Raw genomic sequence first — 115,343 nt, 5'->3', positions numbered from 1 at the left:
AGGAATCCGTGGTGAGCCGGAAGTCTTCCTGGTGCACCGCCTTCTCCAGGCGGCGGTGGTCGGACTCGATCAGGTCGACCTCGCCGGTGCGGATCGCGTCCAGCCGGTTCTGCGACAGGTCGATGCCGATCACCTCGACCCCGCCCGCGTGCAGGCCGAGTGCGGTCGGCAGGCCGACGTAACCCATCCCGATCACCGCGACCGAGGTGAGTCTGGCACGTTCGACAGTGGTTTCGTATTCAGCGACAGTACTGGTCATCCCGGTTCACCCGTTTCTGGCAGGGCAGTGAAAATGGTAGCGGAAATGGTCGGAAAACAGCGTTCAGCGGACACTGCGCACGATTTCGAACGCCTCGGCCAGCCCGGCCGAGATCTGCGAGCCGCGGTATTCGGCGAGTGCGCGGACACCGCGTTCACTGCGCGGGTGCGGCCACGGTTCGAGCTCCTTGCCGTAGGCGCGCAACGCCTCGATCTTGCGCTCCAGGTGGGTTTCGTCGAGTACCTGCCAGCAGTTCGGCCGGAAGGCGACCGGCAGCCCGGAGGCCTCCCCGACGTCGGTGGCGGAGCGGATTTCGAACGTGCGGACCTCCCGCACCGGGCCCTTGCCGGGACGGCCCGCGACCCGTGCGGCGCGGCTGACCAGCGCGTGGTCGGTGCTCAGATCGCACATGCTGGTGCTGAAGACGGTGTCCGGCTCGAACTCGCGGACCTCCTGTTCGACCACCCGGTTGAGCTCGAGGTGGCTGACCGTGTCGAGCCGGTTGTCGCCGAACTCGTGTACCCGCACGCGTTCGATGCCGAGGGTTTTCGCGGCCAGTTCGATGGCCGCGGTGCGGTTGACGATCCCGGTGCCGCTCACCGAGCGCGAACCGTCGTCGTTGGTCAGGATGCAGAGCGAGACGGTGACGCCTTCGTCGGCGAGCCGGGCGATGGTGCCGCCCGCGCCGAGCGTCTCGTCGTCGCCGTGCGCTCCCACGACCAGAAGCCTGCGTGTCAACGTGTGCATACCGATCCCCAGTCCTAGTCCGCCCGATGCGAACTCCCAGCGAAAACGAGCCGATGGAATTGCTTGGAACGTCCCGGAAATCTGTCATCCGGCCGGTGGTTGCGACAACCCCTAAAGACCGTCTAAAGCGGACCTTGGCGCACCGGGCGGCGGGCGCGGCCAGGGGCGGTTAGGGGTGGGTCGCACCGGGCGCGCGCTCGTATCGTCACAGCGGTCCGGCGGGATCGACGTGGAAGGAACGAGGACACGTGGGCAACTCCGAAGACAAGCTGGTCGGTGCGCTCCGTGCGTCCCTGAAGGAGACCGAACGGCTGCGCGAGAAGAACCGCAAGCTCACCGAAGCCGCGCGCGAGCCGATCGCGATCGTCGGGATGGCCTGCCGTCTCCCCGGTGGTGCGGACACCCCCGACGGACTCTGGCAGTTGCTGCACGGCGGGGTCGACGCCATCGGCGAGTTCCCGGCCAACCGCGGCTGGGACATCGACCGGCTCTACGACCCGACCGGCGAGCGTCCCGGTTCGAGCTACGTACGCGAAGGCGGTTTCCTGTACGACGCCCTGGATTTCGACGCCGATCTGTTCGGCATCAGCCCGCGCGAGGCGCTGCTGATGGACCCGCAGCAGCGGCTGCTGCTGGAAACCTCGTGGGAGGCCTTCGAACGTGCCGGGATCGCGCCGCATTCGGTGAAGGGCACTGCGACCGGTGTGTTCGCCGGCACGATGTACCACAACTACCAGGGCAGCTACGGTTCGTCCGGGGTCATCTCGGGCAGGCTCGCCTACACCTTCGGGCTCGAAGGCCCCGCGGTCACCATCGACACCGCGTGCTCGTCCTCGCTCGTCGCGCTGCACCTGGCGGTGCAGGCACTGCGCAGCGGGGAATGCTCGCTCGCGCTCGCCGGCGGTGTTTCGGTGATGTCCAGCCCGCGCACGTTCGTGGAGTTCTCCCTCGACGGCACGCTCGCCCGTAGCGCGCGCTGCCGCACCTTCGCCGATTCCGCGGACGGCACCGGCTGGTCTGAGGGTTGCGGCATGGTGCTCGTGGAGCGGCTGTCCGACGCGCGTCGCAACGGGCACCCGGTGCTCGCCCTCGTGCGTGGCACCGCGATCAACCAGGACGGCGCCTCGAACGGTATGACCGCGCCGAACGGGCCGGCGCAGCAGCGGGTGATCCGCCAAGCGCTCGCGAACGCGCGGTTGCAGCCGGACGAGGTCGACGTGGTCGAGGCGCACGGCACCGCGACCAAGCTCGGCGACCCGATCGAAGCACACGCGCTGCTCGCCACTTACGGCCAAGACCGCGAAGAACCGCTGTGGCTGGGCTCGATCAAGTCGAACCTCGGCCACACCCAGGCCGCCTCGGGGGTGGCCGGGGTGCTGAAGCTGGTGCTGGCGCTGAACCACCGCGAACTGCCGAAAACCCTGCACGTCGACAAGCCGACCCGGCAGGTGGACTGGACTGCCGGCCGGGTCGAGCTGCTCACCGAGGCCCGGCCGTGGGAGCGGGCCGACCGGCCGCGCCGTGGGGCCGTCTCGTGCTTCGGGCTGAGCGGGACCAACGCGCACGTGATCCTCGAAGAGGCCCCGGATCCGGAGGCGATCGAGGAAGCTCCGCGGGACGGTGCCGCAGTGCCTTTCGTGCTGTCCGGCCGTACGCCACAGGCGTTGCGTGCGCAGGCGGAAGTACTGGCCGAGCACCTTGGTGCGCACCCGGACTTGCCGCTGCTCGACGTCGCCCGCACGCTCGGCGCCGCGCGTACTCACCTGGACCACCGCGCTGCCGTGGTCGGGAAGTCCGCCGAGGAGCTGCGCTCCGCGTTGACCGCGCTCGCGAATGGTGAGCCCGGCGCGGTGACCGGTTTGGCTCGTGGCGACGCAACGGTCGCGTTCCTGTTCTCCGGCCAGGGCTCGCAGCGGCTCGGGATGGGGCGCGAGCTGGCCGCGGCGTTCCCGGTGTTCGCCGAGGCGTACGCGGCTGCCTGCGCGGAACTCGACCGGCATCTCGACAGTCCGATTAGGACGGTAATTGAGCAGGACGCGGAAGCGCTTGCCCGGACTGGGAACACCCAGGCCGCGCTGTTCGCGTTCGAAGTCGCGTTGTATCGCTTGGCCGCATCGTGGGGGAGCACGCCCGATGCGTTGTGCGGGCACTCCATCGGTGAGCTCGCTGCCGCGCACTGCGCCGGGGTGTTCTCGCTCGCCGACGCGGCGAAGCTCGTCGCAGCTCGTGGCCGGTTGATGCAGGCGCTGCCCGAGGGCGGCGCGATGGTGGCGGTCGAAGGCACGCCGGAGGAAGTTGCCACGCACGATCCACAACGGACGGTCGATGTCGCCGCGGTGAACGGGCCGCGTTCGGTGGTCCTGTCGGGAGCCGAGGACGCGGTGCTCGCCGTGGCGGAGAAGTTCACCGACGCCGGTCGTCGCACGACGCGGTTGAAGGTGTCGCATGCGTTCCACTCGCGACTGATGGAGCCGATGCTCGCCGAGTTCCGCGAGGTGGCAGAGAGCATCACCTACGCACGGCCGTCGATCACGGTGGTGTCCAGTGTGACCGGTACGGAGGTCGACGAGGAACTGGCCGACCCGCAGTACTGGGTGCGGAACGTGCGTGAGCCGGTGCAGTTCGCCGACGCCGTGCGTTCGCTCGCCGCCGAGGGCGTGCGCCGGTTCCTGGAACTGGGGCCGGACGGTCCGCTCACTGCGGTGGTTCCGCAGTCCGCGGACGACGCCGTCGCCGTTCCCGCGCAGCGGCGCGATGTGCCGGAAGACGTCGCGCTGGTCACTGCGCTCGCCACGCTGCACGTCCGTGGCGTGGTTCCGGACTGGGCTGCGCACTTCGCCGCTCGCGGCGCGGGCCAGGTCGACTTGCCGACCTACCGGTTCCAGCGTCAGCGCTACTGGCTGGACGTGGAGGCGGGCGCGGGTGACGTCACCTCCATGGGCCTCGATCCGGTCGACCATCCGCTGCTCGGTGCGGCCACGCTGCTCGCGGACGCGGACGGCATCGTGCTGTCCGGCCGGGTTTCCGCGGCGACCCACCCCTGGCTCGGCGACCATCTGGTGGGCGGTGCGATCCTGTTGCCCGGCACCGCGTTCGTGGAGCTGGCGGTGCGATCCGGGGACGAGGTCGGCTGCGGCCGTGTCCGGGATCTGACGCTGCATGCGCCGCTCGTGCTGCCCGCGAAGGGTTCGGCACGGATCCAGGTGCGCATCGGCACCCCGGCCACGGACGGCACGCGGCCGATCAGTGTCCACGCACGACCCGACGATCTCGCCACCGCGGCCGGCTGGACCCGGCACGCCGACGGCACCCTCGCTCCCGCCGCGACCGGCGCGACGTTCGATCTCGCCGAATGGCCGCCCACCGGCGCCGAGGCGATCGACGTCGAGGGCATGTACGACCTGCTGGCCGACGGCGGAATGGCCTACGGGCCGGTGTTCCAAGGCCTGCGCGCGGCGTGGCAGCACGGTGCGGACGTCTACGCCGAGGTCTCACTACCCGAACAGGATCGGCTCAGTGCCGAAGCGTTCGGCCTGCACCCGGCGGCGTTCGACGCGTCGCTGCATGCCGTGGGCCTCAGCGCCGCTGCGGGCGAAGGGACCACGTTGCCGTATGCGTGGTCGGACGTCGAACTGTTCGCGACCGGGGCCGCTGCGCTCCGTGTCCACGTGCGTCCGTCCGGCGCACAGGCGGTGGAGGTGCGGCTGGCCGACACGACCGGTGCTCCGGTGGCCCGGGTGGGCAAGTTGCAGCTGCGCGGGATCAGCGACGAGCAGCTCGCCGCGGCACGTGCGGTGCCCAGCGGTTCGGACTCGCTGTTCCAGGTCGAGTGGATCCCGGCAACGCTGCCCGAAGCGGCGGGGACTGGCTACGAGGTCTACCGGGCCAAGGCGGGAAACAACGCCAGGGCCGCGAAAACCGCTGTGCACAGTGCACTCGCGACGGTGCAGGAGAAGCTTGCCGAAGAGGCCGGACCGCTGCTCGTGGTGACCGGCAGTGACCTGGCCGGCGCCGCAGTGTCCGGGTTGGTCCGCTCGGCCCAGGTCGAGAACCCGGGCCGGCTCGTGCTGGTCGAAGGTACGCCCACGGATGCCCAGCTCGCTGCGATCGCCGCGGGTGACGAGTCGGCGGTCCGAGTGTCCGGTGCCGAGGTATGGGTCCCGCGGCTGGCGCGAGCCGTGCCCGAACCCGCCGAGCCGGTCGACTGGTCGGCCGGAACCGTGCTGCTCACCGGCGGCACCGGGGCACTCGGACGGCTCGTCGCGACCCATCTCGCCCGCCAGGGCGCGCGGAAGCTGCTGCTCGTGAGCCGTCGAGGGGAGCAGGCGCCCGGTGCAGCGGAACTGGTCGAGGAGCTGGCCGGGCTCGGCGTGGAGCCGATCCTCGCCGCCTGCGATCTGACCGACCGGAAGGCGGTCGCCCGGCTGGTGAAGAAGCACCCGGTCACCGCGGTGGTGCACGCGGCGGGCGTGCTCGACGACGGCGTGCTGTCCGCACTCACCCCGGCCCGTATCGACGGCGTTTTCGACCCGAAGGCGCTCGCCGCCTGGCATTTGCACGAACTCGCCGGTGCGGTCTCCGCGTTCGTCACCTTTTCCTCGGCCGCCGGGGTGCTCGGCGCACCCGGGCAGGCGAACTACGCGGCCGCAAACGCTTTCCTCGACGCCTTGGCCGGACATCGCCGGGCCGAGGGCAAACCGGCGCACTCGCTCGCCTGGGGGATGTGGGAATCGGCGGCAGGCATGGCCGGGGACACCACCGGAAAACACGGTCTCGGCGCGTTCTCCGCGGAGGAGGGGCTGGCGCTGTTCGACGCCGCGGTCGGCTCGGCCGGTGCCGGATTCGTCCCGGTGAAGCTGGACCTGGCCGCCTGGCGGGCCGCCGGGTCCGTGCCGGATGTGCTGCGTGGCCTGCTCCCGGCGGCACGACGGACGGTGTCCGACCGCGAAGCGGGCGCGGACTCGTTGCTCGGCAAGCTGATCCGGCTGCCCGCGGACAAGCGCCCGGACTATCTGCGGGAGCTGGTGGTGCAGCACGCGGCTGCGGTGCTCGGGCACAGCTCGGCCGACGTGATCGACGCCGACCGCGCGTTCAAGGACCTCGGCTTCGACTCGTTGACCGCGGTGGAGCTGCGCAACACGCTCAACGAGGTCACCGGACTGAGCCTCACCGCGACACTGGTGTTCGACCATCCGACCGCCGGTGCTCTGGCCGCCCACCTGCACGAATCGCTGCTCGGCGACCTCGGCGACCTCGGCGAGGCGACGCCGGACGCCGGACCCGTCCTGGCCGGCACCGACGAACCCATCGCGATCGTCGGCATGGCCTGCCGCTTCCCGGGCGGCGTCGGCACACCGGAACAGCTGTGGGAGCTGGTGGCCGCCGGCCGCGACGGCATCGGCGATTTCCCGCTCGACCGGGCGTGGGACATGGACCACTGGCTGCCGCAGGTTGCGCCGGACGGTGGCACCCCGCAGGGCGGGTTCGTACCGGACGCGACCGACTTCGACGCGGCGTTCTTCGGCATCAGCCCGAACGAGGCCGTGATGATGGACCCGCAGCAGCGGATGCTCCTGGAGTCGTCGTGGGTCGCGCTGGAGAACGCCGGGGTGGATCCGGTGTCGCTGAAGGGAAGCACCACCGGGGTGTTCGTCGGCGTGATGCAGTCGGACTACGACCCCGGTGACGCGCTGGAACAGGGCGGTGGGCTCTACCGCGGTTCCGGCGCGCTCAGCAGCGTGGTTTCCGGCCGCGTCGCCTACGCGTTCGGGTTGGAAGGACCGGCCGTTTCGGTGGACACGGCGTGTTCGTCCTCGTTGGTCGCACTGCACCAGGCAACGCAGGCGCTGCGCGGCGGCGACTGCTCGCTGGCGCTGGTGGCCGGGGTTTCCGCGCTGGTCTCGCCTGCCCCGTTCGCCCAGTTCGTGGACGGTGCGGTGGCCCGCGACGGCCGGTGCAAGCCCTACTCCGCCGCGGCCGACGGGTTCGGCTGGGGCGAAGGTGTCGGCGTGCTGGTGGTCGAGCGGCTCGCGGATGCCCGCCGGAACGGACACGACGTGCTCGCGGTGGTGAAGTCCAGCGCGGTGAACGCGGACGGCGCGTCCAACGGCCTCACCGCACCCAGCGCTCCGGCGCAGGAGCGGCTGATCCGCCGGGCGCTGACCGCGGCCGGGCTCGAACCGTCCGAAGTGGATGCTGTCGAAGGGCACGGTGCGAGCACCCCGTTGGGCGACCGCATCGAAACCTCCGCGCTGCTGGCCACGTACGGCCGTGAACGACCGGCCGACCGGCCGTTGTGGCTGGGGTCGGTGAAGTCGAACATCGGGCACACCCAGGCCGCCGCGGGCGTGGCCGGGGTGATCAAGATGGTGCAGGCACTGCAGAACGGCGTGCTTCCGCCGACCCTGCACGTCACCGAGCCGACCCGAGAGGTCGACTGGGCAGCCGGAACCGTGCGCCTGCTGGACGAGACCCGCAACTGGCCGGAGGTGGCCCGGCCGCGCCGTGCCGCCGTGTCGGCCTTCGGCTACAGCGGTACCAACGCGCACGTGATCCTGGAGCAGGCACCCGCGGCGGAGCCGGCCGAGGTCGCCGAACGCGCCGACCCCGGCGGCGTGCTGCCACCGCTGGTGCTGTCCGCGCGAACCGCCGCGGCACTACCGGACCAGGCCACGGCATTGCTGGCGCATCTGGACCGGAACCCGTCGCTGACTGCGCTCGAGCTGGTTCACGCACAGGCGAACCGGCGCCCGCTCTTCCAGCATCGCGCCGCAGTGCTCGGTTCGGACCTTGCGCAGCTGCGGGCCGCACTGACCGATCTGTCCACTTCGGACGAAGTGGTGACCGGCCGTGCCCGCTCCGGCGGCCGTACCGCCTACCTCCTGCCGGGCCAGGGAGTTCAGCACGCCGGCATGGGTGCGCAGCTGTACGACGCCTTCCCGGTGTTTGCGCACGAACTGGACCGGATCTCCGGGAAGTTCGATCCGCATCTAGGGCACTCGCTGCGGGCGGTGATGTTCGCCGAGGACGGATCGGTCGACGCGCAGCTACTGGACCGCACGCAGTTCAGCCAGGCCGCGGTGTTCGCGTTCGCGGTGGCGCTGTACCGGTTGCTGGAGTCATGGGGACAACGTCCGGACGTGCTGATCGGACACTCGGTCGGCGAGATCGCGGCCGCGCATCTGGCCGGAGTGTTCACTTTGGACGATGCGGTCAAGCTCGTCGCACATCGGGGTCAGCTGATGGCCGAGACCCGGCCGGGCGCGGTCGTCGCGGTCGAGGCGAGCGCCGAGGAGGTGCGGCCGCTGCTCACCGATGGAGCCGCGCTGGCTGCGGTCAACGGACCGAAGTCCGTGGTGGTCTCCGGCGCCGAACCGGACGTGCTGACGGTGGCGGAGCACTTCACGGAGCTCGGCCGCCGCAGCACCCGGCTCGCGATCGACTGTGCGGTGCATTCCCCGCTCCTTGACGAGATCCTCGAAGAGCTGGAAGAGATCGCGGAGGAACTCGCCTACGACAAGCCGGTCATCGAAGTGGTGTCCACGGTCACCGGCGAAACCGTGACCGACGAGTTGCGCGATCCTGCGCACTGGGTCGCGAACTGCCGCGGCACAGTCCGCTTCGCCGACGCCGTACCGGTCGCGAACGCCACCAGGTTCGTTGAGCTGGGCACCGACGGAGTGCTCACCGCGGCGGCGCAAGCCGCACTGAACGGAACCGAGGACGTCACCTTCGTGCCGGTGCTGCGAAAGAACCGTCCCGAAGTCGCTGCGGTATTGCTGGCTGCCGGTCAGCTGCACGTGTGCGGAGCCGGGCTGGACGTGGCGAAGATGTTCTCCGGCCGCGTTCCGGCGGCAGTTTCCCTTCCGCCGTACGCGTTCCACCGCTCGCGGTACTGGCCGACGGTCGATATGGAAGCCCGTCGGGAGACCGGCGACATCGCGTTGGCGGGTTCGCCGATGACGGTGGCCGGATCGTCCACTGTGGTCCTCACCGGATCGCTCTCGCGGTCCACCTGGCCCAGCGGGGACACCTTCCCGACGGCCGGTTTCGTCGAATTGGCCGTGCGCGCCGGGGACGAGGTCGGCTGCGGCAGGCTCGAACGGCTGGCCACCGAGGTGCCGATCGCCGTCGGCGACACCGCGACCCAGCTCCAGGTCGTCGTCGGGGAGCCGGACGGCGAGGGCCGTCGTCCGGTCACCGTCCACTCGCGATCCGGCCAGGGCTGGCTGCGTCACGCGGAAGGCATTCTGGCCGAGGATGACGATGCCGAGCCGCAACCGTTGACGCAATGGCCACCCACCGACGGCTCGGCCTACGCCGAGGTGGAGCTGGCTCCGGAGGATCGGGCCGACCGGTTCGGCCTGCACCCGGCTGCGCTCGCCGCGGTACTGTCCACAGTGGGCGGAACCCCGGTGGAATGGCAGGACTTCCGGCTTTTCGCCACCGGTGCGGCACGCCTGCGCGCCAAGCTGACCCGGATCGCGGATGATGCGGTGTCGCTGTTGCTCACGGACTTCTCCGGACGCCCGGTGGCCGCTGCGGCTTCGGTGGTGCTGGGTCAAGTCGAGTCCGCGGTGGCGGAAGCCGCGCAGCGGGCCACGTCGGTGAAGAAGCGGCGCGCCGTGGTCGACACGCCGGTGCCGGAACTGGAACTGACCGAGAAGGGGCTGCGCACGTTCGTGCTCGAGCAGGCGGCCGGACTGCTCGGATACGCGGACACCGACGCACTCGATCCCGACGCGCACTTCCTCGAAGCAGGGTTCGATTCGCTCACCGCGGTCGAGCTGCGCAACCGGATCGCGAGCGCGGCGAAGGTCACGCTGCCGGCGTCGGTGGTGTTCGACCATCGCACTCCGGCCGGTCTTGCCGCGCATCTGCTCGACGTGCTCACCGGTACTGCCACTGCGGCGGAAGGAGATCCGTTGCGGCAGATGTTCTTCGAGGCGGTCCGCGGTGGCCGGGTCGAAGACGGCATCGCCCTGCTGGCGGCTGCGGCCAACCTGCGCCCGAAGTTCACCGGCACGGCCGACCTCGGCGAGGAACCCCGCGCACTCGAACTCGCCGATGGCCCGGCCGCACCTCGGCTGCTGGCGGTACCCCCGCCCGCGGCAATGGGCGGCGCGTACCAGTACGCGAAGTTGGCGGCACGATTCCGCGGCACCCGCGGGTTCTCTGTGCTGCCGACACCGGGATTCCTTACCGGAGAACAGGTTCCTGCCGACGTGGAGGCCATCCTGGACGTGCTCGCCGCGAGCGTGCGGCCGGCCGCAGGCGGCGAACCGTACGCACTGGTCGGCTACTCGTCCGGCGGTGTGCTGGCCTACACCCTGGCCGCCCGGCTGGAGGAGTCCGGTCCGGCGCCTGCCGCGGTCGTCCTGCTGGACAGCTACGCGATGGACGGCGGCGGCGAGCAGACCGCGGACACCGTCGCGGACATGGCCGCGGGCATGCTCGAACGGGAGGAGCAGTACGGCCCGTTCGACCGGGACAAGCTCACCGCGATGGCGCACTACCTCGGCCTGCTCGACGGACTGGACCTGCCCGTGGTGTCCGCGCCGACGGTGCTGCTGCAGCCGGAGCACCGGTTCACCACGGCCGGCGACGACCCGGCACGGGCGAGCGACGATCCGGCGAGCTGGCGTACGACCTGGCACCGCGCGGACACTGTGGTGACCGTGCCCGGGGACCACTTCAGCCTGGTCGACGCGGACGCCGAAACCACCGCGAAAGCCGTGCACACCTGGCTGGACACCCGCTGACCGCGCGATCGCGGGTCGGCTGCCCCGGCATAGGGTCGGCGGACAGGACTTCACGAGGGAGACGCGATGAGCAGGCAACAGCGGGAGCAGGTCGACGCGGCGGTCCGGGCGCGTCCGGCGGGGGAACGCACATCCGTCCCGCAGTTCCGTGCCGAGTTCCGGGAACTGATGGCCAAGGCGCTGGTGCCCGGCGGGATCCGCACCGAGGAGACGAAGCTGGGCGGCCGGCGTGCCCTGCTGGTGGAGCCCGCCGCCGGTCCGGGGCCGGGCACCATCCTGTACTTCCACGGTGGTGCGTTCGTGGTCGGTGCACCCGAGACCGCGCTGTCGCAGACCGGGAACCTGGTGACCCGGACCGGCTTCCGCGCGCTTTCCCTCGACTACCGGCTGGCCCCGGAGCAGCCGTACCCGGCTGCCGCCGACGACTGCCTCAGCGCCTACCGCGACCTGCTGGAACAGGGCGTGCACCCCGGATCCATCGTGTTCGCCGGGGATTCCGCCGGCGGTGGCCTGTGCGTCACGACCTGCCTGTCCGCCCGTGCCGCGGGACTGCCGCTGCCCGCGGCGGTTGTGCTGTTCTCGCCGTGGCTGGACCTGACCCTCACCGGTGAGAGCATGGTGACCAGGGCAGCCGCCGACCCGATGTTCACCCCCGAATCCCTGTCCGGTCCCGGTGCGCTCTACCTTGCCGGGCAGGATCCGCGGAACCCGCTGCTCAGCCCGGCGGTTTCGGCCGATTTCACCGGGTTCCCGCCGCTGCTCATCCAGGTGGGCACCAACGAGATCCTGCTCGACGATTCGACCAGGGCGGCGGTGCGGGCACGGGCGGCAGGGGCGGACGTGATCCTGGACGTCGTGGCCGGCGTACCGCACGTGTTCCAGTGCTACTCCGGGATGCTCGACGAGGCCGACGAGGCGCTGGACCGGGCGGGGCTGTTCATCGGCCAGCGGGTCAGCGGACGGGACTGAGCAGGGCGGCGATTCCGTCCAGCGCGCGCTCGAGTGCGAATCCGTTCGGTGCCGGGGCGGGGAAGTGCCCCGCCTCGGCGAGACCGGCCAGATGCGGGTAGCCCTCGTCGGCCAGCCGGGGCCGCAGGAAGGTGCGGACCTCCTCGGCGGGGCTGTCCGCGGCGTCCGGTCCGGACAGCGCACGGCGGCGTTCCGCGGTGGTGTGGGCCAGATCGGTGACCAGCTCGGCACAGCCCAATGCGTCCGCTTCGGACAGCCCCGCTCCGGTCAGGGTGGCCAGCAGCAGTTCCGTCCAGCGCAACCGGTGCGGGGTCAGCCCGCCGCCGCGGTAGGGCACCTCCAGCAGCCACGGCCGGGCCGCGTACCGCTCCAGCGCGGCCGCGGCCCACGCGCGCACCCCCGCGCGCCAGTCGTCCGGCTCCGGCAGTTCCGGCGGCGGGCCGAATCCGGCGTCGGCGAGCAGCGCGATCAGCTCGTCCTTCGACCCGACGTAGCGGTACAGCGCGTTGGTGGTCAGCCCCAGCGAGGCGGCGATGTTCGGCAGCGACGCTGCGGCAAGGCCCTCGGCGTCGGCCAGTTCGACCGCGGCTGCCACCACCTCGGCGACGGTGTGCGCCGGTTTCGGGCCACGCCGCGGGCGCGGTCCGCCGAGCCACGCCGGGGCCAGGCCGGGTGGGAGATCACGCGGGTCGGGTTCGATCGGCATCTTTCGCTCCGGGACGTCCTTCAGTAAACTGTGCAAGTCTTACACTGATCTGGGCTGGGGGCGAGCGGACGTGAGCGAGACCAACCGGTTCGGATTCGGACGGGTCACCGATCTGGACCGGAAGCTGGCGGCGACCGAGATCGAGCACGCCCGCTCCGTCGGACAGTACGACGGGCAGGAAGCGGCCCGTCGGCTGGCCAGGGTGCGGCTGGCCGGTTCGCATCCGGTGCTGCGCGCCGCCGTCGAGGGCCGCACGGACGCGCCGGCGCCCGCGCTGCTCGAGGCCGCACCGCGGCTGGCCGCGGGGCTGTGGGCGTTCGTCGGCGGGGTGAACGTGCTGATCTGGTTCTTCATCGGGGTGATCGGCGGCCAATGGGATCCGCTGTGGCTGCTGTGGGTGCTGCTCGGCGGCGGAGTGCTGGTCGCGGGCGTGTGGAGCGTCCGCGACTTCGACCGCCGCACCCGCGCCGCGGCAGGCGACACCCGCTGAACGACCCCGGGCCGGGCGGGTCCGCCGGACTTCCGGACGGTTGCGCAGGGTCCGCCGGGTAGCCGGCCGGCCGGGTTGGCCGGGTGACCCGGGCGCGCAGGGTCCGCTGGGTCCGCTGGGTGAACCAGCCGGGTGGTTCGGGTTGGCCGGGTGACCCGACCGGGGCCGGATCGGCAGGTGCACCGGCCGGGACGGACCGGCTGGGCCGGGGGCGGGAGGCAACCCCTGAACCGGGTGTGCACCCCGGATCGGGGCCGGATCGGGGTCCGGGTTCCGTGTTCGCCGGATTTCCGCTAAACTGTGCAAGCCATGCACAATTAATCGACTCCGCCGAAGCCGTATTGGGGGGCCTCATGCCGGAGAGCACCGAACAGACCCGCTCCGCGAGCGGACTCGCTCGCCGGATCGTCACCATCCTCTGGGCCGTCGTCAGTGGCGTCCAGTTCGTGATCTGGCTGCTGATGAGCCTGATCAGCATGTCCTTCAAAGCACCGTTCTGGTTGTGGACGGTCGGTGTCGGCGGCGTCCTGCTCGCCTTGTGGTGGTACTTCGGCTCGGACCGCCGTGGTGCCGGGAGCGGATCGGAGTGAACGACGTGCCCACGATGACTTCTGTCGAAGCGCCGGTCCGGCTGGACGCGGTGCACAAGACCTACGGCTCCGGCGAAAGCGCGGTCGAAGCGCTCTCCGGGGTCTCCGTCGGCTTTCCCGCCGGGTCCTTCACCGCGGTGATGGGACCGTCCGGTTCGGGCAAGAGCACCCTGCTGCACTGCGCGGCCGGGCTGGACAAGCCGAGCTCGGGCCGGGTCACCCTGGTGGGGACCGACCTGAAGGGCAAGAGCGAGACCAAGCTGACCGAACTGCGCCGTCAGCACGTTGCCTTCGTCTTCCAGTCGTTCAACCTGATGCCCGCGCTCAACGTGGAGCAGAACGTCACGCTCCCGACGCTGCTGGCCGGCCGCGAGCCGGACCAGGCGTGGGTGAGCCAGGTGATCGCGCGGGTCGGGCTCTCGCAGCGGGTGAAGCACCGTCCGGGCGAGCTGTCCGGCGGACAGCAGCAGCGGGTGGCGATCGCCCGTGCGCTGGCCGCCCGCCCGCAGGTGGTGTTCGCCGACGAACCCACCGGCGCGCTCGACACGACCACCGCGCTCGAGGTGCTCGGCCTGATGCGGGAACTGGTGAGCGCGGGCCAGACCATCGTGATGGTCACCCACGATCCGGTCGCCGCGTCCTATGCGGACAACGTGCTGTTCCTCGTGGACGGACAGATCGTCACGCAGATGGCCACACCGAGCGTGGAGGCGGTGGCGGGCACCCTGGCGCAGCTGGGCGCACAGGCCAAGCAGGCCAGGGGGCAGCGGTGAATTCGCGGCGGGTGGTGCTCGGCCTCGCGCTTTCCAGCCTGCGCTACCGCGCGGCGGCGTCGCTCGCGTCGTTCGTCGCGATCCTCATCGGCTGCGGGCTGCTCATTGCGTGTGCCGGGTTGTTCGAGACGGCGATCGTGCTGAAGGCGCAGCCGCAACGGCTGGCCGCCGCGCCGATCGTGGTCGGGGGTTCTTCCGGGTTCAAGCTGCCGGACGAAGAGTCCCAGGTGGTCCCGTACGCGGAGCGGGCCGGGCTGCCCGAGGACCAGGTGGCGAAGATCGCCGCGGTCCAGGGCGTCGGGCAGGCGGTGCCGGACGTGTCGTTCGCCGCGACGTTGTTGCACGACGGTGCGCCGGTGGCCTCCGGTTCGTCCGTCCTTTCCGGACACGGCTGGGATTCCGCCGCGCTCGGCGGGTACAAGCTTTCCGAAGGGGCCGCGCCGGGCACGCCCGGTCAGGTGGTGCTCGACGCGGCGACCGCGGGCGCGGCCGGGGTGCACGCCGGCGCGAACGTGGAGCTGGCGGTCAACGGCCAGCGGCAGTCCTTCCTGGTCTCCGGCATCGCGCAGCCCTCGCAGGACGTGCAGGCGCCGGGCTTCTTCTTCTCCGCCGCGGATGCCCAGCGGTACAACCCGCATCCGGGCAGCGTCGGGCTGGTCGGGGTGTTCCCCGCCGACGGCGTGGACGCCGGGGAGCTGGCCGGAAAGCTCACCGACCAGGTTCCCGGGCTGACCGTGCTGACCGGCGACGACCGTGGCTCGGCGGAATTCCTCGGCGTGGACGCCGGGCAGCTGCCGCTGATCCTGCTCGCCGCGGTGTTCGGCGGCATGGTCCTGGTGGTGATGGCGCTGGTCGTCTCGGCGACGATCAGCCTCACCGTGCGGCAGCGGCAGCAGGAACTGGCGTTACTGCGCGCGACCGGGGCCACGCCGAAACAAGTGCACCGGATGGTGCTCGCCGAGACGATGGCGGTCGGCGTGCTCGCCGCGCTGTGCGGTGCGGTGCTGGGCAGCCTGCTCGGCGGCCGGATCTTCGCCACCAGCGTGTCACTCGGCATCGTGCCGCACGAGCTGGCGTTCACCCAGGACATCATCGCGTTCGCGGCCGGGATCGTCGCCACGCTCGCGATCACCTACGCCGCGGCGTGGTTCGCCGCGCTGTCCGCGGCGCGGACGTCGCCGATCCAGGCGCTGGCCGAATCCGCGATTCCCGGTGCGAAGGTGAACCCGTTGCGCCGGATGGGCGCGCTGGTGTTCGCCGCGGCCACCGTGTTGCTCGCCGCGACCACTTTGTTCATGCCCGCGGACACCGCGTCCGCGATCGGCGGTCCGGCGGTGCTGACCGGGGCGATCGCGGTGGCGTTGCTCGGACCGGAGATCATGGCCTGGGTGGCAGACCGGTTCGGCCCGTTCATCCGCCGGGTCGCGGGCCGCGACGCCACGCTTGCGGTGATCAACTCGCGGGCGCGGGCGGTCGCCTTCGCCGCGGTGCTCACGCCGGTCACACTCGCCAGCGCGGTCGCGCTCGGCAACGTGTACTCCGAGACCACCGCACAGAAGGCGCAGGTGGCCGCGTACTCCGATCAGCTGCAGGCGGATGCCGTGGTCACCTCGGACGCGGGCGGGATCTCCCCGGAGGAGTTCGCGCAGATCCGCGGCACGCAGGGCGTCGGCACGGCCTCGCCGCTGGTCACCAGCTCCGGCTGGATCGAGCAGCCCTACGACGGCAACGGCAGCGACCCGCTGCGCCTGCTCGGCGTGGCCGGGCAGGACCAGGGCGGCACGGTGCTCGCCACCGAGGTCACCGAGGGTTCGCTGGAGCAGTTGCGCGGCAACAGTGTCGCGCTGCCCGAGGATGTCGCCGACGACCTCGAGCTCAAGCTCGGCGACCGGATCACCATGCGGCTCGGTGACGGGGCGCAGGTGCCGGTGACCGTGGTGGCGCTGCTGGACAGCCCGTCCAGCTACGCGAGCATGGTGCTGCCCGCGGAACTGCTCACCGCGCACACCACCAGCGGGCTGGCCTCGCAGGTGCTGGTGCGGGCCGCCGAGGGCACCGACGCGGACGCGCTCGTGTCCGCACTGTCCGACCGGATCGGGAACTGGCCGGGCACTACGGTCGGCGATTCCGACGCGCTCACCGAGAGTTTCCAGGCGAGTGCCGACGTCGAGGCGCTGATCAACTACCTGCTGGCGGTACTCGCCATCGCCTACGCCGCGATCGCCGCGGTGAACACCCTCGCGGTGGCGGTACTGGCGCGGCGGCGGGAGTTCGGCGCGCAGCGGCTGGCCGGTGCGGACCGGCGGCAGGTGCGGCGGATGCTGTTCGTGGAGGGCGGCATCGTGTCGGTGACCGGGCTGGTGCTCGGGATCGTGATCTCGCTGTTCACCGTGCTGCCGATGGCGATCAGTACCGGCGAGATCATCCCGTCCGGGCCGGTCTGGGTGTTCCTCGCCGTGGTGCTGGCGATTTTCCTGATCGTATGGCCGGTCACCGCGCTCTCCGCCCGGCTGGCGATGCGGCGAAGTCCGATCGAAGCGGTGAAACTGCCGGGGCAGTAACGGTTTCTAGGGGTACGCCGGGTCGGTCCGGAGTGGATAGTCTCGCAGCCGAGAAGTCCGCACCGGGCCGGCCCGGTTTCCGTATTCTGGAGTGATCCCATGCGTGTACTCCTGGCCGCGCCGTCGTCGTCGACCCGGCTGCACACCCTGGTGCCGCTCACCTGGGCGCTGCGTGCCGCGGGGCACGACGTGAAGATTGCCGGACGTCCTTCGTTCGTCGAGGAGATCCTGCGCACCGGTTGCGTCGCGGTCGATCTCGAGGGCGGGGACGAGGCCTCGCTCGCCGAATCCGCCGCGTTGGTCGAGTTCGCGAAGCTGTGGCGGCCGGAGGTCGTGGTGTCGGATGCGCAGGCGCCGGCCGGGACCGCGGCCGCGCGGGCGGTGGCCGCGGTGGCCGTACGGCTGCTGGGTGCGCTGGACGAGCCGGATCCGGCCGAAGCAGACCTGACGCTCGATGTGGTCCCGCCTTCGCTGCGGGACCGGGAATCCCCGGGACGTTCGGTGCGGCATGTGCCGTACTTCGGCCCGGTGGTGGTGCCGACCTGGCTGCGCCGCAAAGCACGACGGAGCCGGATCCTGCTTTCCCTGACCGACGGCTCCGCGTTCGAGCCGGTGTTCGCCGCGGTGTCCGATGTGGATGCCGAGGTGGTCTGCGCGGTGGAGCCGAGCGCATTGCCCGCCGGGCTTTCGCTTCCTGCCAACGTGAAGCTGGTCGACGCTGCCCCGCCCGCGGCCGTGCTGCCGACGTGTGCGGCGGTGGTGCACGACGGCGATGCCGCGCTCGCGCTTGCCGCGGTGACCCATGGCCTGCCCCAGCTTTCGCTCAGCGCGTCCGCGCTCGGCGCGAGGGTGGCCGAAGCGCGCGCCGGACTGGTCGGTGCCGCCGAGGAGATTTCCCGGTTGGTGGCCGATGATGCGCTGCGCGCCGGTGCGGCTGCGCTGGGTGCCGAAGTGGCCGCGCTGCCCGCGCCGCACACGCTGGTCACCGGCCTCGCGGGCTGAATGTGGGGCGGTAGCGGCCCCGTTAGGGGTGGGGCGGCCATCGGTGCGTCGGTAGCGTTCCCGGCGTGGCAGCTTCCGCCCTTTCCGCGGTTAGGTGGGTCGATTCCGTGAGTACCGATTTCCTGTCCGGCGGCGCTTTCCGCATTCCCGGCACCGAGTCGGGAGGTGCGGCGTGACCGGCGAGAACGAACGCAAGCTGCTCGACTACCTCAAGCGCGCGACCACCGATCTGCGCGAGGCGAAGCGGGCGCTGCAGGATGTGCGCGAGCGCGACACCGAGCCGATCGCGATCGTCGGGATGGCCTGCCGGTATCCGGGTGGGGTGCGTACTCCGGAGGACCTGTGGGAGCTGGTGGCCTCCGGTACCGACGCCATCGGCGAATTCCCCGGCGACCGCGGCTGGCCGCTGGACACGCTCTACGATCCGGCCGGGCAACGGCCGGGCACCACCAACACCCGCGAGGCCGGATTCCTTTACGACGCCGCGGAATTCGACCCGGAGTTCTTCGGCATCTCGCCGCGTGAGGCACTGACCATGGATGCCCAGCAGCGGGTGCTGCTGGAAACCTCCTGGACCGCACTGGAACGGGCCGGCATCGTCCCGGAAACGCTGCGGGGCAGCGACACCGGCGTGTTCTCCGGTGTGATGTACCACGACTACGCGGGACACGCGGCAGCCGGCAGCGTGGTGTCCGGGCGAGTGGCTTACGCGCTCGGGCTGGAGGGCCCGGCGGTGAGTGTGGACACTGCCTGCTCGTCGTCGCTCGTCGCACTGCATTGGGCAACGCAGGCGCTGCGTCGTGGCGACTGCTCGCTGGCGCTCGTCGGCGGGGTCACGGTGATGGCCACGCCGGAGACCTTTGTGTACTTCAGTGAACAACGCGGCCTCTCCGACGACGGCCGGTGCAAGGCGTTCGCCGCGGCAGCGGACGGCACCGGCTGGGGCGAAGGCGCCGGGGTGCTCGTGGTGGAACGGCTTTCCGAGGCTCGGCGGCTCGGCCACCCGGTGCTCGCCGTGGTGCGTGGCTCTGCGGTGAATTCCGATGGCGCGTCGAGTGGCTTGACTGTCCCCAATGGACCCGCGCAGCAGCGGGTGATCCGGCAGGCGCTGGCTTCGGCAGGGCTCGCCGCCGCGGACGTCGACCTGGTCGAAGGCCATGGCACCGGTACGAAGCTGGGCGATCCGATCGAGGCGCAGGCGCTGCTGGCCACCTACGGCCGCGACCGCCAGGCCGGTGCGCCGCTGTGGCTGGGTTCGTTGAAGTCGAACGTCGGGCACACCCAGGCGGCGGCCGGCGTCGGCGGCGTGATCAAGGTGGTGCAGGCGATCCGGCACGGGGTGCTCCCGAAGACCCTGCACGTGGACGCGCCGTCGCCGCACGTGGACTGGTCGGCAGGCGCGGTGGAACTGCTCACCGAGGCGAGGACGTGGCCGGAGACCGGCCGTCCGCGCCGCGCCGGGGTGTCGTCGTTCGGCATCAGCGGGACCAACGCACATGTGATCGTCGAGCAGGCCGAGCCTGCCGATCCGGGCGGCGAGGACGTTGCGGAGCCGGCCGAGCTGCCGGTGCTCGCCTGGCCGGTGTCCGCGGACTCGGCGGACACGCTGGCCGCCCAGGCGCGCCGGCTGGCCGAACAGGTGGCGGGCTCGCCCGCCGACGTCGGATTTTCCCTTGCCACCACGCGTTCTGCGCTCGACCACCGTGCGGTCGTCGTCGGGTCGTGCACCGACGAGCTGCTGGCCGGGCTTTCCGCGCTTGCCGACGGGGACCCGAACGTGCTCCGCGACCGCCGGAACAGCGGGCGCTTGGCGTTCCTGTTCACCGGACAGGGCGCGCAGCGGGCCGGGATGGGTACCGAGCTGGCCGCGAGCTACCCGGTGTTCGCCGAAGCGCTGGACGAGGTGTGCGCCGCGCTGGATCCACACCTGGATCGTCCACTGCGGACTGTCCTGACCGATGCCGAAGCCCTGGAACAGACTGGGTATACGCAGCCTGCGTTGTTTGCGGTTGAGGTGGCGTTGTTTCGGTTGTTGTGGTCGTGGGGGGTTAGGCCGGATTGTTTGTTGGGTCATTCGGTTGGTGAGTTGGCGGCGGCGCATGTTGGTGGGGTGTTGTCGTTGTCGGATGCTGCTGTGTTGGTGGTTGCGCGGGCGGGGTTGATGCAGGCGTTGCCGTCGGGTGGTGCGATGGTGGCGTTGGAGGCGGCTGAGGATGAGGTTGTTCCGTATCTGACGGACGGGGTGGGTGTTGCTGCGGTTAATGGTCCGGGTTCGGTGGTTGTTTCTGGGGTGCGGGTGGCGGTTGATGCGGTGGTGGCGGAGTTCCCGGGGCGTAAGTCGAGCTGGTTGAGGGTGTCGCATGCGTTTCATTCGCCGTTGATGGAGCCGATGTTGGCTGAGTTTGCGGCGGTGGCGCGTGGGCTGACGTATCATCGGCCGGAGATTCCGATTGTGTCTACGGCTGGTGGTGATGTGTGTACTGCGGACTATTGGGTGCACCAGGTCCGCGCCACAGTCCGCTTCCACGACGGTGTACAGAAGCTCGTCGACGAGGGAGTACGTACCTTCTTGGAGGTCGGCCCGGCGGCCGTGCTCACCGCGGCCGGACGGTCCGGTTTCGATGACGAATCGCTCGCCTTCGTCGCGGGTCAGCGCAAGGACCGCGGGGAGGCCGAGGCGGTGGTCACCGCGGTCGGGACACTGCACACCCGGGGCGTTCCGGTGGATTGGCCGGCGTTCTTCCCCGGCGCTCGCCGGGTGGACCTGCCCACTTACGCCTTCCGCCGCACCCGCTACTGGCTGCCCGCGACGGCATCGTCAGGCGATCCGGTCGGCCACGGTCAGCAGTCCGCCGCGCATCCGATGCTGAGCGCAGTAGTCCACGTGCCGGAAACCGGGGCGACAGTCCTCACCGGACGGCTGTCCGTCGATGGTTGGGTGGCCGACCACGTGGTGCTCGGCACCGTGCTGCTCCCGGGCACGGCGTTCGTCGAGCTGGTCCACCGTGCCGCTGATGAAGTCGGGTGTGCCCGCATCGAAGAGTTGACGCTCGAAGCGCCGCTGACTCTGGCCGGGGCGGTGGCGATCCAGGTCTCGGTGGAAGCAGCGGACGAGGCCGGGCGCCGGACCGTCACCGTCCATTCGCGACCGGACAGTGCCGAGGAATGGACGCGACACGCCAGTGGTTTCGTGACTCCGGCCGCCGAACCGCCGTCGTTCGATTTCACCGAATGGCCGCCGCCGGGTGCCACGGAGGTGGAGCTCGACGATCCATACACGACACTCGCCGACCTCGGCTACGACTACGGCACGGCGTTCCAGGGCCTGCGCGCGATGTGGCGTCACGGCGAAGACACCTACGCCGAGGTCGCGCTTCCCGAGGGCGCCGAGGCGCGTGAGTACGGTCTGCATCCGGCCCTGCTCGATGCGGCCATGCACGCCCAATTGCTTGCGCCTCCTCCGGAGGACGGCGAGGCCGGCCCGATGCTGCCGTTTTCCTTCAGCGGCACGACCTTGCATTCCGCAGGCGCTTCGGCACTGCGGGTTCGAGTGTCGCCCACCGGGCCGGACACCATCACGGTGCAGATCGCCGACACCGCCGGTGTCCCGGTGCTCACCGCGGATTCGCTCGCCGCGCGGGCGATCTCGACGGACAAGTTGGCGCCCGTGCGGGATTCGCTGTACCGCGTCTCCTGGGAGCCGGTCACCGAGGCCGGCGAGACGGACGACATCCGGGTGCTCGAAGTGTCCACTTCGGAGTGCGAAGTCCCGGCTGCCGCCCGTGGGGTGGCCCGGCAGGTGCTCGCGGCGATCCGCGAGACACTCGACGGCGAAGGCCGGCTGGCGGTGGTCACGCGCGGTGCGGTGTCGGTGTCCGGTGAGGACGTCGACCCGGCGCTGGCCCCGGCATGGGGCCTGATCCGGGCAGCCGAGGCGGAAAACCCCGGCCGGTTCGTTCTCGTGGACGGCGACCCCGCCGCGGCGCTGTCCACCGGTGAACCGGAGACCGCAGTCCGCGACGGCCAGGTCTACGCGCCCCGATTCACTGCGGCCACCACAGCTTCGGCCGGAGTCAACTGGCGTGGCACAGTGCTCATCACCGGGGGCACCGGCGGTCTCGGCGCGGTCGTCGCTCGGCACCTCGTAGCCAACCACGGTGTGCGCAGGCTGTTGCTTACCAGCCGCCGCGGTCCGGACGCTCCCGGTGCGGCCGAGTTGCGGGCGGAGCTGTCCGGGCTGGGTGCACAGGTCGCGATCGAACGTTGCGACGTCACCGACGCCGGCTCGGTGCGTGCGCTGCTCGACGGCGTGGCCCCCGACGCTCCGCTGGCCGCGGTGATCCACGCGGCCGGGGTGCCCTCCGCTGGGCGGGTCGAAAGCCTCACCGAGGACGAGACCGAACGGGTTTTCGCACCGAAGGTGGACGGGGCCTGGCACCTGCACCAGCTGACGCGCGAGCTCGACGCGTTCGTGGTGTTCTCGTCCGCCGCCAGTACCGCACTGGCCGCGGGGCAGGCCGGTTACGCTGCCGCGAACGCGTTCCTCGACGAACTGGCCGAACACCGGCGTGCGCTGGGACTTCCGGCCACGTCGCTGTGCTGGGGTGCCTGGGCCGAGGACGGCGGAATGGCAGGCGAACTGGACGCCGCCGACCTGCGGCGGCTGCGGCGGCTCGGCACCCCGCCGATGGAGACCGCCGAAGCGTTGGCACTGCTGGACATCTGCCTCACCGCAGAGGACGCCGTCCTCGCGCCGGTGCGGCTGGACCGGTCCGCGTTGCGTGCCCGGACCGACAGTCTGCCGCCGGTGCTGCGTGGGTTGGTCCGCAGTGCGCCACGCCGCAGCTCGGTCCGGGCCGGCGGGGACGTCGCGACGCGGTGGGGCGCGCTGCCGGAGGAAGAGCGCGCGCCCTACCTGCTTACTGTGGTGGCCGAGGAAGTGGCCGCGGTGCTCGGGTTCGCGTCCGCGGCGGCGGTCGAGCCGGAGCGCGCGTTCCAGGAGATGGGCTTCGATTCGCTCACCTCGGTCGAGCTGCGCAACCGGCTGGGCGCGCGTACCGGACTGAAACTGACCGCGACCGTCGTGTTCGACCATCCGACGCCGTCCGCCCTCGCGCAGCGGCTGCACGATCTGCTCGGTGCGGGCTGCGGCCCCGCCGAACCGCTGCTGGCCGAGATCGACCGGCTGGAAGCGCTGCTCGGCGGCGCGGCCGGCGCGCTCAACGGCTCGACCGGCAAGGTCACCGCCCGGCTGGACGCGCTCGTACGCAAATGGGCCGACGCGCACGCCACCGGGGCCACTGAACGGGCCGATCTCGGCGAAGCCACCGACGACGAGCTGTTTGCCGTGCTGGACGACGAATTGGGCATCTCATGAACGGGCAACCCCTGAGCAACGAGGACAAGCTCCGCGACTACCTGAAGCGCGCGACGGCCGACCTGAAACAGGCCCGGCGCCGGCTGCAGGAGCTGGCGGCCGCGAGCACCGAGCCGATCGCGATCGTCGGCATGAGCTGCCGCTATCCCGGGGGCGTGCGCACTCCGGACGACCTGTGGGACCTGGTCGACGAGGGCCGCGACGTGATCGGGGAGTTCCCGGCCGACCGCGGCTGGGACGTCGAGGGCGTCTACGATCCGGTGCCGGACCGGCCCGGCAAGACCTACACCCGCCGCGGTGGTTTCCTTTACGACGCCCCGGAGTTCGATGCGGAGTTCTTCGGCATCAGCCCGCGGGACGCGCGCCGCGCCGACCCGCAGCAGCGGATCCTGCTGGAGGCTTCGTGGGAGGCGTTCGAGCGGGCCGGGCTCGACCCGCAGGCGCTCAAGGGCAGCCCGACCGGGGTCTACGCCGGGGTGATGTACCACGACTACAGCGGGGGCAGCCCGGACGGCAGCCTCGTTTCCGGCCAGGTTTCCTACACGCTCGGCCTGGAAGGCCCGTCGGTGTCGGTGGACACCGCGTGTTCCTCCTCGCTCGTCGCACTGCACATGGCGGCACAGGGGCTCCGCCGGGGTGACTGCACGCTGGCGCTCGCCAGCGGCGTGGCGGTGATGGGCACACCGGAGATGTTCGTGGACTTCTGCAGCCGTCGTGGCCTGGCTGCGGACGGACGGAGCAAGTCCTTCTCCGATGACGCCGATGGCACGTCGTGGGCCGAGGGCGTCGGTGTCCTCGTCCTGGAGCGGCTTTCCGACGCGCAGCGCAACGGTCACCGGGTGCTCGCGCTGCTGCGTGGTTCGGCGGTGAACCAGGACGGTGCCAGCAACGGCTTCTCCGCACCGAACGGTCCCTCGCAGGTGCGGGTGATCGAGGCGGCACTGGCCGATGCCGGGCTCTCGGTGTCCGATGTGGACGCCGTGGAGGCGCACGGCACCGGTACCTCACTCGGCGACCCGATCGAGGCGCAGTCACTGCTGGAGACCTACGGGAAACGCAGCAGTGGCGATCCGTTGCTGCTCGGTTCGATCAAATCGAACATGGGGCATCCGCAAGCCGCGGCCGGTGTTGCCGGGGTGATCAAGATGGTCCAGGCGCTGCGGCACGGCCGGCTGCCGCGGACGCTGCACGTCGGAACGCCGTCGAAGCACGTCGACTGGACTTCCGGCGCGGTCGAGCTGCTCACCGAACCGCGGGACTGGCCCGAGGTCACCCGCCCCCGCCGGGCCGCGGTGTCCTCGTTCGGCGTGAGCGGCACGAATTCGCACGTGATCCTCGAGCAGGCGCCATCGGAAGCCTCGCCGGCGCCCGCATCCGCGCAAGCGGTGTACCCCCTGGTGCTCTCGGCGAAGACCCCGGCCGCGCTTGCCGAGGCCGCCGGGCAACTGACCGCACATGTGGACGAGGATCTGTCCGATGTGGTGCACACCCTCGCCACCGGCCGTGCGCAGCTCGACCAGCGTGCGGTGGTTCTTGCCCAGGACAGCGGACAAGCGGCCGACGCGTTGCGCGCGCTGGCTTCCGGCGGATCGCGACCCGATGTGGTCACCGGCAACGCCGACGTACGCGGGCGCACGGTGTTCGTCTTCCCCGGCCAGGGTTCACAGTGGACCGGGATGGCGCTCGAACTGCTGGCGCAGTCGCCGGTATTCGCGGCGCGGATGTCCGAATGCGACACTGCGTTGCGGGAGTTCACCGATTGGTCGGTGCTCGCCGTGCTGCGAGGCGAGCCGGGCACACCGCCGGAGGACCGGGTCGACGTGGTCCAGCCGATGCTGTGGGCGGTGATGGTTTCGCTCGCCGCGGTCTGGCGCGCGCACGGTGTCGAGCCGGACATGGTCATCGGTCACTCACAGGGCGAGATCGCCGCTGCGACCGTCGCCGGTGCACTGTCGCTTGCCGACGGTGCCCGCGTGGTGGCGTTGCGCAGCAAGGCGATCGGGGACGTGCTCGGCGGGCGCGGCGGCGGGATGCTCGCAGCCGGCCTGCCGGTGGCGGAGCTGGTGCCACGACTCGACGCTTGGGAAGGCCGGATCTCGGTGGCGGCGGACAACGGTGCCACCTCCGCGGTGCTTTCCGGCGACGGCGATGCTCTCGACCAGCTGCGGGACCAGCTTGTCGCCGAAGGCTTCCGTGCCAAGCGGGTACCGGTGGACTACGCGTCGCATTCCGCGCACGTCGAACATCTCTCGGATCGGCTGCTCGCCGACCTCGGGCCGATCACGCCTCGCCGCGGCGAGGTCGCGATGACCTCGACGGTCACTTCGGACCCGATCGCCGAGGCGGAAGTGGACGCCGCGTACTGGTTTGCCAACCTGCGCCGTACCGTCCGGTTCGCGCCGGTCGTCGCGCAGCTGGCCGGCGCCGGCTACACCCGGTTCGTCGAGGTCAGTCCGCATCCGGTGCTCACCATGAGCATCCAGGAAACGCTGGACGAGACCGGGCACACCGGCTCGGTCGCGGGCACACTGCGCCGCGACGAGGGCGGGCTGAGGAGGTTCGCGACCTCGCTCGCGGAGTACTTCGTGCGCGGTGGCGCGGTCGGCTGGACCTCGCCGGGCGGCCGGATCGTCGATCTGCCGACTTATCCGTTCCAGCACAAGCGGTTCTGGCACGAGGAGACATCCGCGCAGCCGGTCACCGCCGCGCCGGTGGCGGACCGGGTGTTCTGGCAGCAGGTGTGCGCGGGAGACGTCGACGCACTCGCCGCCCGGCTCGGGGTTCCGGCTGCGCCGCTGGCGGAGGTCGTGCCTGCGCTCGCCGCCTGGCACGACCGCAGTACTGAACTGTCCACCGTGGACTCATGGCGATACCGGATCTCGTGGACTCCGCTGAGCACCGGGACCGGTGGCCTGCACGGGACGTGGATGGTGCTCGTGCCTGCCGGGGTCCCGGAGGCGGCCGAGGTCGCCGACGCGCTGGCCGGACACGGCGAGGTCGTCCGGCTGGTCGTGGCGGACCCGGCCGACCGCACGGCGCTGGCCGGTCTGCTGGGCGAGGCGACCGCGGTCCGGCCGTTCGACGGAGTGCTTTCGCTGCTCGCCTTCGACCGGTCGGCGCACCCGCTGGCGCCGGCCGTGGGCACGCCGGTCGCGGCGACCATCGCCCTGCTCCAGGCGCTGCGGGAGATCGACGTGGACGCCCCGGTCTGGGTCGGGACGCAGGGCGCGGTCGCGGTGGATGCGTTCTCCGACGCCGACCCGGAAACCGCAGCCGTTTGGGGCCTCGGCACTGTGGTGTCGCTCGACCAGCCCGGCAGCTGGGGCGGGCTGGTCGACTTCACCGGCGCCGCCGACGCGGCCAGGCTTGCCGTGGTGCTGTCCGGAGTGGACAACGAAGACCAGGTCGCGATCCGGCCGTCTGGGGTGTTCGCGAAGCGGATGGTGCGCGCGCCGCTCGGCTCGGACGCGCCCGAGCCGTGGACCCCGCGGGGCACCGTGCTGATCACCGGCGGGACCGGCGCGGTCGGCGCGCACGTCGCCCGCTGGCTTGCGGCTCGCGGTGCGGAACACCTGGTGCTCACCAGCCGTCGCGGCCTCGATGCCGACGGCGCCGGTGAGCTGGTCGAAGAGCTGTCCGGCACACGAGTGACGGTCGCTGCCTGCGACGTGACCGACGAGGCGGCGCTGTCGGCGCTGCTCGCCGAACACCCGCCGACGGCGGTCGTCCATGCCGCCGGGGTGCTCACCAAGGAGCCGGAGCTGGCCGAGACGAGCCCCGACGAGTTCGCGGCCGCGACGCGGGCGAAGGTGACCGGTGCGGCGTTGCTCGACCGGCTGCTCGGGGACGCCGACCTCGATGCGTTCGTGGTGATGTCCTCCGGCGCCGCTGTCTGGGGTACGTCGGGCCAGCCCGCCTACGCCGCGGGCAACGCCTACCTCGACGCGCTCGCGCGGCGCCGCCGCGCGGCCGGCCGCACGGCCACCGCGGTCGCCTGGGGTTCCTGGGGCGGCGGGGGCATGGTCGACGCCGAAGCGAGCGAGCTGCTGCGCCGCATGGGTTTGGCGGAGATGGCGCCGCGGCTTGCGGTGGAAGCGCTCGGTCAGGCCCTCGACCACGACGAAGCGCAGCTCGTGGTCGCGGACATCGACTGGGCTGCGTTCGCACCGGTGTACCAGCTCGCGCGGCCCCGGCCGCTGCTGCGCGCGCTGCCGGAGGCCGCCGCCGACCCGGTGGAGACCGGTCCGGCCGACGCGGATGACCTGGCCGCCCGGCTGCACGGGCTGCCGACGGCCGAACAGCGCCGGACGCTGCTGGAGCTGGTGCGTGGCGAGGTCGCCACGGTCGCCGGTTACGACCAAGGCGGTGCGGTCGAACCGGCCAGGGCGTTCAAGGAACTCGGGTTCGATTCGGTGACCGCGGTCGACCTGCGCAACCGGCTCGGCTCGGCAACCGGGCTGAAACTGCCCGCGACCGTGGCGTTCGACCACGTGAATCCGCAGGCGCTGGCCGAACACCTGTGGACCCGGCTGTGCGAGGGCGGTGACGAGGTCCCGCTGGAGGTCGAACTCGACCGGATCGAGGCGGTCGCGGAGAACCTGGACGCCGCGGAGATCGACCGGTCCCGGATCGTGGCCAGGCTGCAGGCGGTGGTCGCCGCACTGCACCAGACCCTGTCCGGTTCGTCGGGTGGCGCCGAAGCACTGGCCGGCGCGACCACCGACGAACTGTTCGCCCTCATCGACGACGAGCTCGGCTCCTGACCCGCTCCTGATCCTGCGACAAGAGGTTCGCCATGTCTGACGAGAAGATGACCGACGAGAGCAAACTGGTCGACTACCTGAAGCGGGTGACCGCCAACCTCCAGGAGACCCGGGCGCGGCTGCGTGCAGTCGAGGCCGCCGAATCCGAGCCGATCGCGATCGTGGCCACCGGCTGCCGGTATCCGGGCGACGTGCGTTCGGCCGACGACCTGTGGCAGCTGGTCTCCGGCGGCCGGGACGCGGTCGGGCCGTTCCCCGCCGACCGGGGCTGGGCACTGGACCGGCTGTTCGACGCCGATCCGGACAGCCCCGGCACGAGCTACGTCAGCGAAGGCGGCTTCGTGCACGACGCCGGTGAGTTCGACGCGCCGTTCTTCGGCATCTCGCCGCGTGAGGCGCTGGCCATGGACCCGCAGCAGCGGATCGTGCTGGAACTGGCGTGGGAGACCTTCGAACGGGCGGGCATCGCCCCGCATTCCATGGCGAAGCAGCAGGTCGGCGTGTTCGTCGGCAGCGGCGGGCAGGACTACTACGACGAACTGCCGCCCTCGGTGCTTTCCGGCGAGGTGGAGGACTATCTCAGCACCGGCAACGCGGGTTCGGTGATCTCCGGCCGGATCGCCTACGCGCTGGGCCTGGAGGGACCGGCCGTCACGATCGATTCGGCGTGCTCCTCGTCGCTGGTCGCAATCCATCTGGCGGTGCAGTCGCTGCGGCAGCGGGACTGCTCGCTGGCACTCGCCGGCGGCGTGATGGTGATGTCGCGGCCCGGTCCGTTCCTGGCGTTCAGCCGCCAGCGCGGCCTCGCCGCGGACGGCCGGTGCAAGGCGTTCTCCGACAGCGCGGACGGCACCGGCTGGGCCGAAGGCGCGGGCACGGTGCTGCTGGAGCGGCTTTCCGACGCCCGTCGCAACGGGCACCCGGTGCTTGCCGTGGTGCGGGGTTCCGCAGTGAACTCCGACGGTGCGTCCAACGGTCTCACCGCCCCGAACGGCCCTTCGCAGCAGCGGGTGATCCGCCAGGCGCTGGCCAACGCGCGGCTTGCCGCCTCCGAAGTGGACGCGGTGGAGGGCCACGGCACCGGGACCACCCTCGGCGATCCGATCGAGGCGCAGGCGGTGCTCGCGACCTACGGACAGGACCGGCCCGCCGAGCGTCCGCTGTGGCTGGGCTCGTTGAAGTCGAACATCGGGCACGCCCAGGCCGCTGCCGGGGTCGGTGGCGTGATCAAGATGGTGGAGGCGCTGCGCAACGGCTTGCTGCCGCGGACCTTGCACGTCACCGAACCGTCCACCGAGGTCGACTGGGCTTCCGGCGCGGTCGAGCTGTTGCGCGCGGAACGGCCGTGGCCCGCGGGTGACCGGCCGCGCCGGGCCGGGGTGTCGTCGTTCGGGGTCAGCGGCACCAACGCGCACCTCATCCTGGAGGAGGCACCGGAGCCGGAGGCGACCGAAGCGGTGCCACCGAGCTGGCCGCAGGATGTCGCGGTGCCGCTGCCGCTGTCCGGGCACGGCAGTGCCGCGCTGCGCGCGCAGGCCGCCCAGCTGCTCTCGGTCGACCGGCCTTCGGCCTTGGACCTGGGTTTCTCGCTCGCCACGTCGCGTTCGCCGTTGTCGCACCGTGCGGTCGTACTGGCCGACGACGTTCGACCGGCCATCACTGCGCTGGCCGAGGGCAGGTCGGCGGCAGGACTGATCACCGGGACCCCGGTCGAGGGGCTGACCGCGTTCCTGTTCTCCGGCCAGGGTGCGCAGCGCCCGGGGATGGGGGCGGAGTTGGCTGCCGCGTTCCCGGTGTTCGCCGAAGCGCTGGACGAGGTGTGCGCGGAACTGGACCGGCATCTCGACCGTCCACTCAAGACGGTGATCTTCGACAAACCACGCCTGATCAACCAGACCGGGTATACGCAGCCTGCGTTGTTTGCGGTTGAGGTGGCGTTGTTTCGGTTGTTGTGGTCGTGGGGGGTTAGGCCGGATTGTTTGTTGGGTCATTCGGTTGGTGAGTTGGCGGCGGCGCATGTTGGTGGGGTGTTGTCGTTGTCGGATGCTGCTGCGTTGGTGGTTGCGCGGGCGGGGTTGATGCAGGCGTTGCCGTCGGGTGGTGCGATGGTGGCGTTGGAGGCGGCTGAGGATGAGGTTGTTCCGTATCTGACGGACGGGGTGGGTGTTGCTGCGGTTAATGGTCCGGGTTCGGTGGTTGTTTCTGGGGTGCGGGTGGCGGTTGATGCGGTGGTGGCGGAGTTCCCGGGGCGTAAGTCGAGCAAGCTGAGGGTGTCGCATGCGTTTCATTCGCCGTTGATGGAGCCGATGTTGGCTGAGTTTGCGGCGGTGGCGCGTGGGCTGACGTATCATCGGCCGGAGATTCCGATTGTGTCTACGGCTGGTGGTGATGTGTGTACTGCGGACTATTGGGTGCACCAGGTCCGCGCCACAGTCCGCTTCCACGACGGAATCCGTACCCTCACCGGTCAGGGCGTCGGCCGGTTCGTCGAGGTCGGCCCGGACGGCGTGCTTTCCGCACTGCTCCGGCAGATCTCCGACGCACCAGTGGTCCCGGTGCTGCGCAAGGACCGGCCGGAGCCGGGCGCCGCGCTGACCGCGCTGGCCGAGCTGTTCGTGAGCGGTCTCGTGCCGGATTGGGCGGCGGTCTTCGCCGGCCGCGGCGCACAGCGGGTCGACCTGCCGCCGTACGCCTTCCAGCGCAAGCGGTACTGGCTCGACGCCCGCGCGAACCGCGACGAGGTGACGGCCGCGGGGCTCACCGCCGCGGGGCACCCGTTGCTGGGTGCGGCCGTCGCGCTCGCCGATACCGACGGGGTCGTGCTCACCGGCAGGCTATCCGTGGAAACCCACCCGTGGCTGGCCGAACACCGGCTCGGTGACATCGTCACCGTGCCCGGCACGGCGTTCCTGGAACTGGTGGTCCGCGCGGGCGACCAGGCCGGGTCCGGCCGGATCGAGGAGCTGACGCTGGGCAGCCCGCTCGTGCTGCCCGCGCGTGGCGGGGTTCAGGTGCAGGTCGCGGTCGGCGCCGCAGGGGAGCGCGACGTCCGTCCGGTGACTGTCCACTCACGACCGGAAGAAGCGGACGCGGAGTGGACGCTGCACGCGAGCGGCAGCGTTTCCCCGCAGTCACAACAGGGCGGCGCAGGGTTGACCGAATGGCCGCCCGCCGGTGCCGATCCAGTGGCGATCGACGGCTTGTACGACGACTTCGCGGACACCGGCCTGACCTACGGGCCGCTCTTCCGCTCACTGCGTGCGGTGTGGAGCCGTGGCCGCGAAGTCTTCGCCGAGGTGGAGCTGCCGGAGGACAGCGACGCCGAGCGATTCGGCCTGCACCCGGCCGCGCTCGACGCCTGCACGCACGCCTTGCGCGTGGCCGGTGGCGGCGACGGTGGCGTCGGCCGTGTCCCGTTCTGCTGGACCGGGGTCGAGCTGCACGCCACCGGGGCCTCCGCGCTGCGGGTGCGGTTCGCTCCGACCACAGAGGACGGATTCGAAATCACCCTCGCCGACCCGGCCGGCGCTCCGGTGGCGACTGTCGCGGAGACCGTGTTCCGTGCGTTCAGCACGCCGGTTGCCACGGAGCAGGCCGCGCCGCTGTACCGGATCGAATGGCAGCAGGCCGCGCAGCGAGCCGCCACCGCCGACGTGTCCGGCGCCGAAATCCTGGAGATCACCGGCGAAACCGGCACCGCGCAGGAGGCACACGCGCTGACCAACCGGGTGCTCGGGGCGCTCCAGTCCTGGCTTGCCGAGGACCACCCCGAGCACGCCCGGCTCGTCGTGCTGACCCGCGGCGCGGTGCCCGCCGGCGGCGACGTCACCGACCTCGCGGCCGCCGCGGCCTGGGGACTGGTGCGTTCGGCGCAGGAGGAGAACCCGGACGCCTTCGTACTGCTGGATCTCGACGGTGAGACCGCTGCCGAGACGGTGTTGCCGCAGGTCCTGGCCTCGGGCGAGGCCCAGGCAGCGGTCCGGCTCGGCGAACTGCTCGTGCCCCGGCTCGTGCGGACCACACCGGAGCTGGACCGGCCGTACTTCTGCCCGCACGGCACGGTGCTGATCACCGGTGCATCCGGTGCGCTGGGCGGGAAACTGGCCCGGCACCTGACCACCGGGCACGGCGTGCGCCGGCTGGTGTTGGTCAGCCGCCGCAGCACCGCCGAGCTGGAGCAGCTGGCAGGCGAGCTGCGTGCGCTCGACGTCGACGTGCAGATCGCCCGCTGCGACGTCGCCGACCGGGCCGCGCTGGCGGACGTGCTGGCCGCGATCCCCGCGGAGAACCCGCTGACCGCAGTGGTGCACGCGGCAGGCGTGCTGGACGACGGGGTGGTCACCGCACTGACCCCGGAGCGGGTCGAGGCGGTGCTGGCGCCGAAGGTCGACGGTGCACTCAACCTGCACGAGCTGACCAGGGACACCGCACTGTCGGCGTTCGTGCTGTTCTCCTCGGTGTCCGGCGTGCTCGGCGCGCCGGGACAGGGCAGCTACGCGGCCGCCAACGCATTCCTCGACGCCCTTGCCTCGCACCGGGTCGCACACGGCCTGCCCGGTCTGTCGCTGGGCTGGGGCCTGTGGGGCGAGGTCGGCGGCATGGGTGGCACGCTCACCGATGAGGAGGTGCAGCGGCTCGCCTCGAGCGGGGTCGTACCACTGTCCACTGCGGAGGGTCTAGCCCTGTTCGACCGTGCACTCGCGGTGCGGCAACCGACTGCCGTGCCGGCGAAGCTGGACATTCCGGTCCTGCGCAAGCTCGACCGGTTGCCTCGCACACTGGAACAAGTCGTCGGCCGGACCACCCGCCGGGTGGCCGCTGGTGCCGCAGCCGCTCAGGCCGATTCGTTCGCCGCACGGTTGCTCGCGTTGCCCGAGGAAGACCGCCGCGCCGCAGTGCTGGATCTGGTGCGCGGCCACGCAGCCACCGTGCTCGGCTACGGCGGTGCGCACGAAATCGAACCAGGCGCGCAATTCCAGTCGCTCGGCTTCGACTCGCTGACCGCGATCGAACTGCGCAACGGCCTCACCACGGCGACCGGGCAACGACTGCCGGCGACGCTGATCTTCGACCACCCCACGCCCTCCGCGCTGGCCGCCCACCTGTTCGGTGAGCTGGCCGGGACCACCGCCGAGGTGGCCACGGTGGCCGCGGCGGCGTCCGACGAGCCGATCGCCATCGTCGGCATGGCCTGCCGGCTGCCCGGCGGCGTGCGCTCGCCGGAGCAGCTGTGGGAGCTGGTCGCGGAGGGCCGCGACGCGATCGGGGACTTCCCCGCAGACCGTGGCTGGGACCTCGACGGCCTGCTCGACCCGACCGGCCGCCGTGCGGGCAGCACCTACGTCGCGCGGGGCGGGTTCGTCTACGACGCGGGCGAGTTCGACCCGGCCTTCTTCGGTGTCTCACCGAAGGAAGCACCGATGATCGATCCGCAGCAGCGGCTGCTGCTGGAAGCCTCGTGGGAAGCACTGGAGCGGTCCGGAATCGACCCGGTCTCGCTCAAGGGCAGCCCGACCGGCGTCTACGCCGGTGTCCAGTACCACGACTACCTCGGGGCCGGCAGCGCCGGCTCGATCGTCACCGGCCGGGTCGCCTACACGCTCGGCCTGGAAGGACCGGCGGTCAGCGTGGACACCGCGTGCTCGTCGTCGCTGGTCGCGATGCACATGGCGGCGCAGGCACTGCGCGGCGGGGACTGCTCGCTCGCGCTCGCCGGCGGCGTGACGGTGATGGCGACGCCGGAAACGTTCGTCGAGTTCAGCCGTCAGCGAGGATTGGCCGCCGACGGCCGGTGCAAGGTCTTCTCCGACGACGCCGACGGCACCACCTGGTCCGAGGGCGTCGGAGTGCTGGTGCTGGAACGGCTTTCCGAGGCACGCCGCAACGGTCACCCGGTGCTTGCCGTGCTGAAGGGCAGTGCGGTCAACCAGGACGGCACGTCCAACGGCCTGACCGCGCCGAACGGCCCGGCGCAGCAGCGGGTGATCCGCGCCGCACTCGCCGACGCCGGACTCACCCCGTCCGATGTGGACGCAGTGGAGGCACACGGCACCGGCACCAAGCTGGGTGACCCGATCGAGGTGCAGGCGCTGCTGGCCACCTACGGCACGCAGAGTGCAGCCGACCGTCCGTTGTGGATCGGTTCGGTCAAGTCGAACATCGGGCACACCCAGGCGGCGGCCGGTGCGGCCGGGGTGATCAAGATGGTGCAGGCGATGCGGCACGGTGAGCTGCCCGCCACCCTGCACGTCGGAAAGCCCTCGACCGAGATCGACTGGTCCTCGGGTGCGGTCCGGGCACTCGCCGAACCGGTGAAGTGGCTGCCGAACGGGCACACCCGCCGGGCAGGCGTCTCGTCCTTCGGCGTCAGCGGCACCAATGCGCACGTGATCCTGGAGGAGGGCGACCGCCGCGAGGTGCGCGCCACCGACGGACCGGAGTACGACGGCCCGGTCGCCTGGCCGGTGTCCGGCCGCGGTGCCGCCGCACTGCGCGCCCGTGCCGAGCAGCTGATGTCCTATGTGGACGAGGAACCGGAAGGAAGCCTCGCCGACATCGGTTTCTCGCTGGCGACCACGCGCAGCGCGTTCGAACGGCGCGCGGTGCTGATCGGCAGCCGGTCACCGCAGTTCGTGCGCGGGCTCGCCGCATTGGTCGACGAGGAGGAAGCACGCGGAGTGGTCAGCGGAATCGCGACCGCGACCGGGCGCACCGCGTTCCTGTTCGCCGGACAGGGTTCGCAGCGGGCTCGGATGGGCGCACAGCTGGCCGAGCACTACCCGTCCTTCGCCGCGGCCTACGACGAGGTGTGCGCCGAACTGGACCGGCACCTCGACCGTCCGCTGCGCGAAGTGATCGACAGCGGCGACGGCCTCGACGAGACCCGCTGGACACAGCCTGCTTTGTTCGCGCTGGAAGTCGCGCTCTTCCGGCTGGTCCGGGCCTGGGGTGTGAAGCCGGACGTGCTGGCCGGGCATTCCGTCGGCGAGCTCGCCGCGGCCCACTGCGCCGGGGTGCTTTCGCTGGCCGACGCCGCGAAGCTGGTCGTCGCCCGCGGCGCGCTGATGCAGGCGCTGCCCGCCGGTGGGGCGATGGCCGCGATCGAGGCCACCCCGGAAGCCGTGGCGGATAAGGCGGGTGCCGCCGTGGACATCGCCGCAGTGAACGGACCCGACGCAGTGGTCATCTCCGGTCCGGCCGAGGCGGTCGCGGAAGTCGCGGCGAAGTTCGAACGGACCAAGCAGCTGCGGGTTTCGCACGCGTTCCACTCGCGACTGATGGAGCCGATACTGGCGGAGTTCCGAACTGTCGCGGAAGGACTCGACTACGCCGAACCCCGGATCCCGGTCGTCTCCACCGTCACCGGCGCACCCGCCGATGCACTGACGTCGCCGGAATACTGGGTCCGGCAGGTCCGGGAAGGAGTGCGGTTCCGTGACGCGATCGTCCGCGCCGCGGGCGACGGCGTCACCCGGTTCCTCGAATTGGGCCCGGACACCACGTTGACCGCGATGGCCGACTCCTCGTTGGCCGAACGTCCGGAAGGTCTCGTACTCGCCTCGCTGCTGCACAAGGAACAGGACGAAGCGGTCGCCGCACTCACCGGTATCGCGCAGTTGCACGTCAGCGGTGCCGAGGTGGACTGGGCCGCGGTCTACGAGCCGGCCGGTGCCCGTCCGGTGGCCGTGCCGACCTATCCGTTCCAGCGGCAGCGTTACTGGCTGGAGAGCACGGCTTCCGCACCGGGGCAGGAGGACCACCCGCTGCTCGGCACCGCGGTGGACCTGGCCGATACCGGCGGGATGCTCTTCACCGGGCGGATTTCGGTGGGCACCCAGCCGTGGCTGGCCGATCACGTCGTGGCCGGTTCGATTCTCTTCCCCGGCACCGGGTTCGTCGAGATGGCGATCCGCGCCGGCGACGAGACCGGCTGCCCCCGGCTGGACGAGCTGACCCTGGAGTACCCGCTGGTGGTTCCGGAACGCACCGGCGTGCGCGTGCAGTTCGCGCTCGGTGCGGCCGAGAACGGCGGCCGCACCTTCACCGTCCACTCGCGACCGGAAGGCGCGGGCGACGGGGTGGGGTGGACGAGGCACGCAACCGGGCGGCTGGCCAAGGCGGGCAAGGCCGAGCAGGTCGACTTGTCGGCGTGGCCGCCCGCCGACGCCGAGCAGCTGCGGCTGGAAGGCACGTACGAGGAGCTGGCGGCTGACGGATTGGCCTACGGTCCGGCATTCCGCGGTCTGGCCGCGGCCTGGCGCCGCGAGGGAGAAGCCTTTGCCGAGATCCGGCTTCCGGCCTCGGTGTCCGATGTGGACCGCTATGGCATTCACCCGGCGGTCCTCGACGCCGCACTGCACACCATCGGCGTTTCCGGTGCGGCGGGGGCCGAACCGGCACTGCCGTTCGCATGGGAAGGGGTACGGCTGCACGCCGTCGGCGCGACGACGTTGCGGGTGCACGTCAAGCCGATCGGCTCCGGCGCGGTCTCGCTCGAAATCGCCGACGGTACCGGTGCGCCGGTCGTGTCGGTGGACTCGTTGCTGCTACGTCCGATGTCCGCGGTGCCGAAGGCAGCTGAACCGGGCGGTGGCGAGGCGTTGTTCCGGCTGGCGTGGGAGCAGACCGACTTCGACGCGGTCGCCGAGGTGACCGAGTGGACAGTGGTCGGGGAGGACCCGTTCGGCCTCACCGAAACGCTCGACGCGACCACGGCCACCGCCTTCGGTGAAGCGTCGTCCGGCTTGTTCGTGCTGCCCGCGGGTGGCGAGGACGTGCACGCCGAACTCCACCGCGTACTGGGCAGGCTGCAGGAGTTCCTGTCCCGGCCCGAGGGATCGCTGCTGGTGCTCACCCGTGGTGCAGTGGCCGTGGAACCGGAGGAGAACCCGGATCCGGCCGGGGCCGCGGTGGCCGGGCTCGTGCGTTCGGCGCAGGCCGAACACCCGGGCCGGATCACCCTGGTCGACCTCGGTGCGGGTATTCCCGGCGGCCGGACGCTGGCCGCGGTGGCGGCCGCGGACGAACCGCAGGTCGCGTTGCGGGCAGGCGCCGTGCTGGTGCCGCGGCTGCAGCGAGCGGCGGACGCGGTCGCCGCTCCGGTCTGGGATGCGGAGGGCACGGTGCTCGTCACCGGAGCCACCGGCGCGCTCGGCGGTGCAGTCGCCCGGCACCTGGTGACCGAGCACGCCGTGCGGCACCTGCTGCTCGTCAGCCGCCGCGGCGCGGACGCGCCTGGCGCAGCGGAGTTGCGGGACGAGCTGACCGGCCTCGGCGCCGAGGTCACCCTCGCTGCATGCGATGTGGCCGACCGTGAGGCTGTTTCTGCGCTGTTGCAGGATGTCAAGGCACCGTTGCGGGCAGTGGTGCACGCCGCCGGCGTCCTTGACGACGGCGTGCTCACCTCCCTCACCCCGGAGCGACTGGACACCGTGCTGCGCCCGAAGGTCGACGCAGCGGTGACGCTGCACGAGCTGACCCGTGAACTCGACCTGACCGCGTTCGTCTTGTTCTCCTCGGCCGCCGGGGTACTCGGCGCACCCGGACAGGGCAGCTACGCCGCGGCGAACGCCTACCTCGACGCACTGGCGGCTCGCCGGCGGCACGAGGGGCTGCCCGGCACGTCGCTGGCCTGGGGCCTGTGGGGTGGCGGCATGGGCGCGGCGATCGAAGACGCCGACGCGCACCGCATCGGCGAGACCGGTATCACCGCACTGTCCACTGCGGATGGTCTGCGACTGCTGGACACGACGGCCGGCGCGGCGGAACCACTGCTGGTGCCGATCGCACTGGACACCGGTGTGCTCACCGCGTCCGGTGACGACGATCTTCCCGCGGTATTGCGTTCGCTGGCGGGCAGCCCCGGCCGCCGCGCGGCACAGGATTCGGTGGCAGACACCGAATCGCTGGCGCAGCGGCTCGCCGGGCTGCCGCAGGCCAAACGGGTGCCGACCGTGCTGACCCTGGTCCGCACGCACGCCGCGGCGCTGCTCGGGCATGCCGGTCCGGAGGCGGTGGAACCGGACCGTTCGTTCAACGAGGTCGGCTTCGATTCGCTGTCGGCGACCGGGTTCCGCAACAAGCTCAGCCTGGTCACCGGCCTCCGGCTCCCGGTGAGCCTGATCTTCGACTACCCGACCCCCAGGGTGCTCGCCGAGCACCTGGTCACCGAGCTGGTCCCGGACGAGACCGCCGGGCAGCCCGCGGGGACCGCGTCCGAACAGGGGATCCGGGACGCGCTGGCGGCGATCCCGCTGCAGCGGCTGCGTTCTGCAGGGCTGCTCGACGGGCTGCTGGAACTGGCCGGCGTTCCGCTGTCCGAGGTGGACCGGTCCGGTGCGGACCTGTCCGATCAGGACGATCCGGAACCGTCCGCAGTGGACGCCGGCGCGATCGACGAGCTCGACGCGGATGCGTTGATCTCCATGGCAATCGGGGGCACCGACGATGACTAGCCCCCGGGCTGCGGCAGGGGCCCTACCCCTACCCCTGCCGCAGCGGGCCACTATTGCCGCCTTCGGCGACGCTGTGGCCAACTGGTACCGACAGTTTTCCCGGCCGGCTCCCCGACGCGTGGCGCCCGCCTTCCCGCTCGACCGGAACGAGGAGAGGTAACCCGATGGTCACCGGCTACGCAATCGAAGCACGGGGGCTGCGCAAGTCCTACGGCGATGTGGACGTCCTCGAGGGCGTCGACCTGAGCGTCGAGCGGGGCACCATGTTCGCGCTGCTCGGCCCCAACGGCGCCGGCAAGACCACGACGGTGCGGATCCTGAGCACCCTGCTGGAGGCCGACGGCGGCACGGTGACCGTGAACGGCCACGACGTCGCGGGGCGCACCCGCAAGGTCCGTGAGCAGATCGGCCTCACCGGCCAGGACACCGCGGTCGACGAACTGCTCACCGGGCGCGAGAACCTGGAGATGATGGCCCGGTTGTTCCACCTGCCGACCGCGAAGGCGAAGACGCGCGCGGTGGAACTGCTCGCGCAGTTCGACCTCGTCGAGGCCGCCGACCGGCCGGTGAAGACCTACTCCGGCGGGATGCGGCGCAGGCTGGACCTGGCGATCAGCCTGATCACCGCACCGCCGGTACTGTTCCTCGACGAGCCGACCACCGGTCTCGACCCGCGTAGCCGGGCGGCGATGTGGGACGCGATCCGGGAGCTGCTCGACGGTGGCACCACAATCCTGCTCACCACCCAGTACCTCGACGAGGCCGACCAGCTCGCGGACCGGATCGCGGTGATCGACAAGGGCCGGGTGGTGGCCGAGGGCACCGCGGGCGAGCTGAAGCGCCAGGTCGGCACCGAACGGCTCAAGCTCACCTTCGCCGGTGCCGCCGAGGCCGAGCGCGCCCACCGGATCACCGGCGGGGTGCGCGCGGACGAGACGGTCAGCGTGGCGATCGACCATTCGGCGCAGGTGCGGCGGGTGCTCAACCAGGTCGCCGACGGCGGACTGGAGATCACCGGCCTCGACCTGTCCGAACCGACCCTCGACGACGTGTTCCACACCCTGACTTCGACCGCGGGAGAAAACCGATGACCCAGACCCTGTCGAGGGAGAGCGAGGGGACGCGGATCCCCGAGGTTCCCTCGCGCGCCCCGATTTCACTGGTGCTGTCCGACTTCCGCGTGCTGATCGGGCGCAATATCAAGCACATCACGCGCAATCCGGAGATGCTGCTGCAGGCGGTCTCCCTGCCGATCGTGCTGCTGCTGCTGTTCCGGTTCATGTTCGGCCCGGCGATCAACGTCACCGGCATGGCCTACATCGACTACCTGCTGCCCGGCCTGCTCGCGGTCAGCATCGGGTTCAACTCCACCAGCACCGTGGTCGGCGTCGCTTCCGACCTGACCAACGGACTGGTGGAACGGTTCCGCTCGATGCCGATGTCCGCGCCGGCGGTCCTGGTCGGGCACGTGGTGGCCGGGATGCTGCGCAGCCTCGTTTCCTTCGTGATCATGGTGGCGATCGGCTTCGCGATCGGCTTCCGCCCCGGTGGCGGGCTGCTCGGCTGGCTCGGCGCGATCGGCCTGCTGGTGCTGTTCTCCGCCGGGGTGTTCTGGCTTGCGGTACTGCTCGGCTCGGTCGCCAAGACCGTCGAGGGTGCCGGCGGGCTCGGCATGATCCTGGTGTTCGTGCCGTACGCCTCCAGCGCGCTCGTGCCGACCGCGCAGATGCCGGGTGTACTGCGCGTGATCGTGGACAACCAGCCGTTCACCGTGCTGATGGACGCGGTGCGGGCGCTGATGAACGGCACCGAGGTCGGCGGCACGGCGTGGCTCGCGCTGGTCTGGTGGGGTGCGATCACCGCACTCGCCGCGTACCTCGCGACCCGCAAGTTCCGCCGTCGCGCCAAGGGCTGAGCCAGGCTCTTCCCCGGAGGGCGGTCCGCCACGTGCGGGCCGCCCTCCGGCGTGTCCTGGCAACCCCTGTTCCGCTAGGTCGGCTTTAGATCGCTCCGGCACTCTGCGTGGAGAAGACAGGACCACTGCGTGAAAAGAGGTGGCGTGATGCCGACCTGGATCATGGAGAAGCCGGCCGATGCCCTCGACGCGTGGCTGGCGCCGCTGGCCGACGATCCGGCCGGTGCGGTCGCCTTCCTGTCCGAGGTCACCGACCGCGTCGCGCACCGCGGCGGCGGCCGGGTCCTCGTGCCCGGCGGCGGACCGGTCGCCGACGCGCTGGCAGGCGAGGGCTACGAGGTGCACCTGGAACCAGGACCCCGCTTCGACGCCGGATACCTCGGCGCCGACGTGCTGTCCCGGCTGCCCGACCAGCGCGACCAGCTGCGCGCGATCGGCCGCTACAGCAGGCTGCTGCGCCCCGGCGGCGCACTCGTCGTGCAGGGCAGGCACCCGGATCCGACCTGCTGGGCCGCGGACCGCCGGGTGCAGTCGGTGGACTGCGTGCGCCAGATCGTGCAACTGACCGACGCGTCGCTCCCGCTGCGTTACGTGTGGCCCGCGGAGCTGGACCTGATGGCAGAGCTGGCCGGGCTCGCGCTGGAGCACCGCTGGGGCGGCTGGTACGGCGAGCCGGTGTCCTGCGGTGGCTCGGTCGTGTCCGTGTACCGGAGCTGAATCCCCTTTCACGGCAACGGAAAACGGCCCGGCTTCCGCGGGTGGCGGAAGCCGGGCCGAAGGGGCCGGACGCGGAAGGAGGATCAGACCGCGTCCGACAGCTCGCCGACGAGGATGCTGTGGTGCAGCTTGCGCAGCGAGCTGCCGGGCTCGATGCCCAGCTGACGGACCAGGTTCTGGCGAGCGGACGCGAACGTCTCCAGCGCCTCCGCCCGGCGGTTCGACCGCAGCAGTGCGGTCATCAGGTACTCGTAGAAGGTTTCGCGCAGGGTGTGTTCCTTCGCGAGTGCGGAGAGCTGGCCGACGACCTCGCGGTGCCGTCCGATCAGCAGTTCGGTCTCCATCAGCAGTTCCAGGCACTCCAGCCGCGTTTCCTCCAGCAGCGCGGCGTAGGCCTGTACGTCCGGGGAGTCGGTGAAACCCCCGAAAACCTCGCCGCGCCACAGGTTCGTGGCCTCGCGCAGCACGCTCGCCGCCTGGCCGTAACTGCGGTCGTGGTGCAGTGCACGGCCCTGTTCGTAGAGACGGGTGAAGCGGTCGGCGTCGAGTTCGCCGGTGCCGACGTGCAGCGAGTAGCCGCGCGGGCTGGTCACCACCGGGCTCTCCACGGCGTTCTCCTCGGTGCCGCCGGTGCCGTTGATACTGCCCCGCAGCAGCTTCCGCAGCTGCGAAACGTACACGTAGAGCGCCGCGCTGGCCCTGGCCGGCGGGTTCTCTCCCCAGATCTCGCCGATCAGGTGCTCGGTGGTGACCACCTGGTTGCTCTTCGCCAGCAGCACCGAGAGCAGGGTCTCGACCTTACGGGCGCGGGGAGCGCTGACCCCGGGTCTGCCACTGACTCTGAGCTGTCCGAGGATTTCGTAGTTCAACATGCCGTGACCTCCGGTGTCTCTCGCCGGACTCGTCCCGGCAGCGCCCCCAGTGCCGCCGCCTGCCGCCGTGCCCGGGTCCACTACGGCAACGTACCAAACCGGGAGGTCGGTTTTCAAGCAAAAACCGGGAGGTTGGTCTGTTTTGATCTTGAAATGGCGTTTCCGGCCAGGTGGTGGCCATTTTCTTCTTGTAAACCGGGCGGTTGGTATGTAATGATCGGATGGTCGAGTGGGCAGAGCCACGCCCGCTGCGGCCCGAGGAGATGGGAACGACGGTGACCAAACAGGCGCGTGCGGAGCAGACCCGGCTCCTGTTGCTGGACGCCGCGGCGGTACTGCTGCACCGCGACGGCTACGCGGCCACCAGCATGGTGGACATCGCGCGCGAGGCCGGTATCACGAAAGGCGGCCTGTACTTCCACTTCTCCTCGAAGGACGAGGTGTGCGACGAGGTGCAGGACGCCGCGATCGCGGTGCTGCGCGGACATGTGGACCGGGCAGCCGTTCGCGGTCCGGCGGCGAACCTGCGCAGGCTGGCCGACCTCAGCCGGGCCCTGATGGGCTGGCTGAGCTCGGACGCCAAGGTGGGGGCCAGTTTCCGGCTCGCGCGCGAGATGGGGGCGAAGGATCCGCGGTTCGTCGCGTTCACCAGGGCCTGGCTGGCTCAGGTGCGCGCGCACATCAGTGCCGCGCACGAGACGGGGGAGCTGGCCAGGCGGGTGCATCCGGAGCTGGCCGCGCTGCTGGTCGTGGTGACCTGTGTCGGCCTGGAGACCGCGGCGGCCAGCGGCACCATCCCGCAGGACACCGACCTGGTCCGCGCACTCGGCGGTCTGTGGCGGATGATCGAGGCAGCCGAGGCAGCGGCGAACGGGGCCGCCGGACCGTGACGGCACGGCTCAACCCCCGGCGGGCAGTGCGCGGATGCGGCTCGGCCCCTTGCTGGGCGACCCCCGGATGCGGCTCAGCTCCTTGCTGGGCGGGGGCCGGTCGTCGGTGGGCATCGTGAGTGTGCGGCGCAGTCTTCAGCGGTACCGGGCAGCCTTTGCCGGGCCGTGCGGGTCAGTCCTCGGCGGGCAGCGTGCCGGCCGGGTCGAAGCGGTGCACCCGGCGCGGCGGCACGATGGACGGCAGCAGCATCGACCACATGAAGGTGAGCCGCTCGGACAGGTCGGTACGCCCGGTGAGTACCTGTGAACTGAGCTGGATCCCGGTGAAGGACGAGACGACCAGCTGCGCGAGTTCGTGCGTGGCAACGTCCTTGCGCAGGTCGCCGGCCGCTTTCCCGGCGATGAAACAGGCGTCTGCGACGTCGATCCACTCCTTGTAGGCGTTGCTGGCAGGCGTGATGAACGAGCCCTGCTCGATGACCAGGCGGATGCTGGCGCGCACCCGCACGTCGGTGCGCAGTCCCCTGGCCAGCCCGTGTGACCAGTCGATCGCGGTCTGCAATCCGGGCGACTGCAGCAGCTCGGCGGTGTCCACCACACCGAACTGCTCCTGTACCAGTGCGTCGGCCAGCTCTTCCTTGGACTTGAAGTGGAAGTACAGCGCGCCCTTCGTGACGCCGGCCTCGCCGAGGATGTCCGAGAGGCTGGCTCCGAGGAAGCCGACCGCGTCGAACCGCGACGCCGCGGCGTCGAGGATGGTCTTGCGGGTCTGCTCCGCGCGTTCCTGCCGAGCCACTGCACGCTCCTTTCCGGTGGCGGGTCCCGCGTGGACACTCGCCACCGAACGAGTCTACTCGGTGACCCGGTGCGAGGCCAGAGAAAAAAACCGGTAGGTAGGTATGGTTTTGCCGCGGGAATTCCGCTAGAAAGTGTGAGGGGGTACTGGGGAAAACTGGGGAAGACTTTTTCTGGGAGGGACCGACATGGTCGGTAGTCTGCTTCATGAGTCAGCAGTAAGAAAATTCACCACAACCCAGGACGAAGTGCCGGGCGCCTGCTCGGTCGACTTCCAACGGACGATCCCGCGCAGTCTTGTGCACCGCGCGGCCGTTTCGGAAGTCTTCGTCACCGATCTGAACATCGTCTCCGAGGGCCGGTTCGAAGTCGGTGCGCAGTGGCCGCGCCGGCACGGGTTCTTCGGCCCGCGGACCCGCTCGACACACGATCCGCTGCTCTACCTCGAGACGCTCCGGCAGGCGGCGATTCTCATCACGCACCGCGCTTACGGGGTACCGCTGAGCCACAGCTTCATCTCCGACAGCAAGACCTACGCCCTCGACGCCGACGGACTGGCGACCGAGGGTTCGCCGGTGGAGGTGGTCCTGCAGGGCATCGCGCACGACGTCACCTACCGCGGCAAGCACCTCGGCGGGATGCGGCTGGAGTTCGGCTGTTTCCGCGACGGTGTGCTGATCGGCACCGCGACCGAGGCAGGGCGGATCGTCTCGCCCGCGGTCTACCGGCGGCTGCGCGGCGACCACTTCGCGGCGACCCCGTTCCAGGCCAGGCTGCTGCCGACGGTCGACCCGCAGCGGGTCGGCCGCGAGCGGCGCGAGGACGTGCTGCTCGCGGACACCGAGGTACCGGGTACCTGGTCGTTGCAGTCCGATCCGGAGCATCCGGTGCTGTTCGACCACTCGGTGGACCACATGCCGGGCATGGTGCTGCTGGAAGGCGCCCGGCAGGCGGCTCTGCTGGCCCTTGGCGACCCGCATGCGCTGCCGGTGCGCGCGGAATTCGCCTTCTCCGCTTACCTCGAGTTCGACGCCCCATGCCTGGTGGTCGCCGAGGAACTCGAACCGGAGCCGGACGGCGCCCGCGTGGTGCGGGTCGTGCTCGAACAGAACGGCCGCACCGCGGCCACCGGCACGCTGGCCATGCGGTTGTCATGACGGCCGGCCTGGAAACGGGCGACATCCTGGTCACCGGGGCCACCGGATTCACCGGTACGGCGGTGCTGCGCGCGCTGGTCGCAGGCGGCGCCGCCCCCCGGGTACGCGTACTGGCGCGCGGCCCGGTGCCGGAGTGGATGCGGGCCGCGGGGGTCGCCGTTCACCACGGCGACCTCACCGACCCGGCCGCCTTGACCGGCGTCTGCGCGGGTGTCACCACGCTCGTGCACCTGGCGTCCCGCATCGCCGGCACGGACGAGGAATGCGCCGCGGTGAACGAACGCGGCACGGCGCACCTCCTCGCGGAGGCCCGCCGCGCAGGCACCCGCCGGATCCTGCACCTGAGCACCTGCGCGATCTACCGGGACGGCGTGCACCGCGCCGCCCCGGAGCCCCTGCTGACCACCGGCCGGCGAACCTTCGGCGGGCCACTCACCGGTGCACGGGCGAGGCCACACAACGGGACCGTGTGCGCGAACAGGGCGACCGGCAGTTCCGGCACTGGTCCGAGCGGTCTTGCCGGTGCCGGTTCAGCGGGGGCGCCGATCGGTCAGGTGGGTCGCGGCGGCGGTGCCGTTGCCGGGGAGCCGGGTGGGCGTGCCGGGCGGGCGAGGCCGGGCGGGGATCCGCAGGTCGGCGCGGGTCCGGTCCGCTCCGGCCGGGGCGGGCGCCGGGTGGTGCTCGAGACGGGGCCTGCCTCCGGAGCCAGCCGGAGCAGGCTCGCCGGGGAGCGGCTCGTGCGGTCGGCAGGCGGGATCGTGCTGCGGCCGCACCTGGTGTACGGCGCCGGGGACCGGCACGTCATCCCGGCGCTGGTGCACTGGTTGCGCGCGGTTCCGGCGTGGGCGGACGGCGGCACCGCGCGGAGCTCGGTCGTCGCGGTCGCCGAGCTGGCCTCGGTGATCGCCGCGTTCGCGCTGGACCAGGGGACAGGACGGCCCGGTGAGGTGTTCCACGTGGCCGATCCACGGCCGGTACGCATGCGCACGCTCGCCGGCGTCGTCTGCGGCCTGCTGGACCTGCCGCTGCCCGCGCGGGACCTGCCGCTGGCCGAGCACCGCATGCACACCCGTGCCGCGCTGCCCTGGCTGACCGACCACCAGTGGTCGCTGCTCACCCGTGACCACTGGTACGCCAGCGACCGCGTCTGGGCGGTCACCGGAGTGTCACCCGGACCGGGCCTCGCGGTCCGGCTCGGCCAGGCGGCCGGCTGGTATCGGGAAATTCTCGGCACGAAAGATCGAATTCGCCAACCGTGACCGGATGAATTCATTCTGCAATTCCGGCCATTGTCGGCCGGCCGGAATTCACCCGGGTGGCCGGTTCCCTTTTCCGGGTATTCCGGTGGCGGCCGGAGGCCTCCGGATCAGAGGATGACGGAATGTCACGACGTGAACTCGTGGTGCTCGGTTCGGCGAGCCAGACCCCGACCCGGCACCGCAACCACAACGGCTACCTCCTGCGCTTCGACGCCGAGAGCCTGCTGTTCGACCCCGGCGAGGGCACCCAGCGGCAGATGATCCACGCCGGTGCGTCGGCCGGTGAGCTCACCCGGCTGTGCGTCACCCACTTCCACGGTGACCACAGCCTCGGCCTCGCCGGCGTGATCCAGCGCCTGTCCCTGGACGGCGTCGCGCACCCGGTGCGCTGCCACTACCCGGCGTCCGGCCAGGTGTTCTTCGAGCGGCTGCGGCATGCGACGTCGTTCCACGAGCGTGCCGAGCTGGTGCCGCTGCCGGTCGAGGACGACGGCCCGCTGGACGGTCCGCTGTCGGCGTATGCGCTCGACCACCGCATCGACTGCTTCGGTTACCGCTACACCGAGCCGGACGGGGTGCGCATGCTGCCCGAGGCACTCGAAGCCGCCGGCATCCGTGGCCCGGACGTGCGCAGGATGCAGGCCGAAGGCGTGTTCACCGTCGGTGGGCGTACGGTCGGGCTGGCCGAGGTGAGCCGGCCGCGGCGTGGTCAGGTGGTGGCGTTCGTGATGGACACCCGGCTGTGCGCGGGCGCGTTCGCCTGCGCCGCGGATGCGGACCTGCTCGTCGCCGAATCCACCTTCCGGGCGGCCGACGCCGGCCTCGCCGCCCGTTACGGCCATCTGACCTCGGTGGACGCCGGCCGGCTTGCCGCCGGATCGGGTGCCCGCAAGCTCGTGCTCACGCACTTTTCCCAGCGGTACCGCTACGCGGAGGCCGACCGTTTCGGTGCGGAGGCGGCGGAGGTGTTCGACGGCGAGATCCACCTGGCCCGCGACCTGGACGTGGTCCCGCTGCCGCCGCGGCGGTGAGGCTCAGGCGGTCCGGATCTGGTCGAGCAGCGTGCGCGCGCAGGATTCGGCCCTGGTCTCGGACAGCTGCCGGGGTTCGTCGTCCGGCACGCGGTACTGCAGGGTGAGCACCACGTTGGCCTTGCGGGTGACCAGGACGACCAGGATGTCGTGCGCGGAGATCCGGGCCTCGTCACCGAGCCCCGGCAACGGGGTGTCCGCGCCGAGCGTGCCGCCGCGGCCGGGCCCCTGATTCCTGGTGACCAGCGCGGCCGCGCCGTGCTCGGCCTCTTCGGTGCCGCTCTGCCTGCCCGCGCGCGGGTACAGCCGGTACTTCGCCTGCAGCGGGGCGGATCCGTGGTCCGGCTCGCCCCATTCGCAGAGACCGCCCCGGATCGTGCTGCCCGGTCCGGCCGGGGCGGTGAACGCGGCGGGCACGCCGTACCGGGCAGGCGGCTGACCGGCCAGCGCGGGACAGGAAGCGGGCAGCGTGGCGGCCTCCGGATCGGCAGGCCCCGCCCATGGCCGCTCCGCCGCGAGCACCGCCGCGCACCCCAGCAGCACCGCGGAGAGTGCGACGAGCCCGAGCCGCTTGCGCCGCATCGATCCTCCTGGCAGGTCTTCGTCCGCGTCCCGTGGAGCGGCGTCATGGTACTCGGTTCCGGCGGCTTGCCCTGGCCGGACGTACCCGGCCGGCGCTCGTCCCGTCCGGCCGGGCGGACCGGCGTGTCGGCATCCTCCTCGGCAGGGCCGGCAGGTGCCCGTGCCAGACTTCCCGGCGATGTACACCCCGTCCGATCTCGCCGACCTGCTCGAATGCGAGCACCGGAGCATCCTCCACCAGGCACTGGCGGCCGGGCTGCCCGGCGCACCGCGGCCGGGGTCCGGGCCGGACAAGCTGGCCGTGAAGCACGGCCGGGCGCACGAAGCAGCCACTCTCGGCCGGTTGCGCAGCGAACGCAGGCACGTGGTGGAGATCGAGGAGCGGGACCCGGTCATCGCGGCGAAGGCGACCGCCGAGGCGCTGCGCGGCGGTGCGCCGGTGGTGTACCAGGCGGTGTTCCACGACGGCGAATTCTCCGGCCGCGCCGACTTCCTGCTGCGGGACGACGAAGGCCGGTACGAGGTCTACGACACGAAGCTCGCCCGGCACGCAAAGCCGTCCGCAGTCGTGCAGCTCACCGCGTACGCCGACGCGTTGCGTCGCGCGGGCTGGCCCGCCGGCCCGGACATGCACCTGCTGCTCGGCGACGGCACTACGCACAGCCTCCGGGTCGAGGACTTCCTGCCGTTGTTCGAAAGCCTGCGCAGCCGGTTGCTCGCGCGGCCGGCGCGGCTGCCGGAGCTGCTGTGGGCCGACGAACGGCCGGCGTGCACCGGATGTGGCTTCGCGCAGCACTGCGCATCCGCCCGAGAAGCCGATCGCGACCTGTCGCTGGTGGCGGGTATGCGCGGGGAGCAGCGGCGCAAACTCGTGACCGCGGGGCTCGGCACGATCGATGCGCTCGCCTCCGCGGAGCCGGAGGACCGGCCGCGGGACATGTCCACGGGCACGTTCACCACCTTGCGCGCGCAGGCCGCGATCCAGGTGCGGCAGGACGAAACCGGGGAGCTGGCCTACGAAATCATCGATCCGGCCGCGCTCGCCGAGCTCCCGCCTGCCGACGATGGCGACGTCTTCTTCGACATGGAGGGCGATCCGTACGCGTTGGCCGGCACCGGGCTGGAGTACCTCTTCGGTGCGGTGACACCGGATCAGCGGTTCACGCCGTTCTGGGCGCATTCGCGCGCGCAGGAGAAGCAGGCCTTCGAAGAGTTCATCGACTTCGCCGTTGCCCGGCTTGCCGAAAACCCCGGTGCGCACGTGTACCACTACGCACCGTACGAGGTGACGGCCATCAAGCGGCTCGCCGCGGTGCACGGCACGCGGGAGGAGGAAGTCGACGAGCTGGTGCGCAGCGGTGCGATGGTCGACCTGTATGCCGTGGTGCGCAAGGCATTGCGAGTCGGACAGCGGTCGTACTCCATCAAGTACTTGGAACCGCTGTACATGCCGGAGGCGCGCGACGGCGACGTCCAGACGGCCGTGTCGAGCATCGAGGCGTATGAAGAGTACCTGACCCTCTCCGCGGCCGGCGACGCGGAAAGCGCCGGCGAGGTCCTGCAGGGGATCGCCGACTACAACGAGTACGACTGCGTATCCACCTGGCGCTTGCTGGAATTCCTCCACCGGGTGCGCGCCGAGGCGGGCATCGATCTGGCCGAGCCGGCTCCGGAGTCCGAGGTGGACGCTCTGCTGCGGCGTACCGAGGAGGACGAGGCGGCCGCACGTCGTGCCGAACGGGCGGCGGCGATGGCCGCACTCGTCGATCCGCTGCTGGAGGGCCTGCCCGACGATCCGGCGGACTTCACCCCCGACGAGCACGCCCGTGCGCTGCTGGCCGCTTCGGTGGGCTACCACCGGCGGGAGACGAACCCGGCGTGGTGGGAGTTCTTCCGCCAGCTCGCCGCTCCGGTCGGTGATCTGGAGGTGGACACCACCTGCGCGGTGCCGGTGTCGGTCACCGCGGGCGAGTGGGTACCGCCGACCGGACGGTTGCGCACGGCCAAACGCACGCTCGTGGTGGCGTGTGATCCGGATCGGCCCCATCCGTACTCACCCGGCGACGCCGTGCGGTTGCGCTACGGCGCCGACGCCCGCGACGCGAAGGTGGTGTCCGCGTCGGCCGTGGAACTCACGCTGGAGGAGAGCTGCGCGCCGGACAAGACCACGAACGACCGGCCTGCTGCGGTGCTGCCGGGCAGCCCGGTCCGGCCGTCGCCCAAGGACGAGGCCGTGGCCGAGCTGGCTCGGCTGGCCGGGGAGACACTGCCGGTCCTGCCCGCGCACCCCGGGGTCGATCTGCTGCGCCGGACGCCCCGGCTCCGCAGCGGGTTGCCCGCTCCTGGCGAGGACATCGTGGCGACGGTCATCGACGCGGTCGACGCGCTGGCTGGTTCGGTACTCGCCGTGCAGGGTCCGCCGGGGGCCGGAAAGACTTACCTAGCCGGGAAACTGATCGCACACCTGGTGCGCGCGGGCCGGACCGTCGGGGTCACGTCGAACAGCCACAAGGCAGTGGAGAACGTGCTCTCCGCGGCGCTTGGCAACGCCCCGTCCCTCGAGTGCGCCAAGCGCGCGAAGCGGACGCCGGACCCGTCGGCGCCGTGGGACCAGCCGAAGACCAACACCGCGCTGGCACGCTGGCGTGCCGAGCACGACACCGGGCACCTCGTGGGTGGCACGGCCTGGACGTTCGCGAACTCCGCGGTGCGCGAGGAACCGTTCGACGTGCTGGTGATCGACGAGGCAGGCCAATTCGCGCTCGCGGACGCGCTTGCCGTGTCGATGAGTGCGAAAAACCTCGTGCTGCTGGGGGATCCGCAGCAGCTGCCCCAGGTGGTGCAGGGCACCCACCCGGCCGGTGCGGAGGCGTCGGCACTCGGCCACCTGATCGGCGCGGCCGACATCATCCCGCCGGAACTGGGGTATTTCCTCGACCAGACCCGGCGGATGCACCCGGCGGTCTGCGCGCCGGTGTCGCGGCTGTCGTATGCCGGGCTGCTGCACGCCCATCCGTCGGCGGAGCGTTCGATCGACGGCTTCGCCTCCGGGTTGTACCTGTCCTCAGTGGAGCATCGCGGGAACACGACCCGCTCGGTCGAGGAGGCCGCGGAGGTGGTGTCGGTGATTTCGGCGCTGCACGGGCGCAGCTGGCAAGGCCGTCCGCTCGCCGACGCGGATTTCCTCGTGGTGGCGCCGTACAACCTGCAGGCCCGGGTCGTCACGCGGGCGCTGGCCGACGCCGGGTTCGGGGACGTGCGGGTCGGCACGGTGGACCGGTTCCAGGGCCAGGAGGCGCCGGTGGTGGTGACCACGATGACGTCGTCCTCGGCGGTGGACCTGCCGCGCGGGCTGGATTTCCTGCTCTCCCGCAACCGGCTGAACGTCGCGCTGTCGCGGGCGCAATCGGTGGCGGTGCTCGTGTGCTCGCCACGGCTGCTGGAGGCGGACATCCGGACCGTGGAGCAGATGCGGCTGGTCTCCGGGATGCTCGGCCTGCTGCGCGCGGCCCGGCCCTGGCCGTCCTGACCGTCTACAGTGGATCTTCGACGCTCCGGTACGGCGCGGTTTTCGCGGCTCCGGCCGCGTCGGGTGGCGGTGGGGTGCCCCGGACTCCGGGTGGGGGCCCGGCGACCGGGGCACATGTCCTCGCCCGCGCGGCAGGTAAGGGGAGACTGCCACCACGGACGAGGTGGTTGTGCGGGGGCGGCGCGATGGTCGCCCGGTTTTCCCGGAAGACAGTGCGCAGGATCGGTAAGAGACGGTGCTTTGCCATGGCGGCACTGCCAACCCGATGGGTCGTAGCGGAGGGCAGTGCACTACACCCGTACAACCGGGGCCGGGCCCGGGAAATTCCCGTGGCTCCCGGGGGTGTGCTCCCGCTCTCCGCCGTACCGCTGGGGGTTCGGCCGACGGCGAGCAGGAGCACCGGATCCCGTCCCGCGCCCGGGGGGAGTGACGCAAGACGGGTGGTTCGGCGCCGGTACGGGGGGCCGCCTCGCGGCGGATGGCACAACCAGGCTCCGGCCGAACCGGTATTCCTGGCAGGCAGTGGGTGAGGCCCGGGGGCACCCGCCGTACCGACACCCGTTACAACGCCACAGAACGCCGAATGTTCCACCCCCGGAAGGTGATCTGGGTCGCGACCGTCCGAGTGAGCCGAAGCCCACTCGCTGCGACCGCGGGTCGCGGTGCGGCTGCTGCGCGGGATTGCGGGTTGTGGGCTGTGGCGCCGGTTTGCCGCTGCCCGGCCGCCGCCCCGGTGCGGATCCGGACGCTGTTGCCAGGCGATGCCGACGCCGATTGCTGGTGTCCGACCGAGGCCCGATGCGGATCCGGGTGCCGCAGCCCGGCCGGTACCGACACCGGTGGGTTGCGGTCGCCGTGCCCTGCTGGTGTGTGTGCAGGTTGCGGTTACTGGGCGGGTGCCGACGCCTGTGTGGGTGCCGGTTGCTACGCCGGTGCCGACGCCCGTGTGGGTGCCGGTTGCTACGCCGGTGCCGACGCCCGTGTGGGCTCCGGTTGCTACGCCGGTGCCGACGCCCGTGTGGGCTCCGGTCGCTACGCAGGTACCGGACACCGGTGGGTTGCAGGTGCCGACACCGGTGCGGGTTGCGGTTGCCGGGCTGGTGCGCGTGCTGGTTGCCGACGCCGGTGCGATTCGGCCGGTGCCGCCGTGGGCCGGTGGTCGCGCAGGCGGGGTCGCCGGTTGTCGTGGGTGCGGTGCCCGACTGTCCTTTGTGTCCGTTCGACCCGGCCGGGCACGGGATGAGCTGAGTGGCCCCCTGGGGCGCGGAAGGGGTCATGACCAGGGGGCCGACCCGCCGCCTGGTCGGGGGAATGTCACCGGCAGAACGGGCTACGGGAAACACTAGCGGTCAAAGATGATCACTCGTAATTCCACGAACAGGTGAAGAGCCACCCTCGTGCGGGACTGCCAGTGATCAACGCTGGTGCGCCCGTCAACGCACCCGCAAACCAGCGCAAAACCACCAAACCGACCCCCGCCGCCGGCACCCCCCCGACGAACGAGAGCCCGCACGGCTCCGACCCCGACAGACCCCGACGCAGCCCGCCCCGATGCTCCCCCGGGGCACGGCGGCCCCCCGGCATCGGCCACCCGCGGTTCTGGTCACCCGTCGCTCTGGCCATCCGCGGCGACGATTGACCCCGGGCGGCGCGGTCCCGCTGCTGACTGTCCCCGGCCCCGACGGCATCGCTCGCCCGCTGTGCTGACTGTCCTCGGCCCCGACGGCATCGCTCGCCCGCTGTGCTGACTGTCCCCGGCCCCGACGGCTTGCGGCATCGCTCGCCCGCTGTGCTGGCTGGCTCCGGGGCAGCTTGGTCCCGGCACGACGGCCCACAGCACTACCCGCCCGAGGTGTCGATTGACCTAGGGATAGCTCGGCCCCGGCACCGATTGAGCCGCGGCATCGTCCGCCCGCGGTGTCGATTGACCCCGGGCGGCGCGGTCCCGCTGCTGACTGTCCCCCGGCCCCGACGGCTTGCGGCATCGCCCGCCCGCTGTGCTGACTGACCCCGAGGTAGCCCCGTGGGCAGGCGACAGCTGTTTCCGGGGCATTGCCTGCCCGCGGCGTCGGCTGGGTCCGGTGTAGGCCGGCGCAGGCGGTTGGCAGCCCGGTGTTGGCCGAGTGCGGTGTCGGCTGGTTCGGTTGCTCGTCTCCGTATCGAGGGTTCCGTATCGGGCTGGTCGCCGCCGGCTGTCCGGCGTTGACCAGCCCGATCGTCGCCAACGGTGGTGCCGGGCGGACCCGGTGCGGGGCGTGACCTCCGGCACTCACCGGTCGACGAACTTGTTCGTAACGAACATGTTCGTTATGCTCCTTTCATACCCACCGGGCCGCCGGTCCGGTGCCACCTTCCGGCAACACCGGCAGAAAAGGAGTCTCATCATGACCATCACCATCGTCGGCGCGGGTCTCGGCGGTCTTACGCTCGCTCGCGTCCTCCACGTGCACGGCATCGCGGCCACGGTGCTCGACCTCGACGCCTCCCCGTCCGCCAGGGCGCAGGGCGGGATGCTCGACATCCACGCCGATTCCGGGCAGGTCGCGTTGCGCGCGGCCGAGCGGTACGACGCATTCCGCACGTTGATCCACGCGGGTGGTCAGGAAACCCGCGTTTACGACCGGCACGCGGTGCTGAAAATGTCCGAACAGGACGACGGCGGGGGCGATCGGCCGGAGGTCGAACGCGGGCAGTTGCGCGACCTCCTCCTCGGTTCCCTGCCGGAAGGCACCGTCCGCTGGGGCTCGAAGGTCACCGGCGCCCGGCCGCTGGGTGACGGGCGGCACGAGGTCACGCTGGCCGACGGCACCTCGTTCACCACCGACGTCCTGGTCGGCGCCGACGGGGCCTGGTCACGGATCCGCCCGCTGCTGTCCGAGGCCACGCCCGGCTACACCGGGATCTCCTTCGTGGAGGTCGATCTGCACGAGGCCGACACCAAGCACCCGGACAGCGCGGACCTGCTCGGCGGCGGCATGTGCTTCGCGCTCGGAGACGGCCGGGGAATGCTCACCCACCGGGAGCCCGACGGCAGCCTGCACGTCTACGTCGCGGTGCGCGTGCCCGAAACCTGGGCAGACAGCATCGACTTCACCGATCGCGAAGCGGCCAAATCCTTGGTACTGAGCCATTTCGACGGCTGGTCGGACCGGCTGCACGCGCTCGTCGCCGAAGCGGACGGCGAACTCGTGCCCCGCCGGATCCACGCACTGCCGATCGGCCACTCCTGGTCGCGCCGCCCCGGCGTCACCCTTCTCGGCGACGCCGCGCACCTGATGTCACCGTTCGCCGGCGAAGGCGCCAACCTGGCCATGCTCGACGGCGCGGAACTGGGCCTCGCACTGGCCCGCCACCCCGGAGACGTCGAACGCGCATTGGCCGAGTACGAGACCGTCCTGTTCCCCCGCAGCGAAAAGTCGGCGACAGAATCGGCGGAGAGCCTGCGAGTCTGCTTCGCCGAGGACGCACCGAAGGGCCTGCTGGAGATGTTCGGCGCCTGACGTCCATAGTGGACACTTCGGCAGTGTCGCCGGTTCTCCGTGCCCTCAGGATTCGATGAGGCTTGCCGCCGCCGGGTCGTAGCGGTCGCCTGCGGCCACGCCAGGGGGGAAGGCGGCCTCGAGTTCTCGCAGGTCTTCCTCGCTGAGCGTCAGTTCGGCGGCGGCGACATTCTCCTCCAGGTAACCGATCCGGCGGGTGCCGGGAATCGGGACGACGTCGTCGCCCTGTGCGAGGACCCAGGCCAGTGCGATTTGCCCTGGCGTGGCGTTCCGTCGTGCGGCGACCGTTTTCACCGATTCCAGAAGACGGAGGTTGTGCTGGATGTTTTCGTCCTGGAACCGGGGTAGCCGCACCTTGCGGACGTCGTCGTCGGCCAGGTTTCCGGTCGAGGTGATGGTGCCGGTCAGGAAGCCACGGCCGAGCGGCGAATACGGTACGAGCCCGATACCGAGTTCGCGAAGCGTGGGCAGGATCGAGGCCTCCAGGTCGCGGGACCACAGCGAATACTCCGTCTGCACGGCGGTGAGCGGGTGCACCGCGTGCGCCCGGCGGATGCGGTCGGTGGACGCTTCGCTGATGCCGAGGTACCGGACTTTGCCCGCGGTGACGAGTTCGGCGAGGGCGCCGAAGGTCTCCTCGACCGGTACGGTGAAATCGACGCGGTGCTGGTAGTAGAGGTCGAGATGGTCGACGCCCAGCCGTTTCAGTGAACCGTCGCAGCTGCGGCGGACGGTGTCCGGGTCGCCGTGTGCCGCCTGGGCCCCTGGGATGGCCGCCCCGAACTTGGTCGCGATGACGACCTCGTCGTGCCGGCCGGCGATGACGCGGCCGAGGAGTTCCTCGTTGGTGTAGGGGCCATAGGCATTGGATGTGTCCAGCATGGTCACGCCGAGGTCGAGGGCGCGGTGCAGGACCGAGCGCGCCTGTGTCTCGGTGGCGCCGCCGTACATGGCCGACATTCCCATGCAGCCGAGTCCCAGCTCGGCGACGTGGAGGCCCTGGGTACCCAGGGCACGGGTGTGCAGTGGCATGGTCGATGCTCCTCAGTGAACGAAACGTTTCGTTTCGATGCTACTGTAGCCGGTATGCCCGATGCCGCCAAGTACCGTCGATCGCCGCGCAGTGCAGGCGCCCGTGCGGCGATCCTGTCCGCCGCAGTCGATCTCCTGCAGGAGGTCGGGTTCCAGGCGATGACCATGGAAGCGATCGCGGCGCGCGCCACCGCGAGCAAGGCCACCGTCTACCGGCACTGGCCCGCCAAAGCGGTACTGGTGATGGACGCGTTCATGGCCAGGGTCGACCCGGCGGCACCGTTCCCGGACACCGGGTCGGCCGTGGAGGACTTCGTCCGGCAACTGCGCGCCACTGCCACCGTGTTCGGAACGGATCCGGTGCACAGCATGCTGGTGGGACTGATCACCGCGCTGCCCGGTGATCGGGAACTCCAGAAGGCGTTTCGCACCTCCTACATGGAACCACGCCGTGCGCAAGCCGAGGTGACGATGCGCCGTGGACAGGAACGGGGTGAGCTGATCGCGGACCTCTCCTTGGACCGGCTTTTCGATCAGCTGTACGGCGCTGTTTACCTCCGGCTCATCCTGGGCACGCCGCTCACCGCAGCGGAAGCGGAATCCGCCGTGCGCCAGGCATTCCGCGGCATCCTCGCGGAAGCCCACCGATGACCGGGCTGCCGGCGGATCAGGCGGCTGCCTTTGCCGAAGTGGCGTTGGCGAACGTAGTGCGCGAGTACCCGCACTACGAGGGGCATTGGCATTTCGAAGGCGCGACCATCCCCACTCCGCGGCAGTTGCACCCGTGTTTCTACGGCAGTTTCGACTGGCATTCCTGTGTGGAGATGTTCTGGGTCATGGTGCGTTTGCTGCGCCGGCATTCTGCGTTCGCGCCTGCCGCGGAGATCCGGCGCACGCTCGAGGAGCACCTGACCGGCGAAGCACTGGCGGCCGAGGCTGCCTCGTTCGCTCCCGAGGAGCAGCGGACCACCCAGCGTCCCTACGGCTGGTCCGCGTTGCTGGAGCTGACCGTCGAAGTGTCCACTTGGGACGATCCGGATGCGCGGCGGTGGTCGGCGCCGCTACGGGAGCTGGGTGCGGTGTTCGTGGAGCGCTATCTCGAGTGGCTCCCGAAGGCCGCCTATCCGGTGCGGACCGGGCTGCATGAAAACGACGCGTTCGGGCTTTCCCGCGCGCTGCCGTATGCGGACTACCTCGCCGGCCACGGTGATCCGCGGCTGCGGCGGGTGCTCGCCGAGACCGCCACGCGCTGGTTCGGCGCCGACCGCGACTATCCGGGCTCGTGGGAACCGTCCGGGGCCGACTTCCTGTCCCCGGCGCTTGCCGAGGCCGAGCTCATGGCCCGGCTGCTGCCCACGCCGGAGTTTTCCGGCTGGCTGCACGGGTTCCTGCCCGGGATCGCCGAGGGGATGCCGAGGGCGCTCTTCACGCCGGTGGCGGTGACCGACCCCACGGACGGTTTGATCGCGCATCTGCACGGGCTCAACCTGCACCGCGCCTGGTGCTGGCGCCGTCTCGCGGAGTCTCTCTCCGCCGGCGACGAGCGGATTCCGGCCATCCGCGCCGCGGTCGAGTCGCACACGTCCGCCTCGCTGCCGGAGGTCACCGGTGGCGCTTACGCGGTGCAGCATTTCCTCGTCTACTACGCGCTGCTCCTGCTCGATTAGCACTCCCCGGCGCCGCCGGAGAGCGGGGCCACGAGGTGCGTGCGGGCCGGGTTTGACCGGACGCGCCGCGGCGCGTAGCGTTCCGATCCGAATCGGAACGTTAACAGGAGGAGACGCCGTGCGAACGATGGTCGTGACCGAATCCGGCGGGCTCGCCGAGGCCGAGGCGCCGGAACCGGTGCCGGGGCCCGGTCAGGTGCGCGTCGCGGTCGAGGCGATCGGCGTGGGTTACGTCGACGTCATGGCTGCCAGGGGCGACTACGCGTACTTCCCCGGTCCGGGTTCGCCGCTCGGGCTCGAGGTCGCCGGGCGGGTGAGCGCGACCGGGCCGGACGTGCCCGGTGGGTTGGCCGGGCAGCGGGTGCTGGCGCTGCCCGAGTTCGGCGGGTTCGCGGAGCAGGTCGTCGTGCCGGTCGAGCGGGTTCTGCCGTCGCCGGACAACGCGGCGGTGGAGGTGGTCGCGCTGGGCCTCAACGCGCTGGTCGCCGAGATCGCCCTGCACCGGTCCGGACTGGCCGCGGGTGACCACGTGCTGGTTCGCGGGGCCGGCGGCGGAATCGGTGTGCTCGCCACGCAGATCGCCGCCGCGCACGGGGCGGAGGTAACCGCCGTGACGTCGTCGCCCGCGCGGGGCGAACGGCTGCGTGCGCTGGGTGCGGCACGGATCGCCGACCGGACCGTGTCCCCGCTTCCCGACGGGACCTACGACGTCGTGCTGGACACCGTCGCCGGTGCCGACCTCGGCAGGCACCTGGCACTCCTGCGGCCCAACGGGCGCTACGTGCTCTGCGGCGGGGCCGGTGGCGACCCCGGTCCGGACGCGTTCGCCTCGCTGCTGCGCGAATTCCACCGATCGCCGACGTTCACTTCGTTCAGCCTGAATTCGGTGCCGGGCGAGGAACTCCGGTTGTCCTGGAAACGGATTGCCGAGCTGGTGCGGGAAACCCGGCTCGTCCCGGTGCTGGACGAACGGTTTCCGCTCGGTGCAGCTGCCGCGGCACTCGCGGCGGTGGCAGGCGGAAAGGTGTTCGGCAAGGTGCTGCTCATGCCTTGATAGGGTGCGCCGTACGGTTTTCGGCGCGGGAGAAGGCGATGGCACGCCAGCGGGACGAGCGGATCGACAGCGCCGTGCTGGCCGCGGTGACCGCGCTCGTGCGCGAAACCGGGTATTCGGGGCTGACCATGGAAGCCATCGCGCGGCGTGCCGGTACCACGAAACCGGCGATCCGCCGTCGCTGGCAAACCCGGCAACAGCTGGTGGTGGCGGCAATGGCCGAGGAGCGGTCCGGGGTCGTGGAACTCGACACCGGATGCACGCACTGTGACATCCTCGGGCATCTGGAGGCGTTGCGGCTCGGGATGGCGGATCCGGCGGTCGCCCGGGTGCTCCCTGCGCTCGTGGCAGATCTGGCCGACGATCCGGAACTGCGGGAAACCTTTCTCACCGCGGTGTGGCAACCCCGGCGGGAGGCGTGCCTGGTCTCCCTGCGGAAAGCGGGGGAACGCGGCGAGCTGAAACCCGGTCTCGACGCCGATCTGGTGCTCGACCTGTTTGCCGCGCCCATTGTGTTCCGGGCATTGTTCGGCCATCGCGAACTCGATCCGGACTTCCCGGAGCAGGTCACCCGCGCAGTGCTTTCCGGGGTGGGTGTCGACACGCAGTGCCGGGCCGCACGCTGAGCCACCGCTGCCGAAGGCACCGTGATTGCGGTGCTCACGCGTGCCGGGGACGAGATCGTCGAGCGCCGACGGTGGCTATCGGGGCAACTCCGCGGTGCCCCTGCCGCGGACCGGGCGAGGGCGGCCGCCGGCCAGGACACCGGTCTGGGCGCGGCGACCCCGGCTAGGTGGGGATTCCGGCCACGGTCGGCACCGGTGGTGTGAGATCCAGCCGGGCCACCGGTGGGAGGGGTGCCCGCTCCGGAGACGTCTGGAATGCCTGGATCGCGAGCGCGGCGAAGCGCCGGGAGGCGGCGACCCTGGCGGCGGGTGAGGTGGTCTGGATGCCGCTGTTGGCCATGAGCACCAGGATCAGGTCTTCCACCGCGAAATCCGGGCGAAGGCGGCCGGTGCGCTTGGCGCGGCGGGTCAGTTCCGCGATGGCCTTCACCTCGGCGTCCCGCTTCGCGGCGAAATCCACCGCACGCGGGAACGTCGACATGAAAGCCGTGGTGAAGCCCCGGTTCCGGGCGTGCAGTTCGCAGATCTTCTCGATCACCAGGCAGAACCCGCGCCACGGGTCGTCCTCGGCGAGCCCGTCCCCGACGATGGCGTGACAGGCGTTCATCTCATCGGTGAACGCTTCGGTGGCCAGCGCTTCCTTGGTCGGGAAATGCCGGTACAGGGTGGCCGGGCCGACGCCGGCGCGGCGGGCGATCTCGCGCATTGGCACGTCCACGCCTTCGGCGGCGAACACCGTGCGCGCGGCATCCAGGATGCGTTCGCGGTTGTACCGGGCGTCCGAGCGCGGCGGATGAGGCAAACGGTCCGTCATCGCTCTCACTTTAGTCAAGTGGACGGGGGCGTCCACTAGCGTCGGACCCGTAATCGCGAAGGAGGACATGGTGAAAGCGGTCGAAATTCGGCAGTTCGGCGGCCCGGACGGGCTGGCCGTGCTCGACGTCCCGGCCCCGGCGCCGGCTGCCGGGCAGGTGCTGATCGGCACCGAGGCGATCGGTGTCGCCGGAGCCGACGTGGTGATCCGCAGCGGTGCGCTGGCTTCTTACGGCTTCACCGAAGGGCACATTCCCGGCAGTGAGGTCGCGGGCACCGTGACCGCGCTCGGCGACGGCGTCGATCCCGCGTGGCTCGGACAGCGGGTGTGGGCGTTCACCGGAACCGGCGGCGGCTATGTGGAGCAGGCGATCGCCTCCGCCGAGGCGATCGTGGCGCTCCCACCCGGACTGTCCGCAGTGGACTCGGTGACCCTTGGCAGCTCGGGAGTGGTGGCGCACTTCGGGCTTTCGCACGCGCACTTCGCGCCCGGGGAATCGGTGCTGGTGCGTGGCGCGGCAGGCAGTATCGGGATCATGACGGTCCAGCTCGCGGCGATGCGCGGAGCGGGCTCGGTGGCGGTCACGACGTCGTCGCCCGAGCGTGGTGCACGGCTGCGCGCGCTGGGTGCGACCCAGGTGCTCGATCGCTCCGGGGAGGGCGGCACCGGCTATGACGTCATCATCGACGTGGTCGCGGGCGCGGATCTGCCCACGTTCTTCGACCGGCTCACCCCGAACGGCCGGATGGTGGTGGTCGGCGCGATCGCCGGCCAGCCGCCCGCGGAGTTCGGCACGAAGCTGATGGCGTCGTTCCAGAAATCGATGTCGTTCGCCACCTTCAGCGCCGCCACGGCGCCTGCTGCGGAGCAACATGCGGTGCGGACCGAGCAGTTCGAGGCCGCGGCCCGCGGCGAGCTGCAGCCGGTGGTGCACGAGCTGCTGCCGCTCGAGCAGGCCGTACTGGCGCACCGGAAGATGGACGACGGCGAGGTGTTCGGCCGGATCGTGCTGACGCCTCGGTAGACGAGCCGGTCCTCAGCCGCCGCTGTCCCACCACACGGCCGGGCGGCTGCCGTCGGCGTGTGCTTTCCTCAGCAGTGGTTCCGTTTCGCCCCAGAGGATGTGCACGATGTCGCGGACGACGTGCAGGCCGCTGCCGATCCGGTCCCACTCCGCCTCGACGGTGGCTTTTCCGGATGCGCGTTCCAGGTCGGTGCGCAGCATCGTCTCCAGCGACCGCCTCCGGGCGTCGAAGCCGGCTTGCCGGTGACGCTCGTCGTGCCGGAGCCCGTGTTCGTCGCCGGTCCGCAGCAGCGAGATCGCCTTCAGCAGGATCTCGTTGGCGGACAAGAAGAGTTCGATGCCCCAGTAGGTGAAGTAGAGGTCGTAGCCCGCCTTCTTCATGACCTCGAGGGTCAGCTCGAACCCGAAGCGATCGGCGACGCCCTCCAGCGGCAGCGGCCACTGCGGCGGCGCCAGGTGTTCGCCACCGGGGTCTCCGTCGTCGAGGTGGCCCTCCAGCACGTGCGCGTACTCGTGCGCGAGGACGAACGTCTGCGCGGACTGCATGACGATTCCGTACAGACGTTCGGTTGCGGGCGGGACCCGGTAGGCCTCGGCACGTGAGGCACTCCCGGTCATGGCGTAGCTGAGCACCACGTCGTGGAAGCGGAACAGGATCTGCGGATCGCGACGCAGATTCGCCCGGATCTCCTCGGGCTCGGTGGCGAAGCGGAGTATCCCGTCCGGCGTCGGCGTTCCGGCGGGTACGGCCAGCGCCACCGCCTTGCTGAACAGGAAGAGGAACTGCAGCAGTTCGGAATCCACCAGCACGAGATGGTCACCGGTGTGCGGAACCCGGATCGCGGCGGCGGTCCCGTGCCCGGATTCCGTCGTCGCGAACAGCGGTGGATTGTCCGCCGCCGGCCAGCGGCCGTGCCGGGCCACCGCTTCGTCCAGCTGGGCCGCGTAGACCTGGACCTGACGGTGGTGCCTGCCCTCGTACCGGGTCGGCGGGCGGATCGCGGAATCGAGTTCCGCGAAGTACCTGCTCATCTCGGCGATCTCGGCCTCGGTCCGATTCGGGTACATCGCACGGACGGTGCCGGCATCGGGCATTTCGCGCGTCGTCCGCCGTCCGCCCGCGCTTTCCTGCGCCTGCTCCAGAAACGCCACGGTCTGCGGGTCCGGCACACGACGGCGGGTGCGAAGCCGGTGAAGAAGCCGGGAATTCTCGTCGTCCGGCCGGGTCGCCAGTGGATCCATGTGCTCAGCGCAGAGGTTGTCGGGTCGTGGTCTCCGACCAGTCTGCCGCACGGCCCCGTGCACCGTCCACGCGGCGGGAGCACGGGCCGCGCGGGACAGCGGTGCCCGCGCGGCCCGAAGGTTCAGCGCAGTGGTTCGAGTGCCTTGACGAGTGGTTCCAGCACGGCCGGGGTGTGCGGCGGCGGCAGGTAGATGATCGCCAGGTCGAGGCCGGCTTCGCCGAGAGCTTCCACGTCCGCGGCGAGCTTCGCGTAGTCGGCCTCGGGGGAGAGCCGCACGTGCGCGGAGAGCGTGATCTCGCCCGGGTCGCGGCCGAGATCCGCGCAGTGCCGGTGCAGCACGTCGCGTTTGTGCGTGAATTCCTCCGCCGTGCCGCCGACGAAATTCCAGTGCTGGGCGTACTTCGCGGTGGTGCGCAGGGTGCGTTTCTCACCACTGCCGCCGATGCACAGGGGCGGGTGCGGCCGCTGCACGGCCTTCGGCTCGCAACGGGCGTCGGTCAGCTGGTAGTACTCGCCCTGGAAGGTGGTGGTTTCGTTGGTCAGCAGGCCGACCAGCACCTCGCAGGCCTCCTCGAACCGGTCACTGCGTTCCTTGGCCGGGCCGAGCCGCATCCCGTAGGCACCGGACTCCTCTTCGTTCCAGCCGGCGCCGATGCCGATCTCCAGCCGTCCGCCGGAAACGATGTCGAGGGTTGCGGCCATGTTGGCGAGCAGTGCCGGGTGCCGGTAGTGGATGCCGCTGACCAGGGTGCCCACCCGGAGCCGCTTCGTGGCCTGCGCGAGCGCGGTGAGCGTGACCCAGCCTTCCAGGCACGGACCGGTCGGATCGGAGAAAATCGGGTAGAAATGGTCGAAGGTCCACCCGGATTCGAACAGCTCGATCTCGTCGGCGGCCTGCCAGACGGCGAGCATGTCCGCCCAGACGGTGTCCTGGGGCGAAGTCTTGAAGGCGAATCGCATAGGTCTCAGCGTAAACCTGGAGTTACCCCAGGTGCCTGGTGTGCGACGGGCCTGCTCGTGCCACCCGGCCGCGCACCGGTGCCGCGGCCGTCGGCGCCGCCCCCGCCGCCGACGGCCGCGGTTTCCTGCACCGCGGCCGGTCACCCCCAGCCGGACCGGCCGTGGCGCCGGTCGAAGACCACCGCCCGGTAACGCTCTCGCGAACCGGAACCCGGGTGGTGCTGCGGTTCACCCGCCGTGGCTGCCTGCGATCGCGCTGGACACCATGGCGGCGCGGCGCCGCCGGATCGCCTTCCTGGCCTCGACGACCACAGTGCCGCCGTGGTCCGTCAGCGCCCGGATGCGTTCCCGGTGGAGCCGGGTTTCGCGCAGCGAGACGTGCCGATGCAGCAACCGCGCGGCGCCGGCCAGACCGAGCAGTGCGGAATCCTCGCGATCGACGCGCTGCTGGGGCGACGCGCGCAACACCGTGGCGAGGTGACCGTGCAGATGCCGGATGGCGGCTTCGTGTACCGCAGTGGCGGCGCTGCCGTGGTGGTCGAGGATTCCCCGCGCGAACAGGTCGTCGCGGGCCCATTTCAGCGCCGCGCTGCGGTGCCGCCGGACGCAGGCGCGCCAGCTGCGTTGCGGGGAGCCGGTGAGGTCGTCGAGTATCCCGGCCAGGAAAGCGTCCGGTGGCCGGGAGCCGTGCGTGACGGTCGGGCCGGTGGGGGTGTCGGTCAGGTGGCCGGTCTCGACGAGTTCGGCCAGGATCGCCGCGCGCACGGCGATCGACAGGTGTGGTTTCCGGATCAGTTTCCGCTGTTCGGTGTCGTAGGCCAGGAGCAGTGTTTTCGCATAGAGAGGAAGCTGGAGGTCCATATCGGTCATCCCTTCAAGGAGGCGAACCAGTCGGCGATCTTCGGGAAAGAGGCGATCGCGGTGCTGTTGTGGTCGAGTGGTCCGGCGTTGATCAGTTCGGCCTTCGTGCCGCTTTCGGCGAGCATGCGCCGGCATTGCTCGGAATTGGCGTAGGGCACGTCTTTGTCCGCGGTACCGTGGTAGAGCCGGACCGGGCCACGGGGTGCCCAGCCCGCGCAGAGCCGGTCGTTGGCCTCGACCGCCTCGGCCAGTTTTCCGCTGGGGTGCGAGAGCTTTTCCAGGAATTCCGGGCGCAGCAGCCGGTCCGGCGATTCGGGCAGCCCTTGGATGATTTCCGGGAACGGGTGCGATCCGTCGAACAATGATTCGACGGTCTGGTCGTAGGGTGCTTGGAAAGCTTCGCTCGGGCTGTCGTAGAGGTGGAACGAGTGGTTCCAGGCAGTGACGAAGTAGCCGAGATAGACGACGGCTTCGTGCGGATCCACCCGGCCGTCGAAGGCGGCGGGCAGTTCGGTGCCGACGATGTCGTGCGGACCGGAAACCGCGGCGATCGCGCCGAGGGCCGAATCCGGGTCGGCGTTGTTCTGCAGCGTGCGGCCCACGGCCATGGCGGCCTGCGCGCCCTGGGAGAACCCGGCGACGTTGACTTCTTTACGCAGCCGGTGATGCGCTTTCCCGGCGAGCGCGCGGGTGGCGCGCACCCCGTCGAGCGCGGCGTGCACGGTCGGATCGGCCTGCATATAGGCCGGTATTCCCAGTGCCAGGCCGAGTCCCGGATAATCGGGGGCGCTGGTGGCCTGTCCGGTTCCGGCGAACAGCAGGGTGCCGGCACGGTCCGGGCCGTCGGCAACGGAGGCGGCCATGGCGCGGACCGGATTGGTGCCGTGCAGGTACGTGGTGACGGGCAGTTCGGCATCGTCCTCGGTCTGCGGATAGGCGACGACCGCGCTGCCGACCGTGGGTGTGCCCGCGACGCTGGTGGTGCGGTACAGAACGCGGTACGCATCCACGCCGTAGCGCACCCCGCCGGGGTCGAATCCTTGCTGCTTCAGGTAATCCTTCAGATGTACCGAATCCATCGACACCAGAGGTTCGCTTTCCACCACCTCGCCTTGGCGATCGGTGCCACCCACCTGTGCGGCGGTGGCCTTCTTTCCGCCGGCGGACGGCCCGGTGGCTTCCTCGCAGGCGGACAAGGCCGTGCACAGCGCGGCCACCGTGCACAGTGCGCCGAGGAACCGGGAACGGTTGCTGATGGTCATGGCGAACAGGTTCGCCGGAACACCGTGGACCAGGCTTCGGGCGGACGGCCATCTCCGGTAGGCCGGAGGACGGGGCGGGCATCGACTTTGGTCTATGTGCGAGGGCCGGGTGCCGGTCCTAAGCTCGCCGGATGTCGCTTTCCCGGCTGCGCAGCCGCTCCTGGTTCCGGCCCGTGCTGTTCCCGGTGCTGGCGATCGTGCTGTCGGTGCCGCTGATCGTGGCCGAGTCCGAAACCGGCAGCGCGTTCGAACTGGGGTTGGACATCTCGGTCTGGGTGGTCGGGGCACTGCTGCTCAGCGGAATCTTCCGCAGGCCGGTGGCGATCACGATCGTGTTGTCCGTGCTGCCCGTGCTGGCGCTGACCGCCGTCCCGCCTGCCACCGCCGCGATCGCGCAGCTGGCCGCGGTCCGGAACCTGCGCACGACCACCGCGGTCGCCGCGGTCGGGGTGGCAGCGCACGCGGTCTACGGGATCTGGCGTCCGATGCCCGGTCTGTCCTACGCATGGTGGGTCACCCTGGTGGTGATCGGGTACGCCGCGATGATCGGCTGGGGCAGGCTGGCCAGGACCAGGGCCGCGCTGATCGAGTCGCTTCGTGAGCGCGCCCGGCGTGCCGAAGCCGAGCAGGCCGGACGGGTCGCGCAGGCGAGGGCGGGTGAGCGCACGGCGCTGGCGAGGGAGATGCACGACGTGCTGGCACACCGTCTTTCGCTGGCCGCCACGTACGCCGGTGCACTGGAATACCGCGAAGACGCGGAACCGGCGCAGGTCGCCCGTGCCGCCGGCGTGGTGCGCGAGGCGGTGCACCAGGCGCTGGAAGAACTGCGTGAGGTGATCGGCGTGCTGCGTGCGGACACCGATCCGGACGACCGGCCGCAGCCGGGCCTGTCCGAGGTGGCCACCCTGGTGGCCGAAGGCCGCGCAGCGGGTGCCGACATCCGGTTCGACAACCTCGTCGCCGGCGCCGGTTCGCTGCCACCGGCGTCCGGGCGCACGAGTTACCGGATCGTGCAGGAAGGCCTGACCAACGCCCGCAAACACGCGCCGGGCGCTCCGGTGTGTCTCGAGGTGGCCGGAAACCCCGGCAACGGCCTGCGGATCGTGCTGCGCAATCCGGTCACCGCAACCGGCTCGGACCTGCCGGGCAGTGGCACCGGACTGGTCGGGCTGACCGAGCGGGCCCGGCTCACCGGGGGCAGGCTGGACCACGAATTGACCGGTTCCGGTGAGTTCCGGGTCGAGGCTTGGCTACCGTGGCCGGGTGAGCGATGAAGTCCGGGTAATGATCGTCGACGACGACCCGCTGGTCCGCGCCGGGCTGGCGATGATGCTGGACGGTGCAGGCGGCATCACGGTGGTCGCCGAGGCCGCCGACGGCGACGCCGCGGTGGGTGCGGTCGACGCGCATGCACCGGACCTGGTGCTGATGGACATCCGGATGCCCAGTGTGGACGGACTGACCGCGACCCGCAGGCTGCGGGCTCGGCGGCAGCCGCCCGAGGTGATCGTGCTGACCACCTTCGACACCGACGAGAACATCCTGCGCGCGCTGCGGGCGGGTGCGGGCGGCTTCCTGCTCAAGGACACCCCGCCCGCCGAGATCGTGGCCGCGGTCCACCGGGTCGCCGCCGGCGAACCGACGCTTTCCCCGTCGATCACCCGGAAACTGATGGACCGGGTGTCCACCGACGCGGACAGCTACGAGCGGGCCCGCGGCGCGTTCGCCGGGCTGAGCGAGCGTGAGCACGAGGTCGCGCTGGCCGTCGCACGCGGACGGACGAACGCGGAGATCGCCGCCGAGCTGCTGATGAGCGTGGCCACGGTGAAGGCGCACGTGTCGCACGTGCTCACCAAGCTCGGCCTCGGCAACCGGACCCAGATCGCGTTGCTCGCGCACGACGCCGGCCTGACCTGAGCGCGTCCCCTCGTCCGGACCACGATTGTGCCCCGGGCACCTCCGCCGGACGGCTATCGGGCATCGACGGAAGTCGGATGTAGCCGGATCCGCTCGCTCGTAGGTTCGGTGTCCAGTTGCGGCAGCCAACCGCCGCGACCGGACAAGGGGGTTTCTCGACATGAAAGTCAGGGCTTGGCGGGCGACGCTGTCCACGTTGGCGGTGACCGGATTGCTGGCCGCCACTGCCTGTGCGGCCGATCCGGCCGCACCGCAGCAGACACCCGATACCGCACACACCAACGCAATCGGCACCGCCGCAAGGGCAGGCGGCGCCGTGGTGCACACCGACAACGGTGCGGTACGCGGCTCGATCGCCAACCGCACCCGCGCGTTCCAGGGCATCCCTTACGCGGCACCGCCGGTCGGCAAACTGCGCTGGCAGGACCCGAAACCGGTCACGCCGTGGACCGGTGTACGAGACGCGACTAAACCCGCGTCCTCGTGCGCCCAGAACCCGGGCAGTATCCCGGACGGCAGCGGCAGCGAAGACTGTCTCTACCTCAACGTCACCACACCGTCGGGAAAACCGTCCGGGCCGAAACCGGTGGTGGTGTGGCTTCCCGGTGGCGCCTTCATCGCAGGCACCGCCAACGGCCTCGATCCGAAACGCTGGGTCGAACGCGGTGACGTCATCGTCGTCACGGCCAACTACCGGCTCGGCATGCTCGGCAACTTCGGCTACCCCGGACTGGCCGGGTCCGGAGACTTCGCGCTTCGCGACCAGCAGGCCGTACTGCGCTGGGTGCAGCGCAACATTGCCGCGTTCGGGGGAAACCCGGGCAACGTGACCCTCGCCGGCCAGTCCTCCGGCGCGATGAGCACCTGCGCGCACCTGACCGCACCCGGTTCGGCGGGACTGTTCCACAAGGCGATCATGGCAAGCGGCGCATGCGAAGTGTCCTGGTTGGACAACTTCGACACCCGCGGCAAGCCGGCGGGCCCGGTGTTCCGGTCCAGGTCCGCGGTCGAAGCCGCCGGAGAGCAGGCCGCCCGCGAACTGGGCTGCACCGGCGCAGCCGGCCAGGTCCTGGACTGCCTGCGCGCGCTCGGCACGGACAAACTGAAGCCGGTACTGGACCGGTTCGCGTTCCCCGCCTACGGCACCCCCACCCTGCCCGCCGATCCGGCCGAGGCCCTGGCCACCGGCAGGTTCGCCCGGGTGCCGATCATCTCCGGGAACGTCCACGACGAGGCGACCTTGACCACCTCGACCTACGACAACGGCACACCCATCACCGACCGGACCTACGACGCCGTGCTGAGCGAAACCTTCGGCGCGGACCGGCCGAAGGTCGAAGCCGAATACCCCCGGTCCGCCTACGGTTCGGCCGCCGAGGCGTGGGCCGCGATCGTGACCGACCGCAAATGGCTGTGCACCCAATACGACAGCTCCCGCAGACTCGCCCGGCACACCTCGGTGCACCAGTACGAATTCGCCGACCCCGCACCGCCGCCGATGTGGGCCGAACCGCCGGCGATGCCGATGGGCAGCTACCACTCCTCGGACCAGTGGTCGCTGTTCGACCTCGGCGGGATCGCCCCGCCGTTCACCCCCGATCAGCAACACCTCGCCGAGCAGATCATCGATTACCTGAGCGCCTTCGCCGCCACCGGCAACCCCGGGCCGGGATGGCCCGCTTTCCGCGACGGCGACGAACCGCCCTACACCCAGACGCTGGCCCCCGGCTCCGGCGGGATCCACCCGGTCGACCTGGCCGCCGAACACCATTGCGGGTTCTGGGCCGGCCTCGGACGCTGACCGGGGCGGTGCCGGGCGCGCCGTACCCGGCGGATATGCGGTTGACTCGCCGGTGAGAATCGGGACTGTGGCGCTGACGATGCACAATCGCGGGGAGAACCCGGAGATCTTCCGGTCGGTCGACCATGCCGATTTCGACCGGTCGTGGCCGATCTTCATGCAGAAGGACCCGAACGGCCGGCTCTATTACGGCGAACTCGACACCGTTGCCGACTACGTGCTGCTCGCAACGGACGGGGATGAGCCGGTCGCGAAGGCCTACTCGACGCCGTTCGCCTTCGGGATCCCCGGGCGCGCGGAGCTGCCCGACGGCGGCTGGGACGAGGTGATCAGGTGGCAGCACGACGATCGGCTGGCCGGTCGGGAACGCAATGCGGTGACCGCACTCGAGATCATCGTGCGCAAGGAGCGGCAACGCACCGGACTCGCCTCGATGATGGTGAAAGCGCTGCGGGACAACGCGTTCCGGCTCGGGCACGAGGTGCTCTACGCTCCGGTGCGACCGTCGCAGAAGGCGGACGAACCCGAGACGCCGATGAGCGAGTATGCCTTCCGGGTACGCGACGACGGTCTGCCCTACGACGCGTGGCTGCGCGTGCACGTACGCGCGGGCGGGCGGATCCGGAAGGTCTGCCCGCTGTCGATGACCATCCCCGGCACGCTCGCCCAGTGGCGGGAGTGGACCGGGCTGCCGTTCGACACCGACGGACCGGTGCTCGTGGAAGGCGCACTGAGCCCGGTCCTGGTGTCGGCGGCCCAGGACGTCGCCGTGTACACCGAGCCCAACGTCTGGGTCGAGCACCGCAGGCCCTGACCTCGCCGGGAGGCCGTGCCTCGTTTGCCGGACCGGTTCGACGCCGGAACGCACTGCCGCGCCGAGGCCCGTGACCTCGCCGGGAGGCCGTGGCCCGTTTACCGGGGCGTCCCGGTGACTGATCTCGGTGCCGGCGGGATCCGCGGCTCGGCTGCGGCGGGGTTGCCTCGGCAGCCGCCGCCCGTGACTGGTCGTCCGGCCGGGGCCCGGCATCGAGTTCTGCCGACCGGGACCGGGCCGCCCATCCCGTCGGCCTTGTGCACCTCCCGGTGGCCCCGGCGCACCGTTCGGTGAGTATGCAGAGGGCCTGGTTCCGGAGCGTCTTTTCCGCGTCGTCGAAATTCCACCGGCAATCGACCACCAGTGTGCGCCATTCCTGCAGTCCGAAACAAAGCCAAAACCAGTCGGCCACGTCGGCTGTGCTGCTGGGTTCGCTGTGCCTCCCGTGCACGCCGCGGAGAGTGATGCAGCCGGGGCGATTGTGGCGTTAGTTGAGGTTAGCGCGAGGCGTTTTCCGTGGTCGCACGATAACGCTGGAATCCGATGGCGAGAATGGTTTTTCAGTGCACTCGGCGGCCGCCGTGGCGCGCATCGCCGGTCAATTTCATGATGGTTTACGAGGCGGTGGGGGCGTCCGCGATTTCCGCGGCGACCCTGGCGACTCGCGCGCGCATGACCTGATCCTGCAACGCCCACGCCACCGCGTCGGTGAGCTCGGCCGGGGAATCGACGACGATCGCGACACCTGCCGCTTTCGCTAGTGCGGCGTTGCTCGGCTGATCTGCGCCCTGCGGGCAAAGGACCATCGGGACACCACGGCTCGGCGCGCCCAGCATCGTACCGGAGCCACCTGCCGCGACGACCGGATCGACGTGGTCCAGCAATTGGTCCAGCGGTGCGAACGGGATGTGCTGCAGGTTGTCCCGGTGCCGGGTCGTGGGCGGCCGCACGAGGGCAGAACCGAGGGTGGCCACCACGTTGACACCCGCGTCCGCGACGGCGGAACTGAACTCGGCGAGGGCCCGTTCGCCGGAGAACACCGTCCCCAGGGTGAGTAGCACCGTCGGCGAGGTTCCCTCGGCGAACCGGGGCAGCTCCAGTGCCTTGTCCCGGATCCGCCGGACCGGGGCCGGGCCGTGGCCGGACCGGTCCAGTCCGGGTCCTGCAGCACCGGCGGGCACGGGTCGAGGTAGCTGCTCGGGGCGACCGGATCCACCCCGGCCTTGCGGTAGTGCGGGACCACGGCCCGTGCGAGCTGCCCGGCTATCATCGGGTGCACACCGGGGCCGATTCCCACCTGGTGCCACGGCACTCCCAGGTGCGCGGCGAGCAGCGAGCCGACCGTGTCGAAGGACTCGGCCACAATCAGATCCGACTCCCCGGCCCGAGCGGTCCGCAGCGCGTCCCCGCCGTCGAGGTCGAGCCGGGTCGCGCCGAAGATCTCGCCGATCGACGTCGGTGCGGGGTGCACCGCGTCCGCTCCGGTCCGACGGCCCGCCTCGGCGAGGGAAGTCCTCGGTCGCCGCACCGGCCGCGAGGAACTCCACGCCGGGTGCCAGTTCCGTACCGGCCAGTGCGCGTGCGCTTTCGGCGGTCAGCAGCGCAACACCATGCCCAGCGTCGACCGCGGCGGCCATGAGCGGAGCCAGCGGCAGCACGTGCCCGTGTGCGGGTACCGCGCTGAACAGGATTCGCATGGTCGGCACTTCCGGTTCGCAAGGGGGCGCTCCGCCGTGGCGAGAGCGGCACGCCGGTGTGCCGCCTCGGGAATGAGGACCGTAATGCATGCAATGAATACCTGCCAAGTGTGGTGGATTGGCTGGTCCGGCACCCATGCCGAGGAACGCCCCGATGCCGAACTCGGCATCGGGGCGTTCCCCGTGGACGGCGCTGCGGGCTTACCGTGCCGGAGAATTCCGGCCGGACGCCGGTGTCGCGGCGTCCGGGGTCTTCGCCGCGGGCGGCGGGAGTTCGCCGTAGCGTTCGGTTTCGATGTCCTGCAGGGTCCGGCCCTGGGTACGCGGTGCCCACAGCGCGCCGATGGCCAGTGCGAGCACCAGCAGCCCGAGCATCACCATGCCGACCGCGGGCACGCCCTGGTTGGCGAGCATGGTGGGGAAGTAGTAGCTGAGCAGCCCGACCGCGATCCGGGCGGCGAAGAACAGCACGCCCTGCGCGCTGGCGCGATATCGCGTCGCGAACAGCTCACTGGTCCACAACGCGTAGAAGGCCTGTGAACCGATGCCCGCGGAGATTCCCCAGCACACTGCGAACAGCAGCAGTACCGGTAGCGACACGTTCACGAACACCAGCAGCACCCAGGCGACGATGCCGAGCGCGGCGCCCACCGTGTAAAGCAGCCGAGTGCTGACGCGGTCGCCGAGCCGCATGAATCCGAAGTAGGTGGACAGCGCGGTCACCGCCCACATCAGCACTTGCAGCAGGTTCTGCTCGGCGGCGCTCGCCACGCCCGCGGTCTGGTAGACCCGCGGCATGAAGATCCCCATCTGTCCCGCGACCACGTTCCAGAAACCGTAGATGCCGAACAGGAACAGCAACGCCTTGATGTTGGGTGCGCGGGAGAACAGTTCCCGCAGGCCGCGCCGTCCGGTCGGGTTTCCGGCTGCGCGAGACGACTTCCACAGGGCCGATTCGCTGAGGCCCTGCCGGATGTACCAGACCACGAACGCGACCACGAACAGGTGCAGGAAGATGATCCGGCTGCCGAGCAGGCCGAGCGGGCCGATCAGCAGTACCGCGAGCAGGAACCCCACAGCCGGGCCGATCGACCAGGCCAGCTGCGCGGTGCCGACGTGCTTGGCTCGCCTGCCGGGCGGTGCTTCCTCGGAGAGATAGGTCCAGGAGGCCGGAACCCCGGCCCCGACGGCGATTCCGGTGATCAGGAACGCGGCCAGCAGCATCGGGTAGTTGGCGGCGAAGGCGGCCAGCAGCACACCCAGCATGTAGACGAGCAGGTCGTAGGTGTAGATGAATTTCCGGCCGAAGCGGTCGCAGAGCGGCCCGCCGATCGCCGCGCCGATGGCGGAGCCGAACGCGTTGGCACTGAACGCGGCGAGCAAGCCGACCGCGAAGTCGTCCACGCCGAACTGCTTCTGCCACAACGTCAGGCTGGTGGCGATCGCGATGATCGAGCCGGACTCGATGTAGTTGGACATGGCGACCGAGATGGTCGCCTTCCAGCCGGTGGTGCCCTTGCTTCCGATCCGCACCGTTGCGTTCCTTTCAGCGGGGGTGGTTCGGCACCGGTACATCGCACCGCCGCCACCGGGAGTCGGCAGCTGAATCGTTTCATGGCCCGAACGCTGAAATGCCTCGATGATTATCGGGATCTTGGTGCGCGCTTCCCATTGCCTTGAAACGATACAATCGCTGGGCTGCAGCGTATGAGATCGGGGTCACTGTCGTCAAGTGCCCGGCTCCGGCGCAGACGGTCAGCCCCGGTGTGCGCGGTCCAGTACCTCGTCGACGAGTTCCGCGGCACCGCTTTCCGGTGCGTATCCGAGTAGCTGGCGGACGTAGAGCGGGGCCAGCACGCGGTCCAGCAGGCCTTCGACGGTCAGCGAGGCGGGGGCGCCGGCGGTCTCGAGCAGGCTGCGCAGTTGGCCGAACCGTTGGTTCATCAGCGGGGCGAGCGCCTCGGCGGACGCATCCGGTTGTGCGGACCGGGCTTGGACGATCAGCGAGAGAAAGCGTAGACCGGCCTTGGTCGCGATGCTTCGCTCCAGGCCGCTCGCCCAGGTGACCAGGTCCGCCCGGAGTTCGCCGGTGACCGGCACGGGCGACTCCTCGGAGAGATGGCGGACGGCTGCGTCGAGCAGGATGTTCTCGGCGGTGCGCCAACGGCGGTAAAGGGTCGGCTCCGAGACCCCGGAGACCTCGGAGAGGTGCTTCACGGTGATGGGCTCGAGATCGCCGGACAGGAGCTGGTCAGCCGCGTCCAGCACGGCCGCGCGCACCCGCGCGCTGCGTCCGCCTGGTCTGGTCGCGGGAGACTGTGCCGTCATCTGTTCCATTGTGCCGCACGGCCGGGTGGTTTCCGGCGCCCGGCGCGGTCGTGCGCATCCAGTGGCTGAACCCGGCGTAGCGCTGCGCGAACTGTGCGGTGTCGGCGGCCTGTTCGACGTTCCTGGCGTGCCGCTCGACCTCCTGGAAGCGCGGAATGCGTTGGCTCGCAAAGCTGTCGAGTGCGGTGGCGAGGTCGGGTTGCCCGGCGAGGCTGGTGCGCAACACGCCGACGTCCTCGATGCCGAGCGTGCCGCCGGCGGCGATGTGCGGGGACAAACCGTGTGCGGCGTCGCCGATCAGCACGACCCGATCGCTGTTCCAGCGGGGCAACGGCGGGACGTACTTGATCTGGTTGTGGATGATCACGTCCTCCGGGGTTCGCTCGATCATGCCGACGAGCTCGTCCTGCCAGCCGGACGCGGTGAGGTCGCCGACCCGGGCGAGAGCTTGCTCGCGTTTCGTGCCGGACAACGGTGCGCTGTCGAACTGGTTGATCATCCACATGGTGTGGCCGTCGCCGATCCGGGCATAGCCGCCCCGGGTGCGGTTCTCCCCGATCGTCAGGACGGTGCCCTCGGGCGGCTCGCCGCCCGCCGGGACCACCGCGCGCCAGGCATGGTGCCCGACGTGGTCGAGCGCGCTGGTGCCGGGCAGCATTCCCGCTCGCACCGCCGAATGCACGCCGTCCGCCCCGATCAGCAGATCGGCCGTCAGCGTCTCGCCGGTGTCGAGGTGGACCTCGACCCGGTCGGTGTGCTCGGTGTGCGCGGAGACCCCGGCCCCGAGGCGGATGCAGTCCGCGCCGACGGCTTCGGCCAGCAGCGTGTTCAACGGTGCGCGGGGGATCAGGCTGAAAGTGTGGTCGGCGTCGGTGAACCCCGGTGCTCGCACCCGGGTCCCGCGCGAGTCGAAGAACCAGGTCTCGATCGTGCTGCCCATTTCCCGCACGGCAGCACCGATGTGCAGGGTGTCGAGCACGGCCAGCGCGTTGGGCCACAACCCGATGCCCGCGCCCGCGGCCCGGATCTCCGGCGCCCGCTCGAGCACGGTCACGTCGTGCTGCTGCGCCCGCAGCACCGCCCCCGCAACCAGGCCGACGAGCCCTCCACCGGCGACGATGATCTCCATCGGCCCTCGCTAAAGTTAAGAGAAGTTTCGTTAAGGCTCAACGGTAGCAGAAGCCGGGAAGGTACCGGCCCGCGCCGCGGGTCGGCGAGTGTCGTCCGGGAGCTGGGGTTGGCTCCAGCAGGCCGGGTCCGCTTGGCGTGCGGAAGTGCGGACCCGGCCTGAAGGTGCCGTGGGCTCGGTTCTGCGGACAGCGTGCGGCTCGGTTCGAAAAGACGGACTCGCCGTCAGAAGGTGGCGGTGTAGGTGTGCGCACCGGGATCCGACGGGACTGTCAGGTATCCGTTCTGTACCTCGACCTCGACGGGGTTCCCGTCCACCGACAGGGTTGCGTTGTCGCCGGGGACCGGTATCGAGACCTGTCCGGTGGTGTCCGCGGGGCCGGTGACGGTCATCGAGAAGTCGTTTGCCGAGGCCTTCCAGCTCACGTCCAGTGCGCCGTGCGGAGTGGGTACCCGGCCCTGTGCCCAGGCGAGCTTGCCCGGGTGCGGAACCACCGACCAGGTCGAGAAGCCCGGACCGGTCGGCGTGGCGCCGAGCAGATCGTTGGTCAGCGCGGGTACCACGCCGGTCGACCAGCCGTGCGCCGCGGAGGTGAAGCCGTCCTCGTACATCGATCCGTCCGGGCCGATGCCTTCCCAGTCGGTGCCGCCGGGATCGTGTGTGGCCATCCAGCCGTAGAGCCGGTTGATCTCCTCGATCGCCGAATCGGTGTTGCCGGAACGGAACCTGGCCGAGATCTCCGGGTAGGAGGTGAACGCGTAGACCCGCTTGCTCCCGTCCGGGACCAGCGTGTCGTTGTCCATGAACGCGTTGCCGTAAGGCGTCGTGGTGTGCGCGCTCAGGTAGTCCAGTGAACGCGTCTGCTGATCGGCCGAGGCGATACCGGCCAGGATCGCGTAACCGTTGCCGTCCTGTCCGTGCCGGACTTCGCCCGTGCCCGAATCGAGATAGGCGCCCGCGCTGTCGTCCCACAGATGGGCGTTGACCGCACCCGCCACGGTGTCCGCGCGCTGGTTCCAGGTGTCCGCGTCGTCGGCGTGGCCGAGTGCGTTGGCGATACCGGCGGCATTGCGCAGTGCGAGCACGTACAGCGCGTTGTAGTACGTCACTTCGCCGGTGCGGCCGAGGAATGCGTAGTCGCCGTAGTCCTCGGTGCCGTTCAGGCCTTTCTGCAGCAACCCGTTCTCGTCGGTCACCGAGGGCAGCCAGTCGTTCAGCACCTTGCCCAGGTTCGCGTAGTACTGCTGCGCGTAGTCCAGGTCGCCGGTGTAGAGCACGTAGTCCCAGCTGGCCTTCACCCAGTACATCGGGTAGTCGAAGAGCTGGAGCGAGTAGTTCGAGATCGAGGCCGGCGGAATCCAGCCGTCCGCACGTTGGTGCTCGGCGAGATCGGCGAGCACGTTCTTGGCTGCCACGGCCGTGTCATGGGTGAGGTAGGTGGTCAGGCCGGAGACCGCGACGTCGCCGACGTAGGGATCGCGGTCGCGTTTCGCGCCGTCCTGGAGGACGAGTTTGCCGTCCAGCGTGGGCGAATCCGCGTTCCGCGGGTCGACGTCGTCCGGCCGGAAGGTGTCGGTGCCCATTTCGTTCGTGTACGAGGCGTTGTACCAGTATTGGTTCAGCTGTTCATCGGACGAGTCGAACCAGCCGCGGTAGGTGTCCGGGGTGCCGAGGTATCCGGTGAACTGCAGCGAAATACCGCTCAGCTTCACCCAGCCGTAGGGGGAGGCAGCCGGGGCGTCGTCCGGCAGCGCGTCGAGGCTGATCCTGAGATAGCGGAAGCCGTGCAGGCCGTCGGCGCAGACTTTGGTGTCCTCGGCACAGCCGTGGTGATCGGTCCAGGTCGAGACGCCCGCCGGTACGGCGTGCTGGTCGGTGCCCGGCGTGATGGTGTCGCCGTTGTCGGAGCGGGTGAAGTCGGAGACGTCGCCGAGGTACTGCGTGGTTTCGGAGAACGCCAGCCGCACTCCGGGGTGTTCGGCGGACGCGTCCTGGAAGTCCACCTGCGGGTAGCCGACGATGTTCTTGCCGAAGTCGACGGTGATGCTGGGCGGTGCGTCGTCCGGGACCAGGCCGGGCCACACCTCGTTGATCCTGGTGAACTCGCCCGGTGCGGTCGGCTGGTCCTTGGTCACCGTGATCCGGACCTGGGTGGTGCTCACCGGTGCGGTGAACGGCACCTGGACGTGCCGGCCGGTGTTGCCGGCAACGCTGCCTGCCGGGCGCCAGGCACTGCCGTCCCAGGTCTCCACCGTGAAGTCCTGTGGCACGCCGTCGCTGTTGGACAGCACGGTGATGCCGGGCAGGTCCACAGCGGCCGGCGAGGTGAGGGTCAGCGAATCCGGGTAGGCGCCGATCGAATCGTCGTTCCAGAAGGTGCCGGTATCGCCGTCGAGTGCGTTGCCGGGTTCGTAAGTGCGCTGCTGCCCGTTGTCGTCGGTCGGCGGGTGCACCGACGACGCGTCCGCCGTGCTGCCCTCCGGCCAGGACGGCTTCGCCGCCGGTTGCGGACGGGAGAGCGTCGCCACGCCGGAGCCGAGCGCGCCGTCGGGGTTGTCCACCGAGCCGGTCGTGCCGATCACCTTGGCCGGTTTCACCTGGTTGCCGGACGGGGCGACGACGTATTTGGCCCACGGCGGATCGGCTGCGGTCCGGTGCGGTGCCCCCGGTGCGGTGGGTGTCGTGGCAGCCATGCTGAGCGCCGCCGCCGCGGCCGTGACGAGAGCGAACATCCTGCGCATCCGCATGACTTTCGGACCTTTCCGGTCGGCCGCCTGGAGTCAAATCGTTTCACATGGGCACCGAGATCGCTGATTGACCGAGGATAGCCCCAATGGGTACAGTCGGCTAGCCAATATATGAAACCTTTCAAATCTGCTGGGTTGGCGAGTGGTGCGGGCTGCGCCGGCGCGAGCCGGGGCAGCCGCGCCGGACGAAGGAAGACGTGGTTGACGTGGCCGATGTGGCGACCGTGAAATCTGCTCTGCGGGAGCAGCGGATCGAGACGCCGTCGTGGGCGTTCGCGAACTCGGGTACCCGGTTCAAGGTGTTTCCGCAGCGGGGGGTGCCGCGTACCGCGGAGGAGAAGATCGCGGACGCGGCGACGGTGCACCGGTTCACCGGGGTCGCGCCGAGCGTGGCGTTGCACATCCCGTGGGATCGGGTGCCGGATTTCCGGGCGTTGCGTAGCTACGCCGGGGATCTCGGGGTGGAGATCGGTGCGATCAACACGAATGTGTTCCAGGACGAGGATTACAAGCTCGGTTCGGTGACGAATCCGGACGCCGGGGTGCGCCGGAAGGCAGTCGATCATCTGCTCGAGGCGATCGGCATCATGCAGGTCACGGGTTCGCGGGATCTGAAGCTGTGGTTTTCCGACGGGATCAACTATCCCGGTCAGGACGATCTGCGCGACCGGCAGGACCGGCTGGCGGCGGCGTTGCGCGAGGCCTACGACGGACTGGGTGACGGACAGCGGATGCTGTTGGAGTACAAGCTGTTCGAACCGGCGTTCTACGCCACGGACGTGCCGGACTGGGGCACTTCGTTCGCGCATTGCGTGGAGCTGGGGGAGCAGGCGACGGTGTGTATCGACACCGGGCACCATGCGCCGGGCACGAACATCGAATTCATCGTGGCGTTCCTGCTGCGGGCCGGGAAACTGGGCGCGTTCGACTTCAATTCCCGATTTTACGCCGATGACGATTTGATGGCGGGTGCGGCCGATCCGTTCCAGTTGTTCCGGATCATGTACGAGATCGTGCGGGGTGGTGCGCTGGATCCGGCGTACGGCATTCGGTTCATGCTGGATCAGTGTCACAACATCGAGATGAAGATTCCGGCGATCATCCGGTCGGTGATGAATGTGCAGGAGGCCACGGCCAAGGCGTTGCTGGTGGATCGGGACGCGCTGCGGTCGGCGCAGCAGGCGGGGGACGTGCTGGGGGCGAACGCGGTGCTGATGGATGCCTACAACACCGACGTGCGGCCGCTGCTGGCCGAGGTGCGGGAGGACGCCGGGCTGGACCCGGATCCGATCGCGGCGTACCGGCGCAGCGGTTACCAGGAACGGATCGAGACCGAACGCATCGACGGGCAGCAGGCCGGATGGGGAGCGTGAGCATGACCGTGCCCGGGGACCTGATCGCCCGCAGCAACGCACTCGGCGCCGACCCGCGCAACACCAACTACGCCGGCGGCAACACCTCCGCGAAGGGCGAGGTACTCGACCCGGTTACCGCGAAGCCGACGGAACTGCTGTGGGTCAAGGGATCCGGCGGCGACCTCGGCACGCTCACCGAGGCCGGGCTGGCCGTGCTGCGGCTCGACCGGCTGCGCGCGCTCACCGAGGTCTACCCCGGCGTCGCACGCGAGGACGAGATGGTCGCCGCGTTCGACTACTGCCTGCACGGGCGGGGCGGGGCAGCGCCTTCGATCGACACCGCGATGCACGGGCTGGTCGACGCGACGCACGTCGACCACCTGCACCCGGACTCCGGTATCGCGCTGGCCACCGCGGCGGACGGTCCCGCGCTGACCAGGGAGTGCTTCGGCGACCGGGTGGCGTGGGTGGACTGGCGACGGCCGGGTTTCCAGCTCGGGCTGGACATTGCCGCGATCAAGAAGGCCGAGCCGCAGGCGATCGGCGTGATCCTCGGCGGGCACGGCATCACCGCATGGGGCGACACCTCGAGCGAATGTGAGCAGAACTCGCTGGAAATCATCCGCACCGCGGAGAAGTTCCTCGCCGAGCGCGGGAAACCGGAACCGTTCGGCGCGGTCCGCGCCGGATTCGAGCCGCTGTCCGAAGTGGACCGCCGCGCGCGGGCCGCCGCGCTGGCCCCGGTGATCCGCGGACTCGCCTCGACCGACCAGCGGCAGGTCGGCCACTTCACCGACAGCGATGCGGTACTGGATTTCCTCGCCAGGGAGAAGCTGGCCCCGCTCGCGGAGCTCGGCACCTCGTGCCCGGACCACTTCCTGCGCACCAAGATCCGTCCGCTCGTGGTGGACGTTCCGGCGACCGCGCCGCTGGCCGGTGTCATCGCGCGGCTGAAAGAGCTGCACGCCGAGTACCGCGAATCCTACCGCGGCTACTACGACCGGCACGCGACGGCGGATTCACCGGCGATGCGCGGTGCCGACCCGGCCATCGTGCTGGTGCCCGGGGTCGGCATGTTCTCCTTCGGCAAGGACAAGCAGACCGCGCGCGTCGCAGGCGAGTTCTACGTCAACGCGATCAACGTGATGCGTGGCGCGGAAGCTGTCTCGACGTACGCGCCGATTCCGGAAAGCGAGAAGTTCCGGATCGAGTATTGGGCACTGGAAGAGGCCAAGCTCAAGCGGCTGCCGAAGGCGAAGCCGCTGGCCGGCCGGATCGCGCTGGTCACCGGTGCCGGCTCGGGCATCGGGCGGGCGATCGCCGAACGGCTGGCGGCCGAGGGCGCCTGTGTGGCGGTCGCGGACCTCAACGCCGAGGCGGCGGACGAGGTCGCCACCTCGATCGGCGGACCGGACCGTGCGATCGCGGTGCCTGCGGATGTCACCGACGCCGACGCGGTGGCCGACGCGGTGGCCGCCACGGCACTCGCGTTCGGCGGCGTCGACCTCGTCGTGAACAACGCCGGTCTGTCGATTTCCAAGTCCCTGCTGGAAACCACCGGCCGCGACTGGGACCTGCAGCACGACGTGATGGCCAAGGGTTCGTTCCTGGTGTCGCAAGCAGCGGCCAACGCGATGATCGCCCAGCACCTCGGCGGCGACATCGTCTACATCGCTTCGAAGAACTCGGTGTTCGCCGGCCCCAACAATGTCGCATACGGTGCGGCGAAAGCGGACCAGGCCCACCAGGTGCGGTTGCTCGCGGCCGAACTCGGCGAGCACGCCATTCGCGTCAACGGGGTGAATCCGGACGGTGTGGTGCGGGGGTCGGGCATCTTCGCCGGTGGTTGGGGAGCGCAGCGTGCGGCCGTGTACGGCGTGGCGGAGGAGGAACTCGGCGAGTTCTACGCCCAGCGCACGATCCTCAAGCGCGAGGTGCTGCCGGAGCACGTCGCCGCGGCGGTGTTCGCGCTGACCGGCGGCGACTTGACGCACACCACCGGGCTGCACGTGCCGGTGGACGCCGGTGTCGCGGCGGCGTTCCTGCGTTGAGAACGGAGAAGGCACCATGACCGCAACGCCGCCGATCACCGAGCGAAGGAACCGGCTCGGCCTGGTGGCGGCCGAGCCGGCAGACCTGCTGGTGCCCGAGCCGACGGTGGTGCGGCGGTGATCCGGCTGGCCGCCGTCGATCTCGGTGCGTCCAGTGGACGCGTGATGGCGGGCTCGGTCGGCGACGGCAGGCTGAGCCTCGAAGAGGTGCTGCGCTTCCCCAACGGCGGTGTGCGGGCGGGCGGCACGCTCTACTGGGACGTGCTCGGTATTCACCGAGAGCTGCTGACCGGCATCCGGCGCGCGCACGAGGGCGGTGCGCTGGCCGGTATCGGGATCGACTCGTGGGCGGTCGATTACGGCCTGCTGGACGCGCGGGGCCGGTTGCTCGGCAACCCGGTGCACTACCGGGACACCCGCACCGACGGGTTGCCCGCACGGGTGGCCCGCACGGTCTCCGACCGCGAGCTGTTCGAGGTCACCGGGCTCCAGCGGCTGCCGTTCAACACGCTTTACCAGCTGCTTGCGGAGGAACAGCGGCTGGCCTCCGCGGAAACCCTGCTGCTGATCCCCGATCTGCTGGCGTACTGGCTGACCGGCGAGGTGGGTGCGGAGCGGACCAACGCCTCCACGACGCAGCTCTACGACCCGCGGGCACGCGACTGGGCGAAGGCACTCGCCGAGCGTGTCGGCATCCCCGCGCGGTTGTTGCCGCCACTGCGGGACGCGGGGGAACGGATCGGCACCTTGCTGCCGGACACGGCCGAGGAGCTGGCGATGCCGTCGCTGCCGGTGGTCGCGGTCGGCTCGCACGACACCGCGTCCGCCGTCGCCGCAGTGCCTGCGGAGCCGGGCACGAACTTCGCCTACATCTCGTCGGGCACCTGGTCACTGGCCGGGGTGGAGCTGACCGAACCGGAGCTCGGCGACGCCGCGCTGGCCGCGAACTTCACCAACGAGGGCGGTGTGGACGGCACGATCCGGTTCCTGCGCAACGTGATGGGACTGTGGGTGCTGACCGAGACCCTGCGCACCCTGGCCGCCCGCGGCGAGCAGCCGGAGCTGGCCGAGGTGCTGGCCGAGGCCGAGGCCGCACCGGCGCTCGGTGCCGTGGTGGACCTCGACGCGCCCGCGTTCCTGCCACCCGGTGACATGCCGGAGCGGATCGCCGCCGCCTGCCGGGACACCGGACAGCGTCCGCCGCGGACGCGCGGTGAACTCGTGCGGTGCATTGTGGACAGTCTTGCGCTGGCCCACCGGCGCACCGTGCGGCTGGCCGCTCGGCTGACCGGCCGCACGGTGGACGTGGTGCACGTGGTCGGCGGTGGGGCGCGCAACGCGCTGCTGTGCCAGCTGACCGCGGACGCCTGCGAGGTGCCGGTGCTGGCCGGTCCGGTGGAGGCCGCGGCGCTGGGCAACGTACTGGTGCAGGCTCGTGCGCTCGGCGCGGATCTGCCGGACCTCGCGGCGATGCGGGACCTGGTGCGGCGGACCCAGCCACTGCGCCGCTACCTGCCACGGGACGGCGACTGGGCGGCCGCGGAGGCACGGCTGGCGATTGCGTCCGCGTGAAGGAGGGGTGCGTTCGCCGCCGGCGTTCGCAGCGGTGGCGAGGTCAGGTACCCCCGCTGCCGTGGCCGGCCGCGGTGCGAAATCGTTTCATTGTTCCCGGCAGCGGACTCGGTGAAGCTGCAGGTACCGGCCTGTACCGGGGCTTCTGAAGCCGTTCAGGGCTCGCCGTACGATGGACGGCGGTGGGCCCGTGTCGTCTCGGGACCGTGCGGCCGGCAGAGGAGGCACCTTGGCACGTTTGGCGGGGATCAAGGACGTGGCACGACAAGCCGGGGTCTCGGTCGGCACGGTATCGAATGTGATCAACCGGCCCGACCTGGTGTCCGAGGAAACCCGGAGCAAGGTGCAGGCGGCGATCGAACTGCTGGGCTTCGTCCGCAGCGAGTCGGCCCGGCAGCTGCGGGTCGGGCGCAGCCGGATCGTCGCGATGCTCGTGCTCGACCTCGGCAACCCGTTCTTCGTCCAGGTGGCGCGCGGTGCGGAGGGTGCGTCCCGTGCGGCGGGGCTGGGCGTGATGCTGTGCAACAGCGCCGAGGACCCGGTGCAGGAGTCCGAATACCTTTCACTGTTCGCCGAACAGCGGGTGCGCGGCGTGCTGGTGACCCCCGCCGACGCACACGGCACGAACCTCGTGGATTTCCGCAGGCGCTCGATCCCGTTCGTCTTCGTCGACCGGGTGGCACCGGCGTCGGAGTGCTGCTCGGTTTCGGTGGACGACGTTGCCGGGGCGCGGCTCGCGGTGGCCCACCTGCTCGAAGCGGGGCACCGGAGCGTGACCTACGTGAGCGGTCCGATGCACCTCGCGCAGTGCCGCGATCGGCGGACCGGCGCGCTCTCCGCACTGGCCGGGCACGGTCTCGCCGAGGACACCCTCACCCACATCGAGGCGGACCGGCTGGACGTGGCGGCAGGCCGGCAGGCCGGTGCCCGGCTGCTCGCGCTTTCGCGGCCGCCGAGCGCGGTGTTCTGCGCGAACGATCTGCTCGCGCTCGGCGTGCTGCAGGCGGTGTACGCCGCCGGTCTGCGCGTACCGCACGACCTTTCGCTGGTCGGGTACGACGACATCGAATTCGCCGGCGCCGCGGCGGTCCCGCTCACCTCGGTCCGCCAGCCCGCCGAGCAGATGGGCCGGCTGGCCGCCGAAATGCTGATCGAGGAAACCGGCGACCGGGCCGCCGACCACGTCCACCAGCGGCTCGTCCTGCAGCCGGAACTCGTCGTCCGCGAGTCCGTGCAGCTCGTGTCCGCGCACTGAGCCCGGTCCGGCGCAGCAGCGCGCCGACCATCCGGCCGCACCGCGCTGCTGCCGGTTCGCGGGCTTCCGACTTCGACCGGCCCTCTCGAGCGGGGACTGCTCCCTCCGATACCGGCATGCGCAACGGGCAAACACTCCTATTTCGACAGTGGATACCTGCCCGGTTGATCCGCGCACGGTCTGGCGAGAGCAGTCCCTCGAAGCGCCTCGGCCGCGCCCGGATCAGCCTGCCATCGTGTACGGGCGCAACTCCGGTTCGGCCGCGGTCTTCGGGGCCAGTGCGAGCTGGCCCGCGATCGTGGTCGCCAGTGCGGCGTAGTGGGTGGGGAACTGCAGCGGATCGACGCCCGGCATGAACAACCGGCTGCAGGCGGCCCGGTCGACCCGGTTCGGCTGTGCCGGGCCGGTGTGGTCCAGCGCGTCCATGGTGAGTGCGTAGGCGACCGGGTCGTAGGTGCCCACGGCGAGGTGTTCGGACGCGACGTCGAGCGGGCACACGTCCTGCAGTGCGACGTTGGTGATGTCCCCGCCGCCCCCGTGCAGTGCGGTAGTGCCCGAGTCGTCCAGGTTGGGCTGCACGAACTCGTCGGTCCTGGTGTAGATCTGGGTGTAGGAAATCCCGGGGAAGGTCTCCTGGCGCGAGTTGATCGCCTGGGTGTAGTGCGAGTTCGCGGTCTGCTGCCAGAGCGATTCCGAGCAGCCGATGGCCGGGTTGCACAGCGCTGCGCCGATCACGAAGCTGCCGTGGTTGGTCGCGGCGAGTGCGACGTAGTCGTCCACCATCGGCCGGAGGTCGGGCCAGAACCGCAGGGCGAAGCGGGGTTCGGTGCCGCCCTGGCTGTGCCCGACCACGTCGACCTTCTTGCCGGTGCTCTCGTGCACCCGCCGGATCGCGTTGACCACGTATTCGGCCGAGGTCTGGGTGTCGGTCATCGCGTTGTTCGGGAGGGTGACCGAGCAGTAGGGCCTGCCGAGCTTGTCCATCGCGGGGAACCAGGTGAAGCCGTAGTCCTCCTGCGGGGTGAGCGTGGTGCCGGGGACGAACAGCACGGCTTCGCGGCCGGAGTTCGCGGCGTTCGCGGTGCAGGAAACCGCGGCGTCGAGGGTCGGCTGCGGGACGTCGAGGGCGGGACCGGGACGATCGACCGGTGCGAACTTCTCGTCCGGGATGTCCGGTGCCGGCAGCGGCAACGTCGTCCCGGGTGCGATGACGGGGAACGGTGACGGGGCGGGCGGGGGAGCCGGTGCCGTCGCGGCCACCGCCGGCGCCGCGAGCGCCAGGCCCAGTGCGCTGACCCCGGTGAGCGTGACGAGCTTGCGCAACATGCTTCGCTGCATGTCAACCTCCGTTACACAGAATAAGATGTGTTGCATACTCGTGCACGAGCGGCTTCCTGTAAAGTCGGCTCGCGGGTGAGTCCGGCGAACGGTCACCTTCGGCCGGGTACGGCAGCGAGGAGGAACCGGTGGCGCAGACTCCCTTGGAGCGCGAGCTCGGCGGCACGCGGACCGCGGCGCGGCCGACCCCGCTCGACGCGCTCGCCACCGCCGACAAATGGTTCAAGGCCGGGCGCAAGCTCGACATCCAGGCGCTGGCCGGTGAACTCGGCGTCAGCAGGGTGACCCTGCACCGCTGGATCGGCACCCGTGAGCGGCTGCTGGTGGAAGTGTTGTGGCGCAACGCCGATCGTGCGCTGTCGCGGTTGGCCACCCAGGTCGAGGCGGACCGGCCGGCGTGCAGTCACACCGCCGAGGTGCTGAGCCGCTGGGTGGTCGGCGTACTGGACAATCCGGGCATCCGCCAGCTGCAGGCCGAGGAAGGCGAGATGCTGGCGCGGCTGCTCACCCACGACGCGAGCGAATTCCAGAGCCGGATGATCGAGCGGGTCGCGGAACTGCTGTCCGCGGACATCGAGCACCGGCGGGTCACCATCGACCTCGACGTGACCGATCTGGCCTACACCACCGTGCGGATCGTCGAATCCTTTGTGCACACCTCGGCGATCACCGGCGGCAGGCCCGATCCCGAGCGGAACGCCCGGGTGCTGAGGGCGATTCTCCGCTGAGTCCGCGGTTCCCGCGCAGCGCGAGCAGGCGTGTCACCGGCGGGCGAACCCGTCGATCATCGCGGCGAGGGTGCAGTCGAACCGGTCGTGGCCCTTGCCCGCGGTGAGTTCGGCGGTGTGGCGCGTGGTGTGCGGGAAGTCCTCCGCGGGCAGTGCGGCCAGCCGGCGCCGGAGCTCCTCCGGATCGACGGCCCAGTCCGCTTCGTTGTGCACCTCGCGCTGCTTCACGATGGAGATCTCCAGGCAGTACGCAGCCACGTAAAGCAAGAGCGCGTCGACCGCCCATGCGGCGGCCTGCGGGCTGACCCCACCGGCGAGCAGGAGTGCCAGCATCCCTTCGCTGACGCGCACGGTTTCCAGGTCGGTGTGCACCATCGCCAGTGCGGCACGGGAGATTCCCGGGTATTTCAGGTACTGGTCGCGCACCTGGGCGCACACGCCGGTGAGCTGTTCCCGCCACGCCGCGGGGTCCGGCTCGGGCAGTGTCAGCCGGGTGCACAGCCGTCCGATGAGCAGCTCGTCGAGGTCGGCCTTGTTGACCACGTGGGCGTAGAGCGAGGCCGGTCCGGTGTCGAGCGCACCGGCGAGCCGCCGCATGGTCAGCGCCTCGTAGCCCTCCGTCTCGATCAGGCGCAACGCCGTGTCGGTGACCTGCTCGGGCGTGATCGGTGCCTTGCGGCGCCGTGGCTTCGGCCGGGGCTCGCCCTCAGGGGCGGGCAGCTGGTGGCGCGCCGCACGTCGCTCTCTCGGGTTCACCGCGGCACTGTACCTTGACTCGAACGACGTTCGTATATAGAACGGTGTTCGTGTCAATTGATCTGGGCCAGGACGTGGCCGTGACCGTTGTCGGAGCCGGGCCGGTCGGTCTCGTGCTCGCTGCCGAGCTGGCCCTTTCCGGTGCCGCGGTGCAGGTCCTCGAGCGACGGGCCGAGCCGGACGAGGCGATGAAGGCGCAGTCGATCAACCTGCCGACCGCGGAGGCGCTCGACCGCCGCGGCCTGCTGTCCGCCGCCGAGGCGGTGCAGCGGGAGGTGGTGGAGCGAGTGGGTTCGTTCGGCCGGGTGGACGGCGACCGTTCCCGCACAGCGCCGCGGTTCACCGGGCACTTCGCGGGCATGGTGCTCGACGCCGACCTCGTGGACTGGTCCGATCCCGACCTCGCCGCGCACACCGTGGCCGACGGGGCGCGGATGGTGCCGCAGCGCGAGCTGGAGGCGCTGCTCGCCGAGTACGTCGCACGACTCGGCGTACCGGTGCTTCGCGGAGTGGAGGTCACCGCGCTGGAAGACACCGGTGACGGCGTCCTCGTGGGTACTACCGCCGGCACCGTGCGCACCGGATGGCTGGTCGGGTGCGATGGCGGGCACAGTGCCGTGCGCCGGCTCGCCGGTATCGACTTCCCCGGCACGGATCCGGAGATCACCGGGTACCAGGCGGTCGCCGACTTCGCCGACCCGGAGAAGCTCGCGGAAGGCTGGACGTGGTCGCCCGAGGGGGTCTATCGCTACGGACCGCAGCCAGGACGGGTGACCACCGTCGAGTTCGACGATCCCCCTGCCGATCGTTCCGCACCGGTCACCCTCGAGGAGGTGCAGGACAGCCTGCGCAGGGTCTCGGGCGTCGACGTCACGCTGACCGCGCTGCGCGCCACCCCGACCCGCTGGACCGACAACACCCGCCAGGCCGCGACCTACCGTTCGGGACGGGTGCTGCTGGCCGGCGACGCCGCGCACGTACACCCGCCTTTCGGCGGCCAAGGTCTCAACCTCGGCGTCGGCGACGCGACGAACCTCGGCTGGAAGCTCGGTGCGGTGCTCGCCGGGTGGGCCCCGGAAGGACTGCTCGACACCTACGAAGCCGAGCGCCGCCCCGTCGGTGCCTGGGTGCTGGACTGGACGCGGGCCCAGATCGGCGTACTGCGCGGCGACCCGAAATCGGCCGCGCTCCGGGGGCTCGTCGCCGATCTGCTTGGCACCCGCGACGGCACCACTTACGCGGTCAAGCAGATCTCCGGAGCCGCGCAACGCGTCGATCTGCCCGGTGACCACCCGTTGATCGGCCGGTTCGCGCCCGATCTGTGGCTCGGCGACGGCACCCGGCTGGCCGAACACGCCCGCGGCGGCGGATTCGTGCTGCTCGACCGCACGGCGGACGGCGCGTTCGCCCGGCTCGCCGCGGCCTGGGCCGGGCGGGTGACCAGCGTGCCCGACGACGAGGCGACCCCGGCCGGGATACTGGTACGCCCGGACGGGGTGGTCGCCTGGGCATCCGACACCGCGGATGCGACCGGCCTCGAAGCCGCCCTGCACCGGTGGAGCGGCGCGCCGTCGTTCGAAACGATGGGGTGAGCACTGTGCGCGTGGGAAACACTTCCGCGCCAGTGCAGTAGCTCGGGGAAGGTCCGGCCGGGCGGAACCCGGGGCATTGGTCCATTGTGGATCATGGGTGGGGTGCCCGGCTGTCCGCAGTGGAGTGCCGGGGCTGGTGCACTGCGAGCGGTTTTCGCGGTGATCGGCCTGGGGTGTGCCTGCCGATGGTGCCAATCGGAATGGTAGGTCTGCTGAGTACTGGCGGGCTTCGGCAGAACGGGACAGGGTGGTCGGTGCAGCGGTCCGGCTGTATTTCCCTGACCTGAGGTGAAAAGAGTTCTCAAATGCCGAATGTTTCCGCGTACGGTGCCCCGTCGGTCAACGCGGCGCTGGAGCCGATGACGATCGGCAGGCGTGCTGTCGGGCCGCAGGACGTGCACATCGAGATCAAGTACTGCGGTGTGTGCCATACCGATGTCGTCCAGACCCGGGACGGCTGGGGACCCGGTGTCTACCCGATGGTGCCGGGGCACGAGATCACCGGTCTGGTCACCGAGGTGGGTGCCGAGGTCACCAGGTTCGCGCCCGGAGACCGGGTGGGTGTCGGCACGTACATCGATTCCTGCCGGGAGTGCGAGAACTGCCGGTCCGGCCTCGAGGTGTACTGCACCGGCAGCGGTGTCGTGCCCACCTACAACTCGGTGGACCCCGAGGGAAATCCGAACCAGGGCGGCTACGCCACCGCGATCGTCGTGGACGAGCACTTCGTGGTGCGGGTGCCCGACGCGCTGGGGCTGGACGTCGCGGCGCCGTTGCTGTGTGCCGGGATCACCACCTACTCGCCTCTGCGGCACTGGAAAGCGGGGCCGGGCAGCAGGGTCGCGGTGCTCGGCATGGGCGGGCTCGGGCACGTCGCGGTGCAGTTCGCGCATGCGCTGGGTGCCGAGGTGACCGTGCTGTCGCGGACGCTGGGCAAGAAGGCGGACGGTCTCCGGCTCGGTGCCGACCACTACTACGCGACCGACGACCCCGCCACGTTCGATCAGCTTGCCGGGCAGTTCGATCTCATCCTGTGCACGATCTCGTCCGCGATCGGCTTCGACGCCTACCTGAATTTGCTGAAGGTGGACGGTACGCTGGTCAACGTCGGTGCGCCGGACGAGCCGATCTCGATGGACAACTGGTCGCTGATCCCGATGCGGCGGTCCTATGCGGCGTCGTCCAGCGGTGGCGTGCCGGAGCTGCAGGAAATGCTGGACTTCGCCGCCGAGCACGGCGTCGCGGCGGTGATCGAGCAGATCCGGCCGGCGGAGCTCAACGAGGCGTTCGGGAAGCTGGAACGCGCGGAGGTCCGCTACCGTTTCGTGCTGGACACTGCGCAGCTGTGAACGGGGCCGCACCGTGCCCGTTCCGGATTTCCCGCTGCTGCGGACGATCCGGGGTCGGACCGGTGCGGCCGGAATGGTGGAGTGGAGCTGATGGGTGATCAAGCGTCCGCCGGGGCGGGCGGCGCGGACGAGCGCGACATCGGCCTCGGCAGCTTCCTCCGCAACCGGCGGGCCCGGCTGCAGCCGTCCGACCTCGGTTTGTCCGGCCAAGGCGGTTTCCGCCGGGTGCCCGGACTGCGCCGCGAGGAACTCGCCAGCGCCGTCGGTATTTCCGTGGCGTACTACATCCGGATGGAACAGGGTAGCGCGCGGAACGTCTCCCGGGAGATCGTCGATTCGCTGGCGCGGGTGCTGCGGCTCAATCCCACTGAACACGCGCACCTCAGCACGCTTGCCGGTGCCGCACCGTCCGCGCCGCAGCGGCCTTGCCGCGGGTACCAGCAGGAACGGCTGCAGTCGCTGCGTACGTTGGTGGAGTCGATGGAAGGCGCGGCTTACGTCACCGGTCCGCGCGGGGACCTGCTCACCTGGAACCGCACCGCCGTAGCGCTGTTCGGGGATTGGCAGCAGGTGCCGGAGGGCCGCCGCAACTGGGGCTGGTTCCTGTTCTGTTCGCCTGGTTATCAAAGCCTTTTCACCGACTGGGAAGCGAAAGCCTGCGAGTACGTCGGCTACCTGCGCAGCTACGCCGGGCGGCAGCCGGAGGATCGCCACGTCGCTGCGCTGGTGGCAGCGCTCGGTTCGCACAACGCGGTGTTCCGCGAGATGTGGGCCCGCCAGGAGGTCGAAGACCCTTCGCACGGCAGGAAAATCCTGTATCACGACGAGGTCGGCGAGCTCGACCTGCGACACGAAAGCATGCTGCTGCCCACCGACCCGGAGTGCTACCTGGTCTCGTTCCACGCCGCACCGGGCAGCGTCAGCGCGCACAAGCTCCGGACCCTGCGGTCCCCGGTCCCGCCGCCGTCCGGTACCGCTCATTGACGGTCGTGCTCGGCAGCCGTCGGAACCCGTGGCGCGGCAACCACGGTCGCATGTTCCTACCACTGGAAGTAGTAGGAATCCTGAGGCGTGCGTAGTGATTGCGGCCGGCCTCCGCCTGACTGAGGATTCTTTTCAGCACCGCAGTTCTGGCGGAAAAATCGGAGGAAGATCATGGCTGAATCACTTGCCGGCACGGCTGCGCTCGTCACCGGTGCTTCGAGCGGGATCGGGCAGGCGGTCGCCGAACAGCTGGCCCAGCACGGCGCCGCAGTCGCCGTCGTCGCCCGCCGGGCGGACCGGCTCGAGGAGCTGGTGCAGCGCATCGAGAAGAACGGCGGAGCCGCGCACGCGATCGCCGCGAACCTGGATGCTCGCGAGGGTGCGTTCGGTGCGGTAGCACAGGCGGTCGGGAAGCTGGGCCGGCTCGACACGGTGGTGAACGCCGCGGGCGTGATGCTCAACGGGGATTCGGTCAAGACCCCCGCGCCGGACTGGGACCGCATGGTGGACATCAACCTGCGCGGTGTCCTCCACGTGACGAAAGCCGCGCTGCCGCACCTGCTGGAGGCAGTCGGCACCAGTTCGCGGAAGGTCACCGACGTGGTCAACATCAGCTCGGTCGCGGGGCGCGCGGCGGCGCCGACGGTCGCGGTCTACAACGCCACCAAGTTCGGGGTCACCGCGGCAACCGAGGCCTGGCGACAGGAGTACACCTCGCGGGGCATCCGGTTTTCGGTGATCGAACCGGGTGCCGTGGCGACCGAGCTGTGGAACCACGAGTCGGAAGAGGCAGCCGCCGGCTCCGCGGCCATGTTCGACAAGGTCGAGCGGCTGCATGCCGAAGACATCGCCGATGTCCTCTCCTACATCGTCACCGGGCCGCGGCGGGTGGCGATCAACGAGGTGGTCATCCGGCCGACCGACCAGACGGTGTGACCGGGCGGCTCGTCGGGCAGGACCGCGGTCGATCGGTGCCGACCGTGCCTTCCCGGCACCGCGAATCCGGAGATGAGGGACCATAATGGGGGGTATGGCATCCGCGGGCCCGCTCGGGCAGTTTCTGCGTTCGCGTCGCGAGCGAATCGATCCGGAGTCGGCCGGGCTGCCGCCCTCGCCGATTCCGCGCCGGGGTCGTGGTCTGCGTCGGGAGGAGGTCGCCACGCTGGCCGGGGTGAGCGTCGACTATTACGCTCGCCTCGAGCAGGGGCGCATCGGGAACGTCTCCGACCAGGTGCTCACGGCGATCGAGGACACGCTCCGGCTGGACCCGCTCGAACGCGAGCACCTGCGTGGTCTGGTGAACCCGGTGCCGGTCCGGGCGCCGAGGAGCCGTCCGGCGAAAACCGGCGCGCGGCTCGGTTTGCGCACCCTGGTCGAGGCCATGGACCCGGTTCCGGCGATCCTGCAGGGGCCCCGGATGGAGGTACTCGCGTGGAACCGTGCGGCGACCGTCCTGCTCGCGGATTTCGGCGCGATGGCACCGGCGGACCGCAACATCGCGAGGTGGCTGTTCCTGGACCCGGTCACGCGGACGCGGTACCCGGACTGGGAGGAGGTCGCCACGTCCACTGTGGCGGCGCTGCGGGCGAACCACAACCCGCACCGTCCGGACGGGCCGCTGGAGAAGCTCGTCGGTGAACTGTCGGTGGCGTCCGAGGAGTTCGCGCGGTATTGGGCCGACTACCGGCTTTTCAAGCACGGCCACGGCAAGAAGCGGATCTTCCACCCGACGGTGGGGGTGCTGGCGCTCAACTACGAGACCCTGCAGATCGCCGATTCCGGTGGGCAGTTCCTCTCCGCGTACACCGCCGACGCGGGTTCGCCGTCGGCGGAGAAGCTCGGCATCCTGATGAGCTGGGGCCGGGAACCGATCGAAACAGCAAAGACCGACGACGGCGAGTACCGCACAGAGTGATCGCTGAGGCGAGTGCTGCGCGGGCTGACCGGTGAAGTGAGTGCTGCGCGGGCTGACCGGTGAAGTGAGTGCTGCGCGGGCTGACCGGTGAAGTGAGTGCTGCGCGGGCTGGCCGGTGAGGCGAGTGCTGCGCGGGCTGACCGGTGAAGTGAGTGCTGCGCGGGCTGACCGGTGAAGTGAGTGCTGCGCGGGCTGGCCGGTGAGGCGAGTGCTGCGCGGGCTGGCCGGTGAGGCGAGTGCTGCGCGGGCCGGTCGGTGAAGTGAGTGCTGCGCGGGCTGACCGGTGAAGTGAGTGCTGCGCGGGCTGGCCGGTGAGGCGAGTGCTGCGCGGGCTGGCCGGTGAGGCGAGTACTGCGCGGGCCGGTCGGTGAAGTGAGTGCTGCGCGGGCTGACCGGTGAAGTGAGTGCTGCGCGGGCTGGCCGGTGAGGCGAGTGCTGCGCGGGCTGACCGGTGAGGCGAGTACTGCGCGGGCCGGTCGGTGAAGTGAGTGCTGCGCAGGCTGACCGGTGAAGTGAGTGCTGCGCGGGCTGACCGGTGAGGCGAGTACTGCGCGGGCCGGTCGGTGAAGTGAGTGCTGCGCGGGCTGATCGCGAGGCGAGTACCGCGCGGGCCGGCCGGTGAAGGGAATCACTCGGGCTGGCCGGTGAAGGGGATACCACTCGGGCAGGCCGGTGAAAGCGGCCACCGGACGGGCTGACCGCGGCGTCCAGCGCCGTTGGAGGCTCGGCTTTCTCGTCGCCGCGAGGTGGCCGGATCACCCCGGTGTCCCCTTCGTCCGGGGTGATCCGGTGCAGAGCGTTGCGTTCCTCCGCGGGGTTGTGTTATACAGCCGCCATATAACGCAACGTTATATGGAGGCTGCAATGGGGCTGCCGAAGCAGGCCGGGGGTGCCGATCTCCGGTCCCGCCGGCGGGCGCTCACCGCGCTGTGGGCCGATTTCTTCAGCGGGATGGGCGAGCCCGATCCGTCGCTTCCGCCGGAGATCGGGGCGAGCTGGCGGCGGGTCCGCACTGCAGCGCTGCCGGAAACCGCGGACGCCGGTTCGGCTGCCGGTTCGCCGCTCGCGGACTGCCGTCGTGCACTGGAGCGGTCGTTGCGCGAGGTGGCCGACGACACCGGGTTCCTGATCGCGCTCGCCGGAGCGGACGCCCGGCTGGTGGCCGCGCACGCGGGTGGTCGGATGGCCAGGGCCGCCCGACGGCTCAACGCGGTCGACGGCACGCTGTGGAGCGAGGACGCGATGGGCACGAACGCGGTCGCGCTCGCACTGGGATCCGGCCGCGCGGTCGAGGTTTTCACCGCACAGCACGCGAACGAGGTCCTGCACGACTGGACGTGCTGGGCCTTTCCGGTGCGGGATCCGCGTACCGGGACCGTGACCGGCGCGCTCGACGTGTCGGCTCCGTGGCGGGACTGTTCGGGCAGCGGGGTGGCGCTGGCCCGCACGCTCGCCGCGCTGGTCGAATCACGATTGCGGGAACTGCCTGCGGATCGGGCGACGGGCAGCGTGGTGGAGGTGGGCGCACTCGGGCACCCTCGTGCGGTGCTGAACGGCAGGCGTCTGCGCCTTTCCCCACGGCAGTTCGAGATACTCACCATCCTCGCGCTCCGCCCCGAAGGCGTGGGCTTCGACGCCCTGCACGCGGATCTCTACGGTGATCTTCCGGTGGCCGCAGTGACGCTGCGCGCCGAGCTCTCGAAGCTGCGGCGAGCCCTCGGGCCGGGAGTGCTGCTGTCGCACCCCTACCGGCTGGCCGGCGAGGTCAGCTGCGATCTGGCCGAACAGCTCGACCACCTGGCGCGCGGACGGCTTCGCGGCGCACTGGACCTGCAGCGCGGGGAATCCTTCCCGACGTCCGAGTCGCCGTTCCTGCGGATGATGCGTGAGCACGCCCTGGTGTCGCTGCGCACCGCGGTACTGACCGTCGGCGGCTCCGGCGATCTGCTGCGCTACTTGGAACTCTTCCCGGACGATCTCGAAGTGCTCGAACATGGCTGTGCCCGCGCCGCGCCCGGTTCACCCGAGCACGCGCTGTTCGCCGGGAGGCTGCGAGCCGGGCCGAGCTGAGCACTCCGCACCAACGTTTCGCCAACCCCGGGTGCGCTTCACTTCTCGACGTCGACGGCCCGCAGTGCTGTCCCGATCGAGGAGGAATGCAATGACGACGATCCCGCAGCCGGTGGCCGCACCCGCTTCGGCGGCCCGGAACTTCCTGACCCGCGCGGGCAAACTGCTGATCGACGGCCAGTTCGTCGACGCGGTGGACGGCCGCACTTTCACTTCGATGGACCCGGGAAACGGGGCAGTGCTCGCGCACATCGCCGAGGCGCGTGCGCAGGACGTCGACCGGGCGGTCGTGGCGGCGCGCCGGGCGCTCGACGGGCCGTGGGGGAAGATGTCGACGTCGGAACGGGGCAGGCTGGTGCACCGCATCGGTGACCTGATCTCCGAGCACGCCGAGGAACTCGCCGAGCTGGAGTCCCTGGACAACGGCAAGCCGTTCAGCGCCGCACTGGGGGTCGAGGTCCCGCTGGCCGCCGACATGTTCTGGTACCTGGCGGGCGCGGCGACGCGGCTCAACGGATCCTCCATCGCTCCTTCGGTGCCCTACCTGCCCGGCCAGGAGTTCCACGCCTACACCGTGCGTGAGCCGGTCGGGGTGGTCGGCCAGATCATCCCGTGGAACGTGCCGTTGCTGATGGTCGCCTGGAAGCTGGCGCCCGCACTGGCAACGGGCAACACCGTGGTGCTCAAGCCCGCCGAGCAGACCCCGCTCACCGCACTGCGGGTGGGTGAGCTCCTGCTCGAAGCGGGCCTGCCGGACGGTGTCGTGAACATCGTCCCGGGCTACGGCGAGACCGCCGGTGCGCGCCTGGCGGCACACGAAGGAGTGGACAAGATCGCGTTCACCGGCTCGACCGAGGTCGGCAAGTCGATCGTGCGCGCGGCGTCCGGCAACCTCAAGCGGGTTTCGTTGGAACTCGGCGGGAAGTCGCCGAACATCGTGCTGGCGGACGCGGACGTGGAGGCGGCGATCGCGGGTGCCTCGCTGGGCATCTTCTACAACCAGGGCGAGGTGTGCTCGGCGGGCAGCAGGCTGTACGTGCACCGGTCGCAGTACGACCGGGTGGTCGAAGGCATCGCCGAACGGGCCCGGTCGATCAAGGTCGGCTACGGCATGGACGAGGACACCGAGATGGGACCGTTGGTGTCGAAGGAGCACTTCGACCGGGTCGGCCGGTACCTCGGCCTCGACACCGGCACCACGCTCGCCGGCGGGAAGCTGATGGACCGGCCGGGGTACTTCGCCGAGCCCACCGTGATCTCGGCGCCGGAGGCAGGCCATCCCCTCGTCCGCGAGGAGATCTTCGGCCCGGTGCTGACCGCGTTGCCGTTCAGCGACCTGGACGAGCTGGCCCGCCAGGCCAACGACACCGTGTACGGCCTTGCCGCGGGGGTGTGGACCAAGGACCTGTCCGCGGCGCACCAGCTTGCCAGGCGGCTGCAGGCGGGGACGGTGCACGTGAACACCTACCACGTGTTCGCCGCGGAACTCCCGTTCGGCGGCTACAAGCAGAGCGGATGGGGCAGGGAGAAGGGCGACGAGGTGCTGCAGCAGTATCTGGAGACCAAGAGCGTGGTGATCGCGCTCTGAGCACGCGGTTGCGGGTCCCGCCCCGGCGGGCCCGCACGGCGTTGCGGCTATTGCCATTGTCCCCAACGGAAGTGCCAATTCCGCGCATTCGGCCGAACGTGGTTCATACCATTGCGGCGGAATGACCGGGTGGGCATACTCGTTGCCGGGAACGGCGATCCCGTGGGATGTTCACCACCGCCCGCCGCCGCGGCGGGGTCGCGGTGACCGGAACTGCCCATTCCGGCCGCCCGGCAGCTGCCGGGCAGAGAGGTGACAACGGTGTCGAACTTCCCTTCCCCTCAGGTTTTTCGTAGCGGTGTGCGGATGCGGAAACGGCACGCATTGCTGTCCGTGTTCGCGATCGCGGCTTCGGTGTTCGTCGTGCCCGCCACTGCGCATGCGGCGGGTGAGACCGTGCAGATCTGGCTCACGACCACCGACGGTGACGGTGGCCGGAACGTGACTCGCGGGCTGGAGCAGCAGGAGCCGGTCACCTTCACCCCGGGGACCGGTGCTGGTCAGCAGACGATCACGGTGGACGAGGGCACGACCTACCAGGAGTTCGAGGGTGGTGGCGCGTCGTTCACCGATTCGGCGGGCTGGCTGCTGAACTCCTCCGGTCTGCTGTCCTCGGCCGATCGTGATGCGGTGCTGCAGAAGCTGTTCGATCCGGAGCAGGGGATCGGGCTGAGTTTCCTGCGCAATCCCATGGGTGGTGCGGATCTTTCGCGGAGCAGTTACACCTACGACGATATGCCGGCCGGGCAGACCGAGCCGGGACTGGACCACTTCTCGATCGAACACGACCAGGCCGATGTGCTGCCGTTGACCCAGCAGGCGAAGAAGCTCAACCCGCAGATCAAGGTGATGGCGTCGCCGTGGAGTGCGCCGCCGTGGATGAAGGACAACGACGACTACAAGCTGGGCTGGGTGCAGTCGCAGTACTACGACGCGTACGCCCAGTACTTCGTCAAGTACGTCCAGGCGTATCAGGATGCCGGCGTGCCGATCGACTACGTCTCCATCCAGAACGAGCCGACCTGCTGTGACAGCTATCCCTCCACCAACTGGGACGGTTCGGGGCTGGCGTACTTCGCGAAGAACAACCTGCTGCCCGCGCTGCAGAAGGCGAACCTGTCCACGAAACTGCTTGCGCTCGACTGGAATTGGGATCAGTACCAGTCGTTCGGTGCGCCGACGATGGACGACGAGGCCATCCGCACCCATCCGAACTTCGGTGGCATGGCCTGGCACGGCTACGGTGGTGACGTCGGGCAGCAGAGCACGGTGCACGACCAGTACCCGGACGTGAACGCCTATTCCACCGAACATTCCGGTGGTGAGTGGGTCTCCGATCAGCAGTCCGACGATATGGCCGACATTGTGAACTACACCCGCAACTGGTCCCGCAGCGTCGTGAAGTGGTCCATGGCCATGGACGAGAACCACAACCCGCACAACGGCGGATGCGACAACTGCACCGGGCTGGTCACCGTCAACAGCGGAGGCGGCCAGGTGGATTACACGATCGAGTACTACACGATGGGACACCTGACGAAGTTCGTGAAACCCGGCGCGGTGCGCATCGACTCGAACGACAACGACACCGTGCGCAACGTCGCGTGGAAGAACCCGGACGGTTCGAAAGCACTCATCGCCTACAACACCGGCACGAGTGAGCAGAGCGTCCGCGTGAACTCCGGCGACGAGTCCTTCACCTACGCACTGCCGGCACACACATCAGCCACGTTCACCTGGTGACCGAATGGGGCACCGTCCGGCGGTGCCCCATTCCACCCTTTCACGCATCGGCGATCAGGCCGTGCATCAGTGCATCGATTGTCACGGTGTAGCGTTTTTCGCGGCCTTCCCGGGGAGCGTTGCCGGTCAGTTCCAGCATGACCATGCCGTGTCCGGTGGACCAGAGGCCGTATGCGGCGGTCTTCGCATCGGTGACCAGTGAGACCTGTTCGCCCCAGCGGCGCACGACCTGGACGAACGAGGCGTAGTTCTCCCGTGCCGGGGTGCGATATTGTCCGGTGGGGCGGTGGAAACCCGGGATCGGGTGGCCGAACATCACCCGAAAATAGTCCGGATAGGACAGTGCGACCTCGCGGTACACCAGACAGGTGTTGCGCACGTCTGCCTCGGGATCGGCGGTGTGCTGCTGGGCGCTCTGTGCTTCGCGCAGCCGTCGGTGGCCTTCCGCGTGCACCGCGTCGAGGAGGCCCTGTTTGTGCTCGAAGTAGTGGTAGACCGAAATGGTCGAGCATTCGGCGGCGGCCGCGATCTTGCGCACCGAAAGCCCGCCGGCGCCCTGCTCGGCAAGCAGGCGCGCGGTCGCGTCGAGGGTGGCGCGGCGAAGGTCTCTCATCGGATGCTCTCGCGCAGCACGAACTTCTGGATCTTCCCGGACGGGGTCATCGGGAACTCGTCGACGAACCGCCACACCCGCGGCACCTTGTACGACGCGAGGTGCCGCCGGCAGAACCGTTCCAGCTCGTCTCGGCCGGCCTCGGCACCGGACCGCAGCTGCACGCACGCGGCGACGACCTCGCCCCATTCCTCGTCCGGCACGCCCAGCACGGACACGCCGGACACCGCCGGATGTCCGAAGAGGACGTCTTCGACCTCTCGTGGGTAGATGTTCTCACCGCCGCGGATGATCATGTCCTTCAACCGGCCCTCGATGCGCAGATACCCCTCGGCGTCCATGGTGCCGAGATCGCCGGTGTGCAGCCAGCCCGCGGGGTCGATCGCCTGTGCGGTGGCGCCGGGGTTGTCGAAGTAGCCGCGCATCACGCACGCGCTGCGCGTGCAGACCTCGCCGACTTCACCGTCCGGCAAGGGTTCGCCGGTCTCGGGGTCGGCGACACGCACCTCGATCCCCGGCATCGGTTTGCCGACGGTGTCGGTGCGGCCGTCGCCGGGCACGGTGTGCGTGATGTAGGGCGAGGATTCGGTCTGCCCGAAGCCGATCGCGACCGTGAGGTCCAGCTGCCGTTCAGCGCGGCGCACCAGTTCCAGCGGGACCGGCGCGCCGCCGAGCGTGGCCAGCCGCCAGGAGGTGAGATCGCGCGGCTGCTCGTCTTCGAGCATCCGGATCAGCATCGTGGGGACGGTGAGCGTGACGGTGCCGCGTTCGGCCGCGATCAGCTCGAGCACCAGCGCGGGATCGAAACCGGGCGGGAGAACGTGGGTGCCGCCGGTCTGGAGTGCGCCGAGGGTGGCCAGACCACAGCCGGCGGTGTGGAACAACGGCATCGGGTTGACCCACACGTCCTCCGCGGAAGCCCCGATCACCTCGGCGTAGATCCGCCCGTTGTTGGCCAGCCCGCGCTGGGTGAGTTCGGCACCCTTCGGGAAACCAGTGGTGCCGGAGGTGTACTGGATCTGGGCGATGTCGCCGGGCTGCACTTCGGGCAGTTCGAGGTCAGGGTCGGGGCCGTGGTCGAGGTCGGGGTCGAGGTCGGGGTCGAGGTCGGGGAAGGTCAGCACCTCGCGCAGGACGGGCAGGGCGTGCCGGACTTCGGCGACCGTGGCGGGCAGATCCCGGCCCCGGTACTCGCCGGCGCACACGATCCCGGCCGCCCGGGACTGCCGCAGCACGAACTCCAGCTCGGTCGCGAGATACGCGGGATTGACCGTGACCAAGGTCAACCCGGCCAGTGCGGCGCCGAACTCGACGAGAATCCACTCGGGACAGTTGCCGGCCCAGATCGCGACGTGCGCACCGGGCTCGAACCGGGCCCGCAGCACCCGGGCGACCCGCTCGGCCTCGCGCAGCAACTCGGCGAAACTCCACCGCCGCCCCGGATCGGCCCCGTCGACAAGCGCAGTGGAATCCGGCCAGGCACCCGCGGCCCGGCGCAGCGTCCCGCCGATCGTGATCTCCTGCACGGTACTCCTCCCGGCCTGCGTGGTGAATATAACGTAACGTTATAGCCCACGAGGATGCGTCCGGGCAAGCGGGCGGATCCGGGTGCCCATCGCGGCTTGACCACCCCGGGGTGTGCAGGTGCCGGCTCAGTCCGCTGCGGCCAGGCGGCGCAGCAGTGAGGACAGTCCTTCGGGGGCACGTCCGTCCAGGCGGGCGCTGGTGTGCACGAAGGCGTTCGGGTCCTGGGTCAGTCGGTAGCCGGCGGTTTCGAGGCGTTGCCACAGGGAATGGTCCTCGCCGGTTGCGGTGCGGCCGAAACGGCCGACGGCGGTGTATGCGTCGGCGCGGACGGCCAGGTTGGCGCCGTAGACGTTCACCGGTGCGTGGTCGACCAGTTCCCGGTACTGTGCGGCCGCATCGGTACCGCCGGGGAACTCGCCGACGAGGTGCGCGGGGCCGGTGGCGGCGTGGAATCCGAGCCGCGCCGAGCCGAGGTGACGGGCGGCCCAGTGGCTGTCGACCTCGGTGTCGGCGTCTGTGTTGAGCAGCAAGACGTGTGCCGTGGGATGGTCGGCGAGCTGGGTGAGCGCGGTGTGGCAGCCGTGGTCGCGGACTTCTCCGATGGTGTGCGGCGAGTCCGTGACCACCACCTCGGCCAATGGCCATGCACGTGCGGCGGTACCGTCGGTGCACCGGTCGGCCACCACGACGACCGTGCGTTCGACCGACACCGGAAGCCGCAGTAGCGAGCGCCGGATCGCGTGCAGGCACCGCGATACCGAAGCGGCTTCGTCGCGCGCGGGCACGACCACACCGACCGCGCTGATCAACGTCGCCTCAGCACGTCCAGGCGGAACTGCTCATCGATGTGCGTGACCAGCAACTCCAGCTCGGGGTGCGCGGCAAGCCGCTCGTGCACGCCGACGCCGTCGTGCGGGGCCTCCGGTGCCCACGGAAGCCAGTGCGCGGCCACCAGGTCGCCGCCAGGGCGCAGTGCGGCCACCGAGGTGTCGATCGTCCTTTGCAGATCCGCCTCGCCGAGGTAGTACAGCAGTTCACTGTAGACAAAGAGGTCCACCGGGCCGGACGGCAGATCTTCGGGCACCGACCCACCACGGATGTCCACATCGGATGACCAGGACCGAGCCCGCCGGACTGCCTCGGGAACCAGATCGAAGGCGATCAGCCGATCGCAGCGTTCGCTCAGTTCGCGAGTCAGCGTGCCGGTGCCGCAGCCTGGTTCGACGATCGTTCGATAGCGCTCACGAGGGAGCGCAGCCAGTAGCAGTGCGCGCTTCCGGCGTTCGTACCAGCTCGTCTCGACGTGCCACGGGTCTGCCGAATTCGCGTACAGTTCCGTGAAACGCTCGACCGGCGCAGATCGGTCCGGTGGCTCCCGGAAGAACGTCTCGAAACGACGGTCGAAATGGGCCAGTACCTCGGTGGGCAGGATGGGTTCCTCTCCGTGCGGCCCCGGCGCCAGCTGGGTGGTGAAAGTGTGGATCGCCGCGTCCTTCGCGGTATGCTCACCGTCGGTGAGCTGATACGAAAACCCCTGGTGCCAAGGGATATCCGGGTCGCCGGGGTCCCGCCAGTGCCACATCCAGATCGGGTACGACCATCGGTGCGCCGCCGCGGGTGCCGCCGCCAGGGCAGCCCGTCCGGCGGCCTGGTGGTCCGGGTGCGGGTCGTCGGGCCACGGCATCAGGCAGAGGTCACAGTCCACGGCGTACCCGCGCAGTGCTTCGGTCAGCTCGCCGGAGTGCGCGGTGAGGTCGGAATCGGGCAGGCCCAGCCACTCCGGTCGGACGTCGAGACCTTGCGCGGCAAGGGAACGCGCGAGCTCCGTACGACGGGCACGGCCCAGCGCGCGACGTTCGGCGGGGTCCGAAGCGGGGAACGCGGCGTCCCCGTCGGTGGCGACCACCAGCGTGACCTCGGTTCCGGCGGCGTGCAAGTGCTGGAGCAGCCCGCTGGTGCCCAGCGTCTCGTCGTCGGGGTGCGCGGCGACCACCAGGGCACGGCGGAACTGCTGCTCCGGCCAGGCGGGAAAGGTCCGCGTCCACTCGTGCTCGGAGACGAACGCCCTCACGATCCCATCTCCTCGAGCACCTTCCGGCCGAGGTCGGCGAGGTCCCGTTCGCCGTGGTGCTGGCGGATGAACACCTGCAGGTCGGCTACCTGCTGTGCGAACCGCCGGTTCCGGCACAGTGGTCCGGCACCGGTGATGCGCGGGGCGAGGTCGACGGCGTCGCGTGCGGTCCGCTCGACGCTCGCCCGGCACGTGTCGTTCGCCAGGCCGGGGTCGGCGATCTGCTCGATCACCGCCGCGGTGGCGGCGAGCAGCTCCTCCGAGCCTCGCAGTGCCGCATGCAGCGCGCCGAGATGCGCGAGCTGGTGCTCGTCGGCCTTGGTGAGCAAGCTTTCGTACACCGAGTCGAGGACACCGGCAGTACCGCCGAGCCATAACGCTGCCACCCCCGTGCCGCCGAGCACGAACCCGGGCCGGGCGAGGTACCAACCGGGTGGTCCGACGGCTCGCCCGGCCGGTACGTCGTCGAACACCACGTCGCCGCTGTCGGAGGCGTCCATGCCGACGGACTGCCAAGCGTCCGGATGCCGTTCGATGCCCGCCGCGGACAGGTCCACCTCCACCAGCTGGTCCCCGGCGGTGACGAGTACCCGGTCGAGCAAGGTGAGGCCGGAGCAGAACCGGCTGCTCCCGGTGAGCAGTCCATTGTGGAGCTGACTGCCGGTTCCTCCGGACTTCGAGGCCCAAACGCCGTACAGGGCAGCCGGTTCCGGCGTCAGGCCCGCTTCGGCCAGGATCGCCACCGCGTCGGTGTGGCCCTCGGCGAGGCGGGCGAGGACGAGATCGCGGCGGCCGAACCCGGCCAGCGCACGCCAGCGTCGCAGCAGCGCACCGGCACCGGGCAACGGAAGGTCGAGGCCTCCGGTCCCGAGCATCCGCCGCAGTTGCTCACCCAGTGTCTCGGCGGTACGAGGGAGCGGAAGCGGTTTCGGCGGAGCATCGTCGAGCAGGATCATCGGATCTTCTCCCGGTCTGCCGGCGCCGGACGGTGCTCGCGGATCAGGGCACTGCCTCGTTCGTAGTCGGCATCGGCTTCGTGCGTGAGCACCCCGACTGCGACGCCGTCGCGCTCGTACCACACGGTCCAGCCCCCGTCGTCTCCGGAAACGAACTGTGCACGGTCGAATCCGTCGCCCCACGCGGCGTACTTGAGCGTGTGATCGCCGATCTCCGACCAGAATCCGGGTACGGTGTCCCACTGCGCGGCGGCCCCGGCGGCGGTGCGCCCGGCGATCTCGCCCATCGCCAGTCCTTCACCCCAGTGTTCGACCGGCAATGCCCGTCCGGCGGCGGGGTTGTACGCCAGCACGACATCGCCGGCGGCGAAGAACCCCGGCCGGCTGGTGCGCATGCGTTCGTCCACCCGCACCCGGCCGTGCTCGATCGCCAGCCCGGCCTGTTCGGCGAGGCCCACGCGTGGCCGGACTCCGGTGGCCAGCAGGACCAGATCGGTGGCGAGGTCCGCGCCGGCGTCCGTGCGCACGTGGCAGCCATCGGTGACGGAGCGCAGGCTGGTCTCGCGCAGCAGCCGGACCCCTTCGCCGTGGAGCCAGCCCGCGATCGGCTCGCCCGCGTCGCGGCCGAGCCGGTTCAGCTGTGGTGCCGGGTCCGGGCACAGCACGGTCACCTGTACCCCCAGCCGGGAGAGGGAAACCGCGGCCTCGCAACCGATGAACCCGGCACCGACGACGATCGCCGCATCGGCCTTCCGTGCCGCGTCCCGCAATGCACTGGAAGTGCGGCGCGACCGGAGCACCCGCACGGAAGGATCGTCGGCGCCGGGCAGGTCCGGCCGCATCGGCTCCGCGCCGGTGGCGAGCACGCACTGGGTGAACGGGTACTCGCGGCCCGCCGCCGTCACGATCCGGTCGTCGCCCAGCTGCGCCACCGGATCGCCGAGAACGAGCCGGATGTCCTGGTCCCGCAAGACCTCCTCGTCCACCAAGGAGATCTCTTCCTGCGTCGTCTCACCACGGAGGAAGTCCTTCGACAACGGCGGCCGCAGGTACGGGCGATCGTGGTCCGCGCTCACGATGTGGACTCCGCCGGTGCCCCCGGCTTCGCGATAGGCACGGGCGGCCGAGACGCCGGCCGGCCCGCTGCCGATCACCACGAGATTCTGTGCACCCATGGGTCCGGGATACCCCTTCGCGGCCGCGGGACACCTGGGAAAGCGTCAGCGCTGTGGCGGACGCTGCACGTCGCCGCGCCAGGCGCCGGTCTGCTGCCCGCCGCGGTGCTCGATGAACGTCTTGAACCGGCCCAGATCACCCTTCACCCGCCGGTCGATGATGCCGAGCTTGTCGGCCGCGTGCTCGGCGAAGCCCTCGGGGTCGATGTCCATCTGCGCGGTGACCCGCGTGGTGTCCTCGTCGATCCGGTGGAAGGTGATCACGCCCGCGTGCGTCGGCCCGGAATCCGACTTCCACGCCACGCGCTCGTCCGGGTGCTGTTCGGTGATGGTCGCGTCGAATTCGCGGGTCGCCCCGCCTGCCGACACCGTCCAGTGCGTGTGCGTGTCGTCGAGCTGCCGGATCTCGTCGACGCCTTCCATGAACTCCGGGAACGACTGGAACTGGGTCCACTGGTCGTACGCGGTGGAGACCGGCACCTGCACGTCGACGGACTCGGTGATGGTGCTCATCGGGTACGTCCCTTCTCTCGGTTGTCGGTTCCGCTGCGGTTTCCCCGCCGGACGCCGGGAGAAACGCCGGTGGCTTGCCGGATCGGGTTTCGGCCTGCCCGTTCCCGGGCATCCGGCGGCGCCCCCGAGGTGGTGACGGAGCAGCCGGCCCGAGGTTCCCGGTGTGCTGCTCCCGCACGTGAAGGCCCGCCCGCTGACCCTCCGCAGCTATCCCCGGCGGCATCGACGGCGAAGGCTGTTTCCAGAAGCATCCCGGCGCGCCCTTTCCGTCGTGGTTGCGGGTCGGACGCGTACCGCGACGTGGTGGCGGAACCGACGAGTACCTCCGTTGCGACGACGAGGAAACCCTGGTGTAGCTTGCCGACCAGGCGACCGTGGAGTTCCACGTCCGGCGCTCGACAGTGGATTCTCCGGAACACCCCCGGCCGCCCGGCGATCCGCGTTCGGCGCAGGCTCGTCATCTGTTGCTAGTGTCGGACAAATCGACACGGCAGGCCTGGGGGTCTCATGGCGACCGGTACGCACTCGCAGATCGACTGGCTCGGCTGGCTGCGGCGCTGGGATGCGCAGCAGGAGGGTTACGTTCCCGAGCGTGAAGCGCGGTTCGACACGATGTTCGAGGCAATGGCCGAGCTGCTGCCCGCCTCGTTCGTCGCCATCGACCTGGCCTGCGGGCCGGGATCGATCAGTCAGCGGCTGCTCACCCGGTTCCCCGAAGCACGCGCGATCGCGGTGGACATCGACCCGGTCATGCTGGCCATCGGCCGGGGTGCGGTCGGCACGTTCGACGGACGGCTGCGCTGGGTCGAGGCCGACCTGGCGCAGCCGGACTGGCCGGCGGCACTGGGCGAGACGCAGGTGGACGCCGTGCTCAGTGCCACCGCACTGCATTGGCTGTGGCCGGAACCGCTGACCGCGGTGTACCGCGACCTCGGCCGGCTGGTGCGGCCCGGCGGTCTCGTGCTCAACGCCGACCACCTGGCCTTCGGCCCGGCGGCACCGAACTCCGCACGGCTGAGCCAGCGCGTCCTCGACGAGCAGTGGACCGACGCCGCCTTCGCCGCCCGTGGCATCGAGACCGCCGAGCAGTGGTGGGAGGCGCTGTCGGCAGAGCCCGCGTTCGCCTCGCTGCTGGCCGAGCGAACGGCACGGTTCGCCGGTAAACAGCGGCAAGAATCCCCACCTGGGTTCGACGTGCACGTGGCCGCCCTGCGCGCGGCCGGCTTCCGCGAGGTGGAAACCATCTGGCAGATCCTCTCGAATCGCGTGCTGCTCGCGGTGCGCTAGCCGATCACCGCCTTGCCGGTGCCCAACGGCCGGATTCGCCGGCGGCGTTGACGGTGCGCGGCAGGCGCCACGGGTCGTCGTCCCGAAGGGCGGCAGGCAGCAGGGCTGCCGGGGCGTTCTGGTAGGTGACCGGGCGCAGGAAACGGTCGATCGCTGCGGTGCCGACGGACGTGTGGGCGATCGACGTGCTGGCCGGGTAGGGGCCGCCGTGGTGCTGGGCCGCGGTCACCGCGACGCCGGTCGGCCATTCGTTGAACACGATGCGGCCGCTGCGTTGTGCGGCGAGGTCCAGCAGCGGGGCGAGGCTTGCGCGTTCGGTACCGGTGGGGGCCGCTCCCGTGTGGACGGTGACGGTGAGACTGCCGTCCACGGCGGCGAGGATTTCCGGCAGATCGTCTTCCGCGCCGTACTCGGCGAGCACCGCGGCGGGACCGAAGGTTTCCTCCAGGAGCGCGCCGGCGTGCACCCGCAGGCTTTCCGCCGGGCCGGCGTGGAACAAGGCCGGGGTGAACGCGGGAACGCCCGAGTCGTGCTCGTGTTCCTGTCCGCGGACCAGGACCTGGATGCCGGGTACGGCGGCGAGTTCGGCGGTCCGCTCCCGGTACCGCGCGGCGATGCCGGCGGTGAGCATCCGGGCGGGCGGTACCTGTTCGGCCAGTTCGGCCACGCGCTCCGGCAGATCCGTTCCACGAGGAACAAGGAGTACGCCCGGTTTGGTACAGAACTGGCCCGCCCCGAGGGTGAACGATCCGACGAAGCCCCGTGCGATCCGATCCGCACGTTCCTGTGCGGCTTCGGCGGTGACGACCGCCGGGTTGATGCTGCCGAGCTCGCCGTAGAACGGGATCGGTGCCGGCCGGGCGGCGGCGATGTCGAACAGCGCCCGGCCACCGGCGACCGAGCCGGTGAACGCGGCGGCCGTGATGCGCGGGTCCCGCAGGGCCCGGACCCCGGCGGAGGTGCCGGTGAGCACCGCGAAAGTTCCTTCCGGTGCGTCCGCGCGGGCCAGCGCCGAACGGACGATTTCCGCGGTCCGGCGCGAGGTTTCGGGATGCCCCGGATGCGTTTTGACCACGACGGGGCAGCCGGCCGCGAGTGCGGAGGCGGTATCGCCACCGGCAACGGAGAAGGCGAACGGGAAGTTGCTCGCCGCGTAGACGAGTACCGGGCCGAGCGGGACCAGCCAGCGGCGCAGCTCGGGCCGCGGCCCGAGGACGAAGCCGGGGTCCGCGCGGTCGAGGACGACCCGCAGGTGCGAGCCTTCCCTGGCGACGTCGGCGAGCATGCGCAGCTGGACGGTGCTCCGCTGCACCTCGCCGGTGAGCCGGGCCTGTGGTAGCCCGGTTTCGCGCAGGGCAGCCGCCACGAGGTCGGTGGCCGCGGCGTCGAGCGCGTCCGCGACGCCGTCGAGGGCATCGGCTCGGGCGCGGGGCGGCAGCTGTGCCCAGGGGGTTGCCGCGGCTGTTGCGGCGGCAAGAAGGTGGTCGATCTCCGTTGCGGCTTCTTCGGTGTCTGCCTGCTCGGCAGTGGTCATGGCGGTGCGATCCGTTTCGTTGTGGACAGTTGCGGACAGTCGTGGCCGGTCAGGAACTGATGTCCTGGTATATGCCGAGCCGACCGCGGTGGAAGACCAGTGGTTCACCGGTGCCGGCTTCCAGGTGGCGTACCGCGGCCACGACGATGACGTGGTCGCCGCCGTCGAGTTCGTGGCGGATTTCGCAGTCGATCCAGGCGTGCGCCCCGGTGATCCGCGGGTTGCCGTCGGTGGATTCGTGCCAGCCGACGGCACTGAACTTGTCGTCGCGCTTGCTGGACAGCATCCGGCAGACGTCGTGCTGGCCGCTGGCGAGCACACTGGCGCTGAACCGGCAGGCGGGGCGGATCTTGGGCCAGCTGGTGGAGGTCAGTGCGACGCTGAAGGTGACCAGCGGGGGTTCCAGCGACAGCGACTGGAAGGTCCCGACGACGAGCCCGGCCGGGGCACCGGTGCCGGTGTCCCGGCCGGCCAGCACGACGACGCCGGTGGGCAGGTGCCCCAGCACGTCGCGATAGTGCCGCGGCTCGATCGCGGCGGGTGAAACGATCATGGTCATCTCCTCCGGACAGGTGGTGGGTACTAGCGCGGGGCCAGGCGGGTGCCCAGTTCACGGGCGGTGCGCAGCCCGGTTTCGATGGCTCCGTCGATGAAACCGGCCCAGACGTTGGCGTAATCGCTGCCCGCGAAGTGCAGCACGCCTTCCGGCCGTTGCTGTGCGGCCAGGTAGCGGGTGAGCTGGTGCGGGCGCTGCATCAGCCAGGTCTCCTGGGAGTACCGGTCGGCCATCCAGTCGTGGCCGGTGACCTCGAGGACGTCGAGGTCCTCGCGCCACACCCGAAGGGCCGCGCGCACGGCGTCGAGGTCGTTGGGAGAGATTTTGCTTGCGTCGGCACCGAACGCGACGAGGACGGCGTCGTCGTCCCCGAGGTATTCGGTACGTGCGACCGAAAGCGGGTGGGCGGCCGAGGAGTAGGCGAAGAACGGCGCGATCGGGCCCCGTACCCGGATCCACACCTTGACTCCCTGCGACGCCGCCTTTTCCTTGCCGGCGGAGAGCTTCTCGGCGCACAGCGGAGGCGAGACGTCCAGGTCGCCGATGATGTTCTGCGGCAGCGTCAGCACCACGCGCCGAGCGTGGATCCGGGTTCCGCCGGCGGTGGTGACGACGGCGCCGTCGGCGGTGTGCTCGATCCGGCTCGCCTCGGTGGAGGTGCGGATGTCCGCGTCGGTGTCCGCGACGATCGCCTCGACCAGTGACCGGGTGCCGCCGGTGAGCCGGAAGACCGCGGAGGCCTCGTGCATCAGGTGCCAGGACCCGGCTGTGGCGGCGGTCCAGCGCAGCGCGCTCGTGAACGCGCCTTCGCCGAGCGGCGCGTTGAAGTGACCCACCCAGGCCGCTTCGTTGGCGTGGTACTCGGCAGGCGGCAGGTCGAGTTCGTCGAGCTTTTCCTGGAGGCTGAACCCGTCGACCGCGGCGAGGTCCGGTTCGGCGAGCGGATCGTCGGGCCGGGGGATCCAGCGCATCGTGTCGGCGAGCAGTGCCTGCATCCCGGGATCGATCAGGTTCATGAAGCTCTCGAGCGTGCCGGTGCGGACCTCGGCACCGGCCAGCCAGTAGGCCTTCTCCGGCCGGGGACCGCGGGTGACGCCGAGTCCGTAGCGGGTGACCTCGGCCCACACGTGCGGCTGCACCCAGTGCAGCCAGGTGCCGCCCATCTCCAGGTCGCGGCCGAGCCGGTGGTCGGTCCACACCCGCCCGCCGAGGCGATCCCGCGCTTCGAGCACCACCACCCGCAGGCCCTGCCTGCCGAGCTCGCGGGCGGTGATGAGTCCGGCGATCCCGCCGCCGATCACTACGACGTCGGCTTCTTCAGTCACGGTGCCACTCCCTCGTGGTCGGCCTCGCGTCCGTCGTCGAGGCGCCTGACGGGTATGCGTTCAATATGGACGTCGCGTCCATAAAGTGAACGCAAGCGAGAGTGTGCCCCCGGTGCTCGGATATCGTCAAGGATCCGCCGGATCCGGCTTATTACCATCCGGTACACCGGGTTTACTCGGATCTCTTGACACTCGTCGACGAGCCGTGTCACCTTATTTGGACGCGACGACCACTATGTGAACGCACGACGAGATGGTGGTTTCGCGGAATCGAAAGTTCCAGCATCAATCTCGGTCACCGGCGACGAGGCAGCCTCGCCGCGGTGTGCCGATGCAGAGCCGCAGGAGTGGACCGATGCACTCGTCGAGCGTTGCCGAAGCCATCCCCGAAGCAATTGCCGCACTCGCCGCGGGCGGGAAGGTTCTCGTCGTCGATGACGAGAACCGGGAGAACGAGGGCGACCTGATCATGGCCGCCGAACACGCGACGACCGACGAGGTCGCCTTTTTCCTGGAGCACACCTCGGGTTTCCTGTGCGTCGCGGTCGACGGCGCACGTGCCGACGCGCTCGGGCTGGACCTGATGGTCGCGGACAACACCGAGAGCCACGGCACCGCGTTCCTGGTCAGCGTCGACTACCGGCACGGGACGAGCACCGGGATCAGCGCACCGGACCGGGCGGCGACCGTCCGCGCGCTGGCCGATCCGCGGCTGGCCCCGGCCGATCTCGCGCGTCCGGGGCACGTGCTGCCGTTGCGGGCAAGGCCCGGTGGGGTGCGGCAGCGGCCGGGGCACACCGAGGCCGGAGTGGACCTGTGCCGGCGCGCCGGGCTGAGCGGGGCCGCACTGCTGTGCGAGATCGTCACGCCGGACCGGCGGCAGATGATGCGCCGCCCGCAGCTCGACGAGTTCGCCGCGCGCCAGGGTATCCCGATGATCTCCATCGCGGCTCTGGTCGCATGGCTGGAGAACCCGGAGAACCAGGAGAACCCGGACTCCGGGGTGCGGCGGACCGGGCAGGCCACGATCCCCACCGAGCTCGGGACCTTCCGGGCCGTCACGTACCGGGCCGCGGGCGAACCCGAACATCTGGCGCTGATCATGGGCGAACCGGGTGACGATGTTCTCGTCCGCCTGCACAGCGAGTGCCTCACCGGCGATCTGCTCGGCTCATTGCGGTGCGATTGCGGTGCGCAGCTGCGGATGGCGATGGAGGCGATCGCCGCGCAGGGCCGCGGCGCGATCGTCTACCTGCGCGGCCACGAAGGGCGGGGCATCGGTCTCGGCCGGAAGCTTCGTGCCTACGAACTCCAGCAGCACGAGGGCCTCGACACCCTGGACGCGAACGTCGCGCTGGGACTTCCGGCCGACAGCCGCGACTACACCGCGGCGGCGGCAATCCTGACCGATCTCGGGATCACGTCGGTGCGGCTGATGACCAACAACCCCGACAAATGCCGTGCGCTCACCGACCACGGCGTGGCCGTCACCGAGCGGCTGGCTCTCGAAACCCGGCCGAACGAGCACAACACGGCGTACCTGGCCACCAAACGGCACCGGATGGGGCATCTGCTCGAACAGATCGCCTGACCGCTGCCACCATCACTCACCGGAACGGAGAAAACCCATGACGTCTCGGCGGATGCGGCTGTTCGCGTTCGATTTCCAAGGCCCGGCACACCTTTCTGCCGGGTTGTGGCGCCACGAGCACGACCGCGGCAGCCAGTACACCGACCTGCGCTACTGGACGGAGTACGCGAAGCTGCTGGAAGAAGGCAAGTTCGACGGAATCTTCTTCGCGGACAACGTGGGCTACCACGACGTGTACGAGGGTGGTTTCGCCGCGGCACTCGCGGATGCCGCGCAGATCCCGGCCAACGACCCGTTCCTGGTCGTGTCGGCGATGGCGGCGGTGACCGGGAACCTCGGCTTCGGTCTCACCGGATCGACCTCCTACGAACACCCCTATGCACTGGCCCGCCGGTTCAGCACGCTCGATCACCTCACCGGCGGCCGGGTCGGCTGGAACCTGGTGACCTCCTACGCCGACAGCGCCGCGCGCAACCTCGGTACCGGCCGGCAGGTCCCGCACGACCAGCGCTACGACATGGCCGCCGAATACCTCGAGGTCTGCTACCGGCTGTGGGAAGGCTCCTGGCAGGACGATGCGGTCGTGCGCGACCGGGTCAACGGGGTCTACGCCGATCCGTCCCGGGTGCATCCGATCGACCACCACGGCCGGTACTTCGACGTGCCCGGCATCGCGCTGTGCGAGCCTTCCCCGCAGCGTACCCCGGTGATCTTCCAGGCCGGTGGCTCCGCGAAGGGACAGCGGCTCGCCGCGGCGCACGCGGAGGCAGTGTTCATGAACGCGGTGTCGGTGCCTGCGCTCAAGCGGCAGGTGGAGGCGGTGCGCGGGTTCGCCGCCGAGGCCGGACGGGACCCGCGCAGCGTCAAGGTGCTGCAGATGCTCAACGTGGTCTGCGCGCCCACCGACGAGGCGGCCCATGCGAAGTACGAGTCCTACCGCCGTCTGGTCAGCTACTCCGGTGCGATGGCCCGCTACAGCGGCTGGACCGGACTGGACATGTCGCAGTTCGATCCGGACGTGCCGCTCAAGCACGTCAAGACCGACGCCGGGCAGACCATGGTGGACCTGTTCGCCAAGATGGACCCGGACAAGAACTGGACGCCCCGCGACATCGCCGAGTTCATCGGCCTCGGCGGTACCGGCCCCACGCTCGTCGGCTCGCCGGGCACGGTCGCCGAGGAGCTCATCCGGTGGATGGACGAGACCGGCATCGACGGGTTCAACCTCGGCCACGCGGTGAAGTACCAGGACATCGCGGACTTCGTCGAACTCGTCGTGCCCGAACTGCAGCGCCGCGGCGCGATGTGGACCGAGTACGACGGATCGACGCTGCGGGAAAAGCTGCACGGGCGCGGTGTCCGCAGGCTTCGCGCGGACCACCCCGGGTTCGGCTACCGCCGTGCGACGAGCCCGCAGGCCTTGCCGGACCTGCAACCGGCAGGCAGCTACTGATGCACAACTCCGAACTGCACGACGTCGCGACCGCGTTGCGCACCGCCCGGCTCGACCGGGTACCGATCCCGGCGCCGACGAAAACCTGGCCGGGGCTCGATGCCGACCGTGCTTTCCAGGTCCAGCAGATCAACGTCGACCACGCGGTTGCCGGCGGCGACCGCGTGGTCGGCTACAAACTGGGCAACATCGCGAAAGCCATGCAGGACGCGTTCGGCCTCGACCAGCCCGACTACGGGTACCTGCTCGCCACGACCTTCGCCTGCGAAGGCACCACCCTGGACCGGGGCCGGTTCATCGAGCCCTTCGTCGAACTCGAACCCGCGTTCGTACTGCGTGCGCACCTGCGCGGGCCCCACCTCACCGTCGCCGACGTGATCACCGCGATCGACTACGTCGTGCCCGCCATCGAGATCATCGACTCACGGGTGCAGAACTGGGCGATCGACCTGCCGGACACCTTGGCCGACAACGGATCCACCGGTGCCGTCCTCCTCGGCGGGACCCCGCGGCGGCTGACCGGCCTGAGCTTGCGCGACACCCCTGGCGCACTGTCCTTCGACGGCCGCCGGGTCGTGGCAGGCAACACCGGCGCCATCCTCGGCAACCCGCTTGCCGCCACCGCGTGGCTGGCCAACCGGCTCGCCGCATACGACATCGCATTCACCCCAGGACAGGTGATTCTCCCCGGAAGCTGCCTGGCAGCGGTTCCGCTGCGCGAGCAGGGCCACTGGTCGGGCACGTTCGCACACCTCGGCACCGTCGAGTTCGACGTGCACACCGCCTGAGCGCCGGATGCCACCAGGAAGGACCGAAGCGGTGATCACCACCACCAGTCCCGGCACTGCCGCCGGGAAAACCGAGCACGCCAGCGCCGGCAAACGCCGGTTCCTGGTGCGGCTCACCGCGGCGACCGTCGGCGGCATGTTCATCGACGGCTACATCCTCGGCATCATCGGCAACGCCATCGGGGTGGTGAACGCCGAACTGCACATGTCGCTGTTCGCCGAGGGCCTGACCGGAGCGGCCGCACTCATCGGCATCTTCTTCGGCGGGCCGCTCGGCGGCTGGCTTTCCGACAAACTCGGCCGGAAACCGCTGTTCACCATCGATCTCGCGCTGTTCATCCTCGGCTCGGTACTGCAGTTGTTCGTCGCTTCGGCGTGGCAGCTGTTCGTGGTGCGGCTGATCATGGGCATCGCCATCGGCGCCGAGTATTCGGTCGGCTGGCCGTTGCTCGCCGAATTCGCCCCGGCGCGGCTGCGCGGACGGCTCATGTCGCTGTCGGAAGTGGCCTGGTACATCGGGTTCATGGTCTCCTCCGCGATCGCCTACCTGCTCGTCGTGGTGTTCCCGGTGGACTGGCGGATCATCCTCGGCACCAGCACGGTTCCCGCGGTGATCCTGTTCTTCGCCAGGTTCGGGCTGCCCGAGTCGCCGCGTTGGCTGATCCACAAAGGACGGGCCGAGGAGGCCGAGCGGATCGCGCACGCCTACCTCGAAGACCCCGGCGAAGCACTCGAACGCGGCGTTCCCGCGCGCAAGGCCACCTTCGGCGCACTGTTCTCCCGGGATTACCGGCGTGCCACCACGTTCATCTCGGTGTTCTGGTTCTGCGCCGTGGCACCCTACTTCGCCATCGCCACCTTCGCCGCCAGTGTGCTGGCCGACTACGGCCTTGGCGACGGGCTCGTCGGCGCACTGGGCATCAACGGCCTCGCACTCGTCGGCGTCGTGGTTTCGCTGGTGCTGATCGACCGGATCGGCCGTCGCAAGCTCACCATCCCGCAACAGTGGGTCTCCGCGGTGGTTCTCGTGCTCATCGGACTGTGGCCAGGTGCACCGTCGTCGGTGGTGCTGATCTGTTTCTTCGTTTTCGCCTTCGCCAACGCCATGTGCACCGCGCTGACCGGCGTCTACCCCGGCGAGATCTTCCCGACCGAGATCCGCGGTATCGGGACCGGATTCGCGACGGCGTTCAGCCGGGTCGGCGCGGGCATCGGCACCTTCCTGCTGCCCTGGTCGATGCACCACCTCGGGGCCGGGACCAGCATGCTCATCGCCGCCGCGGTGTGCGTGCTCGGCGCGGTCGTCTCGCAGCTGCTCGCCCCGGAGACGATGGGCCGGAGCCTGAGCGAAACCTCCGCACCGCACCGTCCGTGATCGCTCTTCCCCCGGCACCCGGAGCCACGGCTCCGGGTGCCCCCGCACCGCCCGTGTCCGGATAGTGAACGCGGACCCGGTAAACTGGACACGCCAGCAGGGGGTGCGCCGTTCCGGCGCACGTCGAGGGCGGTCGAGGAGTGGTGATGGGCGAGGGGTCCGAACAGGCGGATTCGACGAACAAGTCGGTCGCCAAAGCGGTGCGCCTGCTGCGGGAGCTCGCCGCGCAACCCCGTGCCGGAGCCACCGTCACCGTGCTCGCGAAAGCGGCCCGGCTCAGCAGGCCGACCGCGTTCCGGCTGCTGTCCAGCCTCGAACAGGACGGGCTGGTGGACCGGGTCGAGGCGAACTACGTGCTCGGATGGGAACTGGCCCGGCTCGGCCGCCGCGCCGATCCGTACGCCGGGCTGGTGGCCAGGGCGCAACCGCTGATCCAGGAGCTCGCGGACACGTTCAACGAATCGGCGACGCTGTCGGTGCCCAACCCGGAAGGCGGGCTGGACCTGGTCATCGAGACCACCGGCTCGCATGTGCTCGGCGTGGTCGGCCGCAATATGGTCGGGGAGCGCTATCCGCTGCACGCCAGCTCCACCGGCAAGGTCCTGCT

At 70.4% G+C, this 115,343-nt stretch carries 74 protein-coding genes and 2 pseudogenes (2 of these 76 cut by a window edge); 47 read left to right on the top strand and 29 right to left on the bottom strand.

The window, feature by feature from the left end:
* Positions 1 to 259, bottom strand: the beginning of a protein-coding gene (locus tag ABD793_RS16990) for a nucleotide sugar dehydrogenase (protein ID WP_344860933.1). It extends 1,034 nt beyond the left edge of the window; 259 of the gene's 1,293 nt are visible here — the first part of the coding sequence; the start codon lies at positions 257 to 259; the stop codon falls past the left edge of the window.
* Between the two features lie 63 nt (positions 260 to 322).
* A complete protein-coding gene (locus ABD793_RS16985) occupies positions 323 to 976 on the bottom strand; it encodes a PIG-L deacetylase family protein (RefSeq protein WP_344860931.1) in 654 nt (217 codons plus the stop codon).
* A 278-nt stretch (positions 977 to 1,254) separates the two neighbouring features.
* Between ABD793_RS16985 and ABD793_RS16980 the strand changes: the two are divergent.
* Together ABD793_RS16980 and ABD793_RS16975 are read left to right on the top strand one after the other, a co-directional pair.
* A pseudogene (locus tag ABD793_RS16980) lies at positions 1,255 to 10,767 on the top strand (SDR family NAD(P)-dependent oxidoreductase); the annotation flags it as partial.
* 66 nt (positions 10,768 to 10,833) lie between these two features.
* Positions 10,834 to 11,736, top strand: coding sequence for an alpha/beta hydrolase (locus ABD793_RS16975; RefSeq protein ID WP_344860927.1), 903 nt, complete (start codon positions 10,834 to 10,836; stop codon positions 11,734 to 11,736).
* Here the strand turns inward: ABD793_RS16975 and ABD793_RS16970 are convergent.
* Positions 11,720 to 12,442 carry a TetR family transcriptional regulator gene (locus ABD793_RS16970; RefSeq protein ID WP_344860925.1) on the bottom strand — a complete coding sequence of 241 codons (723 nt, stop codon included), beginning with the start codon at positions 12,440 to 12,442 and terminating at the stop codon, positions 11,720 to 11,722. The two genes, ABD793_RS16975 and ABD793_RS16970, sit on opposite strands and share 17 nt — an antisense overlap.
* Before the next feature lie 70 nt (positions 12,443 to 12,512).
* Between ABD793_RS16970 and ABD793_RS16965 the strand changes: the two genes are divergently transcribed.
* The 11 genes and pseudogenes from ABD793_RS16965 (at position 12,513) to ABD793_RS16915 (ending at position 41,084) form a co-directional block, all read left to right on the top strand.
* Positions 12,513 to 12,932 (top strand): hypothetical protein, encoded by a 420-nt coding sequence (locus ABD793_RS16965; protein ID WP_344860922.1) that lies wholly within the window; start codon positions 12,513 to 12,515, stop codon positions 12,930 to 12,932.
* Positions 12,933 to 13,285: 353 nt separating this feature from the next.
* Complete coding sequence (locus ABD793_RS16960; RefSeq protein ID WP_344860920.1) at positions 13,286 to 13,522, top strand: hypothetical protein; 237 nt, start codon at positions 13,286 to 13,288, stop codon at positions 13,520 to 13,522.
* A gap of 14 nt (positions 13,523 to 13,536) precedes the next feature.
* A complete protein-coding gene (locus ABD793_RS16955; protein WP_344860918.1) occupies positions 13,537 to 14,295 on the top strand; it encodes an ABC transporter ATP-binding protein in 759 nt (252 codons plus the stop codon).
* Positions 14,292 to 16,856, top strand: a complete 2,565-nt coding sequence (locus ABD793_RS16950; RefSeq protein WP_344860915.1) for an FtsX-like permease family protein — start codon at positions 14,292 to 14,294, stop codon at positions 16,854 to 16,856. The genes ABD793_RS16955 and ABD793_RS16950 overlap by 4 nt, the downstream gene beginning before the upstream one ends.
* 99 nt (positions 16,857 to 16,955) lie before the next feature.
* Positions 16,956 to 17,858 carry a nucleotide disphospho-sugar-binding domain-containing protein gene (locus tag ABD793_RS16945; RefSeq protein ID WP_344860913.1) on the top strand — a complete coding sequence of 301 codons (903 nt, stop codon included), beginning with the start codon at positions 16,956 to 16,958 and terminating at the stop codon, positions 17,856 to 17,858.
* Between the two features lie 184 nt (positions 17,859 to 18,042).
* Positions 18,043 to 23,235: pseudogene (locus tag ABD793_RS16940) on the top strand (type I polyketide synthase); the annotation flags it as partial.
* Between the two features lie 11 nt (positions 23,236 to 23,246).
* Positions 23,247 to 27,998, top strand: a complete 4,752-nt coding sequence (locus ABD793_RS16935) for a type I polyketide synthase (RefSeq protein WP_425548713.1) — start codon at positions 23,247 to 23,249, stop codon at positions 27,996 to 27,998.
* A 32-nt stretch (positions 27,999 to 28,030) separates the two neighbouring features.
* On the top strand, positions 28,031 to 38,452 hold the full coding sequence (locus ABD793_RS16930; protein ID WP_344860907.1) for a type I polyketide synthase: 10,422 nt from the start codon (positions 28,031 to 28,033) through the stop codon (positions 38,450 to 38,452).
* Positions 38,453 to 38,616: 164 nt separating this feature from the next.
* Positions 38,617 to 39,543, top strand: a complete 927-nt coding sequence (locus tag ABD793_RS16925) for an ATP-binding cassette domain-containing protein (RefSeq protein ID WP_344860905.1) — start codon at positions 38,617 to 38,619, stop codon at positions 39,541 to 39,543.
* Complete coding sequence (locus tag ABD793_RS16920) at positions 39,540 to 40,367, top strand: ABC transporter permease (RefSeq protein WP_344860903.1); 828 nt, start codon at positions 39,540 to 39,542, stop codon at positions 40,365 to 40,367. The genes ABD793_RS16925 and ABD793_RS16920 overlap by 4 nt, the downstream gene beginning before the upstream one ends.
* 147 nt (positions 40,368 to 40,514) lie before the next feature.
* Positions 40,515 to 41,084, top strand: a complete 570-nt coding sequence (locus ABD793_RS16915) for a hypothetical protein (protein ID WP_344860901.1) — start codon at positions 40,515 to 40,517, stop codon at positions 41,082 to 41,084.
* 83 nt (positions 41,085 to 41,167) lie between these two features.
* Here the strand turns inward: ABD793_RS16915 and ABD793_RS16910 are convergent, their stop codons facing one another.
* Positions 41,168 to 41,956 (bottom strand): AfsR/SARP family transcriptional regulator, encoded by a 789-nt coding sequence (locus tag ABD793_RS16910; RefSeq protein WP_344860899.1) that lies wholly within the window; start codon positions 41,954 to 41,956, stop codon positions 41,168 to 41,170.
* Positions 41,957 to 42,177: 221 nt separating this feature from the next.
* On the opposite strand from ABD793_RS16910, the gene ABD793_RS16905 reads away from it, so the two are divergent.
* The gene (locus ABD793_RS16905) at positions 42,178 to 42,846 is read left to right on the top strand and encodes a ScbR family autoregulator-binding transcription factor (protein WP_344860897.1); all 669 of its coding nucleotides are present in this window, start codon (positions 42,178 to 42,180) and stop codon (positions 42,844 to 42,846) included.
* Between the two features lie 172 nt (positions 42,847 to 43,018).
* Here ABD793_RS16905 and ABD793_RS16900 read toward each other — a convergent pair whose 3' ends face one another.
* A complete protein-coding gene (locus ABD793_RS16900) occupies positions 43,019 to 43,642 on the bottom strand; it encodes a ScbR family autoregulator-binding transcription factor (protein ID WP_344860895.1) in 624 nt (207 codons plus the stop codon).
* Between the two features lie 187 nt (positions 43,643 to 43,829).
* Here ABD793_RS16900 and ABD793_RS16895 point away from each other — a divergent pair, with 187 nt between their 5' ends.
* The 3 genes from ABD793_RS16895 (at position 43,830) to ABD793_RS16885 (ending at position 47,088) form a co-directional block, all read left to right on the top strand.
* The gene (locus ABD793_RS16895) at positions 43,830 to 44,798 is read left to right on the top strand and encodes a ScbA/BarX family gamma-butyrolactone biosynthesis protein (protein WP_344860893.1); all 969 of its coding nucleotides are present in this window, start codon (positions 43,830 to 43,832) and stop codon (positions 44,796 to 44,798) included.
* Positions 44,795 to 46,057 carry an NAD-dependent epimerase/dehydratase family protein gene (locus tag ABD793_RS16890; RefSeq protein WP_344860891.1) on the top strand — a complete coding sequence of 421 codons (1,263 nt, stop codon included), beginning with the start codon at positions 44,795 to 44,797 and terminating at the stop codon, positions 46,055 to 46,057. The genes ABD793_RS16895 and ABD793_RS16890 overlap by 4 nt, the downstream gene beginning before the upstream one ends.
* Positions 46,058 to 46,179: 122 nt before the next feature.
* Complete coding sequence (locus tag ABD793_RS16885) at positions 46,180 to 47,088, top strand: ribonuclease Z (RefSeq protein WP_344860888.1); 909 nt, start codon at positions 46,180 to 46,182, stop codon at positions 47,086 to 47,088.
* Between the two features lie 3 nt (positions 47,089 to 47,091).
* Here ABD793_RS16885 and ABD793_RS16880 read toward each other — a convergent pair whose 3' ends face one another.
* Positions 47,092 to 47,670, bottom strand: coding sequence for a hypothetical protein (locus ABD793_RS16880; RefSeq protein ID WP_344860885.1), 579 nt, complete (start codon positions 47,668 to 47,670; stop codon positions 47,092 to 47,094).
* A gap of 178 nt (positions 47,671 to 47,848) precedes the next feature.
* On the opposite strand from ABD793_RS16880, the gene ABD793_RS16875 reads away from it, so the two are divergent.
* Entirely contained in the window at positions 47,849 to 51,199 is a 3,351-nt protein-coding gene (locus ABD793_RS16875) for a TM0106 family RecB-like putative nuclease (protein ID WP_344860883.1), read from the top strand.
* A 2,384-nt stretch (positions 51,200 to 53,583) separates the two neighbouring features.
* Positions 53,584 to 54,699, top strand: coding sequence for an FAD-dependent oxidoreductase (locus ABD793_RS16870; protein WP_344860881.1), 1,116 nt, complete (start codon positions 53,584 to 53,586; stop codon positions 54,697 to 54,699).
* Positions 54,700 to 54,744: 45 nt separating this feature from the next.
* On the opposite strand, the gene ABD793_RS16865 is transcribed toward ABD793_RS16870, so the two are convergent.
* A complete protein-coding gene (locus ABD793_RS16865) occupies positions 54,745 to 55,731 on the bottom strand; it encodes an aldo/keto reductase (protein ID WP_344860879.1) in 987 nt (328 codons plus the stop codon).
* Between the two features lie 54 nt (positions 55,732 to 55,785).
* Here ABD793_RS16865 and ABD793_RS16860 point away from each other — a divergent pair, with 54 nt between their 5' ends.
* From ABD793_RS16860 to ABD793_RS16845, 4 genes are all read left to right on the top strand, one after another.
* The gene (locus ABD793_RS16860) at positions 55,786 to 56,382 is read left to right on the top strand and encodes a TetR/AcrR family transcriptional regulator (RefSeq protein WP_344860877.1); all 597 of its coding nucleotides are present in this window, start codon (positions 55,786 to 55,788) and stop codon (positions 56,380 to 56,382) included.
* Positions 56,379 to 57,398 (top strand): DUF2891 domain-containing protein, encoded by a 1,020-nt coding sequence (locus tag ABD793_RS16855; protein ID WP_344860875.1) that lies wholly within the window; start codon positions 56,379 to 56,381, stop codon positions 57,396 to 57,398. Before ABD793_RS16860 ends, ABD793_RS16855 begins: the two co-directional genes overlap by 4 nt.
* A gap of 127 nt (positions 57,399 to 57,525) precedes the next feature.
* A complete protein-coding gene (locus tag ABD793_RS16850; RefSeq protein WP_344861057.1) occupies positions 57,526 to 58,452 on the top strand; it encodes a quinone oxidoreductase family protein in 927 nt (308 codons plus the stop codon).
* A 38-nt stretch (positions 58,453 to 58,490) separates the two neighbouring features.
* Positions 58,491 to 59,078: a TetR/AcrR family transcriptional regulator gene (locus ABD793_RS16845; RefSeq protein ID WP_344860873.1), complete on the top strand. Its 588-nt coding sequence runs from the start codon at positions 58,491 to 58,493 to the stop codon at positions 59,076 to 59,078.
* Between the two features lie 163 nt (positions 59,079 to 59,241).
* On the opposite strand, the gene ABD793_RS16840 is transcribed toward ABD793_RS16845, so the two are convergent.
* Complete coding sequence (locus ABD793_RS16840; RefSeq protein WP_344860870.1) at positions 59,242 to 59,892, bottom strand: TetR/AcrR family transcriptional regulator; 651 nt, start codon at positions 59,890 to 59,892, stop codon at positions 59,242 to 59,244.
* 70 nt (positions 59,893 to 59,962) lie between these two features.
* On the opposite strand from ABD793_RS16840, the gene ABD793_RS16835 reads away from it, so the two are divergent.
* Positions 59,963 to 60,916, top strand: a complete 954-nt coding sequence (locus tag ABD793_RS16835; protein ID WP_344860867.1) for a zinc-dependent alcohol dehydrogenase family protein — start codon at positions 59,963 to 59,965, stop codon at positions 60,914 to 60,916.
* Positions 60,917 to 60,928: 12 nt separating this feature from the next.
* Here the strand turns inward: ABD793_RS16835 and ABD793_RS16830 are convergent, their stop codons facing one another.
* The 4 genes from ABD793_RS16830 to ABD793_RS16815 all read right to left on the bottom strand — a co-directional run bounded on the left by ABD793_RS16830 (position 60,929) and on the right by ABD793_RS16815 (position 65,243).
* The gene (locus ABD793_RS16830) at positions 60,929 to 62,158 is read right to left on the bottom strand and encodes a hypothetical protein (RefSeq protein ID WP_344860864.1); all 1,230 of its coding nucleotides are present in this window, start codon (positions 62,156 to 62,158) and stop codon (positions 60,929 to 60,931) included.
* A gap of 122 nt (positions 62,159 to 62,280) precedes the next feature.
* Complete coding sequence (locus ABD793_RS16825; protein WP_344860861.1) at positions 62,281 to 63,120, bottom strand: LLM class F420-dependent oxidoreductase; 840 nt, start codon at positions 63,118 to 63,120, stop codon at positions 62,281 to 62,283.
* Between the two features lie 228 nt (positions 63,121 to 63,348).
* Entirely contained in the window at positions 63,349 to 63,990 is a 642-nt protein-coding gene (locus tag ABD793_RS16820; protein WP_344860859.1) for a GOLPH3/VPS74 family protein, read from the bottom strand.
* On the bottom strand, positions 63,987 to 65,243 hold the full coding sequence (locus ABD793_RS16815; RefSeq protein WP_344860857.1) for an alpha/beta hydrolase: 1,257 nt from the start codon (positions 65,241 to 65,243) through the stop codon (positions 63,987 to 63,989). The genes ABD793_RS16820 and ABD793_RS16815 overlap by 4 nt, the downstream gene beginning before the upstream one ends.
* A 131-nt stretch (positions 65,244 to 65,374) precedes the next feature.
* Between ABD793_RS16815 and ABD793_RS16810 the strand changes: the two genes are divergently transcribed.
* The 4 genes from ABD793_RS16810 to ABD793_RS16795 all read left to right on the top strand — a co-directional run bounded on the left by ABD793_RS16810 (position 65,375) and on the right by ABD793_RS16795 (position 69,775).
* The gene (locus ABD793_RS16810) at positions 65,375 to 66,517 is read left to right on the top strand and encodes a sensor histidine kinase (protein ID WP_344860855.1); all 1,143 of its coding nucleotides are present in this window, start codon (positions 65,375 to 65,377) and stop codon (positions 66,515 to 66,517) included.
* Positions 66,507 to 67,160: a response regulator gene (locus ABD793_RS16805; RefSeq protein ID WP_344860853.1), complete on the top strand. Its 654-nt coding sequence runs from the start codon at positions 66,507 to 66,509 to the stop codon at positions 67,158 to 67,160. The genes ABD793_RS16810 and ABD793_RS16805 overlap by 11 nt, the downstream gene beginning before the upstream one ends.
* A 160-nt stretch (positions 67,161 to 67,320) precedes the next feature.
* The gene (locus tag ABD793_RS16800) at positions 67,321 to 68,961 is read left to right on the top strand and encodes a carboxylesterase/lipase family protein (protein WP_344860850.1); all 1,641 of its coding nucleotides are present in this window, start codon (positions 67,321 to 67,323) and stop codon (positions 68,959 to 68,961) included.
* Positions 68,962 to 69,028: 67 nt separating this feature from the next.
* Entirely contained in the window at positions 69,029 to 69,775 is a 747-nt protein-coding gene (locus ABD793_RS16795; protein WP_344860847.1) for an N-acetyltransferase, read from the top strand.
* 614 nt (positions 69,776 to 70,389) lie between these two features.
* Here ABD793_RS16795 and ABD793_RS16790 read toward each other — a convergent pair.
* From ABD793_RS16790 to ABD793_RS16770, 5 genes are all read right to left on the bottom strand, one after another.
* Positions 70,390 to 70,956 (bottom strand): glycosyltransferase, encoded by a 567-nt coding sequence (locus ABD793_RS16790; RefSeq protein ID WP_344860844.1) that lies wholly within the window; start codon positions 70,954 to 70,956, stop codon positions 70,390 to 70,392.
* Positions 70,957 to 71,673: 717 nt separating this feature from the next.
* Positions 71,674 to 73,005: an MFS transporter gene (locus ABD793_RS16785; RefSeq protein ID WP_344860841.1), complete on the bottom strand. Its 1,332-nt coding sequence runs from the start codon at positions 73,003 to 73,005 to the stop codon at positions 71,674 to 71,676.
* Positions 73,006 to 73,227: 222 nt separating this feature from the next.
* Positions 73,228 to 73,800, bottom strand: coding sequence for a TetR-like C-terminal domain-containing protein (locus ABD793_RS16780; protein WP_344860839.1), 573 nt, complete (start codon positions 73,798 to 73,800; stop codon positions 73,228 to 73,230).
* Positions 73,724 to 74,929 (bottom strand): FAD-dependent monooxygenase, encoded by a 1,206-nt coding sequence (locus ABD793_RS16775; RefSeq protein WP_344860836.1) that lies wholly within the window; start codon positions 74,927 to 74,929, stop codon positions 73,724 to 73,726. The genes ABD793_RS16780 and ABD793_RS16775 overlap by 77 nt, the downstream gene beginning before the upstream one ends.
* Positions 74,930 to 75,153: 224 nt before the next feature.
* Positions 75,154 to 77,670 (bottom strand): alpha-L-rhamnosidase-related protein, encoded by a 2,517-nt coding sequence (locus tag ABD793_RS16770; RefSeq protein ID WP_344860833.1) that lies wholly within the window; start codon positions 77,668 to 77,670, stop codon positions 75,154 to 75,156.
* 230 nt (positions 77,671 to 77,900) lie between these two features.
* On the opposite strand from ABD793_RS16770, the gene rhaI reads away from it, so the two are divergent.
* From rhaI to ABD793_RS16750, 4 genes are all read left to right on the top strand, one after another.
* Positions 77,901 to 79,049: an L-rhamnose isomerase gene (gene rhaI, locus ABD793_RS16765; RefSeq protein WP_425548710.1), complete on the top strand. Its 1,149-nt coding sequence runs from the start codon at positions 77,901 to 77,903 to the stop codon at positions 79,047 to 79,049.
* A gap of 2 nt (positions 79,050 to 79,051) precedes the next feature.
* A complete protein-coding gene (locus ABD793_RS16760) occupies positions 79,052 to 81,082 on the top strand; it encodes a bifunctional aldolase/short-chain dehydrogenase (RefSeq protein ID WP_344860829.1) in 2,031 nt (676 codons plus the stop codon).
* 126 nt (positions 81,083 to 81,208) lie between these two features.
* Positions 81,209 to 82,654 (top strand): rhamnulokinase, encoded by a 1,446-nt coding sequence (locus ABD793_RS16755; protein ID WP_344861055.1) that lies wholly within the window; start codon positions 81,209 to 81,211, stop codon positions 82,652 to 82,654.
* A 238-nt stretch (positions 82,655 to 82,892) separates the two neighbouring features.
* Positions 82,893 to 83,909, top strand: a complete 1,017-nt coding sequence (locus tag ABD793_RS16750) for a LacI family DNA-binding transcriptional regulator (protein WP_344861054.1) — start codon at positions 82,893 to 82,895, stop codon at positions 83,907 to 83,909.
* A gap of 222 nt (positions 83,910 to 84,131) precedes the next feature.
* Here ABD793_RS16750 and ABD793_RS16745 read toward each other — a convergent pair whose 3' ends face one another.
* Positions 84,132 to 85,247, bottom strand: a complete 1,116-nt coding sequence (locus ABD793_RS16745) for an esterase/lipase family protein (protein WP_344860827.1) — start codon at positions 85,245 to 85,247, stop codon at positions 84,132 to 84,134.
* Positions 85,248 to 85,375: 128 nt separating this feature from the next.
* Between ABD793_RS16745 and ABD793_RS16740 the strand changes: the two genes are divergently transcribed.
* On the top strand, positions 85,376 to 85,975 hold the full coding sequence (locus ABD793_RS16740) for a QsdR family transcriptional regulator (protein ID WP_344860824.1): 600 nt from the start codon (positions 85,376 to 85,378) through the stop codon (positions 85,973 to 85,975).
* A 33-nt stretch (positions 85,976 to 86,008) separates the two neighbouring features.
* Here the strand turns inward: ABD793_RS16740 and ABD793_RS16735 are convergent, their stop codons facing one another.
* On the bottom strand, positions 86,009 to 86,731 hold the full coding sequence (locus tag ABD793_RS16735) for a TetR/AcrR family transcriptional regulator (protein WP_344860821.1): 723 nt from the start codon (positions 86,729 to 86,731) through the stop codon (positions 86,009 to 86,011).
* Between the two features lie 50 nt (positions 86,732 to 86,781).
* On the opposite strand from ABD793_RS16735, the gene ABD793_RS16730 reads away from it, so the two are divergent.
* The 8 genes from ABD793_RS16730 (at position 86,782) to ABD793_RS16695 (ending at position 97,972) form a co-directional block, all read left to right on the top strand.
* Positions 86,782 to 88,323, top strand: coding sequence for an FAD-dependent oxidoreductase (locus ABD793_RS16730; RefSeq protein WP_344860819.1), 1,542 nt, complete (start codon positions 86,782 to 86,784; stop codon positions 88,321 to 88,323).
* A 305-nt stretch (positions 88,324 to 88,628) separates the two neighbouring features.
* Complete coding sequence (locus ABD793_RS16725; RefSeq protein ID WP_344860817.1) at positions 88,629 to 89,672, top strand: NAD(P)-dependent alcohol dehydrogenase; 1,044 nt, start codon at positions 88,629 to 88,631, stop codon at positions 89,670 to 89,672.
* A gap of 90 nt (positions 89,673 to 89,762) precedes the next feature.
* Positions 89,763 to 90,656, top strand: coding sequence for a helix-turn-helix transcriptional regulator (locus ABD793_RS16720; protein WP_344860814.1), 894 nt, complete (start codon positions 89,763 to 89,765; stop codon positions 90,654 to 90,656).
* A gap of 171 nt (positions 90,657 to 90,827) precedes the next feature.
* Positions 90,828 to 91,592, top strand: a complete 765-nt coding sequence (locus ABD793_RS16715) for an SDR family NAD(P)-dependent oxidoreductase (protein ID WP_344860812.1) — start codon at positions 90,828 to 90,830, stop codon at positions 91,590 to 91,592.
* Between the two features lie 94 nt (positions 91,593 to 91,686).
* Positions 91,687 to 92,571, top strand: coding sequence for a helix-turn-helix transcriptional regulator (locus ABD793_RS16710; protein ID WP_344860809.1), 885 nt, complete (start codon positions 91,687 to 91,689; stop codon positions 92,569 to 92,571).
* Positions 92,572 to 93,435: 864 nt separating this feature from the next.
* A complete protein-coding gene (locus tag ABD793_RS16705; RefSeq protein WP_344860807.1) occupies positions 93,436 to 94,641 on the top strand; it encodes a hypothetical protein in 1,206 nt (401 codons plus the stop codon).
* 91 nt (positions 94,642 to 94,732) lie between these two features.
* Positions 94,733 to 96,229, top strand: coding sequence for an aldehyde dehydrogenase family protein (locus ABD793_RS16700; RefSeq protein ID WP_344860805.1), 1,497 nt, complete (start codon positions 94,733 to 94,735; stop codon positions 96,227 to 96,229).
* 306 nt (positions 96,230 to 96,535) lie between these two features.
* Entirely contained in the window at positions 96,536 to 97,972 is a 1,437-nt protein-coding gene (locus ABD793_RS16695) for a glycoside hydrolase family 30 protein (RefSeq protein ID WP_344860803.1), read from the top strand.
* Positions 97,973 to 98,012: 40 nt separating this feature from the next.
* On the opposite strand, the gene ABD793_RS16690 is transcribed toward ABD793_RS16695, so the two are convergent.
* From ABD793_RS16690 to ABD793_RS16660, 7 genes are all read right to left on the bottom strand, one after another.
* Positions 98,013 to 98,585 carry a TetR/AcrR family transcriptional regulator gene (locus ABD793_RS16690; RefSeq protein WP_344860800.1) on the bottom strand — a complete coding sequence of 191 codons (573 nt, stop codon included), beginning with the start codon at positions 98,583 to 98,585 and terminating at the stop codon, positions 98,013 to 98,015.
* Positions 98,582 to 100,111: an AMP-binding protein gene (locus ABD793_RS16685; RefSeq protein ID WP_344860797.1), complete on the bottom strand. Its 1,530-nt coding sequence runs from the start codon at positions 100,109 to 100,111 to the stop codon at positions 98,582 to 98,584. Before ABD793_RS16685 ends, ABD793_RS16690 begins: the two co-directional genes overlap by 4 nt.
* 126 nt (positions 100,112 to 100,237) lie before the next feature.
* Complete coding sequence (locus ABD793_RS16680) at positions 100,238 to 100,921, bottom strand: glycosyltransferase family 2 protein (protein WP_344860795.1); 684 nt, start codon at positions 100,919 to 100,921, stop codon at positions 100,238 to 100,240.
* Positions 100,918 to 102,183, bottom strand: coding sequence for a PIG-L family deacetylase (locus ABD793_RS16675; RefSeq protein ID WP_344860792.1), 1,266 nt, complete (start codon positions 102,181 to 102,183; stop codon positions 100,918 to 100,920). Before ABD793_RS16675 ends, ABD793_RS16680 begins: the two co-directional genes overlap by 4 nt.
* Entirely contained in the window at positions 102,180 to 103,139 is a 960-nt protein-coding gene (locus ABD793_RS16670; protein ID WP_344860790.1) for an acyl-CoA dehydrogenase, read from the bottom strand. The genes ABD793_RS16675 and ABD793_RS16670 overlap by 4 nt, the downstream gene beginning before the upstream one ends.
* Complete coding sequence (locus ABD793_RS16665; RefSeq protein WP_344860789.1) at positions 103,136 to 104,314, bottom strand: NAD(P)/FAD-dependent oxidoreductase; 1,179 nt, start codon at positions 104,312 to 104,314, stop codon at positions 103,136 to 103,138. Before ABD793_RS16665 ends, ABD793_RS16670 begins: the two co-directional genes overlap by 4 nt.
* A 45-nt stretch (positions 104,315 to 104,359) precedes the next feature.
* Positions 104,360 to 104,827: an SRPBCC family protein gene (locus ABD793_RS16660; RefSeq protein WP_344860787.1), complete on the bottom strand. Its 468-nt coding sequence runs from the start codon at positions 104,825 to 104,827 to the stop codon at positions 104,360 to 104,362.
* Positions 104,828 to 105,334: 507 nt separating this feature from the next.
* Between ABD793_RS16660 and ABD793_RS16655 the strand changes: the two genes are divergently transcribed.
* Positions 105,335 to 106,114, top strand: a complete 780-nt coding sequence (locus ABD793_RS16655; protein ID WP_344860784.1) for a class I SAM-dependent methyltransferase — start codon at positions 105,335 to 105,337, stop codon at positions 106,112 to 106,114.
* Between the two features lie 4 nt (positions 106,115 to 106,118).
* On the opposite strand, the gene ABD793_RS16650 is transcribed toward ABD793_RS16655, so the two are convergent.
* From ABD793_RS16650 to ABD793_RS16640, 3 genes are read right to left on the bottom strand one after another with little or no spacing between them, the layout of a single operon-like run.
* Positions 106,119 to 107,687 (bottom strand): aldehyde dehydrogenase (NADP(+)), encoded by a 1,569-nt coding sequence (locus tag ABD793_RS16650; RefSeq protein ID WP_344861052.1) that lies wholly within the window; start codon positions 107,685 to 107,687, stop codon positions 106,119 to 106,121.
* Between the two features lie 10 nt (positions 107,688 to 107,697).
* Positions 107,698 to 108,201: a flavin reductase family protein gene (locus tag ABD793_RS16645; RefSeq protein WP_344860782.1), complete on the bottom strand. Its 504-nt coding sequence runs from the start codon at positions 108,199 to 108,201 to the stop codon at positions 107,698 to 107,700.
* Between the two features lie 29 nt (positions 108,202 to 108,230).
* On the bottom strand, positions 108,231 to 109,529 hold the full coding sequence (locus tag ABD793_RS16640) for a flavin monoamine oxidase family protein (protein ID WP_344860780.1): 1,299 nt from the start codon (positions 109,527 to 109,529) through the stop codon (positions 108,231 to 108,233).
* A gap of 355 nt (positions 109,530 to 109,884) precedes the next feature.
* Here ABD793_RS16640 and ribA point away from each other — a divergent pair, with 355 nt between their 5' ends.
* The 5 genes from ribA to ABD793_RS16615 form a co-directional block, all read left to right on the top strand.
* Positions 109,885 to 111,120 (top strand): GTP cyclohydrolase II, encoded by a 1,236-nt coding sequence (gene ribA / locus ABD793_RS16635; RefSeq protein WP_344860778.1) that lies wholly within the window; start codon positions 109,885 to 109,887, stop codon positions 111,118 to 111,120.
* Positions 111,121 to 111,157: 37 nt separating this feature from the next.
* Positions 111,158 to 112,573: an LLM class flavin-dependent oxidoreductase gene (locus tag ABD793_RS16630; RefSeq protein WP_344860776.1), complete on the top strand. Its 1,416-nt coding sequence runs from the start codon at positions 111,158 to 111,160 to the stop codon at positions 112,571 to 112,573.
* Complete coding sequence (locus ABD793_RS16625) at positions 112,573 to 113,361, top strand: 2-keto-4-pentenoate hydratase (protein ID WP_344860774.1); 789 nt, start codon at positions 112,573 to 112,575, stop codon at positions 113,359 to 113,361. Before ABD793_RS16630 ends, ABD793_RS16625 begins: the two co-directional genes overlap by 1 nt.
* Positions 113,362 to 113,392: 31 nt before the next feature.
* Positions 113,393 to 114,736, top strand: a complete 1,344-nt coding sequence (locus ABD793_RS16620; RefSeq protein WP_344860772.1) for an MFS transporter — start codon at positions 113,393 to 113,395, stop codon at positions 114,734 to 114,736.
* A gap of 146 nt (positions 114,737 to 114,882) precedes the next feature.
* Positions 114,883 to 115,343, top strand: partial view of an IclR family transcriptional regulator gene (locus ABD793_RS16615; protein WP_344860770.1) — the 5' portion only. It continues 334 nt past the right edge of the window; the window shows 461 of its 795 coding nt (coding positions 1-461); the start codon lies at positions 114,883 to 114,885; its stop codon lies beyond the right edge, outside the window.

The sequence above is a fragment of the Amycolatopsis ultiminotia genome (genome assembly GCF_039536925.1).
GTDB classification, from domain to species: domain Bacteria; phylum Actinomycetota; class Actinomycetes; order Mycobacteriales; family Pseudonocardiaceae; genus Amycolatopsis; species Amycolatopsis ultiminotia.
This window is presented reverse-complemented; position numbering and strand designations above follow the sequence as displayed.

Excerpts from the sequence above, each read along its gene's own strand:
- ABD793_RS16975 (WP_344860927.1), top strand. The coding sequence starts at position 10,834 with ATGAGCAGGCAACAGCGGGAGCAGGTCGACGCGGCGGTCCGGGCGCGT.
- ABD793_RS16970 (WP_344860925.1), bottom strand. The coding sequence starts at position 12,442 with ATGCCGATCGAACCCGACCCGCGTGATCTCCCACCCGGCCTGGCCCCG.
- ABD793_RS16960 (WP_344860920.1), top strand. The coding sequence starts at position 13,286 with ATGCCGGAGAGCACCGAACAGACCCGCTCCGCGAGCGGACTCGCTCGC.
- ABD793_RS16955 (WP_344860918.1), top strand. The coding sequence starts at position 13,537 with ATGACTTCTGTCGAAGCGCCGGTCCGGCTGGACGCGGTGCACAAGACC.
- ABD793_RS16945 (WP_344860913.1), top strand. The coding sequence starts at position 16,956 with ATGCGTGTACTCCTGGCCGCGCCGTCGTCGTCGACCCGGCTGCACACC.
- ABD793_RS16930 (WP_344860907.1), top strand. The coding sequence starts at position 28,031 with ATGTCTGACGAGAAGATGACCGACGAGAGCAAACTGGTCGACTACCTG.
- ABD793_RS16925 (WP_344860905.1), top strand. The coding sequence starts at position 38,617 with ATGGTCACCGGCTACGCAATCGAAGCACGGGGGCTGCGCAAGTCCTAC.
- ABD793_RS16920 (WP_344860903.1), top strand. The coding sequence starts at position 39,540 with ATGACCCAGACCCTGTCGAGGGAGAGCGAGGGGACGCGGATCCCCGAG.
- ABD793_RS16915 (WP_344860901.1), top strand. The coding sequence starts at position 40,515 with ATGCCGACCTGGATCATGGAGAAGCCGGCCGATGCCCTCGACGCGTGG.
- ABD793_RS16910 (WP_344860899.1), bottom strand. The coding sequence starts at position 41,956 with ATGTTGAACTACGAAATCCTCGGACAGCTCAGAGTCAGTGGCAGACCC.
- ABD793_RS16905 (WP_344860897.1), top strand. The coding sequence starts at position 42,178 with ATGGTCGAGTGGGCAGAGCCACGCCCGCTGCGGCCCGAGGAGATGGGA.
- ABD793_RS16895 (WP_344860893.1), top strand. The coding sequence starts at position 43,830 with ATGGTCGGTAGTCTGCTTCATGAGTCAGCAGTAAGAAAATTCACCACA.
- ABD793_RS16890 (WP_344860891.1), top strand. The coding sequence starts at position 44,795 with ATGACGGCCGGCCTGGAAACGGGCGACATCCTGGTCACCGGGGCCACC.
- ABD793_RS16885 (WP_344860888.1), top strand. The coding sequence starts at position 46,180 with ATGTCACGACGTGAACTCGTGGTGCTCGGTTCGGCGAGCCAGACCCCG.
- ABD793_RS16880 (WP_344860885.1), bottom strand. The coding sequence starts at position 47,670 with ATGCGGCGCAAGCGGCTCGGGCTCGTCGCACTCTCCGCGGTGCTGCTG.
- ABD793_RS16875 (WP_344860883.1), top strand. The coding sequence starts at position 47,849 with ATGTACACCCCGTCCGATCTCGCCGACCTGCTCGAATGCGAGCACCGG.
- ABD793_RS16870 (WP_344860881.1), top strand. The coding sequence starts at position 53,584 with ATGACCATCACCATCGTCGGCGCGGGTCTCGGCGGTCTTACGCTCGCT.
- ABD793_RS16865 (WP_344860879.1), bottom strand. The coding sequence starts at position 55,731 with ATGCCACTGCACACCCGTGCCCTGGGTACCCAGGGCCTCCACGTCGCC.
- ABD793_RS16860 (WP_344860877.1), top strand. The coding sequence starts at position 55,786 with ATGCCCGATGCCGCCAAGTACCGTCGATCGCCGCGCAGTGCAGGCGCC.
- ABD793_RS16855 (WP_344860875.1), top strand. The coding sequence starts at position 56,379 with ATGACCGGGCTGCCGGCGGATCAGGCGGCTGCCTTTGCCGAAGTGGCG.
- ABD793_RS16850 (WP_344861057.1), top strand. The coding sequence starts at position 57,526 with ATGGTCGTGACCGAATCCGGCGGGCTCGCCGAGGCCGAGGCGCCGGAA.
- ABD793_RS16845 (WP_344860873.1), top strand. The coding sequence starts at position 58,491 with ATGGCACGCCAGCGGGACGAGCGGATCGACAGCGCCGTGCTGGCCGCG.
- ABD793_RS16840 (WP_344860870.1), bottom strand. The coding sequence starts at position 59,892 with ATGACGGACCGTTTGCCTCATCCGCCGCGCTCGGACGCCCGGTACAAC.
- ABD793_RS16830 (WP_344860864.1), bottom strand. The coding sequence starts at position 62,158 with ATGGATCCACTGGCGACCCGGCCGGACGACGAGAATTCCCGGCTTCTT.
- ABD793_RS16825 (WP_344860861.1), bottom strand. The coding sequence starts at position 63,120 with ATGCGATTCGCCTTCAAGACTTCGCCCCAGGACACCGTCTGGGCGGAC.
- ABD793_RS16820 (WP_344860859.1), bottom strand. The coding sequence starts at position 63,990 with ATGACCGATATGGACCTCCAGCTTCCTCTCTATGCGAAAACACTGCTC.
- ABD793_RS16815 (WP_344860857.1), bottom strand. The coding sequence starts at position 65,243 with ATGACCATCAGCAACCGTTCCCGGTTCCTCGGCGCACTGTGCACGGTG.
- ABD793_RS16810 (WP_344860855.1), top strand. The coding sequence starts at position 65,375 with ATGTCGCTTTCCCGGCTGCGCAGCCGCTCCTGGTTCCGGCCCGTGCTG.
- ABD793_RS16800 (WP_344860850.1), top strand. The coding sequence starts at position 67,321 with ATGAAAGTCAGGGCTTGGCGGGCGACGCTGTCCACGTTGGCGGTGACC.
- ABD793_RS16780 (WP_344860839.1), bottom strand. The coding sequence starts at position 73,800 with ATGACGGCACAGTCTCCCGCGACCAGACCAGGCGGACGCAGCGCGCGG.
- ABD793_RS16775 (WP_344860836.1), bottom strand. The coding sequence starts at position 74,929 with ATGGAGATCATCGTCGCCGGTGGAGGGCTCGTCGGCCTGGTTGCGGGG.
- ABD793_RS16770 (WP_344860833.1), bottom strand. The coding sequence starts at position 77,670 with ATGCGCAGGATGTTCGCTCTCGTCACGGCCGCGGCGGCGGCGCTCAGC.
- ABD793_RS16760 (WP_344860829.1), top strand. The coding sequence starts at position 79,052 with ATGACCGTGCCCGGGGACCTGATCGCCCGCAGCAACGCACTCGGCGCC.
- ABD793_RS16745 (WP_344860827.1), bottom strand. The coding sequence starts at position 85,247 with ATGCAGCGAAGCATGTTGCGCAAGCTCGTCACGCTCACCGGGGTCAGC.
- ABD793_RS16725 (WP_344860817.1), top strand. The coding sequence starts at position 88,629 with ATGCCGAATGTTTCCGCGTACGGTGCCCCGTCGGTCAACGCGGCGCTG.
- ABD793_RS16720 (WP_344860814.1), top strand. The coding sequence starts at position 89,763 with ATGGGTGATCAAGCGTCCGCCGGGGCGGGCGGCGCGGACGAGCGCGAC.
- ABD793_RS16715 (WP_344860812.1), top strand. The coding sequence starts at position 90,828 with ATGGCTGAATCACTTGCCGGCACGGCTGCGCTCGTCACCGGTGCTTCG.
- ABD793_RS16710 (WP_344860809.1), top strand. The coding sequence starts at position 91,687 with ATGGCATCCGCGGGCCCGCTCGGGCAGTTTCTGCGTTCGCGTCGCGAG.
- ABD793_RS16705 (WP_344860807.1), top strand. The coding sequence starts at position 93,436 with ATGGGGCTGCCGAAGCAGGCCGGGGGTGCCGATCTCCGGTCCCGCCGG.
- ABD793_RS16700 (WP_344860805.1), top strand. The coding sequence starts at position 94,733 with ATGACGACGATCCCGCAGCCGGTGGCCGCACCCGCTTCGGCGGCCCGG.
- ABD793_RS16695 (WP_344860803.1), top strand. The coding sequence starts at position 96,536 with ATGCGGAAACGGCACGCATTGCTGTCCGTGTTCGCGATCGCGGCTTCG.
- ABD793_RS16690 (WP_344860800.1), bottom strand. The coding sequence starts at position 98,585 with ATGAGAGACCTTCGCCGCGCCACCCTCGACGCGACCGCGCGCCTGCTT.
- ABD793_RS16670 (WP_344860790.1), bottom strand. The coding sequence starts at position 103,139 with ATGATCCTGCTCGACGATGCTCCGCCGAAACCGCTTCCGCTCCCTCGT.
- ABD793_RS16665 (WP_344860789.1), bottom strand. The coding sequence starts at position 104,314 with ATGGGTGCACAGAATCTCGTGGTGATCGGCAGCGGGCCGGCCGGCGTC.
- ABD793_RS16660 (WP_344860787.1), bottom strand. The coding sequence starts at position 104,827 with ATGAGCACCATCACCGAGTCCGTCGACGTGCAGGTGCCGGTCTCCACC.
- ABD793_RS16655 (WP_344860784.1), top strand. The coding sequence starts at position 105,335 with ATGGCGACCGGTACGCACTCGCAGATCGACTGGCTCGGCTGGCTGCGG.
- ABD793_RS16645 (WP_344860782.1), bottom strand. The coding sequence starts at position 108,201 with ATGATCGTTTCACCCGCCGCGATCGAGCCGCGGCACTATCGCGACGTG.
- ribA (WP_344860778.1), top strand. The coding sequence starts at position 109,885 with ATGCACTCGTCGAGCGTTGCCGAAGCCATCCCCGAAGCAATTGCCGCA.
- ABD793_RS16630 (WP_344860776.1), top strand. The coding sequence starts at position 111,158 with ATGACGTCTCGGCGGATGCGGCTGTTCGCGTTCGATTTCCAAGGCCCG.
- ABD793_RS16625 (WP_344860774.1), top strand. The coding sequence starts at position 112,573 with ATGCACAACTCCGAACTGCACGACGTCGCGACCGCGTTGCGCACCGCC.